This is a genomic window from Streptomyces spororaveus, from assembly GCF_016755875.1.
Lineage (GTDB): Bacteria > Actinomycetota > Actinomycetes > Streptomycetales > Streptomycetaceae > Streptomyces > Streptomyces spororaveus.
In genome coordinates, this window is record NZ_BNED01000005.1 from 1 (window position 1) to 112,322 (window position 112,322).

Annotated in this window: 98 protein-coding genes and 4 pseudogenes (1 of these 102 running past the window's edge); 40 read left to right on the forward strand and 62 right to left on the reverse strand. The window is 71.6% G+C overall.

Going from position 1 to position 112,322, the window contains the following annotated elements; genetic code table 11:
* Positions 1 to 375, reverse strand: a pseudogene (locus tag Sspor_RS02600) (hypothetical protein); the annotation flags it as partial.
* A gap of 198 nt (positions 376 to 573) precedes the next feature.
* Between Sspor_RS02600 and Sspor_RS02605 the strand changes: the two are divergent.
* Positions 574 to 822, forward strand: coding sequence for a hypothetical protein (locus Sspor_RS02605; RefSeq protein WP_202197499.1), 249 nt, complete (start codon positions 574 to 576; stop codon positions 820 to 822).
* An 851-nt stretch (positions 823 to 1,673) separates the two neighbouring features.
* Here the strand turns inward: Sspor_RS02605 and Sspor_RS02610 are convergent.
* Together Sspor_RS02610 and Sspor_RS02615 are read right to left on the reverse strand one after the other, a co-directional pair.
* Entirely contained in the window at positions 1,674 to 1,871 is a 198-nt protein-coding gene (locus tag Sspor_RS02610; protein ID WP_202197501.1) for a hypothetical protein, read from the reverse strand.
* Between the two features lie 474 nt (positions 1,872 to 2,345).
* Positions 2,346 to 2,633 (reverse strand): annotated as a pseudogene (locus Sspor_RS02615) (restriction endonuclease); the annotation flags it as partial.
* Positions 2,634 to 2,755: 122 nt separating this feature from the next.
* Between Sspor_RS02615 and Sspor_RS02620 the strand changes: the two are divergent.
* The gene (locus Sspor_RS02620) at positions 2,756 to 3,586 is read left to right on the forward strand and encodes a barstar family protein (RefSeq protein WP_237403614.1); all 831 of its coding nucleotides are present in this window, start codon (positions 2,756 to 2,758) and stop codon (positions 3,584 to 3,586) included.
* Here Sspor_RS02620 and Sspor_RS02625 read toward each other — a convergent pair.
* Entirely contained in the window at positions 3,576 to 3,794 is a 219-nt protein-coding gene (locus tag Sspor_RS02625; RefSeq protein ID WP_202197503.1) for a recombinase, read from the reverse strand. The genes Sspor_RS02620 and Sspor_RS02625 overlap by 11 nt on opposite strands.
* Before the next feature lie 115 nt (positions 3,795 to 3,909).
* Here Sspor_RS02625 and Sspor_RS02630 point away from each other — a divergent pair, with 115 nt between their 5' ends.
* From Sspor_RS02630 to Sspor_RS02640, 3 genes are read left to right on the forward strand one after another with little or no spacing between them, the layout of a single operon-like run.
* Positions 3,910 to 5,151: a tyrosine-type recombinase/integrase gene (locus Sspor_RS02630; protein WP_202197536.1), complete on the forward strand. Its 1,242-nt coding sequence runs from the start codon at positions 3,910 to 3,912 to the stop codon at positions 5,149 to 5,151.
* The gene (locus tag Sspor_RS02635) at positions 5,148 to 6,251 is read left to right on the forward strand and encodes a hypothetical protein (RefSeq protein ID WP_202197504.1); all 1,104 of its coding nucleotides are present in this window, start codon (positions 5,148 to 5,150) and stop codon (positions 6,249 to 6,251) included. The genes Sspor_RS02630 and Sspor_RS02635 overlap by 4 nt, the downstream gene beginning before the upstream one ends.
* A complete protein-coding gene (locus tag Sspor_RS02640) occupies positions 6,251 to 7,639 on the forward strand; it encodes a tyrosine-type recombinase/integrase (RefSeq protein ID WP_237403615.1) in 1,389 nt (462 codons plus the stop codon). The genes Sspor_RS02635 and Sspor_RS02640 overlap by 1 nt, the downstream gene beginning before the upstream one ends.
* Positions 7,640 to 7,662: 23 nt before the next feature.
* On the opposite strand, the gene Sspor_RS02645 is transcribed toward Sspor_RS02640, so the two are convergent.
* The 8 genes and pseudogenes from Sspor_RS02645 to Sspor_RS02670 all read right to left on the reverse strand — a co-directional run.
* Positions 7,663 to 7,938 carry a hypothetical protein gene (locus Sspor_RS02645; protein ID WP_202197505.1) on the reverse strand — a complete coding sequence of 92 codons (276 nt, stop codon included), beginning with the start codon at positions 7,936 to 7,938 and terminating at the stop codon, positions 7,663 to 7,665.
* Between the two features lie 59 nt (positions 7,939 to 7,997).
* Positions 7,998 to 8,621: a DUF6000 family protein gene (locus tag Sspor_RS02650; RefSeq protein ID WP_202197506.1), complete on the reverse strand. Its 624-nt coding sequence runs from the start codon at positions 8,619 to 8,621 to the stop codon at positions 7,998 to 8,000.
* A 40-nt stretch (positions 8,622 to 8,661) separates the two neighbouring features.
* On the reverse strand, positions 8,662 to 9,699 hold the full coding sequence (locus Sspor_RS02655; RefSeq protein WP_202197555.1) for a tyrosine-type recombinase/integrase: 1,038 nt from the start codon (positions 9,697 to 9,699) through the stop codon (positions 8,662 to 8,664).
* Positions 9,700 to 9,737: 38 nt separating this feature from the next.
* Positions 9,738 to 10,694, reverse strand: coding sequence for a hypothetical protein (locus Sspor_RS02660; RefSeq protein ID WP_202197556.1), 957 nt, complete (start codon positions 10,692 to 10,694; stop codon positions 9,738 to 9,740).
* Positions 10,695 to 10,755: 61 nt separating this feature from the next.
* A complete protein-coding gene (locus tag Sspor_RS41275) occupies positions 10,756 to 11,343 on the reverse strand; it encodes a tyrosine-type recombinase/integrase (protein ID WP_308295774.1) in 588 nt (195 codons plus the stop codon).
* Positions 11,316 to 11,936 (reverse strand): site-specific integrase, encoded by a 621-nt coding sequence (locus tag Sspor_RS41280; protein ID WP_308295773.1) that lies wholly within the window; start codon positions 11,934 to 11,936, stop codon positions 11,316 to 11,318. The genes Sspor_RS41275 and Sspor_RS41280 overlap by 28 nt, the downstream gene beginning before the upstream one ends.
* A 51-nt stretch (positions 11,937 to 11,987) precedes the next feature.
* Positions 11,988 to 12,128 (reverse strand): annotated as a pseudogene (locus tag Sspor_RS40220) (restriction endonuclease); the annotation flags it as partial.
* Between the two features lie 1,340 nt (positions 12,129 to 13,468).
* Positions 13,469 to 13,798 (reverse strand): annotated as a pseudogene (locus Sspor_RS02670) (glycosyltransferase family 2 protein); the annotation flags it as partial.
* Between the two features lie 64 nt (positions 13,799 to 13,862).
* On the opposite strand from Sspor_RS02670, the gene Sspor_RS02675 reads away from it, so the two are divergent.
* Positions 13,863 to 14,692 (forward strand): IS5 family transposase gene (locus Sspor_RS02675; RefSeq protein ID WP_444546260.1). Its coding sequence is split into 2 segments (ribosomal slippage): positions 13,863 to 14,201 and positions 14,204 to 14,692, totalling 828 coding nucleotides; the frame shifts between segments, so codons are not numbered across the junction.
* 95 nt (positions 14,693 to 14,787) lie between these two features.
* Positions 14,788 to 15,084 (forward strand): DUF8825 domain-containing protein, encoded by a 297-nt coding sequence (locus Sspor_RS02680; RefSeq protein ID WP_202197557.1) that lies wholly within the window; start codon positions 14,788 to 14,790, stop codon positions 15,082 to 15,084.
* Here Sspor_RS02680 and fxsT read toward each other — a convergent pair.
* From fxsT to Sspor_RS02695, 3 genes are all read right to left on the reverse strand, one after another.
* On the reverse strand, positions 15,059 to 17,176 hold the full coding sequence (fxsT, locus tag Sspor_RS02685) for an FxSxx-COOH system tetratricopeptide repeat protein (RefSeq protein WP_237403626.1): 2,118 nt from the start codon (positions 17,174 to 17,176) through the stop codon (positions 15,059 to 15,061). The genes Sspor_RS02680 and fxsT overlap by 26 nt on opposite strands.
* A gap of 260 nt (positions 17,177 to 17,436) precedes the next feature.
* Positions 17,437 to 17,913: a hypothetical protein gene (locus tag Sspor_RS02690; protein WP_202197558.1), complete on the reverse strand. Its 477-nt coding sequence runs from the start codon at positions 17,911 to 17,913 to the stop codon at positions 17,437 to 17,439.
* 340 nt (positions 17,914 to 18,253) lie between these two features.
* Complete coding sequence (locus tag Sspor_RS02695; RefSeq protein WP_202197559.1) at positions 18,254 to 19,318, reverse strand: epoxide hydrolase family protein; 1,065 nt, start codon at positions 19,316 to 19,318, stop codon at positions 18,254 to 18,256.
* A gap of 37 nt (positions 19,319 to 19,355) precedes the next feature.
* Between Sspor_RS02695 and Sspor_RS02700 the strand changes: the two genes are divergently transcribed.
* Positions 19,356 to 19,916 carry a TetR/AcrR family transcriptional regulator gene (locus tag Sspor_RS02700; RefSeq protein ID WP_237403627.1) on the forward strand — a complete coding sequence of 187 codons (561 nt, stop codon included), beginning with the start codon at positions 19,356 to 19,358 and terminating at the stop codon, positions 19,914 to 19,916.
* 375 nt (positions 19,917 to 20,291) lie between these two features.
* On the opposite strand, the gene Sspor_RS02705 is transcribed toward Sspor_RS02700, so the two are convergent.
* Positions 20,292 to 20,681 carry a winged helix-turn-helix transcriptional regulator gene (locus tag Sspor_RS02705; RefSeq protein ID WP_202197561.1) on the reverse strand — a complete coding sequence of 130 codons (390 nt, stop codon included), beginning with the start codon at positions 20,679 to 20,681 and terminating at the stop codon, positions 20,292 to 20,294.
* Positions 20,682 to 20,773: 92 nt separating this feature from the next.
* On the opposite strand from Sspor_RS02705, the gene Sspor_RS02710 reads away from it, so the two are divergent.
* The 3 genes from Sspor_RS02710 (at position 20,774) to Sspor_RS02720 (ending at position 23,110) form a co-directional block, all read left to right on the forward strand.
* Positions 20,774 to 21,637: an enoyl-CoA hydratase/isomerase family protein gene (locus Sspor_RS02710; protein WP_372499526.1), complete on the forward strand. Its 864-nt coding sequence runs from the start codon at positions 20,774 to 20,776 to the stop codon at positions 21,635 to 21,637.
* 327 nt (positions 21,638 to 21,964) lie between these two features.
* The gene (locus Sspor_RS02715; protein ID WP_202197562.1) at positions 21,965 to 22,852 is read left to right on the forward strand and encodes a hypothetical protein; all 888 of its coding nucleotides are present in this window, start codon (positions 21,965 to 21,967) and stop codon (positions 22,850 to 22,852) included.
* 48 nt (positions 22,853 to 22,900) lie between these two features.
* Positions 22,901 to 23,110 (forward strand): hypothetical protein, encoded by a 210-nt coding sequence (locus tag Sspor_RS02720; protein ID WP_202197563.1) that lies wholly within the window; start codon positions 22,901 to 22,903, stop codon positions 23,108 to 23,110.
* Positions 23,111 to 23,670: 560 nt separating this feature from the next.
* On the opposite strand, the gene Sspor_RS02725 is transcribed toward Sspor_RS02720, so the two are convergent.
* Entirely contained in the window at positions 23,671 to 24,708 is a 1,038-nt protein-coding gene (locus tag Sspor_RS02725) for a saccharopine dehydrogenase family protein (RefSeq protein ID WP_202197564.1), read from the reverse strand.
* Positions 24,709 to 24,838: 130 nt separating this feature from the next.
* On the opposite strand from Sspor_RS02725, the gene Sspor_RS02730 reads away from it, so the two are divergent.
* Positions 24,839 to 25,807 carry a helix-turn-helix domain-containing protein gene (locus Sspor_RS02730; RefSeq protein WP_202197565.1) on the forward strand — a complete coding sequence of 323 codons (969 nt, stop codon included), beginning with the start codon at positions 24,839 to 24,841 and terminating at the stop codon, positions 25,805 to 25,807.
* A gap of 128 nt (positions 25,808 to 25,935) precedes the next feature.
* Here the strand turns inward: Sspor_RS02730 and Sspor_RS02735 are convergent, their stop codons facing one another.
* The 3 genes from Sspor_RS02735 to Sspor_RS02740 all read right to left on the reverse strand — a co-directional run bounded on the left by Sspor_RS02735 (position 25,936) and on the right by Sspor_RS02740 (position 28,381).
* Positions 25,936 to 26,349, reverse strand: a complete 414-nt coding sequence (locus Sspor_RS02735; RefSeq protein WP_202197566.1) for an SRPBCC family protein — start codon at positions 26,347 to 26,349, stop codon at positions 25,936 to 25,938.
* A 156-nt stretch (positions 26,350 to 26,505) separates the two neighbouring features.
* Positions 26,506 to 26,640 (reverse strand): hypothetical protein, encoded by a 135-nt coding sequence (locus tag Sspor_RS41005; RefSeq protein ID WP_266819357.1) that lies wholly within the window; start codon positions 26,638 to 26,640, stop codon positions 26,506 to 26,508.
* A gap of 511 nt (positions 26,641 to 27,151) precedes the next feature.
* Entirely contained in the window at positions 27,152 to 28,381 is a 1,230-nt protein-coding gene (locus tag Sspor_RS02740; RefSeq protein ID WP_308445516.1) for a cell filamentation protein Fic, read from the reverse strand.
* A 510-nt stretch (positions 28,382 to 28,891) separates the two neighbouring features.
* On the opposite strand from Sspor_RS02740, the gene Sspor_RS02745 reads away from it, so the two are divergent.
* Positions 28,892 to 29,257 carry a hypothetical protein gene (locus tag Sspor_RS02745; RefSeq protein ID WP_202197568.1) on the forward strand — a complete coding sequence of 122 codons (366 nt, stop codon included), beginning with the start codon at positions 28,892 to 28,894 and terminating at the stop codon, positions 29,255 to 29,257.
* Between the two features lie 144 nt (positions 29,258 to 29,401).
* Here Sspor_RS02745 and Sspor_RS02750 read toward each other — a convergent pair whose 3' ends face one another.
* From Sspor_RS02750 to Sspor_RS02760, 3 genes are all read right to left on the reverse strand, one after another.
* Positions 29,402 to 30,172, reverse strand: a complete 771-nt coding sequence (locus tag Sspor_RS02750) for a hypothetical protein (protein ID WP_202197569.1) — start codon at positions 30,170 to 30,172, stop codon at positions 29,402 to 29,404.
* Positions 30,173 to 30,412: 240 nt separating this feature from the next.
* Positions 30,413 to 31,606, reverse strand: coding sequence for a cytochrome P450 family protein (locus Sspor_RS02755; protein WP_202197570.1), 1,194 nt, complete (start codon positions 31,604 to 31,606; stop codon positions 30,413 to 30,415).
* A gap of 194 nt (positions 31,607 to 31,800) precedes the next feature.
* Positions 31,801 to 32,415, reverse strand: a complete 615-nt coding sequence (locus Sspor_RS02760; protein WP_202197571.1) for a CGNR zinc finger domain-containing protein — start codon at positions 32,413 to 32,415, stop codon at positions 31,801 to 31,803.
* Between the two features lie 103 nt (positions 32,416 to 32,518).
* Here Sspor_RS02760 and Sspor_RS02765 point away from each other — a divergent pair, with 103 nt between their 5' ends.
* Positions 32,519 to 33,367, forward strand: a complete 849-nt coding sequence (locus tag Sspor_RS02765; protein ID WP_202197572.1) for an SDR family NAD(P)-dependent oxidoreductase — start codon at positions 32,519 to 32,521, stop codon at positions 33,365 to 33,367.
* 288 nt (positions 33,368 to 33,655) lie between these two features.
* Here the strand turns inward: Sspor_RS02765 and Sspor_RS02770 are convergent, their stop codons facing one another.
* Both Sspor_RS02770 and Sspor_RS02775 read right to left on the reverse strand, forming a co-directional pair.
* Positions 33,656 to 36,070 carry a bifunctional serine/threonine-protein kinase/ABC transporter substrate-binding protein gene (locus Sspor_RS02770; protein ID WP_202197573.1) on the reverse strand — a complete coding sequence of 805 codons (2,415 nt, stop codon included), beginning with the start codon at positions 36,068 to 36,070 and terminating at the stop codon, positions 33,656 to 33,658.
* 52 nt (positions 36,071 to 36,122) lie between these two features.
* Positions 36,123 to 36,323, reverse strand: a complete 201-nt coding sequence (locus Sspor_RS02775; protein WP_202197574.1) for a hypothetical protein — start codon at positions 36,321 to 36,323, stop codon at positions 36,123 to 36,125.
* A gap of 418 nt (positions 36,324 to 36,741) precedes the next feature.
* On the opposite strand from Sspor_RS02775, the gene Sspor_RS02780 reads away from it, so the two are divergent.
* A complete protein-coding gene (locus Sspor_RS02780; protein WP_202197575.1) occupies positions 36,742 to 40,887 on the forward strand; it encodes an nSTAND1 domain-containing NTPase in 4,146 nt (1,381 codons plus the stop codon).
* A gap of 69 nt (positions 40,888 to 40,956) precedes the next feature.
* Here Sspor_RS02780 and Sspor_RS02785 read toward each other — a convergent pair whose 3' ends face one another.
* Positions 40,957 to 41,616: a DUF4304 domain-containing protein gene (locus Sspor_RS02785; protein WP_202197576.1), complete on the reverse strand. Its 660-nt coding sequence runs from the start codon at positions 41,614 to 41,616 to the stop codon at positions 40,957 to 40,959.
* Between the two features lie 86 nt (positions 41,617 to 41,702).
* Positions 41,703 to 42,125, reverse strand: a complete 423-nt coding sequence (locus tag Sspor_RS02790) for a DUF6924 domain-containing protein (RefSeq protein WP_202197577.1) — start codon at positions 42,123 to 42,125, stop codon at positions 41,703 to 41,705.
* A 316-nt stretch (positions 42,126 to 42,441) separates the two neighbouring features.
* Between Sspor_RS02790 and Sspor_RS02795 the strand changes: the two genes are divergently transcribed.
* Both Sspor_RS02795 and Sspor_RS02800 read left to right on the forward strand, forming a co-directional pair.
* On the forward strand, positions 42,442 to 44,358 hold the full coding sequence (locus Sspor_RS02795) for a hypothetical protein (protein WP_202197578.1): 1,917 nt from the start codon (positions 42,442 to 42,444) through the stop codon (positions 44,356 to 44,358).
* Positions 44,359 to 44,521: 163 nt separating this feature from the next.
* A complete protein-coding gene (locus Sspor_RS02800; protein ID WP_202197579.1) occupies positions 44,522 to 45,124 on the forward strand; it encodes a peptidase inhibitor family I36 protein in 603 nt (200 codons plus the stop codon).
* 99 nt (positions 45,125 to 45,223) lie between these two features.
* Here Sspor_RS02800 and Sspor_RS02805 read toward each other — a convergent pair whose 3' ends face one another.
* Positions 45,224 to 46,657, reverse strand: a complete 1,434-nt coding sequence (locus Sspor_RS02805; RefSeq protein WP_237403628.1) for an MFS transporter — start codon at positions 46,655 to 46,657, stop codon at positions 45,224 to 45,226.
* 326 nt (positions 46,658 to 46,983) lie between these two features.
* Positions 46,984 to 47,826: a hypothetical protein gene (locus Sspor_RS02810; protein WP_202197580.1), complete on the reverse strand. Its 843-nt coding sequence runs from the start codon at positions 47,824 to 47,826 to the stop codon at positions 46,984 to 46,986.
* Positions 47,827 to 47,982: 156 nt separating this feature from the next.
* Between Sspor_RS02810 and zwf the strand changes: the two genes are divergently transcribed.
* On the forward strand, positions 47,983 to 49,425 hold the full coding sequence (zwf, locus tag Sspor_RS02815) for a glucose-6-phosphate dehydrogenase (protein ID WP_202197581.1): 1,443 nt from the start codon (positions 47,983 to 47,985) through the stop codon (positions 49,423 to 49,425).
* Positions 49,426 to 49,449: 24 nt separating this feature from the next.
* Here the strand turns inward: zwf and Sspor_RS02820 are convergent, their stop codons facing one another.
* The 3 genes from Sspor_RS02820 to Sspor_RS02830 form a co-directional block, all read right to left on the reverse strand.
* Positions 49,450 to 50,547 (reverse strand): MerR family transcriptional regulator, encoded by a 1,098-nt coding sequence (locus Sspor_RS02820; protein ID WP_202203445.1) that lies wholly within the window; start codon positions 50,545 to 50,547, stop codon positions 49,450 to 49,452.
* Positions 50,548 to 50,641: 94 nt separating this feature from the next.
* Positions 50,642 to 51,025, reverse strand: a complete 384-nt coding sequence (locus Sspor_RS02825; RefSeq protein ID WP_202197582.1) for a VOC family protein — start codon at positions 51,023 to 51,025, stop codon at positions 50,642 to 50,644.
* A 109-nt stretch (positions 51,026 to 51,134) separates the two neighbouring features.
* Positions 51,135 to 52,037 carry a GNAT family N-acetyltransferase gene (locus Sspor_RS02830; protein WP_202197583.1) on the reverse strand — a complete coding sequence of 301 codons (903 nt, stop codon included), beginning with the start codon at positions 52,035 to 52,037 and terminating at the stop codon, positions 51,135 to 51,137.
* A gap of 298 nt (positions 52,038 to 52,335) precedes the next feature.
* Between Sspor_RS02830 and Sspor_RS02835 the strand changes: the two genes are divergently transcribed.
* Positions 52,336 to 53,124, forward strand: coding sequence for an alpha/beta fold hydrolase (locus tag Sspor_RS02835; protein WP_202197584.1), 789 nt, complete (start codon positions 52,336 to 52,338; stop codon positions 53,122 to 53,124).
* Positions 53,125 to 53,214: 90 nt separating this feature from the next.
* Here the strand turns inward: Sspor_RS02835 and Sspor_RS02840 are convergent, their stop codons facing one another.
* Positions 53,215 to 53,625: an SgcJ/EcaC family oxidoreductase gene (locus Sspor_RS02840; protein ID WP_202197585.1), complete on the reverse strand. Its 411-nt coding sequence runs from the start codon at positions 53,623 to 53,625 to the stop codon at positions 53,215 to 53,217.
* Positions 53,626 to 53,697: 72 nt separating this feature from the next.
* Positions 53,698 to 54,288, reverse strand: coding sequence for a TetR/AcrR family transcriptional regulator (locus Sspor_RS02845; protein WP_202197586.1), 591 nt, complete (start codon positions 54,286 to 54,288; stop codon positions 53,698 to 53,700).
* 102 nt (positions 54,289 to 54,390) lie between these two features.
* Here Sspor_RS02845 and Sspor_RS02850 point away from each other — a divergent pair, with 102 nt between their 5' ends.
* Positions 54,391 to 55,374 (forward strand): aldo/keto reductase, encoded by a 984-nt coding sequence (locus tag Sspor_RS02850; RefSeq protein ID WP_202197587.1) that lies wholly within the window; start codon positions 54,391 to 54,393, stop codon positions 55,372 to 55,374.
* Between the two features lie 78 nt (positions 55,375 to 55,452).
* Here Sspor_RS02850 and Sspor_RS02855 read toward each other — a convergent pair whose 3' ends face one another.
* The 7 genes from Sspor_RS02855 to Sspor_RS02885 all read right to left on the reverse strand — a co-directional run bounded on the left by Sspor_RS02855 (position 55,453) and on the right by Sspor_RS02885 (position 63,903).
* Positions 55,453 to 56,871, reverse strand: a complete 1,419-nt coding sequence (locus Sspor_RS02855; RefSeq protein ID WP_266819380.1) for an aminobutyraldehyde dehydrogenase — start codon at positions 56,869 to 56,871, stop codon at positions 55,453 to 55,455.
* On the reverse strand, positions 56,864 to 58,180 hold the full coding sequence (locus Sspor_RS02860) for a flavin monoamine oxidase family protein (RefSeq protein ID WP_202197588.1): 1,317 nt from the start codon (positions 58,178 to 58,180) through the stop codon (positions 56,864 to 56,866). Before Sspor_RS02860 ends, Sspor_RS02855 begins: the two co-directional genes overlap by 8 nt.
* Before the next feature lie 100 nt (positions 58,181 to 58,280).
* Entirely contained in the window at positions 58,281 to 59,375 is a 1,095-nt protein-coding gene (locus Sspor_RS02865; RefSeq protein WP_202203447.1) for an ABC transporter ATP-binding protein, read from the reverse strand.
* 65 nt (positions 59,376 to 59,440) lie between these two features.
* The gene (locus Sspor_RS02870) at positions 59,441 to 60,385 is read right to left on the reverse strand and encodes an ABC transporter permease (RefSeq protein ID WP_202197589.1); all 945 of its coding nucleotides are present in this window, start codon (positions 60,383 to 60,385) and stop codon (positions 59,441 to 59,443) included.
* Positions 60,382 to 61,359, reverse strand: a complete 978-nt coding sequence (locus tag Sspor_RS02875; RefSeq protein WP_202197590.1) for an ABC transporter permease — start codon at positions 61,357 to 61,359, stop codon at positions 60,382 to 60,384. Before Sspor_RS02875 ends, Sspor_RS02870 begins: the two co-directional genes overlap by 4 nt.
* Before the next feature lies 1 nt (position 61,360).
* Positions 61,361 to 62,491, reverse strand: coding sequence for a polyamine ABC transporter substrate-binding protein (locus Sspor_RS02880; protein WP_202197591.1), 1,131 nt, complete (start codon positions 62,489 to 62,491; stop codon positions 61,361 to 61,363).
* 164 nt (positions 62,492 to 62,655) lie between these two features.
* Entirely contained in the window at positions 62,656 to 63,903 is a 1,248-nt protein-coding gene (locus Sspor_RS02885; protein WP_237403629.1) for an aromatic ring-hydroxylating oxygenase subunit alpha, read from the reverse strand.
* A gap of 506 nt (positions 63,904 to 64,409) precedes the next feature.
* On the opposite strand from Sspor_RS02885, the gene Sspor_RS02890 reads away from it, so the two are divergent.
* The 8 genes from Sspor_RS02890 (at position 64,410) to Sspor_RS02925 (ending at position 72,581) form a co-directional block, all read left to right on the forward strand.
* The gene (locus Sspor_RS02890; protein ID WP_202197592.1) at positions 64,410 to 64,826 is read left to right on the forward strand and encodes a hypothetical protein; all 417 of its coding nucleotides are present in this window, start codon (positions 64,410 to 64,412) and stop codon (positions 64,824 to 64,826) included.
* A complete protein-coding gene (locus tag Sspor_RS02895; RefSeq protein WP_202197593.1) occupies positions 64,823 to 66,115 on the forward strand; it encodes an NADH-ubiquinone oxidoreductase-F iron-sulfur binding region domain-containing protein in 1,293 nt (430 codons plus the stop codon). Before Sspor_RS02890 ends, Sspor_RS02895 begins: the two co-directional genes overlap by 4 nt.
* Positions 66,112 to 66,303, forward strand: coding sequence for a ferredoxin (locus Sspor_RS02900; RefSeq protein WP_202197594.1), 192 nt, complete (start codon positions 66,112 to 66,114; stop codon positions 66,301 to 66,303). The genes Sspor_RS02895 and Sspor_RS02900 overlap by 4 nt, the downstream gene beginning before the upstream one ends.
* Before the next feature lies 1 nt (position 66,304).
* The gene (locus Sspor_RS02905) at positions 66,305 to 68,413 is read left to right on the forward strand and encodes an acetate--CoA ligase family protein (RefSeq protein WP_202197595.1); all 2,109 of its coding nucleotides are present in this window, start codon (positions 66,305 to 66,307) and stop codon (positions 68,411 to 68,413) included.
* A 6-nt stretch (positions 68,414 to 68,419) separates the two neighbouring features.
* Complete coding sequence (locus Sspor_RS02910) at positions 68,420 to 69,622, forward strand: acyl-CoA dehydrogenase family protein (protein ID WP_202197596.1); 1,203 nt, start codon at positions 68,420 to 68,422, stop codon at positions 69,620 to 69,622.
* A gap of 39 nt (positions 69,623 to 69,661) precedes the next feature.
* Positions 69,662 to 70,834, forward strand: coding sequence for an acyl-CoA dehydrogenase family protein (locus Sspor_RS02915; RefSeq protein ID WP_202197597.1), 1,173 nt, complete (start codon positions 69,662 to 69,664; stop codon positions 70,832 to 70,834).
* 176 nt (positions 70,835 to 71,010) lie between these two features.
* A complete protein-coding gene (locus Sspor_RS02920) occupies positions 71,011 to 71,973 on the forward strand; it encodes a 3-hydroxybutyryl-CoA dehydrogenase (RefSeq protein ID WP_202197598.1) in 963 nt (320 codons plus the stop codon).
* Positions 71,970 to 72,581: a TetR/AcrR family transcriptional regulator gene (locus Sspor_RS02925; RefSeq protein WP_202197599.1), complete on the forward strand. Its 612-nt coding sequence runs from the start codon at positions 71,970 to 71,972 to the stop codon at positions 72,579 to 72,581. Before Sspor_RS02920 ends, Sspor_RS02925 begins: the two co-directional genes overlap by 4 nt.
* Before the next feature lie 46 nt (positions 72,582 to 72,627).
* Here Sspor_RS02925 and Sspor_RS02930 read toward each other — a convergent pair whose 3' ends face one another.
* From Sspor_RS02930 to Sspor_RS02940, 3 genes are all read right to left on the reverse strand, one after another.
* Positions 72,628 to 72,981 (reverse strand): DUF8108 domain-containing protein, encoded by a 354-nt coding sequence (locus tag Sspor_RS02930; protein ID WP_202197600.1) that lies wholly within the window; start codon positions 72,979 to 72,981, stop codon positions 72,628 to 72,630.
* 322 nt (positions 72,982 to 73,303) lie between these two features.
* Positions 73,304 to 74,095: an N-acyl homoserine lactonase family protein gene (locus Sspor_RS02935; protein ID WP_202197601.1), complete on the reverse strand. Its 792-nt coding sequence runs from the start codon at positions 74,093 to 74,095 to the stop codon at positions 73,304 to 73,306.
* A 90-nt stretch (positions 74,096 to 74,185) separates the two neighbouring features.
* Positions 74,186 to 74,809 carry a hypothetical protein gene (locus tag Sspor_RS02940; RefSeq protein ID WP_202197602.1) on the reverse strand — a complete coding sequence of 208 codons (624 nt, stop codon included), beginning with the start codon at positions 74,807 to 74,809 and terminating at the stop codon, positions 74,186 to 74,188.
* A gap of 177 nt (positions 74,810 to 74,986) precedes the next feature.
* On the opposite strand from Sspor_RS02940, the gene Sspor_RS02945 reads away from it, so the two are divergent.
* The 5 genes from Sspor_RS02945 (at position 74,987) to Sspor_RS02965 (ending at position 81,870) form a co-directional block, all read left to right on the forward strand.
* Positions 74,987 to 76,075 carry a DUF5954 family protein gene (locus Sspor_RS02945; RefSeq protein WP_202197603.1) on the forward strand — a complete coding sequence of 363 codons (1,089 nt, stop codon included), beginning with the start codon at positions 74,987 to 74,989 and terminating at the stop codon, positions 76,073 to 76,075.
* 132 nt (positions 76,076 to 76,207) lie between these two features.
* Positions 76,208 to 76,639, forward strand: a complete 432-nt coding sequence (locus tag Sspor_RS02950; RefSeq protein ID WP_202197604.1) for a VOC family protein — start codon at positions 76,208 to 76,210, stop codon at positions 76,637 to 76,639.
* A 167-nt stretch (positions 76,640 to 76,806) separates the two neighbouring features.
* Positions 76,807 to 78,153, forward strand: coding sequence for an LCP family protein (locus tag Sspor_RS02955; RefSeq protein ID WP_237403630.1), 1,347 nt, complete (start codon positions 76,807 to 76,809; stop codon positions 78,151 to 78,153).
* A 193-nt stretch (positions 78,154 to 78,346) separates the two neighbouring features.
* A complete protein-coding gene (locus Sspor_RS02960) occupies positions 78,347 to 80,434 on the forward strand; it encodes a SpoIIE family protein phosphatase (protein ID WP_202197606.1) in 2,088 nt (695 codons plus the stop codon).
* A 116-nt stretch (positions 80,435 to 80,550) separates the two neighbouring features.
* Complete coding sequence (locus tag Sspor_RS02965) at positions 80,551 to 81,870, forward strand: cytochrome P450 (RefSeq protein WP_237404249.1); 1,320 nt, start codon at positions 80,551 to 80,553, stop codon at positions 81,868 to 81,870.
* Between the two features lie 24 nt (positions 81,871 to 81,894).
* On the opposite strand, the gene Sspor_RS02970 is transcribed toward Sspor_RS02965, so the two are convergent.
* The 3 genes from Sspor_RS02970 to Sspor_RS02980 form a co-directional block, all read right to left on the reverse strand.
* Positions 81,895 to 83,295: a pyridoxal phosphate-dependent decarboxylase family protein gene (locus Sspor_RS02970; protein ID WP_202197608.1), complete on the reverse strand. Its 1,401-nt coding sequence runs from the start codon at positions 83,293 to 83,295 to the stop codon at positions 81,895 to 81,897.
* Positions 83,296 to 83,362: 67 nt separating this feature from the next.
* Positions 83,363 to 83,713: a hypothetical protein gene (locus tag Sspor_RS02975; RefSeq protein WP_202197609.1), complete on the reverse strand. Its 351-nt coding sequence runs from the start codon at positions 83,711 to 83,713 to the stop codon at positions 83,363 to 83,365.
* A gap of 138 nt (positions 83,714 to 83,851) precedes the next feature.
* Positions 83,852 to 84,526 carry a DUF4232 domain-containing protein gene (locus Sspor_RS02980; RefSeq protein WP_202197610.1) on the reverse strand — a complete coding sequence of 225 codons (675 nt, stop codon included), beginning with the start codon at positions 84,524 to 84,526 and terminating at the stop codon, positions 83,852 to 83,854.
* A 167-nt stretch (positions 84,527 to 84,693) separates the two neighbouring features.
* Here Sspor_RS02980 and Sspor_RS02985 point away from each other — a divergent pair, with 167 nt between their 5' ends.
* Positions 84,694 to 85,551 (forward strand): hypothetical protein, encoded by an 858-nt coding sequence (locus tag Sspor_RS02985; RefSeq protein WP_202197611.1) that lies wholly within the window; start codon positions 84,694 to 84,696, stop codon positions 85,549 to 85,551.
* Positions 85,552 to 85,593: 42 nt separating this feature from the next.
* Here Sspor_RS02985 and Sspor_RS02990 read toward each other — a convergent pair whose 3' ends face one another.
* The 3 genes from Sspor_RS02990 to Sspor_RS03000 form a co-directional block, all read right to left on the reverse strand.
* Entirely contained in the window at positions 85,594 to 85,815 is a 222-nt protein-coding gene (locus Sspor_RS02990) for a hypothetical protein (RefSeq protein ID WP_202197612.1), read from the reverse strand.
* 137 nt (positions 85,816 to 85,952) lie between these two features.
* On the reverse strand, positions 85,953 to 86,453 hold the full coding sequence (locus Sspor_RS02995; RefSeq protein WP_202197613.1) for a hypothetical protein: 501 nt from the start codon (positions 86,451 to 86,453) through the stop codon (positions 85,953 to 85,955).
* A 77-nt stretch (positions 86,454 to 86,530) separates the two neighbouring features.
* Positions 86,531 to 87,532 carry an RNA ligase family protein gene (locus Sspor_RS03000; protein ID WP_202197614.1) on the reverse strand — a complete coding sequence of 334 codons (1,002 nt, stop codon included), beginning with the start codon at positions 87,530 to 87,532 and terminating at the stop codon, positions 86,531 to 86,533.
* 123 nt (positions 87,533 to 87,655) lie between these two features.
* Here Sspor_RS03000 and Sspor_RS03005 point away from each other — a divergent pair, with 123 nt between their 5' ends.
* The gene (locus tag Sspor_RS03005; RefSeq protein WP_202197615.1) at positions 87,656 to 87,988 is read left to right on the forward strand and encodes an antibiotic biosynthesis monooxygenase family protein; all 333 of its coding nucleotides are present in this window, start codon (positions 87,656 to 87,658) and stop codon (positions 87,986 to 87,988) included.
* Positions 87,989 to 88,036: 48 nt separating this feature from the next.
* Positions 88,037 to 88,924, forward strand: a complete 888-nt coding sequence (locus Sspor_RS03010) for a S41 family peptidase (protein ID WP_202197616.1) — start codon at positions 88,037 to 88,039, stop codon at positions 88,922 to 88,924.
* A gap of 24 nt (positions 88,925 to 88,948) precedes the next feature.
* Here the strand turns inward: Sspor_RS03010 and Sspor_RS03015 are convergent, their stop codons facing one another.
* The 5 genes from Sspor_RS03015 to Sspor_RS03035 all read right to left on the reverse strand — a co-directional run bounded on the left by Sspor_RS03015 (position 88,949) and on the right by Sspor_RS03035 (position 96,767).
* Positions 88,949 to 91,576: a SpoIIE family protein phosphatase gene (locus Sspor_RS03015; protein ID WP_237404250.1), complete on the reverse strand. Its 2,628-nt coding sequence runs from the start codon at positions 91,574 to 91,576 to the stop codon at positions 88,949 to 88,951.
* A 182-nt stretch (positions 91,577 to 91,758) separates the two neighbouring features.
* Positions 91,759 to 93,615 (reverse strand): VanW family protein, encoded by a 1,857-nt coding sequence (locus Sspor_RS03020; protein WP_202197618.1) that lies wholly within the window; start codon positions 93,613 to 93,615, stop codon positions 91,759 to 91,761.
* A gap of 163 nt (positions 93,616 to 93,778) precedes the next feature.
* Positions 93,779 to 95,215, reverse strand: coding sequence for a lipase/acyltransferase domain-containing protein (locus Sspor_RS03025; RefSeq protein WP_237403631.1), 1,437 nt, complete (start codon positions 95,213 to 95,215; stop codon positions 93,779 to 93,781).
* An 11-nt stretch (positions 95,216 to 95,226) separates the two neighbouring features.
* On the reverse strand, positions 95,227 to 96,342 hold the full coding sequence (locus Sspor_RS03030; protein ID WP_237404251.1) for a CHAT domain-containing protein: 1,116 nt from the start codon (positions 96,340 to 96,342) through the stop codon (positions 95,227 to 95,229).
* On the reverse strand, positions 96,309 to 96,767 hold the full coding sequence (locus tag Sspor_RS03035; protein WP_202197620.1) for a hypothetical protein: 459 nt from the start codon (positions 96,765 to 96,767) through the stop codon (positions 96,309 to 96,311). The genes Sspor_RS03030 and Sspor_RS03035 overlap by 34 nt, the downstream gene beginning before the upstream one ends.
* 272 nt (positions 96,768 to 97,039) lie before the next feature.
* Here Sspor_RS03035 and Sspor_RS03040 point away from each other — a divergent pair, with 272 nt between their 5' ends.
* The 3 genes from Sspor_RS03040 to Sspor_RS03050 all read left to right on the forward strand — a co-directional run bounded on the left by Sspor_RS03040 (position 97,040) and on the right by Sspor_RS03050 (position 100,704).
* A complete protein-coding gene (locus Sspor_RS03040; protein WP_202197621.1) occupies positions 97,040 to 98,941 on the forward strand; it encodes a serine/threonine-protein kinase in 1,902 nt (633 codons plus the stop codon).
* A 47-nt stretch (positions 98,942 to 98,988) separates the two neighbouring features.
* Complete coding sequence (locus Sspor_RS03045) at positions 98,989 to 99,369, forward strand: VOC family protein (RefSeq protein WP_202197622.1); 381 nt, start codon at positions 98,989 to 98,991, stop codon at positions 99,367 to 99,369.
* A gap of 168 nt (positions 99,370 to 99,537) precedes the next feature.
* The gene (locus Sspor_RS03050; protein WP_202197623.1) at positions 99,538 to 100,704 is read left to right on the forward strand and encodes a sensor histidine kinase; all 1,167 of its coding nucleotides are present in this window, start codon (positions 99,538 to 99,540) and stop codon (positions 100,702 to 100,704) included.
* Here the strand turns inward: Sspor_RS03050 and Sspor_RS03055 are convergent.
* The 3 genes from Sspor_RS03055 to Sspor_RS03065 all read right to left on the reverse strand — a co-directional run bounded on the left by Sspor_RS03055 (position 100,697) and on the right by Sspor_RS03065 (position 106,710).
* Positions 100,697 to 102,106, reverse strand: a complete 1,410-nt coding sequence (locus tag Sspor_RS03055; protein WP_202197624.1) for a M1 family metallopeptidase — start codon at positions 102,104 to 102,106, stop codon at positions 100,697 to 100,699. The genes Sspor_RS03050 and Sspor_RS03055 overlap by 8 nt on opposite strands.
* 95 nt (positions 102,107 to 102,201) lie before the next feature.
* Positions 102,202 to 106,113, reverse strand: coding sequence for a Pls/PosA family non-ribosomal peptide synthetase (locus tag Sspor_RS03060; RefSeq protein WP_202197625.1), 3,912 nt, complete (start codon positions 106,111 to 106,113; stop codon positions 102,202 to 102,204).
* A 186-nt stretch (positions 106,114 to 106,299) separates the two neighbouring features.
* The gene (locus tag Sspor_RS03065; RefSeq protein WP_202197626.1) at positions 106,300 to 106,710 is read right to left on the reverse strand and encodes a Fur family transcriptional regulator; all 411 of its coding nucleotides are present in this window, start codon (positions 106,708 to 106,710) and stop codon (positions 106,300 to 106,302) included.
* Positions 106,711 to 107,060: 350 nt separating this feature from the next.
* On the opposite strand from Sspor_RS03065, the gene katG reads away from it, so the two are divergent.
* Positions 107,061 to 109,292, forward strand: coding sequence for a catalase/peroxidase HPI (gene katG, locus Sspor_RS03070; RefSeq protein WP_202197627.1), 2,232 nt, complete (start codon positions 107,061 to 107,063; stop codon positions 109,290 to 109,292).
* Positions 109,293 to 109,361: 69 nt separating this feature from the next.
* Here katG and Sspor_RS03075 read toward each other — a convergent pair whose 3' ends face one another.
* The 4 genes from Sspor_RS03075 to Sspor_RS03090 all read right to left on the reverse strand — a co-directional run.
* A complete protein-coding gene (locus tag Sspor_RS03075; protein ID WP_202197628.1) occupies positions 109,362 to 110,324 on the reverse strand; it encodes an alpha/beta fold hydrolase in 963 nt (320 codons plus the stop codon).
* A gap of 130 nt (positions 110,325 to 110,454) precedes the next feature.
* Positions 110,455 to 110,844: a hypothetical protein gene (locus Sspor_RS03080; protein ID WP_202197629.1), complete on the reverse strand. Its 390-nt coding sequence runs from the start codon at positions 110,842 to 110,844 to the stop codon at positions 110,455 to 110,457.
* 126 nt (positions 110,845 to 110,970) lie between these two features.
* A complete protein-coding gene (locus Sspor_RS03085; protein ID WP_202197630.1) occupies positions 110,971 to 111,396 on the reverse strand; it encodes a secondary thiamine-phosphate synthase enzyme YjbQ in 426 nt (141 codons plus the stop codon).
* A 142-nt stretch (positions 111,397 to 111,538) separates the two neighbouring features.
* Positions 111,539 to 112,322: the 3' portion of a PaaX family transcriptional regulator gene (locus Sspor_RS03090; protein WP_202197631.1), read on the reverse strand. The gene runs 44 nt beyond the window's last position; the window shows 784 of its 828 coding nt (coding positions 45–828); the start codon falls outside the window, past its right edge; its stop codon occupies positions 111,539 to 111,541.

Genomic DNA, 112,322 nt, shown 5'->3' on the forward strand with positions numbered 1-112,322 from the left:
TTCCGGCGACGAAGGCGGGTGGGCACAGAGGTTGCGGTCCTTGTAGAGGCGGGTGAGCTCATCGGCCTCACGTCGGCCGATCAGCTCAAGGTCCTCGTGCGCCGTCTTGATCAGGCTCGTCTCGAACTTCTGCAGGGCGGGGACGTCGTTGGATGCTATTGCGTTGTTCAGCGAATCACGCAGGCTGACGGCGACGCCCTCTCCTTCGTCCGCAAGCAAGCGGATCTTGCCGATGATGTCTGCGGCCACGGCGATCCAGGTCGACATCAACGCGGAGCGGTAAGCGGACGCGCCGTACGCGGCAATCGCCTCGTCCACGTAGCGGCGGGAGGTCAGAGACCTCACCTGGTTCCTTATGTCTTCCAAGGCGCGCACGCAGCGACTCCCCCCATAGATGAGGATCAGAAGGGTAGCGGGGGCGGGGCGAGTCAGGCCGCTCCCTTGTCTCCAACTGTTCCGGTCATGCTGTGGGCCTCAGCGGGGCGGCCTGCGGCAGCGTGATCGCGGCCCCGGCGCAGGGCCGCGGTTTCCGTGGCGGCGAACTCGCGGCGCCGGTGCTGAACCCTGGTGTCGATGGGGGCTGGCTGGCCGGCAGTGTGCTCCTCCGGATCGGGTAAGGCCCGCTGGCTGAGCTCGCGCAGCACGCGGGCCTGCCGTTGGGAGCTCCACACCTCCGTCCGCCCCGCCTTGGAGGCCCTGGTCTCCGGCGCCCGCCTCACCTTCGGGGACCTGGCCGAGCGCTCCGGCCTCACCATGGAACAGGTCGCGGCGCTCGCCACCGAGCTGGTATCCAAGGACGCGGCAGCCGTCTCCCACAGGTAGGACCGCCATGTTCGAGGCCCCCGCCCCGCCACCGTCGACCGGATGCTGGCCGCCCAGCAGCACCGCCGCCGACCAGTTCGGCCTGCGCGCCACCGGCCGCCGGGTGTGGGGGGTACCAGGGCCGCACCCTGTCGGCCGCCGGCCCGCACTGGCTCCGCGTGGTCTGCGCCGAGGCCGGCACCGAAGGCGGCATCCTGTGGAACGGCCGTCCACCTCCCGCACCCTCCCCGCCTCGGTGCCACGCCCCGAACTGCTCCACGTCCGGGACTGGACCGACAGGCGTACGCCTACCGGGCCGAGCAATACGCCTTCACCCCCGAACCCGATCGTCTCCCCGCGCCCCGTCCTCACTGAGGACCCCCAGCCTGCCCGAGACGTGGTGGAAGGAGATGACGGCCCGCCCTGGACGCCCTCGCCGACGTGCCCCCGCCGGCGGACCGCGAGGCCGTACGCGAGGAGTACCTGCGCCGCGTCATCCCCGAATTCACCGGCCACCAGGTCGACGACGTCACCTGGACCACCGCCACGGAGACCTCCACTGGGCGAACATCACCCCCGCACCCCGCACATCCTGGACTGGGAGGGATGGGGCCGCGCCCCGTACGGCTACGACGCAGCCACCCTCTACGTGTACACACTGCTCACCCCCGAGACGGCAGCGCACATCCGGACCCGGCTGGCCCTGCGTCCTGGACCGGCCCGAGGCCCGCACAGGCATGCTGACCGTGTGCGCCCAGGTCCTCCAGGCCCAGGACCGCATCGACTTCTACGCCGAGCTCGCCAGCGCCGTGCGACAGCACCTGACCATCCTGTAGCCGGACCGCGATGGGGCAGGCGCGGCCCACCCTGGTTTACAGGTAGCGGTCGAGCGGCTCGGCGACGAAGGAGCCGTCGGCGAGCTGGACATCGGTGAGTAGGAACCGCTCCGGACGGGTCCCGAACTGCTGGATGACGACCGCGCCGACCGGCTGGGCAGTGATGAAGTGAGCCGGGCGGCCATCAGCACCGAGAGTGCTGATGGCGGTGTAGGTGCGGGGGGTGCTAGGCATGGTTGTGCTTCCCTGGACGGATGAGGCGTCGGACGGCCTCACCTCTTCGCTCGCTCCCAGGGTTGGAACGACAGGGCTCAGTTGAGAATCAGGTCCCGCGGATCTGCTGCGAGAGCCCAGACGCGTACGAGCCCAAGTAGCTGTGGCGAGGGTGATGAAGGTTCCCACCCCGCTCAAGATCCCCGCCAGGGTGTTGGGGAAGAGGTCATGCATAGTGCAGGCCGACGCGGACCCGTCGCGTCGTCCTCCTCCGGGCATGACAAAACTTGTAGTCGGAGTGCCAGGCAATCGTCCACGGGTCGGACGTTTGGCGGGGACGTGGCCTGTTCGCGCCGCATTTCCAAGCGGTCACTACATGTAGGTTCTTCCACTGTCCTCAAGCCCAGCCGAGTCATTGTGTCAGCCGGATGCCTGCGGGTGGGCGAGATCGAGAGTTTCGTCCGAGGCCGGGCGTTTCATAGGTGGTGGCGACCCCTAGGGAGCCTCTCGGCGGCTGGCAGGAGGGAGGGCGTGCAGGAGTTCCCACAGGGGATGGGACCCGCCGGCCCATTCGGCGAGGAGATGGCGGTCGACGAGGTGAAGCCGCTGAGACTTCGCGAACTGCGCGGCGTTGGCGGTGATACGGCCGTTGGTCAACATGACCACGACATCACCGTGGTGGACCTGCCTGCCAGTGCCGTTCAGGACCTGAAGGTCAGGGCTCCCGACGGGCTTGCCCGACCAGCCGTCCTTCCTGTGCTTGCACTGGATGACCCTTCTCTGCACTTCACTCTCACGGGCTATGGGGATCCGTGACTCGTCCAAGAGCCTCCGAAGTGTCATGGGGTGGACAGGTCGGCGACCGCCTACCAGGTCACCGGGGCGCCGGTAAGATCAGCGCTCTCATGGGGAGTGCGATGCGAACATCAGGTCGGAGCGGTGAGGGGCAGGAGTACGCCCTGACCTCGGATGAGGACGACGCTGACTTCTGGGGCTTTGCTCACGAGGCCGAGGGGTTGTTCACGCCGCTGCCGGACGAAGAGGGAACACGCCGAGTGCACCTCACGGGCTGCCTCCCGCAGGGCGGCCTACTGGAGAGCGTTGGCCACGTCGGCAGTCGTCGCGCCTTGGCGGGGAATGCCTGGTTCGAGCTCCTCGACGGTGACGGTGCCACCATGGGGTCCTACTTCGTCAATGAGGTCACCGTCGTCGACGTCAAGCCCTCCGCCTGCGGGGCCGGCCTCGTCGACCTCACGATGACGCTGTGGTGCGAGAACGCCGTGGCCGGAGCGGAACGAGTATGGGACCTGATCCGCACGGGTCATCTGGACCGCACCGGTATGTGGCACGAGTTCGCCCCCGAGGACAGACGAGCATGGCTGTCGGTGACGCTGTGTTCCCAGGAGTACCAACGCCAGGGGAAGGCCGACGCTCCTGCAGGCCAGGTGTTCACCTTGGACGGTCGGCACATCGTTGACCGAGACAGCTTCTACTGCGCGATCGGTGAAGCCATCAACGGCCCCGGCGGATACTTCGGCTGGAACCTCGATGCTCTGAGCGACTGCCTGAGAGGGGGCTGGGGTGCCACTACGCCGTTCACCGTGCACTGGGATTCCTCAGCCCAGGCCAAGGCACGGCTGCAAGACCGTGTGCCCTCCGGAGAACGCGAAGTCGCGTTGTTCGACCTACTCCTGGAGATCTTCGAAGAACAGGGCGTGAGCGTCATCATTCGGTGACAGTTTGATCAGTCCTGGGGCGACGGACGTGGGGCAGGCCGAGGTGGACGGCGGTTCGTTGCTTGATCCTTTCGGCCTCAATGCGCTTGGCCCGGAGGAAGGTCAGGGTCTTGTCGATGCCGTCGATCTCTCCCAGCCATCCTTCGAGTTCGGCCCGCTTGCGCCGCAGGATTAGGTCCTTCTCCAGCTCTTCGAGCCGGGACAACATCTTGGGGTTGACCTGGAGGACCGGGCAACGGATGCCCCGTTGACTGAACGAAGCACGTTGATTGTGCAGTTCAGGGCACAGGTGAGGTTGTCGCCCAGTACGGTCTGCGGTCGTGATGAACGATCGTGTGCCCGAACGGGATCTGTCGAGATTGGCCGTTCCTCGGTGGGGCCGGCTGGTGGAAATCGGCGACCGGTACGAGCCCTACCGGCTCGTCGACGCCGACGGCGCGACCGTGGCACCGGTCCCAGTGTTCTTCCAGGAGCTGCTCGCAGCCGGGAAAGCGGCCGCGACCGTCCGCTCCTACGGCATGGACCTACTGCGGTGGTGGCGGTTCCTGCACGCAGTCGAGGTGCCGTGGAATCGAGCGACACGCATGGACGCTCGGGATTTCAGCTGCTGGATCCAGCTGACGGTCAAGCCGCGAGCGACGGCGGCCAAGCGGCAGCCGGCCCGCACCGTCGGCGCCCCGAGCCCGGTGACCGGGAAAACGAGCCCTGGGCTCGGCTATGCCCCGTCGACCGTCGCCCACAGCGAGACGGTGCTGCGCCGGTTCTACGACCTGCACCGTGACGCCGGATCCGGGCCGTTGCTCAACCCGTTTCCGCTGGACCTGGCTCGTCGTTCCGGCCGCGCGCACGCGCACCACAACCCGATGGAAACCTGGGCGCCGGAGCGGACCGGCCGTTATCGGCCCACGATTCCGCGCCGGATTCCGCGCTCGATCCCGGACGAGTGGTTCAACACGCTGTTCGCGGCGCTGCCGTCGAACCGGGACCGGGCCATGATCGCGTTTTGGATCTCCAGCGGGGTCCGGGCATCGGAGTTGATCGGCGTCCGTCAGTGCGACGTCGATCCGGGACAGCAGCTGATCAGCGTTGTCCGGAAGGGCTCCCGGGCACGGCAGCAGGTGCCGGCCTCAGCGGATGCGTTCGTGTGGCTGCGGCTCTACCAGCAGGAGCTGCACGGGCTGGTGCCGCGGGGCCTGACGCGGCCAGTGTGGTGGACGCTGCGGCGTCCGTTTCAGCCGTTGACCTACCACGGCGCCCACCGGATGTTCGAGCGGCTCAACGCCAGCTTCGGCGCGGACTGGACCCTTCACGACCTTCGTCACAGCGCCGCCGTCCGCATGGTGCGCAACCCGGCGCTGACGCTGACCGACGTGCAGTGGGTCCTCGGGCACGCGCATCTGACCACGACCGAGATCTACCTCAACCCGCGCCAGGACGAGGTCGTCGCCCAGGTGCTGGCCCACCACGCGCGGCGGGCGGACCAGCGCACCGAGCCGGTGCCCCCGCCTCCGGCCCCGGGTTACGACCCCGAGACCCTGGACGTCCTGTTCGGGCGGTCATCATGACTATCACCAAGAAGCACTCGACTCGCCCACCGCTGCAAGCCGCGAACGCGACCGCTGAGCAGGCACGAGCGCGGAACAGCGTGCTTCGGGAACGATTCCCGCCGCGAGCCGCCGAAGTCCGCTGGCCGGCGACCAGCCGATCAGTCGAGGAGGTTGTGCGGCGGCTGACCGCGCCACCGTTCCTGCAAGCGGCCAAGGCGACCAGAGCAGGCCGTCGGCGCGGGGTTGCGAAGATGTTGGACTGGCTCTCAAGCCTCCCTAGAGATACCTGGCAAGAGAGGTGGGCACGCAGCGGCGTCGAGGATCTTCCCGGCGCGGACTGGACAGAGCTCCCTCTGCGTTTCCTGAGCCAGCAGGCAGGGTCGCCGTCGTCGTACGTCCGCGCTGACCTGTCCACCGGGTTGCTGCTGCTGATCGCCGGTGATGTGATCCGTCCCAGCCTGCCCTGGATGCTCACCCGCACCCACCGATACCTGGCCACCATCATGGCCGAGGTCCGTGACCCGGACGGGTTCGAGCACTTGGTGCAGATGGCCGCCGCGCAATCGCACTCCAGTAAAGACGCCCAGATCGCAGCGACCCGGATCGCCGTCCTCCTGGCCTGCAAAGGCGGGCTCATCCAGGACATCACGGTTGGGGACTGCGTGGAGCTGTTCGACACCCAACGCCGGGTCCATGTCCGCGGCGGACAGCACAAGGTCGACTTCTACCTGCGGCTTCGGACCATGGGCGTCTTCCCTGACGATGCCCCGGCAACGATCCGGGCGTTCGGCCAGGCTCTCGGCCAGCTGAGCATCGAGGAGCTTGTGGACCGCTACCCGATCCGGTGCCGCCCGATCCGGGATCTGCTCGTGGACTACCTTCGCGAACGGCAGCCGTCATTGGACTTCGCCAGCTTGGACGCGATCTCACGATCGTTGGCGGGGCTGTTCTGGACGCGGATCGAAGCGCTGTCACCGGGCATCGACACTCTTTTGCTGCCGCCGGTGCTGGCGCGGACCTGGAAGGAAGACCTGAGCACCAAGCGGCGTACCATCACCGGCCCCGACGGGGCGACGGTCGAGATCGCCAGCCCCGGCTCAACGCCAAGGACGAGCTGATGCGGGTCCGAGCCTTCTATCTAGACCTCGCCCACTGGGCAACGGAGGAACCGGCCCGCTGGGGACCGTGGGTCGTACGCTGCCCGATCAGCGATGACGAGATCCGCAAGGCCAAGGAGCGCAAGCACCGCAAGGCACGGATGGATCAGCGCACCCGCGAGCGCCTTCCCGTGCTCCCCGTGCTGGTCAGCACCGCCAACCGCCGCAGGCTCGCGGCCTTCGAGTTGCTCCGGACTGCGCAGGCCACCGAGCCAGGGACGGTGATCCCCGGCACCGAGGGATCGCTTCGCCGAGCCGTCACGTCCAAGGCCGCGGGACACCTCACCTGGGCCGAGGAGACTGCCACCGGCCGACGCCGGAACCTCTCCTTCGAGGAGGAGGAAGCGTTCTGGGCGTTCGCCGCCGTCGAGGTCCTCCGCCTGACGGGCATCCGCAACGAAGAGCTCTTGGAGTTGACCCACCACAGCGTCACCCAGTACCGGCTCCCGACCACCGGCGAGATCGTTCCGTTGCTCCAGATCGCCCCGTCCAAGACCGACACCGAGCGCCTCCTGCTGGTCAGCCCGGAATTGGCGGACGTCCTGTCAGCCATCGTCCGCCGACTACGCGGTCCAGCTGGAGCGATCCCGCTGGCGCCGTTCTACGACGTCCGTGAGAAGGTCTGGAACCCGCCGATGCCGCTGCTGTTCCAGCGGCAGATCGGAACCGAGCAACGGGCCTTCACTCCCACGTTCCTGCGCACGCTGCTGATTGGCGCGATCGCGGCCACCGGGCTCATCGACTCCGCTGGCGCACCGCTCACGATCTCCCCGCACGACTTCAGGAGGATCTTCGTCACTGACGCCATCATGAACGGCCTCCCACCACACATCGCCCAAGTGATCTGCGGGCACAAGAACATCGATACAAGGATGGGCTACAAGGCCGTCTACCCGGCCGAGACGATCGAGGCGCACAGGGCGTTCATCGCCCGCCGCCGGTCCACCCGGCCCAGCGAGGAATACCGAACTCCCACCGAGGAGGAGTGGGATGCCTTCCTCGCGCACTTCGAGAAGCGCAAGGTGTCCATCGGCACCTGCGGCCGTGCATTTTCCACCCCGTGTGTTCATGAGCACGCTTGTGTCAGATGTGCACTCCTCAGGCCGGACCCGGACCAACGCTCCCGCATCGAGGAGATCCGCGACAATCTCATCGCCCGCACCGCCGAAGCCGAACGCGAAGGCTGGCTCGGCGAGGTCGAAGGACTCAAGGTCAGCCTTGCCGGCGCCGAGGAAAAGCTCGCCCAGGTCGACGCACTCGTCAAGAGACAGTCGATCGCTGTCGAACTCGGTATGCCGGGCGTCCGCCAGCCGGCAGGCACCACAGAGGCCACAAGAGCAACGCCGTGATCGAAGCAAGTGGCGACCGGAGATCAAAACGGAACAGACAACCCGGCTTCGCGCAGCCGGGCCAGGGCGGCGGACATGCACTGCTGCACGGTGCTCCCATCAGTGCGCATGTCGTGCTCCAGGGGACCTCCGCTGGCGGCGAACGTCCACGCTGGCGCGTTATCAGCCACCCCCTCCGCGTCCACCCTGATCATGGCATTCACGCCCTGCTCGCCCAGCCATTCCAGGATGAGCAGCGTCACGTCCTCGATGCCACCATCCTGGTCGATCTTTGGCCAGCGGCCCTGGTTTCGTGTCATTGCCCAGAGTCTACCGAGGGGTCCGAAGCAGTCGGCGTCCAGCGGTCAGGCCGGGAAGATCAGCGCCTGGTTTCCATTCTGGCGAAGAGTTCAGCGCACTCGCTGGCGAAGGAACAGAGCCGGTCCACGACCTGCCGGTACTCCTGCGGATCCCGCACCATGTTCGACGTGGCATCGGTCCACTGCTGCCACAGGCCACCGGCGGCAAGGTATCGGGATGCTCGCTCGGTCCCGAGGACGGCATCGAGGTGAAGCAGTGTGCTGAGAGCAAAGGTCTGGTCCCAGACGAGGTCGGGTTGAGGCAAGTAGCGATCAAGGTAACTGCAGACCAGATCGGCGTCCGCGCTGGTGCCGAAAGTGGCAAGAGTGATGCAGTATGACCCGCCGTAGGGGCCTCCGCTGGCCAGCAGGAGTTCGCCGATGCGGCTGCGGAACTCGGTCCTGCCAGCCACGGCAACCAGCCAGGAGGCAGTCCTGCGCTCTCGCCACCCGCCCTCGAAAAGGATGCCGAGTTCAGCGGGAGTGATCTCCCCAGCAGCCTGGACCAGCTCCCTCACGAACAACTCGCGCTCAGGCCCGCTCAACCGCAACAAGCTTCCACCCAGCCGCAGGTACCGCCGGCCGGGCGTGACGAATCGTCGGACCAGGTCCATCAGCTCGGGGTCGGTGTTGGCATAGCGCATGGCTGCATCTTTGCCCGGCGAGGTCCCAGCTGCCAGCAATTTACACAGAGCCTCGAGTAGCGATCGCTAGTTCAGAGAAGCAGGCGTGCTCGTGTTGGCATGGGGTGCCGTAAGGGCGAGCGCAGTTACCCAGCTCGACCTTGCGTTTCTCGAAGTGCTCCTCGAACTCAGCCCACTCCTGCTTGGTGACCTCGCCGTATTCGATGGCCGGCCGCAGGGACCGGCGGTTGTTCAGGAAGTGCTGGTAGTGAGCGACGACGTCCTCGTTGAAGACCGCGACGTATCCCTGAGTGGTCTGGAGATTGAGATGGCCGAGCAACGCAGCACCGATGTGGATGGGCAGTCCGCCGTTGACGATCTCGGTGGCGAAGAGCCGTCGGAAGTCGTGCGGGGTGAAGGTCAGTCCGGCGAAGGCTTTGTTCGTCTCGCCGATCTCTTGGCAGGTCCGGCGGAGCATGTTGAGCATGGTGCCGGTCGCCAGGACGCTGCGGATGGTGCCGACCTGTCGCTGGAAGAGGAAGGGCATGCGGTCTGACCAGCTCTTCTCGTGCCCGTCATAGCGGCTGACCAGCGGGATCGTCCGGCCGTCGCGGGTGTGGCGGCGGATGATCTGGGCCACGACGTGGAAGAGGTCGGCTGACATGGGGATGACTCGTTCGCGGTCGTTCTTCGACGGGGCGATCACTAGCAAGGCGATGATCTCGCCATTGGGTCGCTCGTATTGGCGAATGCTGAGGTGGGTGAGTTCTGACAGCTCTTCGATTCGGATGCCGCTGTGCCGCAGGACCTCAACCGCGGCCCACTCCCAGAACGCCGAGTCCTCAGCGAGGGTGATGTTGATCAGCTCACTGGTTTCTGCGTCATGGACGCGGACGGGGGGTTCGGCCTCGACCTTGACCAGCCCCTGGTCCTTCTTCGAGTTGCTGCGGCGGTAACGACGGCCGTCGTACTCGAAGGGCTCGCCCAGACTGACCTGCCGCCCGGCTTCGAGCAGCCCCAGGAGTCGTTCGTGGCGTTCTTCAACGTATTTCACCAGGTCAGGCAGCAACGGCTGCCGTTGCCGGGTGCGGTCGGCCATGCGCCGGTTAATCTCGCGACGACGCTTGGAGAACCCCTTCAGATCCTGGGGAGGGTGAGGTCGGCCTGTCCGGGGCAGATCTTCTCGATCTTCGACCAGAAGGTCCCTGCTAGCAGACGGGCCAGGCCGTCCCGGGTGATGTAGTCGGTATCAGCCTGCCGGCGGACGAGGTAGTCGGTAATCACCTGCCGGACGGCCTGGCTGCGGAGCGGGTAGCGGTCGACCATCTGCTCGGGGGTGAGCTGCCCGGTGTAGATGAACTTCCGCAGCGTGGAGGGGGTGCCGGGCGGAAAGTGTCCGATCGAATGCAGGATCTCCCAGGCGCCCAGAGCCGCGAAGCGCGACTGATCACCCCTGGCCCCGTGTGTGACACCCAGACGTCGGCACTCCAGCGAGTAGTGCAGCAGGGCCTCTGGAGTGAGGTGCTCCAAGGCGATGCCCTGGGTGGTGAGCGCGCAAGCGACGTCGAACTTGATACGGATGCGGTAACTCAACCCCAGGTCAGGGCGGGCGTCGACGGCTGCATAAAACACGTCCAGGGCAGGATCGTGGCTGGCCGGCCCGAACCACTCGGGATAGTCGCTGAAGGCGTTCGCGCGGAATCCACCGACCGAGGGCTGGATCACCCGCGCGCAGAACGCCAACTTTGCCGCCGGGGTCACGTCATGTCGGTCCTGGGCCCGGTCGGAGATGACGAAGGTCTTGACCGGCAGGGCCTTGTCACCGTCAAACGGGCTGGCCTCCCACTTCGCCTGCCAGTCAGCTCCGGGCAGGGTTTCCAGATGAGTGAACAGCAGCCGCAGGCCGCGGCGGCGCTTCTCGTAGGTGGAGTGGGTGCGACCCGGCACGATCTGCTCGACCAGCGAGCACAGATGCTGGATCGAGGCCTGGGTCAGATCGCCGAAGGGTGCTGGCGGGCTGTCCGGCCGAGGGGCCGGTGCGGCCTTAACCGCGGCATCCGGGAAGCGGGTGGCGACCGGCTCGTCGAAGTCCATGCCCCGAAACAGAGTCCGGCGATTGCGGGCGGTGTAGGTCGAGGCAAGGGTGCCCTGGACGTTAGCCACCGAACACCGCCCGGACGTCAGCGGGGTCGTAGCCCGGAGCGAAGGACCGCTCGACGCGCGGCCGGTTGTAGTGCTCTTGGAGCTTGTCGAAGAGATCCTCGACGCGGGTCGTTAGGTAGATGCCTGTCGTGGCCAAGGCGGTGTGTCGCATGATCGCGCGTACTTCCGAGAGAGTCAGGTGGGGGTCGTTGGCCATCCGCTGAGCAGCGGTGTGCCGGAGGTCGTGGAGGGTCCAGTTGGTACCGAGCTGGGCGTTCGCCCTCTGGAGGGTGCGACGCATCGCCCAGTAGGTCAGGGGCCTCTCGGCGCCGTGACGAGTCCGCCACACCGGCTCATCGGCGGCGGGAACGCCAGCCTCGTCGAGGTAGGCGGCCAGCAGCAGGAAGCCCTGTGGGCTGGCGGGGACCGGCTCGCGAAGATTGGTGCCCTTGGTGATGACGTGCAGTTGCTGGCCGGACCAGTCGATGTCGCCCATGGTGATTCCGAGCAGTTCGCTGGCGCGGGCTCCGCTGGAGACGTAGAGCTGGAGCAGGGCTCGGTCACGGTCGTGGTTCATGGCCGCGAACAGCTCGTCCCACATCGTGTCGGGGATCGCCCGCGGCTGCTTCTGTGAGGTCCGCTGCCGCAGTCGGCCCCGGCGGTGCAACGGCGTCGGTTCGTCCGGGCTTCGATGGGCCAGGGCCCGTCGGCGCTGCACCGATTCCGGAACCGGGTTGGCCACCGGGCCGCGGCCGTAGTGCCGGTGGAAGGCGTAGAAGCCTTGATCGTGCTCGGGGCGTATCCAGCCTTCAGGTACTGCTTGCCGGTGCGGGTGTTCACCGACCCGGGCGGTGGGGCGGACGGATTGCTGCGGTGACGCTGCGGGTTCTTCGCCGTCCGGAGCCAGCCGACCATGGCGGCGGCGTCCGCCTCGGTGGCCTCCTCCCAGTCGACGTCCAGCAGCCACAGCAGCCGGAACCAACGCAGCAGATCGTAGGCGTAGCTGCGGCAGGTGGCCGGGCTGTTGTCACCGAGGGCGAGATCCTTGAGGTACGACTCGGCTGGGGCGACCAGGACGCCGGCAGCATCGACCACGGCGTACGGCGGGAACTTGCGAAGCAGGTGGACCACCAAACCGATACGGGGCACGTCGTGACGTCCCTCGATCAGTTCGCGTCGCAGGTCCTTGGGCAATGGGGCTCCTTGGCGGGTTTGTCGTTGTCCCGCTCAACGACCCAACCGAGTGCAGTTAACAGACCAACGCCGGCCATAGGGGTCGGTGGCTTTGACGTCGGCGCCGTTGTCACCGCGGCCACCGACCTGTCGCGCATCCGTGCAGCCGTCGCGACGCATCAGGTCCCGCACCGCAAACTCGAAATGGCAGTGGGGGGATCCGGGCGTGCAGGGCGGATCGGCGCCAGTTCTGGTGGGCATAGGAGTCGCTTCGCCTGGGTCCGCTCTCCTCGCCCCGGGCTGGCGGCGTGACGGCAAGTCCGGGGGCCAGGGGCGGTGAGCCGCAGCCACCCCTTCCGGGTGCCCGAGGCACCACCAGAACACCCCAGTGATCTTGTGTCGGCCACTCACCGCACCGGTCGTACGTCTCCCATCACTCACTCGTATGCGGATGTGGACACGCCCACGATCAATTCTTTTCTCGACCGCGCATCCGACGCGTCCGTGTGACCGGGCCACCCCCGAGCAGCCCGGCCCCTGGCCTGCGGATGGGAATCGGGAGCGCGTAGCCCCCGTGCAGAAGCCCGCAGCCTCTTCGGCCTGATCAGATACGCCGCCGACCCAAGCCAGATCGCCCTCGACGACCACACCGAACTCATCGCCGACATCCAGATGCTGTACGCCGAAGCATGCCCAGCCGCCCCTCGCGCGCTCAGCGACATCGCACCGAGCGAGACTCCCCGCGGACGCAGGCGGGTCGTCCTCGAGTAGCGACCGATCCCCCGGGACGGCGGCTGCAAGTCGGCCCAGACGGCACACTTGGAGGAGGCCCGGCTCTCGGTCGACCAGATCCACGTCGCGCCACTCAGACTCAGGGACCAGAGCCACGGGTTTCTGGTCAGGAAGGTGCGGCCCTCGTGCTCCGGCCGACCAGCTGCGTGAGCAGCTCGATAGCCGGTGCGGGGCGGGACAGCCCGGTGGTACTGCCCCCAGAGCGCTCTGGGCACCGGGCCTGACCCGTACACCCATGCCGGCACGAGCTGCCCCGACCCTATCCGCAGCGGCCCCACCAGAAGCGGGTTCTCCCAAACAGGAGATTAAGAGCCTCGCCGAAGTCAGTGTCGTTTGCACAGTCGGCGGAACAGCGCCTCGCACCACGGAGGGGAACGGGCGTGGCGGGCTGAAAGGGCGACGCCCGACCTCGGAAGCCCTCACGTTGATGACGGCCGGGTCCGGGGTCAGCAGGCCGTTGGGAACGACGACGTCGGTCCTCTCGATACCGCGGCGCCGGAGCCAACCTCTGCTGCGGTCTGCTCCAGCAGGTTGTGCAGACGGTGCGACGCGTTGAACCCCCCGACCGTAGGGTCCGCAGGGCACGCATGACCGCACGACGGCCGCAGCGGTGGCGGCCGCGATGCCCTGGCCCTACCGCGCCCCCGGGGCCCGTGCCCTCTACTCCGATGGCGGCGGGTCCGGCACCCTGCTGCCGGGGCGAGCTGGAGGGGGCAGGCCGTGGCGATCCGTGCGGTGCACGAGCAGTGGGGCGCGCGGCGTCAGATGACCGGGGGTCGGCCCAGCCTGGTCATCCGCCCCACGGTCCGCCACCGCATGGGCTGCCTTGGCGGGCACGGCACCCGTACGCCTTCGAAGAAGCCGGCCCACCAGGCTGCCAGACCGGACAGCGGGGGTCGCTGCGCGATCGTGTAGGCGGCCCAGGTTGAGAGGTAGACCGGGACCAGGACGGCGGGCAGGTGCCGCTTGGCCAGCCAGACCCGGTTCCGGCCGGTGTTGCGGTAGTAGACCGCGTGCCGGGACGCCTCGGTGCGGGGGTGCTGGAGCACCATGTCCGCCCGGTAGTCGATCTCCCAGCCGGCGTCTAGAGCGTGTCTCTTTGATGGGTTGGTCAGTTGATCGGATGTGTCTGTCCGATTAGTGATCACTGATGCGATGTGGGGCCGGATCGAGCCGCTGATGCCGGCCGATCCGGTCCGCGGCCGGCGGTGGGCCGACCACCGCCGCACCCTTGAGGCCATCGCTTGGAAGTACCGCACGAGCTCGCCCTGGCGGGACCTGCCCGACGAGCTCGGGTCGTTCCAGACCGCTCACAAACGACTGCTCAGATGGGCCGTCGACGGCACCTGGGAGAAAATCCTCGCCTCCGTCCTGGCAGCGGCGGACGCCGACGACGACATCGACTGGACCGTGTCAGTGGACTCCACGGTCGTCCGGGCCCACCAGCACGCGGCCGGCGCACGCAAAAGGGGGCGGCCCGCTCCGGCGAGCCCTCCGATCACGCGCTCGGACGCTCACGCGGCGGGCTGAGCACCAAGGTTCACCTGGCCGCGGACGGTGGGGCACGGCCGCTGGCATTCACCGTCACCGCAGGCCAGGCCGGTGACGCACCCGCCTTCGAGACGGTGACGGCCCGCATCCGGGTGCCCCGCCGAGGCACGGGCAGGCCGCGGACCCGCCCCTTCGTCGTTCTGGCCGACCGGGCCTACTCCTCCCGAGCCATCCGCAGCCACCTGCGACGCCGGGGCATCCGCGCGGTCATCCCGCAGCCGTCCGACCAGATCGGCCACCGCCTGCGGCGAGGCCACCGAGGCGGCCGCCCGCCTGGCTTTGACCGAGAGGTCTACAAGCAGCGGAACACGGTCGAACGCTGCATCAACCGGCTCAAGCAGTGGCGCGGCCTGGCCACACGAACCGACAAGCTCGCCATCGCCTACCAGGCCGCACTCCACCTCGCCGGCATCCTCATCTGGACCCGACGCTGACCAAAGAGACAGAACCTAGCGCGCTCAGTCACACCCGCCGCAACCGGTGCGTCGCTCGCTCGCAGAAATAATCGAACACATGTTTCACTTGGGGTGTGAGACCACCGTTCCGCTTCCCCGAGTTCCCCGAGGACCTGATCACGCTCCAACGGGCGTGGCAGCAGACCTACGCCGACCTCGCCCAAGCCCCCGCCGGGGCCGGGACGACCGCGCTGCGGCGCCGGCTGATCACCCTCTCGGGGACCCTGTGCACCCATCCCCACTGGGCGCCCCCCACCGCCTGGCGAGCCGGCGGCGTCGAGCTGCGGCGAGCCGCCCGCATCCGCACCTCCGCACCGTCGGACGGCGACGGCGGCGGCATACCCGTCAGTCGTCGCGTGCCACGGACCTGATCCTGTTGGTGATCAGCCGCCACGGTCGCCGCCCCCGCCAGTAAGCGATGTCGTCCCGCGTGCCGAGAGCGTCGGGATGATCGGGCCCCAGTACGCGTTCCAGATCCGCGAGCAGGTCTTTGAAGGCCCGGGAGGAAGCTTCCCGATCGCCCGCCCTCCCCTGCCAGTACGCGAGGTTGCCCCGGGTGGAGAGCGCTGCGGGGTGGTCGGGCCCCAGTACGCGCTCCAGGTCCGTCAGCAGCTCCTCGAACGCGGTGGCCGCTCCCGTGGTGTCACCCGCCTCACCTCGCCACGAGGCGATGTTGCTCCGGGTACAGAGGGTGTCGGCGTGATCGGGCCCCAGTACGCGCTCCAGATCCGTCAGCAGCTCCTCGAAGGCGGTGGCGGCCCCCGCCGCATCCCCTGCCTCCCCTCGCCAGGAGGCGAGGTTGCCACGGGTGCAGAGGGTGTCGGGGTGATCGGGTCCCAGCACCCGAAGCCGGTCCGCGAGCAGCTCCTCGAACGCCGTGGCCGCTCCCGCAGCGTCCCCCGTCTCCCCCCGCAAGAAGGCGAGGTTGCCCCTGGTGATCAGGGTGTCGGGGTCGTCAGGTCCGAGCACCCGAAGCCGGTCCGCGAGCAGTTCCTCGAACGCCGTCGCGGCGCCCGCCGTGTCACCGGCCTCCCCCCGCCAGTAGGCGAGTTTGCCCCGAGCCACCAGGGTGCCGGGGTGGTCGGGCCCTACTGCGCGCTCCAGATCTTTGTGCAGCTCCTCGAATGCCGTGGCGGCCTCCGCCGCGTCCCCGGCCGCCCCCTGCCACGATCCGAGGTGGCTCCGGGCGGTGAGGGCGTCGAGATGGTCGGGGCCCAGCTTCTCCCGGGCGGCATCGGCCACGCGGCGAATGTGGTCAAGCGCGGCGGCGACCTGGCCGGCCTCGCCGAGGCTCAAACCGTTGCGGAGGAGAACGGGGTGGGCATCGGGCCGGTAGAGGGCGTCCTCGGAGTGGAGGGTGAGCGCCTCGGTGCCGGCGCGCAGGGCCTGGACGAGGGTGGTGTCGCGTTCTATGTCGGGCCAGGTGGCCATGAGGGCGTCGGCGGCGGTTCGTGCGAGCCGGTCGTGCTGCTCCGCGGGCAGGAGGTCGCGGATGGCACGTTGGAGGAGCTGGTGCACGCGGACCGTGTGGTGCGGACTGTCGGGCGCGTGGTCGATCAGGCTGAGGCGGTGCAGCGCACGCAAAGCCTGGGTCGCGTCCCAGACCGTAACCTCTGCGGCGTCCGTCCGCCCCGGGACGGCACCCCGGTACCGGGCGAGGTGGCCCAGGGCCGGGGGGCTGGTCAGGACGGCGCCGGGGATGCCGTTGGGGTCGAGCATCGAGGCGAGCTGCAGCATGGGCCGGGCGAGCCGGGCCGGTGGGAGGCGGTCGGCGCACTCGATGGACAGGGACCAAGCGGCGGCGACGGTGGTGGCCTGGTCGTCGGGCAGCCCGGACGGGTCGGGCAGGGCGTCGGAAAGGGTGCGGGCGCGGTCGGACAGCCGGTGTCGATAGGTGGCACAGTCCACGTCGACGTCGGTGAGGTAGGCGACTGCTTGGGACAGCGCCAGGGGCAGGTGGCCGAGGTCGTCGGCGAGGCCGAGGAGTTCGTCGGCGGGCTCGTGGCGGTCGTGCGCGGCAAGGGCCGTGGTGAGGTAGGCGACAGCCTCGTCCTCTGTGAACAGACCCATCGGTACCAGGCGTCGGTCGTGCCCGATCAGCGCGGCGTCGCGGCGGCGGGTGGTGATCAGGGTGCGACCGTGAGGGCTGGCGGGGGGCCACAGGTTCCGCAGGTCGGCGGGATCTGCAAGGTCGTCCAACACGACCAGCCAACGGCGCGCCGCGGTGGGCTTGGGCTCCAGCCAGGCCAGGAACGAGCAGGCGGCGGACTCCGGGCTGGCGGGGTCCGCGCCGAGGATCTCGGCCGCGGCCTGCGCGTAGCCGGTGACGACCGCGTCGCGGGTGGCTGCCGTGACCCATACCAGCAGGTCCAGCCGAGCCGTCTGCCAGAGAGTGCGGGCATGGTGGGCAGCGAGCTGGGTCTTACCGACTCCACCGAGGCCGACCAACACCTGGTAGGGCAACCCGGCTCCGCCGGTCCCGCACCCGCCCGCCGACCCCGCGCTCAGTTTTCCGGCGGTGGCACGGTCCTGGAAGCACTCTGCTTCCCTGGGCAGGACGCCGACCTGGTGCGGCCAGCTGACAGGGGGACGCGGTGCCGCGTGGAACTCGACCTTGCCGGCCCGGCCGACAGCAAGACTGTGGTCGCTGGCCGCGATGCCCCCTGGTGGGCAAAGGGAGTTCGACGCCGGGTGGGAGAGCCGGCCGGAGCTCTCCGATCCGCCTACTCCTCGGGCGGATCCGGCGTCGGAGGGGGGCCGACATACGCACCCCCGTCGATGACACCGGCTGCGATCGAACCGTGCTCGGCACGGATGTCCACGTTGCCGCCGGCAGCCAGCCCGCCCGACGCTGCCGTCACCCGGACCTCCGGAGTGTGATCGGTCAACAGGGCGCGCAGCCCGTCGGCCGCCTCACCGCGTTCTCCCTCGTCCAGGTTCTCCAGCACGGCCTCGATACGGGCCTGCCAGGAGGCTTCCTGGCTGATGCGCGCACGCTCGGCCTGGGCCGGGTCCGCCGTCCGCAGCGCCGTTGCGGTCTGATCCAGCCGCTCCAGCTCTGCCCGCTCCCGGGCGGCGTCACCACGCCCGAACCAGTGCGCAATCGCCTGCCTGAACCCGGCCCACGCCTCGGTGCCGGCAGCCTGCACCACGGCGGTACCGCCCGCCATTGCGAGGGCAGCCAGCGTGTCCACCAGCATGTTCGGCCTCCTCACCTGGACGGCCTCCCTTAAAACCGTAACGCCGTACCGGGTGCCTCGCAGAGGTCCACACCCCGAGGAAGGCGGCCCGGAAAGCGGCCTTGGGCGGCGGCCTCGAGTTCGTGCCAGACCGTGCCGAGGGCCTCCGGGGCACGACGCCTCCCTCCGCACCGTCCTGATGACCGGCACCTCCTCCGGCACCGGGCCGGCCACGGCCGTCGCCGCGGCCCGCACCGGAAGGCGCACGGTGGCCACGCTGCGCGACACCGGCCGTCCGCCGACAGAACGCCACCTGGGGCGCGCCCGGTGCGGCGCTGCCGGGTGCGGCTCACGGAAGCGTTCAGAAGCCATCCGCAAGCCCCGTTTCGCCGCCCAGCTTGACCGCACGGTGTACGTCGCCGGCGTAGGCCTCGGGCTGTTCCCAGGCTGCGAAGTGGCCGCCGACCTGGTGTTCCACATAGTCGCGCACGTTCAGGAACGCCTCGGCGTAGCTTCGCGGCTCCGGTTTGATGTCGCGCGGGAACACGGAGAGCACGGTCGGCGTGTCGATCCGGTCAGGGAGGGCGGCCGGTTCGACATAGGTGGTGAAGGAGGTGCCGATCGTTCCGGTGACCCAGTAGGCGGTGACCCAGGTGAGAAGCTCGTCCGGAGTGAAGGCCGACCCGTCGGACCAGGACTCCAGCTTCTCGATGATCCATGCCGCGAGGCCGGCGGGTGAGTCGCCGAGGGCGACGGCGAGCGTATTCGGCCGTGTCGACTGCTCCGCGATGTACCCGCCCTCGGTCCGGAACCACTGCGCTGACCGGTCGAGGTAGGCCGCCGCGTCGGGCGCGAGCTTCGCCGGGTCCGCCGTGAGCGCATGCTGCGGGGCAAGGTTCGTGAGGTGCAGGGCAGCCACCCGGTCCGGGTGTTGGGCCGCAAGGAGTTCCGCGACGGTGCCACCCACGTCTCCGCCGGACACCGTGTACCGCGCGTAGCCGAGCTCGTCCAGGGCGTCCGCGACGATCCCGGCGATCCGGTTGACCGACATGCCGGGAGCGGTGAGCGGGGCCGCGAACGGGAAGCCCGGCAGCGCGGGAACCACCACGTGCATGTCCGCGAGCAAAGGCAGGACGCGCTCGAACCGCAACACCGAGTCCGGCCAGCCATGGAGCAGCACGACAACCGGGGCACCGGGGTCCGCGGACCGCTGGTGGATCAGACGCAGGTCGGTGTCGCCTGCCCGGACCGTCACCCAAGGGAACGCTCCGATGCGGCGCTCGTGCTCTCCCCAGTCGTATCCGTTCGCCCAGTGTTCGAGCAGTTCGTCGAGGCGGGTACCGCTCATGCCGCGCGCCCCGTCGTCACTCCACGGGGTCGTGACACGCCGCGTCCACTGGAGTCGTTCCCGTATCCCATCGCTCATGTGTATGACCGTACACATGATGTGTATGCTCGTACACATGAATTCGCGCAATGCGGCCGCCACCAGGCAGCGGATCCTGGAGCACGCCCAACGCCTGTTCGCCCAGCACGGGTACGCGGCGATCACGGTCAAAGGCGTGGCCGACGCGGCCGGCGTGTCGCCCAACCTCATCACGCGCTACTTCGGCGGCAAGGACGGTCTTTTCCTGGCGGCGACCCAGGTGAAGATCCCGGTCTCGAACTCGTTCGACGGCGAGCTCTCCGCGCTGGGTTCACACCTCGCTGCGAACATCGTCCAGCGCTGGTTCGGTGCCCCCGGAGAGGATCCACTGCTCGTACTGCAACGCGCCTCCGGAGAACGCCCGCAGGCGGCGGAGGCACTGGCCGCCTTCCTCGACGCGAACTCGCTCGGCCCGCTGCACCGCTACCTCCGCGACAGCGGACTGGACGACGCGGACGCCCTCAGCCGAGCCGCGGCGATCGACGCCTTCGTGCTCGGCGTCTCGACCCGCCGGCGGGTCCTGCGTTCCGAACTCGGCGACCCCGCCGAGCTCCAGGCCTGGCTGAGTGCCACCATCCAACGCCTCGCTGACGGGTGATGCACGACAGGAAGAAGTACTGACCTCCGCTTCCGGTCGGCAACTGCGCTCCAGCCATCGGCATGTGCCCGACCACCGCGATCACGGCACTGCCGGCACGTCGTCCGGCGGTCCCAGGGCTGCTACAGCGTGGGCGACGAGCGTGCGGATGCTCCACCACCTCGGCGGTGATCCGGATGCAGAACCCCCGGTGAGGGTGCCGCGGCCCCGGACCGCTGGGGTCAGCTCTGCCTCGTACCGTCCGGGCCGAGATGACCACGGCTCGGCAGCAAACGCCATGAGTGCTGCCAGGGTTCACCCGAGGCCGGACTCGGATGCCGAAGCGGCGCCCGGAGCAAGTCGGCTCAGGACGACGGCGTTCTCGGACGCACCTTCTCAGCTCTGACCGCGTTGGTCGTACTCCCTTTGGTGCGCCCGAATCTCGTCCGCGTTGTCGACCGTCCAGTCGTACAAATAGCCGAACGGCTCCCGCAGGGATTCGCCCAGAGGTGTGAGGGAGTACTCGACCCCGACCGGCGAGGTCGGCAGGACGCGGCGCACGACCATCCCGTTGCGCTCCAGGCGGCGCAGAGTCTGGGTCAAGACCCGTTGGGTCACGCCTTCGAGGCGGCGCTTGATTTCGTTGAACCGAGTGGGCTTGTCCAGGACGGCCATCACCATCATCGACCACTTGTCAGCGATCTGGTCGAGGATCGGGCGGCTGGGGCAGTCAGACCGGTAGACGGTGTCGATGCCGGCACCGACGCCGGTCTCGGAGGTGGCCATGTCGGTATCCTTCGCGATCCTTGCGATGCCGAAAGTGCGTTATTGACGCCGGTCCCCCATGATCGCACGCTGAGTATGCATCAGGAACCTAGATGCGTAACAGATACCGGTGGGAGATGTCCATGAACGACGACGCCTACACGACCCTGCGGGTGAGTTACGAGGACGGCACCGCCCGCGTCACCCTCGACAACCCGCCCGTCAACGTCCTGGACGTCGCCATGATGGCCGACCTCCGGCACTTGCTGACCACGCTGAAGGACGACGACTCGGTTCGCTTGATCGTGTTCGACAGCGCTGACCCGGAGTTCTTCATAGCCCACGTCGACATGTCGCTCGTCGACGCGCCAGACGCCTTCGACGAGCTCGCGGCCGACCTTCCCGACGGCGTCAACGTCTTCCAGGCCCTGGGAGAGCTGCTCCGGCAGCAGCCCCAGGTGACCATCGTCAAACTTGCAGGAATGGCGCGCGGAGGAGGGGCGGAGTTCGTCACGGCCGCGGACATGGCATTCGCGGCGATCGGACCCACCGGGATCGGTCACATCGAAGCTCTCATGGGCATCGTCCCCGGCGGAGGAGGCACCCAATACCTCGCCAACCGGATCGGCCGCAATCGCGCACTGGAAGCGGTGCTGGGTGCCGACCTGTACGACGCCGAAACCGCGGAGCGCTACGGCTGGATCAACCGGGCCGTCCCTGCTGACGAACTCGACAGCTTCGTCGACCGCCTCGCCCGCAACATCACCGCCCTGCCCGAGGGTGTGATCGCGGCGGCCAAGCGCGCCATCGCCCCGGAGGACCTGGCCGAGGGTCTCCTGCGAGAACACGACGCCTGGGCGGGCCAGATCGTTCGCCCCGCAGCCGAGCATGTGATCCGTGGCGGACTGGCCCACGGCGCCCAGACCCCCCATGGCGAGCGCGATCTCGAGAACCTGCTCCGGGCACTGCCCGGATAGAACCCGGACCAGAGCCCCCGCCGCGATGGTCAGGCCGGATCGCGGCGCACAGCCGGGTCGCCCCGAAGGGCATTCACCACGCTGCCCCGGCCGTCGAGGAACTCGGCGCCTGCTTGCGTTCGAGCAGGTACCGAAGAGCGCCGCGTCAGAGGTGTCGGCCGCCTGGGGTCGCAGGGCGGCACGCAGCAGCACCTGGTGGATGGGTGTCCATCGTTCGACTGGCATATGCACACTTCTGGGCGCACCGGCGCATGATCTGGATGCCTCTCGGTGAAGCTCGTGGCGTCTGGCAGTCGCCGTTGTCTCAGGGAAAGGCAGCACACGTCCATGTTGATCGTCCAGCTCGCCCTCGTGTCAGAGACTCGAACCAATCAGATCAGCCCCTCGCAGCTCACCCGGGTGGCCGCTGCCCTGCAGAAGCAGGCGACGCGCGATTTCGGGCCCATCTGGGACGTCAACGCAACCGTGGACGCCTTCGATAAACTTGAGGACGTTCCCGTGGGGTACTGGCCGCTGATCGTGGTCGACGACGTCCCCGACGCGGCCGGGTTCCACACGGATGAAAACGGACAGCCGTTCTCCCTGATCGAGTTCGGCGCGAGCTGGTCGCTGACAGCGAGCCACGAGATGCTGGAGATGTGCGCCGACCCGTTCGGGAACCGTCTCGTGGCCGGCAAGTCTCCGCACCCGGACCAGGGCGTGGCGGAGTTCCTGGTGGAGGTCTCCGACCCCTCGGAGGCCGAGGAGTTCGGCTACACCATCAACGGCATGCTCGTCTCGGATTTCTTCACGCCGAGATTCTATGACCCGGTCCCTGTCGAGGGTGCCCGCTACAGCTTCGGTGGTCACATCAAGAAGCCCAGACAGGTGCTGCGCGGCGGGTATATCAGCTGGCGCGAACCGGTCTCGGACGAGTGGTGGCAACAGACGTGGTTCGAGGGTGACGAACCGACCTTCCGCAGATTGGGGAAATTGACGGGCAGCAGCAGCCTCCGCGCGGCCATTGACGCCAAGACCAAAACGGTCAGCCGCCTCGCCGCCAGCGGTCCGGCCTCCAAGTCTTACGGCACCGCGAAGGCACTCACGGCGCGGGCCAAGAAGTCCACCGGCGCCCGGGCCCAAGCGTGGCGTGTCCAGATCGAGAGCCTGAAGGCCGCGAACCCCGCCGCAAAGGCCTGGAAGGGGAAGGGAAAGGCGAAGGGGGCGGGGAAGTGAGGGTGGCCCATACCGCACATGGCCGTCCCGGGCCGTCAGGGAGCAGTCGTGAGCGATGACGCTCGGCAGCGCAAGGATCGCGCGGACAAACTGCGTCAGAAGTTCCGCCGGCCCGAGCCCGGCTCGTCGGGTCCCGCCCAGGCGGACGAAGAGCCCTCGGAGGGGGAAAGCCTGAAGGAAGGCGTCGAGCGCCGCATGCGCGAGCTGGATGAAGCCGACCGCGAGGACCACCCACCGCCCTCGGACGACGACAGCTGACTGAACAGGGTTCCTGCACTGCATGTCGCCGCGCACTCTTCCGCGCGATGCCCGCGTGAGTGAAATGCCCGGCCGGGCCGCGCAGGAGTGGCCGCCGGGAAACCCGGGCCGCCGCCCCCGCGGGGCGGCGGCCCGTGCGGTCCCGCGCCGTCAAGCCGGCCGACCCCACCCCCTGGAACGTGATCGCCTGTCAGGATGAGATCGAGGTCGGGGTCGCCGACTCGCCGGCTTTGTCCTCGAGTTCCGAAGGCAGATGTTCACGGCTTCGGGAGGCACCCTGCCGCCGGCCTCCGTCAACCGGGCGGAGGTGGGCCTTCCTCGACAGCTGCGGGCCTTTGCCGTCGACGAGTCCGTGGTCAAGGTGGAGCGCCCCGAGCGAAGCGAGGTGTGGGCGGCCACCAGAGATTCCCCGTGTACGGCCGGCCAGTTGGAATATGACTCGCGGTGATCGAAGCGGAGACTCTCGAACTCCGCGCATGCGAGTGTGTGTGCGCTCGGAAGGTGGTGGGGAGTCCGCTTCGACGCATCCAGCAACGGTCATGCGTCGTGCAGCGCCGCGGTCAGGCGCCTTGCGGGTGGAGGTCGAGTGCGATGTACGGGGCGAGTGCGTGCAGGAAGTCCGGTGCGTCGAAGATCTCACCGGCGGAGGCGACGCCTGCGGACTTGGTGCGGCCGGTCAGGACGCGTTCGAGGGCCTCGGCGACCAGGGGCGCGGTGATGGCGTAGATGTCCTGGCCGCCGGCCGTCGCCCGGCGTTCGACTCCGCCGGAGCGTACGACGGCGTCGACGAGGAAGGTCTGGTCCGAGCGCCCGTCCCCATCGGCGGCGATCGGTGCCGGTGTGTGGGGGGCTGCGACGTCCCGGACCGCCTCAACGGTCATGTAGGTGGTCACGTCGGGGATGGACAGGTGCTGGGGAACGGTGACGACGTCCGCCATCGTGAACTCCCCGATCACGTCCCGGACCCCCATCGGTTCCGGGAAGGTCCACTGGAGAGCGGGCGGGACGTCGGTGCGGCGCTCCCACTGCCCGCCGCTGTAGCGCAGGCGGACGTCCCCGCGCCGCTCGCGGGAGACGGCACCGGACAGGCGGGTGCCGGCGGTGGGGCGCCAGCTGCTGAGCGCGTAGGCGATGTGGGCCTCGTCTGCTGCGGTCCAGTCGCCCATCGCCGCAGTGGCCAGCAGGTCACCGAGGCCGCCGAAGAAGGCCATGGCCGGGACGATCACCGCGCCCGCTTCTCGGGCCCGGTCCCGGTAGTGGGCGAAGGTGTCGAGGTTGGCCTCGAGTTCGGCGGCCACGTCCAGGTACGGGATCTTCGCGCGGAGCGCGGCCTCGATCACGGGACCGGTGGTCGTCGCGAAGGGGCCCGCGCAGTTGATGACCGCCACCGTGCCCGCCAGGGCCCGGTCCAGCGACACCGCATCCTCGACCGTCGCCACCCGGGGCTCAAGGCCGTACTCGTCGGCCAGCTCCTGCAGCGCCTGGGCGTTGCGCCCGGAGGGCACCGGGACGTACCCGCGCGCGGCCAGCTCCGCGACCACGAACCGCCCGGTGTGACCGTACGCGCCGAACACCGCCACCAGCTGACCTGAACCCATGAGACTGCTCCTGTGCACTCGAACCACCCCGCCGCGGTGTCGATCCGCCGCGGCCTGACACCCACATCCTGTCCTCGCGGCAGCACCCCGCACGAGCGTCGGAAACGACATGACGCGTACAGTTTCGGACATGCCCTCTGTCGCGCTGGCCGTCACCGACGGCATGCTCCACTACGAACTGTCCGTGGCCCTCGAGGTTTTCGGCGCCGATCTGACCCACATCGTGGACCCCTGGTATGACTTCTCCGTCTGCGGAAGCGGTCCGGTACACGTCGACCGCTTCCGCCTGGAGCCCGACCACGGACTCGACCAGCTCGCGCACGCCGACACGGTGATCGTCCCCGGCTGGGCCGACACCGACCGCGAACCGCCCACCGACCTGGTCCAGGCGCTGCGTGCCGCCCACGAGGCCGGCGCCCGCGTGGCCTCTCTGTGCACGGGCGCCTTCATCCTGGGCGCAGCCGGACTGCTCGACGGCAGACGCGCCACCACCCACTGGGCCCACACCCGGGAACTGGCCCGGCGCCACCCTGCGGCCACCGTCGACCCCGACGTCCTCTACGTCGACAACGGCGACGTCCTCACCTCCGCCGGCAAGGCCGCCGCCATGGACCTGTGCCTGCACCTGGTCCGCCTCGACCACGGCGCGGCCAACGCCAACAAGATCGCCCGCCGCCTGGTCATCCCACCCCACCGCGACGGCGGCCAGGCCCAGTTCATCGCCACCCCCCTGCCCGAGCCCGGCAACCACCCCCTGGGCGAACTCTTCCCCTGGGCGCTGGAGCGACTGGACCAACCGCTCACCGTGGAGGACCTGGCCCGCCGGGCCCGCATGAGCTCACGCCACCTCGCCCGCCACTTCAAACACCTCACCGGCACCACCCCACTGCAGTGGCTCCACACCCAGCGCATCCGCCACGCCCAGGAACTTCTGGAAACCACCAACGCCACCGTCGACACCATCGCCGCGGCTACCGGCATGGGCACCGCTACCACCCTGCGCCGCCACTTCCACCGCAGCGTAGGCGTCCCACCCGACACGTATCGCCGCACCTTCCGCCCCCAAGAGCCAGTCCAAAGCGCACATCACGGAAGCTGACATTTCACGGTCGGTAGCCATCGGCGGCCAGTTGGCTCCCCACCTGCCGGCCGCCGATGGGGAATTTCAACCGGCCACTGTCAGCGAGGGCGAACGACCTTGAGCCGGCGCGTTAACGCAGAGGCTGCTCACCTCAGGTGGGTGGCGATGAGTTCTTCCCAGGAACGGACGAAGGACGGGTAGTCGGCGGCGAACTCGTCGAGGGCGTCGGCGGCTGCCGGGGTAAGGGGCGTCATGTCGTAGGTGACCGTCACCTCACTGCCGGCCTCGGTCGCTGCCAGGGCGACGGTGACCGTCCCGGCACGGACGCTGGGGGTGATCCGGGCGTAGGAGACCGACCGCGGGAAGTCGCGGAAGGTCACCAGCCAGGTCGTCTCCTCCTCGGGAGAGGAGGTGAGCCAGACGGTTCCGGGCGCGGTGTCGTCGGGAGTGTCGACGGGGAAGACGGGGTCCCAGCCCGGTACCCAGTCGCGCTCGCCGCGGGCGGTGAAGAGCCGGAAGGCCTCTTCGGGCGGAAGCGGGACGGTCAGCGTGGCGCTCATGACACGACGGTCCATTTCTCCTCCTCAGACGGGCGACCGCGGCTTGCGCCCAGCGCGCCGGCGCCGGGGCCGGGGCCGGGCACCGACTCCACGGCTTGGGCGAGCATCGGCTCCACCGGCGGCCGCAGGGTCATCGTAGGGGTCTGCCTTACGCACTCATGCCGAGGTCAGGGCCTTGACGACCGCGCCGAAGGCGGCGGCCGCGCGGGTGAAGGCAGCGGGGTGGGTGGCACCGTCCAGGCGGGCGGGCTTGCCCGCTGCGACGGCGGCCGACAGGGTGACGACGACCACGAGTGCGAGGGTCGGGAGAACGACAGCGACGGTGCACGGCAAGCTCCCGGTACGTGATGGGGCGTTGACGTGGCCGAAGGTCGTGGCCGGGGTGTGCGCCGGGGCTCGCCGGGACGAAGAGAAACACCAGCGAACATTCATCCGGCCGGGCACGGCAGGACCGTTCCCGGCTCCGATGTGCCCGGGGTGCGCGTGCTGCCCAGGTACGTACGCCGGCAGCACGACCGGGTGTTGGCCCAACCGGTACGGAGTGCCTCGGCCGGGCGCAGCCGGATCGTGGTGCTGGTGCTGGTGGGCGGTTCGTCGACGGGCTGGACACGGGCGTGCCGGCAGGCCGTGCAGCCCCGTACGGACCGGGAATTTGGCGGCTGTGGCATCCCTTCGAATCGGGTACGTCCTCCACGCCCACGTCCAGGCGCAGGCGCTGGAAGCGGAGAGGGTGGCGGAAGATGGCACCGTGGTCGACGGCCCGGTCGGCGCTGACCTCGTCGATCTTCGCCAACTGAGGTGCTCACCTCGATGCCAAGCCGGTCGAGTCAGCGGTGCGGCGCCGGGTCTCCGCAAGATGGATGTTGATGTAGCGGACGAAAATCAGCGGGTCCTGGGGATCGTCGGCCTGGAAGGTGACGCGGCGCAGGAGGCTGACTGCGTCGAGTGCGATGCCCTCGCGGGCGAGTATGAAGACGAGGGTGAGGAAGGCGGAACGGGCGTTGCCGTCGTCGAAGGGATGGAAGAAGCAGACGTCGAGAGAGGCGCGGGCGGCGCGGGCGGTCAGGCCGAGAGGGTGGCCGGTGTCGGGTGCGCTCCCGGCCAGGCACGTGTCGAGGCGGGCCCGTGTGTCGGGACCGATGCCGTAGCGCTCCCTGCTCCCTTTGGCGAAGGCGGGCGAGTTACGGAACGGTGGCGGCTGCGTGGTGCCCAGGACGTGCTGCTGCCAGCTGCTGAGCAGTGCGAAGTCGAGCCGCGCTCCGCGTGCCGCGTCGGCTCGGAGCAGTTCCAGGGCGCCGAGCAGGCCTTCGGCTCGGGCAGGGGCGATGGCACCGTCGAAAGCCCGGATGTCCTCCGCCACGCCGTCACGAAGGGGCACCACCGGTCCGTCCGTGCCGCCGTCCGGGATCTCGTGCCACGGCACCGATTCACGTACAGCGAGCCAGCGCTGCAAGTGGTCTTGAGTCGGCGCGAGTGCGCGGGGCCGGCCGTTGGACGGCCGCAAGGAGAGCGCAAGTTGTTCCGCGACGTCGTCGACCACCACCGTGTCAGGACCGGTCCAGCTGCGGAACCGTCCGCCGATCGCCTCGTCGACCAGGCTCCGGGCCACCTCGGGCTCGACTCCCCAGCGCTCGAGGAACCAGGTGAGCACTTGGCGGCAGTGGCCGTACCAGCCGCTGCCGCACCCGGTGCGGTCGACGACCTGCAGGATCAGATTCCTCGCCGCGCGCTCCCACAAGATCCGCTGTTCCACGATGTCGGTCAGGTCCAGGGGGTACGCCTCGAACCAGCCGGCGAGGGACTCCAGCCACTCGCGCCACTCGCGCAGGGCCGCCTCGACACGGGCCAGTGTCTCTTCCGACGTCGTGATCGAATCCCGCGGACAGCACCAGTTCCCTACCGGTCCACCGTCGAAATCCCCCTCGTCGTGCGACCAGCGCCACCCGACGGTCCAACGCCCGTACTGCTGGACAAGGGCATACGACATGGCGTCGGCCCAGGACTTGGCCTCGCCGCGACTCCAGGCGCTCATCGCGGGATCCCCGGAAGGGACATCCGGGCGGACAGGCACACATCCGGCTGGTCCGAGTGAGCGCACCGTCTGCGCCACGGACGCACCGTCGAAGGCTTGACGGGCTGGGTCCACGTCGTACCAGGTCAGGAAGCCAGGAGCCAACTCAACGATCACCGCGCAAGCCTGCCATGCCCACCCGGCGCCCCAAAGTGGTTTTCCCCGCTCGGGAGCGCGACGGACCCCTGTCGTCACCTCCGGCGCACAGCCCCGCCAACTCGGGCAAGCGGGACGGCGGTCGTGGACCACCGTGACCAGTTCGCCCGTGAGCGACGCAAGAAAGTGCACGTGGCCTGACCTCGCAGGACCAGACGGCTCCGCCCTCAAGGGCGGCGGCCGACGCATGCTGCCCCGTACGGTCCGGCAGGCACCGTCATGGGGCTTCTGATCTTCCCGGGCACCCCTTCCCTCCGTGGCATCCCGACTACGCTTGCCATGTCACGGCCAAGATCGAACGAGGGGGGTACACCCATGCCGTACGAGACCGGCGCGAAGGTGAAGCTGACCAGGGATGTGCAGGTCACCGCAAACGACACGGCGGCCAGGATCGGCTTCCCCGGTCCGCTGTACCTGGCCGAGGGCCTGGAGGGCATCGTCACGGGCTCGGCGACCGAAACCGGCGGCGTCGCCCAGGAGGGGCTCGCGGAATTCGAACGGCGAGTCCGCGGCGTCCAGTTCGATGGCCACACGGCCGGCCTGATCGACAGTCTCCGTCAGCAGATCATTCGGCACGGAGGGCTCGACTCCGGAGTCGGCGCTCAGATCAGATACAGGGTGCGCTTCGAGAACGGGTTTGTTCTGGGCGGTCTTGAAGAAGGCTGGCTGACCGAAGTCTGAGTACCGGACACCGCGCCCCCGCCGGCCGGCGGGGGCGTCGCGGTCTCTGCAGCCGGTTCTCACCAGCCTCGCGCGAGAGGGCGGACGGGAGCCGGCGAAGAAGCCTCACCGGCCACCGTGCGGGTGTGGTTCCTGCGGTCCTGCTCAGCCCGGGTAGGTGATCGAGCCCAGCGGCGGGCAGGGGATGAGCAGGGTGCCGGCGCCGGGGCGTTCGACGAAAGCCCGGGCCTCGGCGGCCCGCAGGCGCCGGGAATCCAGCTCGTCGGTGTGCCAGGCGTCGCGCCTGGCGCGGTCGTAGTCCCACGAGTCGTCGATGAGACTGAGGCTGGTATTGCCGGAGCTGCGCTGGAACTCCGACTTCAAGGCGGCCTGTTGGAGTGCGGTCTGGGTCGCCGCGAGGTCGATGCGGGCGACCAGGACGCCGGGGGTGTTCGGTTCCCGGGTCGGCAGGGGGGCCTGCGGAAGCAGCGACACCCCGGTGTCGAGACGGCCGATGTTGTCGACGGCCGCGGTCTGGGCGTCCCGCACCATGAGCTGTGTTTCCTGGTGCAGCCAGAAGAACTCGTCGAGGTCCGCCTGGGTGATGCGCATCCGCTGGTACAAGGCCCGGAAGCGGGGATCGTCGTGCAGTGGACGCAGGGGGGCGACGTGGAGCGCCACGCAGTCGTTGTAACCGGCTGTCACCGCGGCGTCGAGGTGGAGGATTCCCTGGTTCGCCTCTCCGCGCAGGACGGCCAGGATGCCGAGGCTCGAGTGGCCGGCGGCGACGAGCCATGCGCCGTCGGGGCCGAGCGCCGTGGCGCGCGCGACGACGTCGTGGAAGCCCGTGGTGCCCGCCGCGGCGGGACCATGGGTCATGACCTCCACCAGTAGTTCGTGAACACGGGCGGCCAGCGAGTTGACGGTGTCGACCATGGATCTCCTCGGACCTCGGTGGTGAAGAGCGTAAGGGGTGTTGAGTCTCTGGCAACCCCGTGGACAAGACGGGCGGACGGGGTGAGCGGTTCCTGCTCGGGCCGGGCCGTGGTCACGAGTGGCATCGGCTTCTGAGCCTGCTCGACCGTCGGGTGGGTCTTGGCGGGCAGTCGAGTCCACGCTCACCTCCCAGCCGGTCAGTCCATCTCGTCGCCCCCGGCTGGCAGCAACGTGCCGTTCTTACGCGCGTGGCCGCGCCGCGGCCTTGTACTCCACTGGCAGTTCGAGGAGGCCACGGGCACGCAGGGACGGTCGCCACCGGGGCGCGGGCTCGGCCAGAGTCAGGCTGCTGAACCGCTCAAGGAGTGCGGCCAGCGCAATCTCGACCTCGGCCCGGGCCAGCGGTGCGCCCAGGCAGTAGTGGATGCCGTGGCCCAGTGCCAGGTGCCCGGAGGCGTCGCGGTCGACGTCGAGCAGCTCGGGGTGGGAGAAGCGGGCGGGATCACGGTTGGCCGCGGACAGCGACAGCAGGACGGTCTCCCCGGCAGGGATCGTGACGTCTCCGATAGCCACGTCCTCGGTGGGGAAGCGGCGGATCGCCAGAAGCGCCGGTCCCTCGTAGCGCGCCAGTTCCTCGACTGCCTCGGGGAGCTTCGACGGGTCCGTACGGAGGCGTGCCAGATGCTCGGGATGGCTCAGGAGTGCGTGTACGGCATTGCCGATGAGCTGGACGGTGTTCTCGTATCCGGCGCCGAGGATGAGGAAGGCGAGCGACGTCAGTTCGTCCTCGCTGAGCCGGTCGCCGTCGCTGTCGCGTACCTCGATCAGGTCGGAGAGCAGGTCGTCGGCAGGGTGCCGGCGCTTGTGCGCGATGAGCTCGGTGAAGAAGGCGAGCATGGCGCCGATCGCGTGCTTGGCGGCCTGTGGACGGCTGGGGTCCGGTGCGATGAGCTCGTTGGTCCAAGCGCGGAAGTCCGTGCGGTGGCCGTCCGGGATGCCGAGGAGGTCGCAGATGACGGTGATCGGCAGCGGGGCCGCGTATGCGGCGATGAGGTCGGTTCGGCCCTCCGTGCCGAGCACGTCCAGCAGTCCGTCCGCGGTCCGGCGGATCGGGGCGCGCAGCGCGTCCACTCGGCGGGGCGTGAAGGCGCGGCTGACGAGCTTGCGCATGCGGGTGTGGTCGGGAGGGTCCATGTTCAGGAGGTTGGCGTCCAGGGCAGGCGGCAGGGCCAGGCCGCGGTAGGAGCCCTCCGCGGCGTTGGTCTTGTCGAGGGAGAGCCGTGGATCCGCGAGGGCTGAGCGCACGTCGTCGTACCGGGTGACGAGCCATGCCGGTTCGCCTGTGGGCCCTGCGATGCGCTGGACCGGCGCAGTGTCACGCAGGTGCCCGTACGCGTCGTGTGGGTGGTTTATGAGGTCGCCCTGTAGATCCATGGGCTCACCCTAGTTCGCCGCTTCGGCGGGGCAACGGCCCCACCGAGGCGAGGGTATGAGCCCGGAAAGGGGTGGCCTCGACGACGCATCGCGTTGATCGGCGCAGGGGCTCGCAGTCGGCCCCTGTTCCTCGCCGGCCCGCGCAGGAAACCATGGCCTCGGCTTCGAGGGGGGCCACCCGTGGAGCTACGGCGTCACGCCTCGGGTGGGGACTCACTCTCCCGGCGCTGCCGCTGCCGGTAGTTGCGCATGGACACCTGGGAGCCGCAGCCGGTACTGCAGTAGAGGCCTGCCCCATTGCGCGTGCGGTCGAAGAAGCCGAAATGGCACGGGGGGTTGCGGCACGCCTTGATGCGCCCCCAGTCGCCGGTCTGCGCGAAGGTCGTCACCGCGGCCAGTACCGTCCCGAACACGCGCGGCACGCCTGCCTGCGGCGACGCCAGTTCGACACCGCCGGCCGTGACCACCGTCGCCAGCGGGTAGAGCGCACCTGCGCGCCGCAGGTGCTGCTCGGCGTGTTGGAGCGGCTCGCCCAGGCTCTCTTCGTCGCCCGAGTGCGCGAGCAGCAGGGTGACCAGGGCGTCACGCAGCTCGCGTGCGGCCGCGGCATCGGCATCGGTCGCCACCGTATGGCCGCCGCCGAACTCGTCGTGCTCCGTGAGCCACGCCTCGAATGAGTGCCCGTCCCCGAACAGCTCCTGCCGGCCGCCTCCGTCCGCGCGCGTGTTCACGAACGCGAGCACGGTTTCCACCACCGGCATGGCGGCGTGCGGCCTGGGTTTCGCGGATCCGCCTGAAGCACTGCTCATCGCTCCACCCTACACCAGCCAACGAGGCGCTAAGTCGCCTAACGGGCAACGCCCAGCGGCCACACGCTTGACTCGTTACGAGTTAACGCCTTACGGTCGCAACATGAACGGAAATTCGAACCAGCAGGCCAGCCCCCGCACATGGCTCATCACCGGCGCGACCTCCGGCATCGGCCGCGAACTGACCCTCCAGGCACTGAAGAAGGGCGAAGCCGTCTCGGCGATCGCCCGCAACACGGCTTCATTGGACGACCTGACCGAAGCGCACGGCGATCGCCTGCTCCTCATCCGGGCAGACGTGGGTGACGAGCAGGCCGTCCGGGCAGCGGTGGAGCGCACGCTCTCGCGGTTCGGCCGCATCGACGTCGTGGCCAACAACGCCGGCTACGGACTCTTCGGAGCCGTCGAGGAAGCCTCCGACACACAAGTCCGCGCCGTGTTCGACACCAACGTCTTCGGAGCGCTCAACGTGCTCCGCGCGACGCTGCCAGTACTCCGCTCCCAGCGATCCGGACACGTCCTCCAGGGCTCCTCGGTCTACGGGCAGTCCGCCCACCCCGGCGTGGGACTGCTGGCCGCGACGAAGTACGCACTCGAGGGGCTGTCGGACGCACTGGCGGCCGAAGTCGCACCGCTCGGCATCAAGGTCACGATCATCCAGCCCGGACTGACCGCCACGCCCTTCTTGTCCAACCTCGATGTCGCGGCCGGCCTCGACGACTACGACCAGACCGTCCGCGAGGTCCAGAAGGGCATCGGAGAACTGCCCGCATCCGCGTTCTCCTCCGCGGCCCGGATCGCCGAAGGCATCCGCATGACGGTCGACAGCCCCAACCCCCCGCTGCGCCTGGCCCTCGGCACCTCCAGTGCCACGGGCATGCGCACCGCCCTGGAGGCCCGTACCGCAGACCTGGACGAATGGACTCGGGTGACCGACGCCGTCGACAGGTGACCGCCCGTCCGCAGGGGGCCTCAGCACCGACAGCCGAAGCCCCCTCGGCGACACGATCCGCACGGACCCGGCGCTTCAGCAACCGGGCGGCCCGCAGGCATCCGGCCGGGGTTCACGGGGGCCGTGGTCCGGGGGCGGCGGCCGGCCGGAGCCGGGCCGAATGCTGTCGACGGGGGCGGTGACCGGCGATGTGTGACGGCAGCCGGGGTCTGACCGCGGACGAACGGCCGTCAGGCGAAGAGGTGTTCGGCAGCTCCTGCTGGGTGAGGCCACATCGCCCTGGCCGTCTCAGCGGGCGGCGGGTCGGCTCGTCACTGTCGCCCAGCTGCCGTCGTTCGCCTTGTACACCGTCAGCCGGCGGTTGAGCGTGTCGCCGTTCCCGTCGAAGGCGACGCGGCCCGTGACACCGTCGAAGGCCGTCCGCGCCACGGCCTGCCGCAGTTTCGCCCGGGCGTCGCGTGGGAGGGTGCCGCCGTTGGCCGCCACGACGGCCTTCACCGCCTCGATGACGGTCCAGGTCGCGTCGTAGGCGTAGGGGCCGTACCAGCCGGCCGGCTCCGGGTACCCCGTCTTGCGGTACCGGGCAAGGAAGTCCTGTCCTGCGGCCGACTCCTCGGCGGGGACCCCGATGTTGGTCGCGAGGTCGCCGGTGGCGTTCGGGTTCGCCGTGAGGTACTGCTGGTCGAAAATGCCGTCGCCACCCATCAGGGGGACGTTCACGCCTGCCTGCTTGAGCTGCTGGGAGAGCGGCGCCGCCGTGTCGTAGAAGCCGGCGAAGTAGACGGCGTCGGCGCCGGAGGACCGCACCCTCGCGGCGAGGCCCGCGAAGGCGCGTTCCGCGGGATCGACCTGCTCGGTACCGACGACGGTCCCGCCGAGCTTGGTGAATTCGGCCGTGAATCCGGAGGTCAGGGTGGTGCCGTGGGCGCTGGCGTCGTCGATCACGTAGAGCTTGGTCTTCTTCGCGTCGCCGTGCAGGTACCGGGCGGCGAACGGCCCCTGGTCGACGTCCGTGGCAATGGTGCGGAAGTAGGTGGAGTACGGACGGGACGCGCTGCCTGCGGCCCAGTCGGGGCCCAGCGTCAGTACGGGGTCGGTGTTGCCCGGCGATACGTTGACCAGCTCCGCCCGCGCGAGCGGTGCCACCATGGTCCGGGCCACGCCGGAGTTGAGGGGTCCGACGACACCCAGCACCTTCTCGTCGGACACGAACCGGGCGGCGTTGGACTCGCCGTTGGCGGGGTCGGCCTCGTCGTCCAGGGCCTTGATCTCGAAGTTCACACCGGGGACGTGCCGGGTTTCGTTGGCCGTCCTGGCTGCCAGGTCGGCGGAGTTCCTGATACCGATCCCCATCGTGGACAGTCCGCCGCTGAGCGGTGCGTCCACACCGATCACCACCGTGACGGAGGAAGCCTCCGAGCCGCTGCCGGCCGCCCTGCCGCCGCGGTGCGCGTCATCGCCGTACGTGAGGGTCCAGGTCAAGGCGGAGCCCGTGGCGAGCGCGGCCAGCGCCGCGCTCAGGATCGCTGAGCGCCGGGTGAGGCCCCGCCGCCGGGCGGACTTCCGCCCGCCGTGCTCCGTCTCGGCCGCCGCCCCGAGAATGACCGGTGCCTCGGCCGGGGGTACGGGCGCGGGCGGGCCGCTCGGCCGGTCCGGCACGGGGCGCGGCTGTGTACCGGCGGCGGACCCGGAGTCCACGACTGTGGCGGTCCGCGGTGACGGCGTCGTCGACGGCGCCTGCTCCGGCACGGCCGGAGTGGAAGGATGCTCCGCCGCCGCGTCCGGTACGGGGGTAGCCCTCGGATCGGGCGTGGGCTCGGGTTCGGGCGCGGGCTCCTGGCCGGGCCCATGCCCGGTGGGCACATCGGTGTGGGGCGGGAAGGACCGCAGCACCGACGCCAGCATCTCGGACGCTTCTGCGGCGCCCACGCGCTGTGCCGGGTCCTTGGTGAGGAGCGCGTCCAGCACAGGCGCCAGCGGGCCGGCGTGGAGGGGCTGCCGGTGCGGGCGGGTGAACACGGCCACGGCGAGGGCGTGGAGCCCCTCCACGTCGAATGGCGGGCACCCCTCGACGGCGTGGTAGAGGGTTGCACCGAGCGCCCACAGGTCGTTGGCGGGGGTCGGACGCTTGCCCTCCAACTGCTCCGGCGGCATGTACTGCGGCGTGCCGATGACCGTCCCGCTGTGGCTCAGCTTGGTCGTGGCGTCCGCGAGGTGGGCGATGCCGAAGTCGGTGAGGACGACGCGGTCCTTGGTCAGGAGCACGTTGTCCGGCTTGATGTCGCGGTGGATGATCCGCGCCCCGTGCGCCTCGGCGAGCGCTCCGAGCACAGCGGCGCCGATTTCGGCCACCCGTTGCACGGGCAGTCGGCCCCGGCTGCGGATGGTGGCGGCCAGGGACTGCCCGCGGACCAGCTCCATGACGATGACGGGGGCGCCGCGATGCTCGACGACGTCATGGATGGTGATGATTCCGGGATGGCTGAGAGTGACCGCCGCGCGCGCCTCACCCGTGAATCGCCGGAGCAGCGCGGCGCGGTCGGCGTCTTCCAGGCCAGGCGGGAAGAGGATCTCCTTGACGGCGACCTCACGCCCGAAAAGCTGCTGGTCGACGCCTCGCCAGACCCGGCCCATGCCGCCTTGGCCGATGCGTTCGACCAGCTGGTACCGGCCGGCGATGAGTTCGGGATTGTGCTCGGTCACGGGCACACTCTAGGTCCTGCTGCGCTGTTCAGGTGACGAACGGATGGCTTGATCAAGCCTGCGGGGACGAGAACACGGCGTGCCCGGGGAAGGCCGCGTGCCCGGGGGCGCGCGCCCGGGGGCCGCGTGCCCGCCCACACGAAGCTCGCCGGGCACCCTCGTCCTGCGGGTAGTCGAGCAGGAGGGTGGAGTGCCGGGGCATGCCGTCGTCCAGGACGTCACCGCTGGAGCTGAACACAGCCGATGACCACACCGGCCGCTTCTTCGAAGAACGCTGCACCTTCCACGCCGGCCACCGGGCCGAACAGGCCACCTTTACTGCGGCTACCGCACCTGGTGCCAGAACGAAGGCGGCCTCCTCCGCATCCGACGGCAGGACTTCGCCGAACGCCTCGGGCTCACCCGGTCCCCCGTCTCACGGCGCGTCGTCCGCCGGACCGGCGGAACCGCTCACGCATGCGGCCTACCCGAGGATGCGGCGGCGTCCGCTGTTGACGACGCTGGACGGGGTGCCTGCGCAGAACGGGACCCTGCACACACCGACTGTCGGCATCTGCGGGACGAAGGCAGCATCGCAGCACACAGAAGGAGGCCGCCTTGGCACCGGTGACCCGACTTCTGTGGGACGGCGGGGGCTGGATTCCGGCCAAGGAACCAGCAGGTGTGATCCGATGACCGGCACCGCGAAGACACCCGACGGGGCTACGGCGGGAAGCCTGCCCGCTTCCGTGGCACAGGTCCTCGGACCGGACGAAGAGGTCGCCGGGGCCGGCTTCCTGGTGGCCGACGGACTGCTTGTCACCTGCGCCCACGTCGTCGAGCTTGCCGGAGGGGGGCCCGGTACACCGGTACGGCTGCGCTTTCCCCACCTGGAGGATGCTCCCCGGGTGGACGGGCTGGTCCTGACAGAGATGTGGCGTGCCTCGGAGGACGAAGACGTGGCGGTCGTCCGCCTGAGCAGCACCCCTCCCAGTCTGAAGCCGTTGCCGCTGGGCTCTGCGGCCGGCTGCAGCGGCCACAAGGTGCGCTCGTACGGGTTCCCCGCGCAGGCCCCGCAGACGGGTCATCTCGGCTTCGGTGAAGCCGGGGATCTGCTGCCTCCCTCCCCCCAGCGGGGCATCCATCTGCAGTTGACCGGCGCCAACGATCTCACCACCGGCTTCAGCGGCGCGCCGGTCCTGGATGAGGAGACCGGTCTGGTTGTCGGCATGCTCGCAGAGATCACCGCCCCCGACGGCCTCCGACGGGGGCAAGGGGTCGCGTACGTCACTGCTACGCAGACGCTGCGGGAGATCGTGCCGGACCTCGCGGTGCAAGAGGTGTGCCCTTATCGGGAACTGCAGCCCTTCACCGCAGAACACGCCCGATGGTTCCAGGGCCGCAAAGACGCGGTGCGGCAGGTGGTTGCGAACCTGGCCGGTCAACGGCGGCTGACACTGCTGCTCGGACCCTCCGGTTCGGGCAAGTCGTCCTTGGTCCAGGCAGGCGTCCTGCAGGCGCTGGCCGCTGGTGAGCTGCCCGGCAGCGACCGCTGGCTGCCCGTCATCGCGAGGCCCCGGCAGAACCTGTTGGCGGAGATCGAGCGCGCCGGACTCCCCGGGGCGGTCACGCAGGGCATCGCCGCCGCTGCCGGCCGTCGGCTCTCGGCGGAGGACGGTTACGAGCGTGTTCTCCTGGTCATCGACCAGTTCGAAGAGCTGTTCACCCAGCCCGGCCACGGCCAACGGCAGGACGGCCTGGCCTCCTTGGAACAGATCACCGCGGCCGTCGGCTCCCCGGTCGGGCTGAGCGTGATCCTGATCATGCGGGACGACTTCTACCCACAGCTGGCGGCTCTGGCCCCCCAGCTTCTGGACACCGCGATGCCAGGTCTCCTGAATGTGCCGGGCACCCTGAGCCAGCAGGACCTGTCCGACATCATCACCCTGCCCGCCCAGGACGTGGGACTCCGTTTCCAGCCGGGTCTGGTGGAGCAGATCGTCACGGATGTGCTGGCCGTGACCCCGGACATGGCCCGCCAGGCCCCCGTCACGGTACTGCCCCTGCTGGAGCTGGCACTCAGCCAACTGTGGTCCCGGCGAGAGGACGGCTACCTCACGCACGAGGCCTACCGGCGCATCGGAGCGGTCAGCGGGAGCCTGACCACATGGTGCGACAACACCCTCAGCCGGCTGCCCTCCGAGCAACACCCGATCGCCCGGCGCATCCTGACCTCTTTGGTGCATCCGGAGGATCCCGGCCGCAACGTACCTGCCGTACGTGCCCAGCTTCCCCTTGACGAGCTGCGCGACCTGGCGGCCGACCCCGACGACACGGCCGACGGGCACGTCGACGACGTCATCGGCGTCCTGACCCTCCATCGCATCATCACCACGCAGATGCCGCGCCCTCGTGAAGGGCCTGATGCCCCTCCGGGCGAGCCGGTGGCCGAACTGGTCCACGACGCGCTCATCCGTGAGTGGGGCACGCTGCGCGAATGGGTCGCCCAGGATCGTCTCTTCCATGAATGGTTCAACCGGACCCGTGAGCGGCGAGCCCTCTGGGCGGCGACATCCGACCCGGGAGAGCTCCTGAGCGGAGCAGCGCTCGCCGCGGGGCTCGACTGGTCACGCGAATGGCGCCTGCCAGGCGACATCAGAGCCTTCCTCAACGCCAGCGAGCAGCGCCAGCAGGCCGCCATCCGACGCAGCAGGCGCCTCATCGCCATCCTCGCGTCCCTCCTCGTCCTCGCACTCCTCGCCGCGGCCGGCGTAGTTTGGCAGTGGCGAACAGCCGTCGACGAGCGGCAGGCAGCCCTGTCCCGACAGCTCGCCACCCAGTCCGGGACCCTCATCGACACGAACCCCGACCTCGCCTCGCTGCTCGCCATCCGCGCCTACCGCGCCCGTCACACCCCTGAAGCCCTCGCCAGCCTGGAAAACGCGGCAGCCCTGCCACTGAAGCAGCGCCTGCCGGGCCATACGGGTGAGGTCGCGTCCGTGGCATTCAGCCCCGACAAGCGCACTCTCGCCACCGCCGGCCAAGACACGATGGTCCGGCTGTGGAACGTGTCCACCGGGAAACTCCGTGCCACACTGCCCGGCCACAGTGACAAGGTCTCGTCGGTTGCCTTCAGCCCCGACGGACGCACCCTCGCCACCGGCAGCATCGACAAGACGGTGCGGCTCTGGGACGTGGACGCAGAGGAATCCCGCGCCACCCTCACCGGTCACACCCAGGGCGTGACGTCGGTTGCCTTCAGCCCCGACGGCAGCGCCCTCGCCACCGGCAGCAACGACGCCACCGTGCGGTTCTGGGACGTGATCAAGGAAGTAGGTGTCTCCACCCTCCCCGTCAGCGACGGTTACACCGTGATGTCGGTGGCTTTCAGCCCCGACGGAAGCGCTTTCGCCGCCGCCAGCGCCGACTCGACGGTGCATGTGTGGGACGTGCAGTCGGGAGAAGAGCGCGCCCCGCTCATCGGCCACACCGGTCCCGTGTTCTCGGTGGCCTTCAGCCCCGACGGCAAAACCCTCGCCACCGCCAGCCATGACTACACAGTGAAGCTGTGGGACCTGACCACCGCGAAGCCCCGTGTGCCACTGCCCGACCAACTCCTCCGTGTGTTCTCGGTGGCCTTCAGCCCCGACGGCAGCACGCTCGCCACGGCGGGCGAGGACAAGACGGCCCGGTTGTGGGACGCGAACACGGGAAAGGCCCGTGCCGTTCTCAGCGGTCACACCGAGCCCGTGACGTCGGTGGCGTTCAGCCCCGACGGGAGCGGCCTCGCCACCGGCAGCGTGGACGCGACGGTGCGGTTGTGGGACCTCACCAGCGGAGCTGCCCGCGCTCCCCTCAGCGGTCACAGTGATCCGATCATGTCCGTGGCGTTCAGTCCCAATGGGGACACGCTCGCCACCGGCGGCGCGGACAAGACCGTACGGCTGTGGGACGTGGACACCGGGAAACCCCGGGCCCCGCTGACCGGCCACACCGACCAGGTGACATCTGTGGCGTTCAGCCGCGACAAGCGCACCCTCGCCAGCGGAAGCATCGACAACACGGCACGGCTGTGGGACCTGACCACCGGAAAAATGCGGGCGAAACTCACCGGTCACCCCAACACAGTTCTGTCCGTGGCGTTCAGCCCTGACGGGAACACCCTCGCCACCGCCGGCGGCGACATGAAAGTGCGACTGTGGGACGCAGCCACCGGAAAGCTCCGCGCCACTCTGCCGGATGCCACCGGCGGTTTGTGGTCCGTGGTGTTCAGTCCCGACGGCCGAACCATCGCCGCCGCCGCCGATGACAAGACGGTCTGGCTGTGGGACGTCGCTGCCCGAACAGCCCGGGCTCCCCTGACCGGCCATACGGACAGGGTGACATCCGTGGCGTTCAGCCCCGACGGGAACACCCTCGCCACCGGCAGCTCCGACAAGACCGTACGCCTGTGGAACGTCGCCACCGGCAAGGCAAGGGCTCCCCTGACGGGTCACACCGCCAAGGTCGATTCCGTGGCCTTCAGCCGCGACGGGCGCACCGTCGCCTCTGGCAGCAACGACTTCACGGTTCGGCTGTGGGACGTACGTACCGGAAAGACCCGCGCCACCCTCACCGGCCACACCAATGCGGTGACGTCTCTGACGTTCAGCCCCGACGGGCATACCCTCGCCAGTGGCAGCGGGGACACCACCGCGCGGCTGTGGAACGCGGCGCTTCCCGATCCCGATGCAGCGATCCGGAAGATCTGCCAGGCCGTCCGTCGCGATCTGGCCGCAGACGAACGGGCGTCCTACCTGTCCGGAGAATCCGACGGGCATGCCTGCCCATCAGGCTGACACGTCTCGGGAAAGCGGAGACTCGATGGGTGACCTGCGCACTTTCTGCGAAGTCTGCGCAGGAGCCGCTCATGAGCGCGTGGCCGCTGGTTGTACAGCATTTCTTGCTGTCAGCCGTTGGCGCGTCCAGGTGATGAAGTCGTCGTGCGGGCTGGCCAACTGCACGTCGGCCAGGAGAGATTCGATCTCCTCATACGGAGCGTCATCAACTCGAAGGAGGATCTCCACTCTCGTGAGCGGCACGAGTCGCACGACCGGCAGGGCCGGGTGGCGGCACTCCTGCAGGAGATTGCCGCGATCGAGAAGATGGACGATCTGCGGGACGGCTTCCTCATGCAGGACCGTCGCCAGGGCCTCGCCGCAGGCGAGGCGGTTGTCCTCACGCAGGGCCCAGCGCTCACGAAACGACATCGCGGGGTCCGGAGCATGCGCTGCTTGAGTCGGCGGGATCACGCTGCCGACGAGCACTGCGGGGCCGAAGGCGATGGGGGCTCGTGCGCTGCCGATGGCCGAGTGCCGGTCAATCCACTCCCAGTACGGCGCCGGCACGATGCGGTAGCCGACCTCGAAGACGGCCGCATCAGGGTCTATGTTGTGACGGGCGAACCCAAGAACGGCTTGGTCACCGTTACTCGCGGTCAGGCGGAAGGTGCGGCCGGACTTCTTGAAGCCAGCCGCTTTCATCACTGGGGCCACATGCTGCTTGACCAACAGGTCCAGCGGTGTCATCGATGCCTTCCTTGTTCTGCGTCCACGTCCCTCGAACTTCACCGACGTCGAGGTGAGTGAAGCGTGAGCAGAGCAACGAGAAGACGTCAGCCCTCGTCAAAGCCGCGGAAGGTCCCTGATCCGTCAGCGGCGTCGGCGAAGTCCGCAAAGTCCATGTTGGCGATGCTGAGGTTGGCTGAGATGTCAGGAAACCATCGAGCGGTGACCCTGAACGTCCGCCCGGGCTCGTCCGAGAGGTCCACGGCCAGCAGTGGGTGAGCGGGATCGTTCATCGTGACCGCGTCCGCGAGAAACATGTAGACGATCTGGTCGTCTTCATCCGCTGCATCCTCTTCGGCCAACAAGGTCTGGACCCCCACACCCGCGAAGCGAAGCTGGCTCACATACGTGGCATGGCGGTACTCGCCGGCCGCGTCGAGTGCGGCTTTGACCGCATCCCAGGCTCCCTCGTCACCGAAGTCGGTGCGCAGGACCAGTGAGGTCAGATCATCGGGCTGAGGCAGAGGCATCTCGTGATCCTTTCACCTGCCACTGACAATCGACCGCCCGGAATTCACGGGACGTGTGCGGGGCTGGGGCCTGATCCCGTGCACTGGGTTTCCGCGGTGTCCGCGCGGCACGGCGAGCGGCGGACGCGGGAGGGGGATCCGGACAAGGGCGTCGCCTTGTGATGGACATGGTCAATCTCACCCGGTTGCCTGTGCCCGCCGAGAGCATGGGGGGCGAACGGACATGGCGAAGACAGGGCGTCCACAAGGGGCTCCAAGGGGTCGCTCGCAGGCGGCCAACGAGTTGGCCGGGCTGCTGCGGGACGTGACACGGGGCATGACGGTGAGGGAACTCGCCCAGCGCTTCGGGGGCGGCAAGACGGCCTGGAGCGAATACCGGTCCGGCGCCCAGGTGATCCCGCTGGGGCGCCTCGGCATCGTGGTCGGGGACCGCGTCCGTGATCCCCGCCTCAGGCGGGAGCTCCTGGCCCGGGCCCGGCAGCTGCACGGTCAGGCGCTCACGGCGCAGGCGGCGGCCACGGTGCCGCCCGGGCTTGAGGACGCGCTTCGCCGGGCACAGGACGACCTCGCCGCATCGGGGCAACTCGTAGAGGGGCTGCTGGTGCTGATGACGATGCTCCAGGAACAAGCCAAAGTCGCCCCGCCGGACCCGCCTGACCCGCCGGAGGACGACGGTGCGGAGCCCCCCGCCCGTACGGACTCCGCTGCTGCGGCCTCCGTGCCCCTGCGGCTCCGGCCGGACCAGGCGCTCGACCAGCTGATCGCTGCCCGGGAGGCCGAAGAAGCCGTACGGCAGGCGGTCGCCGAGGCCCGCTCCCACGGCGATGCCGCCCGTCGGGGCCTCCGGCTCCCGGCCCTCGCGGCTCCGGACCAGCCGCCGCGGGCCGACGGCGGGGGCGACGCCCTGCCCGCGGCCACGGCGGACCGGGCCCTGTCCGTCGAACTGGCCCGGCTGCACAGCCTCGTGGAGCAGCAGTGCGAGGACGCGCACTGGCTCTGGGAGCGCACGCGGGCCGGCCGGGAGCACTCCGGTACCGTCCAGGGGGTCGTTCTCGAACGGCTCGACAGGCTTCCCGCGGTCCCGGCCCGGGCCCCGCTCCCCGGTCCGCCGCCGCGCCCGCGGACCGGCCGGTCCCTGCTCGCGGCCCTGGCGGCCTGCACCGTCCTCGCCGTCATCGCGGCGGCAGCCCTCGCCGGGGTCCTCGTCGGACGGCAGCGCACCGTGGCCGCAAACGGCGCGACGCAGGCGCGGCCCCACTCCCGCCCCTTGGCCCCGCGCGCCGCCCCGGCCCCGTCCGCGTCCCCCACGCCGTCCCCGTCCCCGTCCCCGACAACGACCGGCACTGCCTCGCCCGTACCGTCGGGCCCGCCTTTACCGGCGCCACAGCCTTCGCCCTCCACCGCGGGCCCCACCCCGGGTCCCACCGCACCTCCGTCCCCGCCCCCGCAGCAGTCCCCGGGCAGCGCCTACGCCGTCTCGCCGGACCACCGCAGCGTCCTGCGGTGGACCGCCCGCGACAGCGCCTGGAAGGTGATCGGCCCCGCGGCCGACCAGGTCTACGCCGGGCCCGCCGGGGTCTTCACCACCAGCCCCGGTGACGGCCGCATCTTCAAGCACGACGAGGCTTCCAGCTCCTGGTCCCAGATCGGAGCCCCCGGCGAGCAGTTCGTCGTGGCGGGCGAGGGCCTCTACGCGATCACCGAGCAGCGGAACGCGGTGATGCGGTGGACCGGCCTGGGAGCGGAGTGGATCCCCATCGGCGGCGCGGCCACCCGGCTGTACGCGGGCGGCGCCGGGCTCTTCGCCACCAACCCGGAGACGGGCGGCCTGTTCCGCTACGCCGGGTACGGCTACACATGGCTGGAGGCAGGCGGACCCGGCGCCGACTTCGCCGTCGGCCCCGATTACGTCGCCCGGATCTCCCCCGACGGCAAGGAGATCTGGCAGGCCAACGCCAAGGGCAGCAACTGGCGCCCGATCGGCGGTCCGGCCCGGAACCTGTACGCGGGCAGCGCCGGCCTCTTCGCCGTCGACGCCGCCACCGGGCAGATCCTCAAATACGACGGGGCGCCGGGTGCGTGGAGCCCCATCGGTACCGCGGGCGTCAGCCTCGCCGTGGGCTCCTCGGTCTACCGCGTAGACAGCCGGCTTGAGGTCTCCCGCTGGACGGGAAGCGGTACGCAATGGACATCGCTGGGCCTCTCGGCCGGCTCCATCGCCGCGTCAGGCTGAGCGCGTTGTCCGGCGGACAACCGCGTTGTCCGCCGACCGCACCGCATGCGAACTGCGTGAACGCCATCGGGCCCGGGCGGCCAAACCCCGCCCGGCGTGAGTCTTCGTGGCGAGAGCGGTGCCGTCGGGGCGCCGCCTCGCCCCGACGACGATGGGAGACTTCGTGTCCTCGTTCCACACACGCCTGACGGCGGTGGGTATGGCGCTCCTCGGCGCAGTGGCCCTCGCGGGCCCGGCCGACGCGAGCATCCGTTCCGCAGCTCCCGCCTCCGCCTCCGCCACGAGCGACCGCGCACACGCCGACTTCTCGGCACAGGCCCGGGCCGCGGGTCTGGACGACAGCCGGGCGGCGGAACTCCAGCGCCGGATCGACACCGAACTGGCCACCGCCGGCGGCCGGCAAGTGGCCGCAAACAAGATCGATCTCGACGGCAAGGGCGTCCTGGTCCTGCCCCTCCCCGGCGAGAAGCGTGCCCGGGACCTGAACGCCCAGGATGCCGCGGGGGCGTTCGCCGATCCCTGCAAGCGGGGCTGGGTGTGCCTGTACCCCCAGCCCAACTACGAAGGCAGGATGTGGGGGCTGTACGACTGCTACAAGGTCTCCATCGGGTACACCGGCACCGGATCCTGGTACAACAACCAGCCCTCCAACTATCACGTGAAGTTCTACGGCCACGACGGCAACCTCGGCTGGACCTCCCCCGGCGGCCCCGTCGGTGACCCGAACGCGCCCTGGGACTGGGTCGGCTACGTAAAGCCCTGCTGACGGCGAGTGCACGCGTACGCGTGCGCGCCTGAGGCGTAGAGCGCCACCCGGCTCGGTGGGGACCCGCCCGATCCCTCCCCACCGAGACCGCGGGGCCCATCAGAGAAGGCCATGTGCTCGGTACGGTAACCGGGCCGCCGGGTGGTCCAGCGGCCCTCGCCTGCGGCGACGCCGATTCCCCCGAGCGTGACCGGCCAGGGCGCGCAGCGCCCTTTCACAGCCGGTCGACGCCGAGAGCAGCGAGCGCGTCCCCACTGCTCGCCATCGAGTCGGTGGCGGCGTTCGGCGAGGATGTCCTTCTTGTCGGGTACGCCGGTGGCGGCCGAGGCGTCGGCCCGGGCCGAGCTTGCGGCGGGCGAGGACGAGGATCGTCAGCGCGGTGGCGGCGCCGCCGGTGGGGAGCGCCGCGAGCACATCGGGGTGGGCGGCGAGGGTTGCGGCGAACGCGGTTCCGGCCGCCTGCCCGGTGCCGACCGACAGGATCAGCCAGGAGTACCCCTCGGTGGTACGGGAGACGGAGGCGAGCGCGTCCACGGTGTGGAAGCCGTTGGTGATGATCAGGGTGAAGAACAGCCCCGGGATTGCCGCGAGGGCGAGGGCTGTGCGGGGATCGGGCTGGGCCAGCAGGGGCGACCAGCCGAGGAGGAACAGGGCGCTGGTGGTGATGAGCTGGGATTTGGTTGTGCCGGGCCAGGCCCGGCGGGCGTAGATCAGGCTTCCCAGGAAGCTGCCGGTGGAGAACACGGCAGGCAGCAGTCCGCAGAGCATGGCCTGCCCGTGGGTGGCGGCCATGCCTGCGGCCCACACGTTCATCGCTCCGAACGCGAACCCCGTTCCCGCCATCGCGGTGAGCAGCAGGACCAGGCCGACGCTCATCAGCCGTCCTCTTTCCGTCACGCCGGAGGCAGGGCGCCAGGCCTGCGATGGTGCGGCGGTCAGGACGACCGCCGTGCCCACCAGCCCGAGGGCGGCGGTCGCGGCCAGGGCGGTGTCGGGCCCGTGCGTGGTTGCCAGCCACGAGGCGAGCAGGGGGCCGGCGATGTAAAGGAGTCCCTGCGAGCCGGTGTCGAGGGCTTGGACGACTCGGCGCCGCCCGAAGTCGGGCAGGACTGTCGGCCAAAGTGCCCGAAGCCCTGCCTCAAGCGGAGGTGTGACCAGACCCGCGAGCCCGACCACCCCGGTCACCGCCGCGGGGTGCCCGCACGCCCGGATCAAGGGGAGCGCTGCCAGGCAGCCGGCGTTGAGCAGCACCGCGGGTGTCGACACCCGGGTTTGACCGTAACGGTCCATCAGCCTGCCTTTGACCGGCTGGGACAGCGCGGAAGCCAGTCCGTAGAGAGCGGCGAGCGTTCCGGCGAAGGCCAGGGTCCCCCCGCCGCCGGTGATCCACAGGACGAGCCCCACCGGAACCATGGAGTTGGGCAGGCGCCCGATCAGAGTGCCGCCGAGCAGGCGGACAACGTGTCGGCTGCCCAGTACGACGCCGTATGTGGCGAGCGGCCGGGCCGTGGTCGGGGGTTCTGCCAGGGTCAACAGAGCAGGGCTTTCCATCAGAGGGAGTGCGGGGGCGGGGCAGGCCCGGGCGTTCAGCGTGGTTGCCCGTATGGCGCAGGTACCGCGGACCCCCGGAGCGGGGAGCGTAGCCCGGAGCCGACCGGCCATCGCGGAACTTGTGATCTTCCGACAAGACCGCGGGAACGGCACCCTGCCGCGGCCGGGAAAGCGATGTCGGCGCGGGCCGAGTCACTGCCAGCCCGGTACCGGATCTACGCGCTCGCCCGCGACCTGTCGACGCCGTCGTGCGACGGCGCGGTGCGGGGAGGCAGGATCCGCAGTAGGCGCACGACCGGACGGGCCGCCTACGGGCGTTCGAAGAGCTGGAGCACTCCGCCGACCGAGAAGCACAGCGCACCTGTCAGGGTCGCCCAGTTGGCGATGCCGACGTTGACCAGGCTTCCGGTGGCGGGGCGGGTGTAGGCGGCCAGAGCCGACACCATGAACAGGATCGAGCCGAGCTGGTTCACGGCCACGACCCACCATCCGAGGCTGCGGGAGCGGACGCACGGCCAGGGCCGATGGCAGATCTCGGCGAACCCGAGGTGCCCCGACACGAGGAACAGCACGCACCCGATCACGTCAGGGGTCCAGATCAGCCGGTTCACCTGCCGGACGGTGAGGCCCTCCAGGAAGGAGTCCAGCAGGTTGACGCCGAACACTAGCGTCCCCGTGAACAGGACGAACATGCTCAGCCAGTCCACCCTCATCGGCTCGTATCCCCACCAGCGCCAGCCGGCCGTGACCAGGGAGCCGCCGTCCGGGGTGTGACGGGGCGCGTTCAGCACCTGCAGGATGGAGACGTAGCCCCCGGTGCTGAAGAACACTCCCCCGACGAGGTACACCCACGCGCTGACGAGCGGATCACCCGAACCGAACTGCGAGACCGCGGCGCCGACGGCGAACAGCGCTCCTCCGATGACGAACGCACCGGATGCGACGGCGTTGAGCCTGCGCAGACGGCGCAGCGCCGCGGGATCGGCGGTCGAGACCCGGTCGGCGGTGTCCCCCGGGCTCCGGACCGACAGCGTGCCGCGCTTTCTCGCCGGCCGCGAGTCCCAGACCACCGTCTCCCCTTCGGGGCGGCGCCAGGTGCGCCGGGTGACGAACGGTCCCGCGCCTTCGACCTGCTCCAGAGGCTCTCCCACGACCTGACACTAGTACCGAGGGTGACACCCGGCCGTCAGCGAAACGGACGGGGCGTGCCATGACCCGGGTGGTGGAATCCCGGGTGCCGGATCCGTGGTGACCACGCACAGTGGGTGCTCAGGGCGATGCGACCGCCCGGAACGGAAGTGCGGCGCATGGCCTCAGCCCCCGAGTCGAGCCCGGCCGACCACGTCATCGTCCTCTTCGGCGCCACGGGAGACCTGGCCCGGCGCAAGCTGCTGCCGGGCCTGTTCCATCTCGCCAAGGCGGGGCTGATGCCGCGGCGCTACCGCATCGTCGGCTCCGCCCCGGCCGCCGAGGCCCTGAGCGACCAGGAGTTCCGCGCCCACGCGCGACAGGCCGTGACGGAGTTCGGCCGCTCGCGCCCCGAGGGCCCCGTATGGCAGGAGTTCGAATCCGCCCTGTCCTTCGGCTCGGCCGACGCGCAGGCTCCGGAGCCCCTGGTGGAAGCGGTACGCGCGGCCGAGCAGGCCGTCGGTGGCACTCCTCGTCGGCTGTTCCACCTCGCCGTCCCGCCCGTCGCGTTCACCTCGATGGTCGAGCTCCTCGGCGCCACGGGCCTGGCCCGGGACGCCCGCGTCATCGTCGAGAAGCCCTTCGGCACCGACCTCGCTTCCGCCCGCGCACTCAACGCGGCCGTCCACGCCGTGTTCGACGAGTCCCGGGTGTTCCGTATCGACCACTTCCTCGGCAAGGAGGCGGTGGACAACATCCTCGCCCTCCGCTTCGCGAACGGCCTTTTCGAACCCCTTTGGAACCGCGAGCACATCAGCCATGTGCAGATCGACGTGCCCGAGCAGATCGACATCCAGGGCCGTGCGCACTTCTTCGAGGGCACCGGAACCTTCCGCGACATGATCGTCACCCATCTCTTCCAGCTGCTCGGATTCGTCGCCATGGAACCGCCGGTCGTCCTCGACGCGCAGTCGCTCCGGGACGAGCAGGTGAAGGTCTTCCGCAGCATGCGGCCGCTGGATCCCGCGCACGTCGTCCGCGGACAGTACACGGGCTACCGCGCCGAGCCCGGGGTCGATGCCGCCTCGGACACGGAGACCTTCGCCGCCCTGCGCGTCGAGATCGACAACTGGCGCTGGGCCGGGGTCCCCTTCCTCCTGCGCTCGGGCAAGGCCCTGGCCGAGGGCCGGCACGTCGTCACCCTGGGTCTGCGCGAGCCGGTCCTCGGGATGTTCCCGCTGAACGCGCGTGCGGCGGTCGACGGCCGCGGCAACGAAGTCGTCATCGACTTCGCCGATCCCGGCTCCATCACCGCCCGGTTCCTCGTCAAGGAGCCGGGCCCCTCGATGCGGTTGGCCGAGGCCGATCTGGTCTTCGGCTACCAGAGCTCCTTCACCGCCGACAACTCCCTGGAGGGTTACGAGCACCTCCTCCTGGAGGCCATGCTCGGCGACCAGTCCTTCTTCACCCGGTCCGACGGCATCGAACGCCTGTGGGAGATCTCCGCCCCGCTCCTGGACGCACCTCCTCCCGTGGAGCCGTACGCCCCCGGGTCCTGGGGGCCCGACAGCATCGACGCGCTCGTCGCCCCGCACCGCTGGCACCTCCCCGACCGGCACTGACGCGGGACTCGGCTGCGGGGTGGCTCAGGCGACGAGAAGGCGCAGGCCGAGGTCTGCCGCGTCGAGGGCGGCGAGGCCGCCGTTGCGCTCGGCCCACCGGCCCGAGTCGAGGTCGTCGCCGAGGCTCCGTACCGCCCGCTGTTCGGCCTCGGGGCCGACCCTCGTCCACACCGACATCGCACGGCGCACGTGGTCCTCCAGGTACGCCCCCGGGCGGCGCCAGTACGCCTCGAACAGGCCGTCGGCGCAGTCCCACGGGACGGGTACCGGCTCGGTGCGGGCTCCGATCGCGTCGGCCATCGCGGCAAGGGAGGGAAACTCCCCGAGGACGTCGGCGAATTCGGGCAGGTAGTCGCGGGTGAGCCAGAACCGGTCCTGCCATCCGGGCTCGTCGGTGTCGAAGGTGAGCACCACGACGCGGCGGGCCACTCGGCGCATCTCGCGCAGCCCTGCTGCCGGGTCCCCCCAGTGGTGAACGGTGGAGACGGCCATCGCGACGTCGAAGGACCGGTCCTCGAACGGCAGGTTCTCCGCGGCGGCGGCCACGCACGGCGCGGCCCCGGCAGGCCGCTGCCCCCGCATGACCGCCGACGGCTCCACCGCGGTCACCTCGCGATCGGAGGGCTCGTAGGAGCCGGTGCCGGCCCCGACGTTCAGCACGGTCCGCGCGTCCCCGAGCGCGGCCCAGATCTGCGCGGCGATCCGTGGGTCGGTACGCCGTGTCGCGGGGTAGGCGCCGCCGATCGCGTCGTACAGCCGGGCGCCGAGCATTCCCAGTTGCTCCTCCGGTGTCACCTTCAGCCCTCTCGCCCGTGCCGCGATTTCCCTGTCGATGGCCGCCACCATGGCGTCGGCGCGCTCACGCCGCTCCAGGAGCAGGCCGCGCAGCCGGCGCAGCCGGGCGACCGCGTCGGTGGGCGGATCGCCGACCAGTTCCGCGACCTCCCGCAGCCCGAAGCCGAGCCGGCGGTAGGCCAGCACCTCCCGGAGCCGCTCCACGTCGCCCGCCGAGTAGGCCCGGTAGCCGGCCGGGGTCCGCGCCGAGGGCCGGACGAGTCCGATGTCGTCGTAGTGATGCAGCGTGCGGACGCTCACCTCGGCCAGCTCGGCCACGCGTCCCACGGTCCAGTGATCTTCCACGGCTCCGACTATGCGGCCTCACGCCGCGTGAGGGTCAAGAGCCGGCGGCCCGGGGCGGGCCGTCCCACGCGCACGGTCAGAGGGGCGGGAGCCTTCTGCGCAGGAGGCAGAATTCGTTGCCTTCCGGGTCGGTGAGGACGTGCCAGGTCTCGGTGCCGGTCTGGCCGACGTCGGCGGGCCGGGCGCCGAGGGCCAGGAGCCGCGCCAGCTCGGCGTCCTGGTCGCGGTCGGTGGGATTGACGTCGATGTGCAGGCGGAGCTTCCCGGTCCGCGGGCCGCCGCCGGCACTGAGGACGAGGGTGGGCTGCGGGCCGCCGAAACCGGCGTCGGGCGGCCCGATCTCGATGCTTACGTCGGCCTCCCGGCCGATTTCGACGGAGCCGAGGACCTCGCTCCAGAAAGCGGCGAGGCGGTCGGGGTCGGCGGCGTCGACGACCAGCTCACTGATGCGGCATGCCATGGCCGTCAGTGTACGGAGCGGCCCCAGGGCAGGCGGTCGGCCGCGCGCCGGGTCCTCGCCCCGCGACCCGAACGGGGTCGGCGCGGGGCGAGGACCGGGGCCGCCTCGCCTACGCGGCCGGGGCCGCGGCGGGGTGGAAGTTGACGCGCTCGCGCACCACGGGGAATCCGGCCTTGGCGAAGTTCGCGGCCATGGGGAAGTTGCCCCGGTCCGTGGCTCCGGTGACGGCCTCGGCGCCGTGCTCCACCAGGAAGTGGGTGCACTCGGCGAGCAGGTCGTACGCGTAGCCGCGGCCGCGGTGTTCCGGCAGGACGCCGATGAAGCCGATGGTCGGCCCGGAGGGGTTGTGCGCCGGGATGTGGATGCCGGCCAGATCGCCCTCAGGTGTACGGGCGACCTGCCACCACTCCCTCGGGGAAGGGCACCAGTGGAAGAAGTCGAGCTCCTCCTGGGCGGCCTGGTCGAGTCCGCCCTCCGCTATGGCCTTCAGCGCGTGGGCGTCCAGGGTGGCCGAGTGGATGCGGCGCAGGGCGTCGAAGAAGACCGCGTCGTCGGGTTCGGCGCCGAAGACGAGGCGGCCGGGCCGTTCGGGGAGCCCGCGCTCCGGGGTCCAGCGGTAGAGGAAGCGTTCCACCAGCAGCTCGTAGCCGGCCGCCCTGGCGGCGGCGAAGCGCGCCTCGGTGGCGGCGGTCAGGTCGGGGTGGTCCCGCCAGTCGCCGGGGAGGTTGATTTCGAGCTCGACCTGCCAGGGTGCGGAGCGCAGGAGTTCGGCTCCCGCCTCCTCTTCGCCCTCGGCGACGTCGAACCAGTTAACGTTGACGGGTTCCTTGTCGTCGGCGCCGCCCCACCAGGCGCCGCGGGCGACGACCGTGCCGTCGCGCAGGGCCACCCGCTTCCAGTCGGGGCGGTGTGTGGTGCGCTCGTGGGCGGCGCGGGCGTTCAGCGGGTCCGGGTGTGCGTCGAACAGGTGGGCGTCGCTCTCGTCGAGCGCGCGGATGACCAGATCGGTCATGGAATCCTCCGGGACGGTTACTGCGTGGAGCGCTCCCGGTCTCGGATCAGACGAACCACACCGGGCTGACGGGGAGGGAGCGCTGGATGATGGTGAACTGCACGGCACTCGCCTCCTTTTGATCGTCTGGTGGGACGTGATCCGATACCGGACGATACTTGATCACCGACGGGGTCGTCCATGGAATTACGGTCCCGGCCCACGTTGCCGGCGGGGTGAGCGCACGAGTCCGGTCGCGCGGCCGCCCGGGGCACCAATGGGGTGGTCCTGACCCGTGTTGACCTGCGACTATCTGCGGATGCTCATTCTTGCCGACGATCTCGGCCACCTTTCCTACACCGTCACCGGCGAGGGCTCACCCGTCGTGCTCGTGCATGCCGGAGTCGCCGACCACACCATGTGGGACGCGGTCGTGCCCGCCCTCGCGGAGCGGCACACCGTCATCCGGTACGACCTGCGCGGCTTCGGCGAGTCCGCGCCTCCGGCCGGGCCGTTCCGGGAGACCGATGACCTGGGCCGGCTCCTGGACCACCTCGGTCACGAAAGCGTCCGGCTCATCGGCGCGTCCTGGGGCGGCCGGGTGGCCGTCGACTTCACTCTCGCCCACCCCGGCCGGGTGCGGTCCCTGACCCTGCTCGCCCCGCCGTGGCCCGGCTACGACTGGTCGGCGGACATGGTCGCGTACGACGAGGCCGAGACGGCCGCCCTGGCCGCGGGTGACCTGGACACCGCGGTCGGCGTGAACCTGGACATGTGGCTGCGCGGGCCCGGCCGCGGCTGGGAGGACGTGGCCCCGGGGCTGGCCGAGCAACTCCGGGCCCCGGTACGGACGTCGCTGGTGAACCAGGACACCGTCGGGGAGCACTCCCTGGGCGGCGCGGCAGCGGACATCGCCGCGATCGCGGTTCCCACGCTCGTCGGGATCGGCCTGCTCGACGTCGCCGACTTCCAGGACATCGCCCGCCGGTACGCCACCGGGATCCCCGGCGCCACCCTGGTCGAGTTCCCCGCCGCGGCCCACCTCATCGCGCTGGACGCGCCGGCCGAACTCGGCGCGGTCCTGCGGACGTTCCTCGCCCGCTCCTGATCGGGTCCGCCGGAGGTCCGGCAGCCGGCGGGGGGTTCGCACCCGGTCACCGCCGCTGCCGGACCTGCACCGCCGTCATCTGCGTGTGCTTCAGGCCGGGTCGGCCGCCACCGGGGTGTTCTGGCAGGCCGTCAGCAGCCAGCGGCCGTCCGGCTCGCGCGTCATCACGTAGAGCGGTGCGCCCTCGGTGTCGCCGTCCGGCGAGCGGTAGAGCTGGCGTACCTTCACCGCCGCGACATCCGGACGCAGGAACTGGGCGTGGACCACCTCGTAGGTGACCTCCCCGTCCCAGTCGGCCGTCGGCAGCACCGTCCGCGTGAACTCCGCTATCGCCTCGAACCCGATGAGGACCTTCCCGTGGCCGGTGGTCCACAGGGCCTGCGGATGGAAGAGCGCCAGGAACCCCTCGGCGTCCTTGGCCCGTTGCGTACGTTCCACTGTGGCGACGACCTGCGCGATCGCTTCGAGGGAGGCGGTCGTGGTTGCTTGTTCGGTGTTCATGGACGCGATCATCAACCCTCAACCGCGCTTGAGGTCAAGGGCATTCCGGGACACAGGCGCCCCCGGGCGCCCTCAGGTCCTGTCGGCCGGGGGCGGTGCGGTGATCCGGCGGACGGATTCCACGACCGCCGCGCGGTGCTCGGCGAGCCGCTCGGCGGCCCAGTCGGTGCCTGCCGCGCCGGCGGCCGGGCCGCCGACCGCCCCGAACCAGGCCTGCGACAGGCCCATGACCAGGGTCAGCACATCGGCCGCGGGCACCGCGGCGTCGATCCGGCCCGCTTCCTGCGCCCGCCGGACCGCCGCGATCTTGCCGTCGTAGGACGAGGACTCCGCGTCCGTGGACCCCGGGCGCTCCAGTTGCTTCCACAGCACGAGGCGCATCAGCGCCGGCCGCTCGACGAGGTGGTCGAAGACCGCCCCCGCATAGCCGGGCAGGTCGTCGACGTCGAACGGGACGGACTCGGAGCCGGTCTCGAGGGCGCGCTGGAGCACGGCGTCGAAGAGCTGTTCCTTGTTGCCGTAGTAGACGTAGATGAGCCGCTTGTTCGCCTGCGCCGTCTCGGCGATGCGGTCGACGCGCGCGCCCGCGATGCCGTACGTCGCGAACTCGGTGAAGGCCGCGTCGAGCAGGCGCGCCTTGGTCGCGTTGGAATCCCGTGCCATGGACCGCAGCCTAGCAAGTAACTATCCAGTTATTGACAAACGGAGCCGACGCGTCGCAGACTCTATCTATCCGGTTAGTTACTTTCCTGTGAGGAGCACACCATGGAGATCCGCGCACTGGGCGGCCAGGGGCTGAAGGTCGGCGCCGAGGGCCTCGGCCTGATGGGCATGAGCGCGCACTACGGCGCCACCGACGAGACCGAGTCCCTCGCCACCATCGACCGAGCCCTGGAGCTGGGCGTCACCCTCCTCGACACCGCCGAGGGCTACGGCCCCTTCCGCAACGAGCAGCTCCTCGGAAAGGCCCTGTCCGGCCGTCGCGAAGCGGCCGTGGTCGCCACGAAGACCGGCGTCGAGTTCACCGACGAAGGCGCCTTCGTCGGCCACAACGCGAGCCCCGAGTACATCCGCCGCTCGGCCGACCGCTCCCTGCGCCACCTGGGCACGGACCACATCGACCTCTACTACCTGCACCGCGTCGACCCGAACGTGCCGATCGAGGAGAGCATGGGCGCCCTGGCCGAGCTGGTCGAGGCCGGCAAGGTCCGCCACATCGGACTGTGCGAGGTCTCCCCCACCACGATCGCCCGCGCCCACGCCGTGCACCCGCTGGCCGCCGTACAGACCGAGTACAGCCTCTTCGAACGCGGTATCGAACACGACGGCGTCCTCGACACCCTCCGTGAACTCGGCATCGGTCTCGTCGCCTACTCCCCCCTCGGCCGCGGCTTCCTCTCCGGGGCCATCACCAGCCCGGACGACTTCGCCGCCGACGACTTCCGCCGCACCGACCCCCGCTTCCAGGGCGAGAACTTCGACCGCAACCTGGCCGTCGTGGACCAGGTGCGCCGGCTCGCCGCCGACAAGGGCGTCACCCCCTCGCAGCTCGCCCTCGCCTGGACCCTCCACCAGGGCGCCGTCCCCATCCCGGGCACGAAGCGACGCCGTTACCTGGAGGAGAACGTCGCCGCCACCGCCGTGACGATCACGCCCGCGGACCTGGCCGCCATCGACGCCGTGGCGCCGCACGGCGTGGCCTCGGGCGACCGCTACGCACCGGAACTGATGGCCTCCCTGAACGGCTGATCTTGTCAGGGTGCGGGCACGGGGCCGGGGGCACCGAGGGCACGGAGGGCCAGGCGGGCACGGAGGGGCTCGACGCGGTCACAGCATGACGTGCTTGACCTGCGTGTAGTCCAGGAGGCCCGCCATCGACAGGTCACTGCCGTAGCCCGAGTGCTTGACCCCGCCGTGGGGCATCTCGGAGACGGTGGTGCCGTGGGTGTTCACCCAGACGATCCCGGTGTGCAGGGCCCGGGTCGCGCGCATCGCACGGTCGTGGTCCGTCGTCCACACGCTGGCCGCGAGCCCGTGGCGGACGTCGTTGGCCAGGTACAGGGCCTCCGCCTCGTCGGCGAAGGACTGCACGGTCACGACGGGTCCGAAGATCTCCTCCTGCACGATCTCGTCGTCCTGGCTCACGCCCGCCACGACGGTCGGCTCGTGGAAGAAGCCGGGCCGCGGGAGCCGTGCGCCGCCGGTGACGATCTCGGCGCGCCGGGGCAGCCGGTCGAGCAGGGACCGTACCGAGGCCAGCTGGGCCGCGTTGTTCAGCGGGCCGAAGTCGGCGTCCGCCTCGTCCGGGGCGCCGGTGCGCAGTTTGCCCGCCTCGGCCGCGAAGGCCGCGAGGAACGCGTCGTGCACCCGGTGGTGGACCAGCAGCCGGGTGGGCGCGGTGCAGTCCTGGCCCGCGTTGTAGTAGGCGACCGCGGCGAGGGCCGCGGCGGTCGCCTGCACGTCCACGTCGTCGTGGACGAGCACCGGGGCGTTGCCGCCGAGTTCCAGGTGGACCCGTTTGAGGTCGGCGGCCGCGGCGGCGGCGATCTCCCGGCCGGCGCGCACGCTGCCGGTGACCGCGACGAGCGCGACGTCGGGGTGGGCGGTGAGCGCGCGGCCGGTGTCCCGGTCGCCGCAGACCACGTTGACCACGCCCGGCGGCAGGTGCTCGGCCGCGACGCGGGCCAGCAGCGCGGTGGACGAGGGGGTGGTGTCCGCGGGCTTGAGCACGGCCGTGTTCCCGGCGGCGACGGCCGGGGCGATCTTCCACACCGCCATCATCAGCGGGTAGTTCCACGGGGTGATCTGGGCGCAGACCCCGACCGGTTCGCGCCGCAGTACGGAGGTGCGGCCTTCGGTGTACTCGGCCGCGGCGAGGCCGGGCAGGTTCCGCGCGGCTCCGGCGAAGAAGCGGAGGGTGTCGACGATCGCGGGCAGCTCCTCGGCCCTGAACTGGCGGGGCGGCTTGCCGGTGTCACCGGTCTCGGCGGCCACGAAGGCCTCGGCGTGCTCCTCGACGGCGTCGGCGATGCCGAGCAGGGCGCGCTGGCGTACGGCCGGTGTCGTCGTGGACCAGTGGGCGTACGCGGCAGCGGCGGCCGCGCAGGCGGCGTCCGTGTCGGCCCGGCCGGAGAGCGGGGCGTGACCGCGCACCCGGCCGGTGGCGGGGTCGACCAGCTCCATCGTCTCGCCCGAGGCGGCGGGCCGGTCCACGCCCGCCAGGTGGTTGAGCACGGGGTCAGCCACGGCGCAGCGCCTCCTCGGCGGCGTCGCGTCCGGTGCGTACGGCGCCTTCCATGTAGCCGGCCACCCACTGGTCCGATCCGCAGACGTAGAAGGGTGGTTCGTGGGTGCCGTGGAGGGGGCCGACGGCCATGACGTCGCCGGGGGTCCACTGGGTGACGTACCCCTGGGTCCACGGGTCGGTGCCCCACGTCCGGACGTACGTGGCGAGCGGCCGGTACGCCTCGTCGCCGTAGAGGCGGGCGATGTCGGCGAGGAGTTCGCGCGTGCGCAGCGGGGCGGGTGCGCCGAGCAGGACGCCGAGCCTCTCGGGCGGTACGAGGGCGGAGAGGATGCCCTCGTTCTGTGGCCAGGTGCTGCCGAGGACCCCTTCGCATTCGGAGAGGCCGTTGCGACCGAGGTCGCGCCAGAAGGGCCGGTCGTAGGCGGCGACGAACTTGGCGGCGAGGGCCTGGCGCTGGCGGTGCAGGGAGGCGAGTCTTCCGTCGGACACGCCGGTGACGCTGACCTGGCGGAGCGGGCCGACGGGCAGGGCGCTGACGAGGGCGCCGGCGGTGAGGGTCTCGCCGCCGGCCAGCCGTACGGAGCAGTGTCCGGGCCGGCGGACCGTGACGGCTTCGACGGGCGCTCCGGTACGGATGCGTCCGCCGAGGGCGGCGGCCATGCGCAGGGCGACCGTGGCGGAGCCCTCGGCGACCCGCAGGCCCTCCCAGGCCTCGTAGTCGTAGGCGTCGGGGCCGGGGACGGCGGCGTGCTTGCGCAGGGCGGCGAGCAGGGACGTACGCTCGTACGAACCGTCGGCGAGGGCGAGTTGGCCGATCTCCCAGAGGCGGACGACGGCCGGGGTGGCGCCATGGGCGCGCAGCCAGTCCCCGACGGAGGAACGGTCGAGGTCCGTGGCGTCGGGGTGGGACCAGGGGTCTCCCGGGTCGACGGACCGGGCGAGTGCGCAGAAGGCGGCGGTGACCTTCTGGTGGCAGGCGTCGTCGCCGGGGCCGAACCAGTGGGGCGGATCGCCCTCCCCGACCCCTTCGGGCGTGGCGCGGGTCAGGGCGCCGGGCTCGGCGACGTAGCTGGGGACCAGGGTGAGGCCGAGTTCCGCGACGAGGGTCAGGTAGGCGGTGTGGGCGCGGCCGACGACCTCTCCGCCGAGCTGGACCAGCCGGCCGTCGGGGAGTTCGGTCTGTTCGACGCGTCCGCCGACCCGGTCCCGGGCCTCGACGACGAGGACGTCGGCTCCGCCGGCGGCGAGGTCGCGTGCCGCGGCGAGACCGGCCAGGCCGGCGCCGAGCACGATGACGTCGTGGTTCATGGGGTGTTCCTTCGGTCGGGCGAGGTCGGGGCGGGACCGGGTCGCGGCGGGTCGGGTCGGGTCGGGTCGGGCGGAGCCGTGGCGGAGCCGGGGCGCGGCTTCAGTCCAGGACGAGGCAGTGTTCGGGCTTCCAGCCGATCTCGACGCGCTCGCCGCCGCTCCAGCGGTCCTCCATGCGCGAGCGGACGGTGTTCTGCTCCAGCACGGACACCGTGACGCCGGGGGCCAGTTCGATGAGGTAGGTCGTCGTCGGGCCGCAATAGACGGTCTCGCGGACGACCCCGGCGGCGCGGGCCATGTCCGGCTCCAGGTCGGACAGCCAGATCTTCTCGGGGCGGATCGACAGGTTGACCCTGCTGCCCTCGGGGACGGACGGCCTCGGGCCGACGGGCAGTTCGGGGCCGTCGTCGAGGACGACCCGGCCGGAGCGGTAGGTGCCGGGGACGAGGTTGGAGGTGCCCATGAAGGAGGCGGTGAAGCTGCTCGTGGGGCGCTCGTACACGTCCTCGGGTGTTCCGCACTGCTCGACGCGGCCCTCGTTCATGACGGCGAGGCGGTCCGACATGGTCAGTGCCTCGTCCTGGTCGTGGGTGACGAAGACGAAGGTGATGCCGACCTCGCGCTGGATCTGCTTGAGCTCGACCTGCATGCGGCGGCGCAGTTTGAGGTCGAGTGCGGCCAGCGGTTCGTCGAGGAGCAGGACTTGCGGCCGGTTGACGAGGGCGCGGGCGAGGGCGACGCGCTGTTTCTGGCCACCGGAGAGGGTGGGCGGCTTGCGGCCCGCCAGGTGGCCGAGCTGGACGAGGTCGAGCATGTCGGAGACCCGTTCGCGGATCTCGGCGCGGCCGACGCCCTTGCGCTTGAGGCCGAAGGCCACGTTGTCGGCGAGCGAGAGGTGGTCGAAGAGGGCGTAGCTCTGGAAGACGGTGTTGACGTCGCGCTTGTTGGGCGGCAGGCCGGTGACATCCTGGCCGTCGAGGAGGACGCTGCCCGTGGTGGGGTCGGAGAACCCGCCGATCATGCGCAGGAGGCTGGTCTTGCCGCAGCCGGAGGGGCCGAGGAGGGAGAAGAACTCGCCTGCCGCGATGTCGAGTGCGACGTCGCGTACGGCGTAGGCGTCACCCGCGGCGGGGTACTGCTTGCTGACGTGGTCGAGCCGGACGGCGGGGGTCGGGTGGATGGGCGTCGGGGTCATGGGGGTCCGGGTCTCGGGGGTCCGGGTCGGGTGGGTCGGGTGCTCGGGTGTCGTGGGCATGGGTGTCACTTCCCGGAGAGCAGGTCGAGGCCGCCTCGGCGCCCGAACAGGCGCGGGATGGCGAGTGCGAGGACGATGAGGCCGATGGAGCCGGCCAGCATCAGGGTGCCGACGGCGTTGATGGTGGGCTGCACGCCGAACCGGATCGCCGAGTAGATGCGCACGGACAGGGGTTGCGGGTCCACGCCGGTGGTGAAGTAGGCGAGGACGAAGTCGTCGAAGACGAGGGCGAAGATCAGCACCGCGGACGCGAGGATGCTGGGCAGCAGCGCGGGGAGGGTCACCAGGCGCAGTGCCTGCCCGCGGGTGGCGCCGAGGTCCATGGCGGCCTCTTCGACCTCCGGGTTCAGGGCGGCGATGCGGGAGCGGAGGATGACCGTCACGTAGGAGATGGAGAAGGTGATCTCGGCGAGCATCACGGTGGTGGTGGAGAGGGTGATGCCGAGGCCCTTGAAGAGGAGCATCGCCGCGACGCCCGTGACGATCTCCGGGGTGATCAGCGGGACGAGCATGATCAGGCCGGCGAAGGAGCCGAGGCGGCTGCGGCTGCGTACGAGGCCCAGGGCCAGGGCCACGCCGAGGACGAGCGAGCCGGCCATGGCGACGAGGGACACCCGCAGGCTCATGCCGAGCGAGTCGAGGAGTACGTCGTCGTGGAGGAGGGCCGTGTACCAGCGCATGCTGACGCCGTCGAGGACGGTGAGGGACTTCTGGGCGTTGAAGGAGAACAGGACGACGACGCCGACGGGGAGGTAGAGGAGCAGGAAGAAGAGGGCGGTGACCGCGATGGCGAAGCGGGGGCGGCGCTCGGCCCCGCGCCGGCGGCGCCGCTGCGTGCGCGGCCCCTGCCGGGGGCTCCCGTCCTTCCGCCCGCTCGGGGCCTCCTGCGGGCTCGGGGCCTGCTGCGGGCTCGGGGCCCGCGGCGTGCTCGGACGCGGCTGTGTGCTCATCGGGCGGCCTCCGCCTCGTCCTTGCGGGTGCGTCGCAGATAGCCGAGCATCCCGAGGAACAGGACCGCCATCAGCAGCATGGTGAGGGCCGAGCCGAGGGGCCAGTTCTGCCCCTGGAAGAACTTGTCCTGGATCAGGTTGCCGATCATGATCTGGTCGGGGCCTCCCATGAGCTGGGCGCTGACGAAGTCGCCCATGGCGGGCAGGAAGACGAGGACGCAGCCGGCGGCCGCTCCCTGCCGGGTGGCGGGGACGGTGACGAAGAGGAAGGTGCGCAGGGGGCCGCCGTAGAGGTCGCGGCCGGCCTCGATGAGCGAGGTGTCCATGCGCTCCATCGCCGCGTACAGCGGGATGATCATGAAGACGACGAAGCCGTAGACGAGTCCGGCGATCACTCCCACGCCGGTCTGGAGGATCTTGGTGCTGTCGTCGGCGAGGCCGATCGCGCGCAGGGCCCGCAGCAGCGGGCCGTCGTCGGAGAGGACGACGGACCAGCCGTACATCCTGACCAGGTAGTTCGCGAAGAACGGGACGACGATCGCGGCGATCAGCAGGTTCTTGAAGCGGCCGCCGCGCAGGGCGATGGCGTAGGCGACCGGGTAGGCGATGGCGAGGCTGATGAGGCAGGTGATCAGCGCGTAGCCGAGGGAGCGCAGCAGGACGGTGCTGTAGGCGGGGTCGGCCAGTGCGGTGAGGTTGGCGAAGTTGAGTCCGAAGCGCGGGTTGCCGAGGGGGTCGGTGGTGCCGAGCGCCAGGGTGGCCACGAGGAGGAGGGAGGCGACGAGGAAGCCGGTCATCCAGAGGGTGCCGGGGAGCAGGAGCCAGGTCCACAGGCGTGGCTGCCTCGTCCGGGTGCGGGTGCGGGTGCGCGGAGGGGCTCCGGGCCCGGTCCGGTCCCCGGGTGGTGCCTTCGGCGCGGCCGGGTCCCGGGGCGTCCGGACCGCGGTCCCGGTGCGGTCGCTGCGTGTCGCCATGTCAGCCGGCCTTCACGTCGGTCCAGGCGGCGTCGCGGGCCCGTTCGGTGCCCGCGTCGCCGTTGCGGAAGAAGAGGTCGGCCGCCAGGTCGTCGGCGGTCACCAGGCACTGGGGGAACGGCTCGACGAGTGCGGCGTAGGTGTCCTCCGTGCCACGGACCGGCATCGGGTAGCCGATGTACTCGATGTTCTTCTTCACGTTCTCCGGGCGGAGCATGTAGTCGATGAAGAGCATCGCGGTGCCGGGGTGCTGCGCGTTGGCGGGTATCGCGTAGCAGTCGGAGTTGACGGGGGCGCCCTCGCGGGCGACCTCGAAGCCGAATACGGACGGGTCCTCGGCCTGGGCGAGCATGGCGGCCATGTCGCCGCTCCACGCCTGGGTCATGTCGGCGTTGCCGTTGAGGAGGTTGTTGTAGCTGTCGCTGGAGAAGCCGCGCAGGCGGGGGCGGAGCGAGCGCAGGGTGTCGGTGACGCGGGCGAGGTCGCCTTGGTCGCCGGTGGTCAGGTCCAGGCCGAGCTTGAGCGCGCCCAGGCCGAGCACCTCGTCACGGTCGTCGAGGACGAAGACCTTGCCCCTGGCCTTCTCGTTCCACAGGTCTTCCCAGGAGCCGGTCAGGTCGCCGAGCCGGTCCCGGCGCCAGCCGATGCCCGTCTTGTACATGGTGAACGGGACGGTGTGCGCGGAGCGGCGGTCGTACCAGGGGTCGGCGAAGTAGCCGTAGCCGCCGAACACGGCCTCGGCGCCCCGCAGCTTGGAGTGGTCGATCGTACGCAGCCTGCCGCCGGTGGCGAGGCGCTCGGCCCATTTCGCGGTGGGGAAGATGATGTCGTAGCGGTTGCCGGCGTTGAGTTTGGCGGCCATGCCCTCCATGGAGTCGTAGTTCGACTGGACGACCTTGACGCCGTACTCCTTCTGGAAGCCTTCGAAGACGGTGGGGTCGACGAAGTCCGCCCAGTTGAAGTAGACGAGGTCGCCGTCGACCTTGACGTCGATGGGTGCTTGCGCGGTCGCCCGGTCCGCCGGGTCGTCGGCGGTGGCGAATCCGCAGCCGGAGGCGGTGAGGGCGAGGGCCGCGGCGGTGCCGGCGCGGAGGAACGAGCGTCTGGTCGGAAGGAGTGCCTCGGGGGACATGGGGTCCTCTCCGTAGGGGCCGCAGGGGGACGGCGGGAACGAGCGGTACGTGGGGGCTCGGTCATGCGGCGGGCGCGGCGTGGGGGTGGCGGGGCGCTGCGTCGCGCACGTGCGGTGGTGCGGGTGGGGGCGCGGACGGGGGGTTCGGGCCTGGGCGCGGCCCTCTAGGGGGTGTCGAGGTCCGCTCGGATGCGGCCGGCGAACCAGCCGACCGCCGACTCGCGCCGCGACAGCGGTCCGGGCTCGAAGCCGGGGGTGGAGAGCCCCTTCTGCACGCGGGCGACCAGTTCGGCGTCCTCGTCGTTGGTGATCCAGCCGATGTGGATGTTCAGGCGCCGCGCGAGGCGGGTGCGCAGGCTGGTGCCGCGGCGGGTGTAGAACGCGCCGGGGACGGCCACGCGGTCCACGGCCGTGGGGATCGCGGTCCAGGCCAGTACGTGGTCGGGGTAGAAGTCGATCAGGGTGTTCGGGTAGATGACCGCGTACCGCCAGATCCGGCGGTCGGCCTCGCCGAGGCCCGGCATGGGGGCGGCGATGCGCTGGTAGAGGCGCTCGGCCCAGTTCGAGGACGGCTTGTCGCGCAGCGGGGAGGCGAAGAGCGCGTAGGACTCCTCGATCTCGCAGGTGTAGCCCTGGTAGTCGAGCAGCCGCATCAGACCGGGGTGGGCGACGGGGACGTGGTAGCCCTCCAGGTAGTTGTCGACCGCCACCTTCCAGTTGGCCTGCTGCACCTCGGCGGCGGCCAGGTCGTGGATCCGGGCGCGGCCGATGGGCACCAGGTCGGCTCCGGCGTAGTGGCCGACCGCCTCGGCGAGGCCCGCGCAGCTCTTGGCCAGCGGTTCGGCGCCGGGGTCGAGGTTGACGAAGACGAAGCCGAGGAACGACTCGACCCGGGCCGGGAAGAGGCCGAGCTTCGGTTTGTCGAGGCAGGGGATCTGGCGGGCCTCCGGGGCGCCGACCAGGCTCCCGTCGAGGCGGTACGTCCAGCCGTGGTACGGGCAGCGGATCGCCTTGCCGTCGGGTTCCGGGGCGGTGACCAGGCGGGTCCCGCGGTGGCGGCAGACGTTGAGGTGGGCGGCGAGGCCGCCGTCCTCGGTGCGGACCACGAGGACCTCGCGGTCGGCGACGGTGGCTGCGAGCCGCGCGCCCGGGTTCGGCAGGTCGGACTCGTGGCACACGAGCTGCCAGGACCGGGCGAAGACGTGCCGGGTCTCCGCGGCGGCGGTCTCGGGGTCGGTGTAGTAGCGGGCGGGGAGGGCGGGCCCGGGCACGTCGGGGGCGGCAGGCTCGCGGTCGGGCCCGCGAGCGGGGGGCTCGGGGGTGAGCGGCCCGGGAGCCGGGGCCTTGGGGGCTGCGGCGGGGCCCGGCGGCCCGGTCCGCTCGGACCGAAGGGCGGCGTCGGACCGATCCACGGCGTCGGATCGACCGGTGCGGCCTGTCGGGGATTCGGGAGCTCTTGAATGCATCGGTAACTCCTCCGTGCCGGCGTGCGGCGATCGGTAGCGGCGTTCGATGGCGAGGCAAGACGAGGCGGGGCGGGGGTGGGACAAGGCAGAGCGGAGGCAAGGCGGTCCATCGGCGGACAGGCGGTCGGGGCGGGGAAGCCGGAACCAGGCTGACCGATTGGACAGCCAGATTGCTGGCTCATTTCCACCGGGTCAAGACTTGTTCACTGACCGATCGGTCAGCTAGCGTGATTCTTGCCTGACCGATCGGTCAGCAAACGTGCTTTCCTGTCGCCGCACCGGCCCTGCTCCCGCATTCGCCCTGCTCACCAGGGCGGAGGCGGCGGACGCAGCCGTGCGGCCCGCCCGGCCGGTCCGGGCCCGCACCCCCGATCCCCTCCGATCCCCCGCCGCGCCCCCGGCTCCCGCCGGGCGCAGGGCCGGCGGCGGTATCCCATCCCCCGGAGGCACGCATGAGCGGTCGTCGGCGTCTGGACTGGCTCGGGCTCACCCCCGAACCGGAGCGAGAACTCCCCGCAGCGGTCGCCGCCCTGCGCGCCTCGTCCCGCGGTGCGCCCCCGGGTCCGCCACCGCAGGCCCTGGCGGCCGCCGAGCGGCGCCGCGTGGAACGCCTGATCCTGCGCGGCAGCCGGCACAGCTGGCTCCGCTACCTCGCCGAGGTCACCGACCTGGTGACCGGCGTGGCCGCCGGGTCCCGGACGGGCGACCCGGCCGCCGCCCTGCTCGCCGGCGAGGTCGTCCTCGACCACCACCACATGCTCATCGGCCTCCCCGGACCGGGATACGGCCGCACCGCCCGGGACCGCACCGCGCTGGAGAGCGCCGTACGGACCCTGCGCACCCACACCACGACAGGAGTCGGCCGATGACCACGATCCGACTCCCGACGGCGCGGCCGCCAGGCAGCGTCCTCGGGGCGGCCCCGCACCTCGCCGAAAGCGCCGACGCCTACCGCGCCGCGGGCGGCTACGGTGACGCCACCGGCCCGCAGGACCTGCTCGCCCATCTCGACGCCTCCGGGCTGCGCGGCCGCGGCGGGGCCGCCTTCCCGGCCGCCGTCAAACTGCGCTCCGTGCGCCACTCCGGCGGCTCCCCCGTCGTCGTGGCCAACGGCGAGGAGGGCGAACCGGGCTCGGCCAAGGACCGCTGGCTGCTGCGGGCCCGGCCGCACCTGGTCCTCGACGGCCTCGCCCGTGCCGCCGCCGTCACCGGAGCCGTGCGCGGCTTCGTCTACCTCTCGGACCCGGTCGCGGCCGAGAGCGTGCGCCGGGCCCTCGCCGAGCACCCGCCGCCCCTGCCCGTCGCGGTCGTCGAGACCGGCCACACCTACGTCGCCGGTGAGGAGACGGCGGTCGTCCGCCGGATCGACGGCGGCCCGGCGCTGCCCACCGCCAAGCCGCCCCGCCCGTTCGAGCGGGGCGTGGGCGGCGCGCCGACCCTGGTGTCCAACGTCGAGACGCTCGCCCGGATCGCGCTCACCGCCACCCACCCCGACCTGCGGCGCGCCATCGCCCGCCACACTCTGGTGACGCTGTCCGGCGGCCCGGCCGCGCCCGTGCTCACCGAGGTCCCGTACGGCATCACGCTGCGCACCCTCGCGGCGCGGTACGGGAACCCCGACCCGGCCGGCGCGCTGATGGGCGGGCTGTTCGGCGGCCTCGTCGACGCCCCTGCCCTGGATCTCCCCCTCGACCCCGGCGCGCTCACCGCCGCCGGCACCGCCCTGGGGTGCGGGGCCATCCGCTTCCTCGCCCCCGGCAGCTGCCCCGTGACCACTGCCGCCGATGCGGCCGCGCATCTCGCGGCCGAGAGCGCCCGGCAGTGCGGGGTCTGCGTGTCCGGCACCGCGGCCGTCGGCAAGGCCCTGTACGGCCTCGCCGCCGGCACCGCCGGCCCGGACACCGCGGACAGCCTGCTCCGCTGGTCGCGGGGCCTGACCGGGCGCGGCGCCTGCGGACTCCTCGACGCCGCCGCGGGGATCGCGGGCAGCCTGCTGCGCTCCTTCCCCGAACGGGTCCGCTCCCATCTCGCCGCGCCGTGCCCGGCCTGCGCGGACGCCGTGCCCGCGCACGGCCGGCGCCGCCTCACCGTGGCCGTGCCGGAGGTCTCCTCCCCGCCCACCGCCGCCCCCGTGCCCGCGCTGAAAGGAACGCCATGAAACTCCTGCTCGACTCCACCCGCTGCCAGGGCTACGGCCTGTGCCAGGAACCGGCACCCGACCTGGTCGAACTCGACGAATGGGGCTACGCGAACATCATCGCCGTCGTCGTCCCGCCCGGCACCGAGGACGCCGCCCGCGCCTGCGTCGAAAGCTGCCCCAACTCCGCCCTGCGCGTGGAGGGCTGACATGGGACGCGACCTGACCGCCCTCTTCGACCCCCGCTCGGTCGCCGTCGTCGGCGCCAGCGACGACCCGGCGAAGTACGGCCACGCGGTGGCCGCCCAGGCCCTGCGCGCCCCCGACCGGCGGCCCGTCCACCTGGTCAACCGGCGCGGCGGCACCGTACTCGGCCGCACCGCGGCCACCTCCCTGTCCGCCGTCGGAGAACCCGTCGACCTGGTGGTGGTCTCCGTACCCGGCGCCGGCTTCGAGGCCGCCGTCGACGAGGCCCTGGCCTGCGGGGCCAAGGCGATCGTCGCCATCACCGCGGGCTTCGCCGAGGCCGGCCCCGCGGGCCTGGCCCGGCAGCGGGCGGTCGCCGACCGGGTGCGGGCCGCCGGAGCCGTCCTCGTGGGCCCCAACTGCCTGGGCATCGCCGACAACACCACCGAGCTGTACCTCGCCTCGGACCGCTTCGCCCCCGGCGGTGTCGCCCTGCTCAGCCAGAGCGGCAACCTCGCCCTCGAACTCCAGCTCCGCGGCGAGCCGCACGGCCTCGGCTACTCCCGCTTCGTCTCCCTCGGCAACCAGGCCGACGTCACCCTCGTCGACCTCGTCCAGGACTGCGCCCGCCACGAGGCCACCTCGGCCATCGCCGTGTACGCCGAGGACTTCGGCGACGGCCGGGCCTTCGCGGCGGCCGCCGCCGCGGCGGGCAAGCCGGTGGTGCTGCTCACGGCCGGCCGGGGCACCGCCTCCGCCCGCAGCGCCCAGTCGCACACCGGGGCCCTGACCACCTCGGCCGACGTGGTGGCCGCCGCCTGCCGCGACGCGGGGGTCGAACTCGTGCGCACGCCGAGGGAGATGACCGTCGTCCTGGCGGCACTGGGCGCCGGGGTGCGTACGCGGGGCAGGCGGACCGCGGTCTTCACCGACGGCGGCGGCCACGGCGCGGTCGCCGCCGACGCGGCCGAGGACGCCGGGCTCGACGTACCGGAACTCGGCGGGCCGACGCAGGACGCGCTGCTGACCGTGCTGTGGGAGCAGTCGTCGGTCGGCAACCCCGTGGACCTGGCGGGAATGGGTGAACAGCGGCCCCTGTCCTACGCGGACACGGTCGGGGCACTGCTGGCCTCCGACGAGGTCGACGCCGTGTTGATGACCGGGTACTTCGGTGGTTACGCCGCCTCCGAGGGCGGACTCGGCGGCAGCCCGGCGGGCGGTTCCGTCCTCGCGGAGGGCGAGGCCCGGGCGGCCAAGGAGATCGTCTCCCACCTCGTGTCGGCGCCGAAGCCGCTGGTCGTGCAGTCGATGTACCCGCGGTCGCCGAGCTGCCGGACGCTGGCCGAGGCCGGGGTGCCGGTGTTCGCCGCCACCGAGGACGCCGCCCGCGCGCTGGCGGCGATGACCGGACGGGAGGCGGCGGACCGCAGCGCCGGCGTGCCCCCGCTGCCGTCCGCCGCCACGCCGCTGGCGGATCCGGGCTACCACGGGGTGCGGGCGCTGCTCGGCGCCGCCGGGGTGCCCTTCCCGGCGGCGCGCGAGATCACGGACGAGGCCGGACTGCTCGCCGCGGCCGCGGAGTTCGAGGGTCCGTACGTCCTCAAGGCCCTGCACGTCCTGCACAAGTCCGACGCCGGCGGGGTGGCCCTGCGCCTCGCCGACCGGGACGCGCTCCTCGCGGCGTACCGGGAGATGCACGCCCGCCTGGGCGCACCCGCCTACTCGGTCGAGGCGATGGCCGATCTCACGGACGGCATCGAGCTGATCGTGGGCGTGAACCAGGATCCGCGGTTCGGGCCGGTCGCCCTGGTCGGCCTCGGCGGCGTCCTCACCGAGACGCTCCGCGACGTCGCCTTCGCGCTCGCGCCCGTACCGGCCGCGCGGGCCGAGGCCCTGCTGCGCGGTCTGCGCAGCGCCGCGCTGCTGGACGGCGTACGCGGCCGGCCGGCCGTCGACGTGGCCGCGGCCGCGGCCGTCATCGAACGGATCACCACCGTCGCCGCGGCGCATCCGGAGATCGCCGAACTGGAGGTCAATCCCCTGCTGGTGCGCCCGGACGGCGCCCTGGCCCTGGACGCGCGGGCCGTCCTGCGCCGACCGCTCCACCCCACCACCTGTGCTCTGGAGGACTGACCCCCCATGGACTTCCGCTACACGCCCGAACAGGCCGATCTCAAGGCCCGCGCCGCCTCCTACGCCCGGCTGCTGATGCGGTACGAGGACCGGTCGGAGGAGGCGGGCGGCCCGCTGCCCGTCGAGACCGTCCGTGAACTGACCCGCGCCGCCATGGACGCGGGCGTCTACGCCATCAACATGCCCGCCGCATGGGGCGGCGCCGGCCTGTCCCTGCTGGACCAGGTCATCGTCGAGGAGGAGTTCGGCAAGGTCACCAACTGCCTGTGGGACATCCCCTGGCGGCCCGCGAACGTCCTCGCCCACGGGACCGGGGCGCAGCGCGAGAAGTACCTGTTGCCGGTGATCCGCGGCGAGCGGTTCGACGCGTTCGCGGTGACCGAGCCCGGTGCGGGCTCCGACCCGGGCTCGGGCACGAGCACCGCGACCCGAACCGACGGCGGCTGGCTGCTGAACGGCGAGAAGTGGTTCGTGACCTGCGGCGACATCGCGGACTTCCTGCTGGTGCAGGCCGACGCGGGGCCGGAGCGCGCCGCGACGCTGTTCTTCGTGGACAAGCAGGCGCCCGGGGTCGAGATGACACGGGTCCCCCGCTTCATGCACTCCGCGGTGAACGGCCACCCCGAGTTCACGTTCACCGAGGTCTTCGTCCCCGACGCGGACGTGCTCGGGGGTGTCGGCAACGGCTACGAGCTGACCAAGGAGTGGTTCACCGACGAGCGGCTGATGATCGCCGCCCGGACCGTCGGCGCCGCCGAACGGGCCCTGGAACTCGCCCGGGACTGGGCGGTGGAGCGCCGCCAGTTCGGCTCCCCCATCGCCGACTTCCAGCTGATCCAGGGCATGCTCGCCGACTGCGCCGTCGACATCGCCGTCAACCGGGCCTACACCCACCAGGTGGCCTGGGAGGCGGACCGGCCGGAGACCGACCGCAAGACGCTGCACGCGAAGGCCTCGACGGCGAAGCTCGCGGCGAGCGAGGCCGCGGGGCGGGTCATCGACCGGTGCGTGCAGATCTTCGGCGGGCGCGGCTACGACCGTACGTACCCCGTCGAGCGCATGTACCGCGAACTGCGCGTCGACCGGATCTGGGAGGGCACCTCCGAGATCCAGCGCCTGATCATCGCCAACGAACTGATCAAGCGCGGCACCCGGGCCCTCGCCCTCCCCGCCTGCGCCCCCACCCCCGCCCCCTCCTCCGCTTCCTGACGACCGCTCCCCCACCACGACCCAGAGGACAGACAGAACATGGACTTCCGCCTCACCGCCCGCCAGGAAGAGCTCCGGGGCGCGGCGCGCTCGCTCACCGACTTCATCATGAAGTACGAGCTCGACTGCGAGGAGAACAACGGGCTGCCCCCGCGGGCCCACACCGAGATCCGCGACGCCGTCCTGGACAGCGGGCTGCAGGCCGTCAACATGCCGAAGGAGTGGGGCGGCGCGGGCCTGACCATCCTGGAGCAGGTCACGGTCCAGGCGGAGCTCGGCCGGCTCACCGGGGCCCTGTGGGACATGGTGTGGCGTCCGGCCAACGCCCTGTCCTTCTGCACGCCCGAGCAGCGCGAGCGCTACCTCGTCCCCGTGATCCGCGGGCAGCGCCGGGACTGCTACGCGGTGACCGAGCCCGAGGCGGGGTCCGACCCGCAGAACCTGCGGACCACGGCGACGCGGACCGACGGCGGCTGGGTCCTCAACGGCGAGAAGTGGTTCGTGACCGTCGGCGACCACGCCGACTTCATGATCGTGCTGGCCGCCGCCGGGGAGGAGCGCGCACCGACCCTCTTCCTGGTCGACAAGGACACGACGGGCATCGAGATGACCCGGGTGCCGCGCTGGATGCACACCTTCGTCTACGAGCACCCCGAGTTCACCTTCACCGAGGTGTTCGTCCCCGACGACGCGGTCCTCGGCGAGGTGGGCCAGGGCTACGACATCACGCGCTCCTGGTTCACCGAGGAACGGCTGATGATCGCCGCCCGGACGATCGGGGCGGCGGAGCGGGCCCTGGAACTCGCCCGGGACTGGGCGGTGGAGCGGCGCCAGTTCGGCTCGCGCATCGCCGACTTCCAGCTGATCCAGGGCATGCTCGCCGACAGCGCCGTGGACATCGCCGTCAACCGGGCCTACACGCACCAGGTGGCCTGGGAGGTCGACGAGGGCGTCCTCGACCGCAAGACGCTGCACGCGAAGGCGGCCATCGCGAAGCTGGCGGCGAGCGAGGCGTCGGGGCGGGTGATCGACCGGTGCCTGCAGATCTTCGGCGGGCGCGGCTACGACCGCTCCTACCCGGTCGAGCGCCTCTACCGTGAGCTGCGCGTCGACCGGATCTGGGAGGGCACCTCCGAGATCCAGCGCCTGATCATCGCGGGCGAACTGGTCAAGCGCGGTACGGGTGTTCTGCGGATGCCGTCCGCCGAGTGACGGGGGGGCCGGGCCGGTGGTCCGGACGGCGCCCACCGGGCCGCCCGGACCGCCGGCCGCTCCCGCTCCCGCTCCCGCCCACGCCCACGGCCCCGTGGACAGCGGGAGCGGCACGGGCCCCGGGGGCGTCGGAAGCATCAAGCATCATCAGGCATCACAGGAGGGAGGACCGGTCGATGACCGATGTCGAACGGGTCGGGATCGTGGGCTGCGGACTGATGGGATCCGGTATCGCCGAGGTCTGCGCCCGGGCCGGACGCGACGTCGTGGTGGTGGAGACGAACCGTACGGCCGCCGCGGCCGGCCTGGAGCGGATCGTCCGCTCCCTGGAACGCGCTGCGGCGTCCGGGAAGCTGACGGCCGCCGAACGGGACGCCGCCGTCGGCCGGATCGCGGTGACCGCCGACGTGGCGCGGCTGGCCGACCGGGACCTGGTCGTGGAGGCGGTGGCGGAGGACGAGCGGGTGAAACTGGAGGTCTTCGCCCTGCTCGACCGGGTGGTGGAGCGCCGGGACGCCGTCCTCGCGACGAACACGTCCTCCATCCCCGTCATCAGGCTGGCCACGGCCGTCTCACGGCCGGAGCAGGTCGTCGGCCTGCACTTCTTCAACCCCGTACCGGTGCTCGCGCTGGTCGAGCTGGTGCCGTCCCTGCTCACCGCCGAGGAGACCGTCCGGCGGGCGCACGCGTTCGCCTCCGAGGTGCTGGGCAAGGAGGTCGTCCGCGCCCGGGACCGGGCGGGGTTCGTCGTGAACGCGCTCCTCGTGCCGTACCTGCTGGCCGCCGTGCGCATGGCCGAGTACGGCACCGCGTCGGCCGAGGACATCGACCGGGGCATGACCCTGGGATGCGCGCACCCGCTGGGACCGCTCGCCCTGGCCGATCTGATCGGCCTGGACACGGTGCAGGCCATCGCGCGGTCGATGTACGCGGAATACAAGGAACCGCTGTACGCCACGCCGCCGCTGCTGGCCCGGATGGTCGACGCGGGCCGGCTGGGCCGCAAGACGGGCAGGGGCTTCCACACCTACGGCGACCGCGGGGGCGGCGCGATGCGCGAGGATGGTGCCGTGGTGGCCACGGCAACCGGGCCCACCCGCCCGGTCCACGGGCGCCGACACGGGGAGCAGCCGACGTGACCAAGGCCGAGCGCGCAATCGAGACGCGTGAGCGAATCCTCACGGCCGCCTGCGAGGTGATCGCCGACATCGGCTTCGAGAACGTCAGCATGCGCAAGGTCGCCGAGCACGCCGGGGTGTCGAAGGCCCTGCTGCACTACCACTTCGACACGCGCGAGAAGCTCTTCGCCGAGGCGATGACGCATTCCTTCGCGCAGACCGGTACGGACACCGAGGGAGTCCCCGACTCGGTGCCCTCCTCCGTCGTCCTGGCCCGCATCCTGCGCAGCATGCTCCCGACGGACGCGGAACTGCGCCAGGACTGGAAGCTCTGGCAGGAGTTGTGGGTGCGGGCCCAGCGCGACACGGCGGCCCGGCACTTGGCCGTCGACCTGTACGACCAACTGCACGCGTGGGTCGGCGGGGCCGTGGAACGGGGCATCCGCTCCGGGGAGTTCACCGACTGCGACGTCGCCGCGCTCGGCACCCTCGTACTGGCCCTGTGCGACGGCCTCGGCATCCGGCTGATGCTCGACGACCCCCGGGTGGACCTCGCGGCGGCCCGGTCGACGATCTGGCGGGCCATCGCACCCGCGCTGGGCATCGCCCCGGAGTTCCCGGACGTCTGACGGGTCCGGCCGGTCAGCCGGTCCTCCGGCCGGTCGGCCGGCCGCTTCAGCCGGGACCGTGCACGGTCTGTACGCGGCCGACCGGGTCGACGGTGAGGGCGACCCGCTCCGTCCTGTTGCCCAGCGCCAGCACGATCCACACGACGCCCCACAGGAGGCAGGTGAAGATGGTCAGGATCGCGTGCAGGAGGTGGTTGACGTTCCCGCCGCGCACCAGCACCGCCTGGGTCGGAGAGCGCGATTCGACGCGCCATCCGAGGGCGACGTACTGGTTCACCCTCCAGTCGAGGACCGCGGTCCGCCGTGCGTCGTCGAGCGGCTCGCCCGGGGGCGCGTAGAACAGTTCCGGAGGGGGATCGGGGAGCGGCCCCCAGCCCTTCGGTCGGTCGGAGTTGGCCATCGGTCCTGCCTCCCCACACGTCGGGGCCGCCGGAGGGCGGCACCGGGGGCGGGACGGCATCGCCGGGTCCCGCATATCCCCAGGGTGCTCCGGGCGGGCCGGTCCGGCATTCCGAGCCCGCCGGACCGCTCCCGTGTCGCACATCAGTACGAATTCAGTTCCGGTCTTCCGGCCGTTGTCAGTGGTGCGCCCTACAGTCGGGGCATTCCCGTTCACGGGTTGAGGCGGGCTGCCTCGCTGCACGATCCCGCCCCACCGGACCCCCTCGGGGGACAGCGCCCGGTGGGGTGGCGCGCGGCCCCGGCGGCGGCTCGCCGGGACCTCAGTCCCAGAACTCGCCGTCGTGCGGGAGTGCGGCGAAGTGGTCCGGATCGTGGGAGAGGAAGACCCGGATGCCGGCCCGGGACAGCGCGCGCAGGCGCCCGTGGGTCAGCATCTTCTCCTCGGTGTTCCAGTCGCTGAGCATGGGCACGTTGTGGTCCAGCCCCTGCTGGAGGTGCGCGGCGTCGCCCATGAGGGCGATCCGTCCGTGGTGGTCGAGGTCCAGGACGAGGCCCTGGTGGCCGGGTGTGTGGCCCGCGGTGCGCACGAGCCTGAGCGTGCCGTCCTGGAACAGGTCGATGTCACCGCCCAGTTCGAGGAAGTCGTAGTTCCGGCTGCCCGCGTAGTCGTCGAAGGCGTAGCCCCGGGCCGTCCAGCGGTCCGGCCACCAGGCATGGCGCAGTTCGTCGCGCTGGGCCACATGCACGGCGTGCGGGAAGTAGGTCATCCCTCCCGCGTGGTCGAGGTGCAGGTGGGAGTAGAGGACGTACCTGACGTCGGTGAGCCGGTACCCGAGGCGCTCCAGCTGGGCGTCGACGGCGTGCGCCCGGGTGAACCCCTCGGCGCCGTAGGCCGCCCGCAGGCCCGGACCCCAGTGGGCCTCGGCCTGCTCGGGGTCCGCCACGCGGTGGTTGACCCCCGTGTCGAAGAGGACCGGTCCGTGCGTGGCGTGCTCGATGACGGCGACCGTGGAGGGGACGGTGACCATGCCGGTCGCGCCGTACACGAGGTCGCTCTTCGGCATGGTGAAGGGCCCGGCGTCCAGTGTCGTCACCCGTAGTCTCGCGGTCACCACGGGACCTCCCTCCCTCGCGGTGGGCGGACTCCACCTGTCCAGGATAGGGGTGCCCGGCGGATCGGGCTCGGACGGCGCCGGGACGGCCTACCGCTTGTGGGGCGGGTCCACGCGTCGGAGGGCCTGGGCGAGGGCGGTCGGCGAGTCCACCGAGACGTACACGGTCACCGCCGCCACCGGTCCGTGCGGGCCCAGGTCGAGGAGTACGGGCGGGTCCAGGTGCACGGCCACGTTCAGGGCGCTCTCCACCGAGCAGGCCACCGCGCCCGGTTCGCCGGGCACCGGCCTCGGGCCCCGGCCGGCGACGGTGCGTACCACCGGGGAGGTGGAGCGGACCGCCGAGCGCGGCAGGGTCAGGTCCCCGAGGAAGGCGGTCCGCAGGACCAGCCGTGTCTCGTCCACCTGGTGCGGGTGCCGGACCAGGGCGGCCACCAGGCCCAGCCCGCCCAGCACGAGCAGGAGTTCCAGGGCCGCGTGCACCGGCCGGACCGCGGGCGGCAGCATCGAGGAGAGCAGGAAGGCCGCCACGATCTCCGTCACCGCCAGGACCAGCACCACCTGCCGTGTACCGGCCGAGTGTCCCGGTCCGGGCCCCGGTACCGGCGGACGCCGCAGCACGACCGCCGTCAGCGACGCCGCCCATATCCGCAGGATCCCGGCCCGGGTGGGCCGGGGCGTCACGGTCCCTGCCGTCGGTTCCGTCACCGTCACGGCCGCCCCCTGCCCGTCGTCGCCGCGCTGCTTCCCCTGTCAAGGCTCGCGCGCGTCCCGCGGGGTGGGCAGTGACAAATGTCAGGGGTGCGCGGACGGTACCGCGCGCGGGTCTCCCGGGGCTGGGGAATCGGTGAATCGGGGACGGCGGCGCGGAACGGTCGGCAGGATGGCCGCATGGACCGTGGGGACTTGAGGCCGCGCGGGTCGCGGCCGGTGGTGGTGCGGGTGCCGGTGGAACCGGTGGAAGCCGCAGTGGAAGCCGATGCGCTCGACGCCGCGGCGCGTGCGGGCGATGTGGTGGTGCGCGGACCGCTGTTCGGGGTGGCGGCGCAGTCCCCCGAGGACGGGCCGCGCTGGCGGGTGGTGCTCGAAGTGACGGCCGGCTGCCCGCAGCAGGCGCGCGACGCGCTGAACTCGCGGCTGTGGTTCCACGCGAAGGACGAGGCGAAGGACCGGGCGGAGCGGCGCGCGCTCCTGGCGGCGGTCGCCCGGCTGGAGCGCGAGCGGGTCGACGACCTCGTCGTGTGCGGGACCCGGTACCGGGTGGTGCGCGCCGAGGAGTACGCGGTGTCGGGCCCGGGCGGGATGGAGGCGCCGCGCCCGACCGACCCGGAGCCCCTCGTGCCCGACTGGGACCGGGCCGTCGGGGAGCCCGGGATCGATGAGGAGCTGGTCGTGGATCCGGATGCTCCGGTCACCCCTACACAGGCGTTCGAGCAGCTGGCGCTGCGCGGCCTGTGCTACACGGGCGACCGGTTCCCCGAGGAGGTGCGGGCCGACTCCCGGCAGGCCCTGGACACCCACCCCGACGTGCTGGTGATGCCGCCGACCTTCTCGGTCGTGGAGCGGACCGCCGACGGATGGCGGCCGGTCAGCGGCCCGCACGCGACCCCGCACGCCGCCCGCAAGTCGCTGGACTTCGCGCTGACCTGGATGTGGCCGCGGATGCGCGGTCACATCCCGCAGGACGCCGACCCGCGCACGGACGCCCGTACGTGGGCGGCCGCGGACGGCGGGAGGTCCGCCGACCTGCGGGCCGCGAAGCTCGCGGCGTACGCCGGTGCCGCGGACACGCTCCGGACCGGCCGGGTCAACCGGCTGGAGTTCCAGGACGTGCTGTACCAGATCGTCCGCACCCGCCGCCTGCTGCGCTGGGGGCCCGACGGGCCGGAGGGTCCGCGGCCGTCCGACGTCAACAGCCAGGACCCCGCACGCATCCACCTCACGCTGGACGAGGACGGCCGCGTCCTCCCCGACGAGTGACCCGCCCGCCGGCCCGCCCTTCCCGTGGAAGTCGGCGCCCGCCGGGCGTTTCGACGTGCGCCACCGGACCTCCATGGGCAACGGTGGACCCGCCCCGCTGTGCGACCCGCTGATGCCCCGAGGGAGACACCTGTGAACTGGACGCTCGAAGTCGTCCCCGTCCCTGTCACCGACATGGATCGCGCGAAGAGTTTCTACGCCGACAAGGTGGGCTTCGGCGTCGACCTCGACGACGAGGTCTCGCCCGGGGTGCGCATCATCCAGATGACGCCGCCCGGTTCCCGGTGCTCCATCGCCATGCTCCAGGGGATGCCCACGGCACCGGACGGCCGGGTCATGGCACCCGGCACCCTGCAGGGCCTCCAGCTGTGCGTCACGGACATCGAGGCGGCCCGCGAGGAACTGGTGGCCCGGGGCGTGGACGTGTCGCCCGTCCGGAACCTCGGCGCGTCGGGCTGGCAGGAGGGCAAGGGCGGAACCTGGAACTCCTTCATCACCTTCGACGACCCCGACGGCAATGGCTGGATCGTCCAGGAGGCGCCTTCGGAGCTGTCCGAGCGCTGACGGGGCGGGCTCGCTCCCCAGGGCGGGCAGATGTACCAAACCCGCCCCCTGCGGGGAGGAATCCCGGCGCGTACAGACCGGCCGCCCGCACAGCGGACCAGTACATTCCCGATTTCAGCCGGTTCGTACAAGTCTGGGGATGTGCCTTGCGTCGTATCGCTGTCGCTGTGACCCTGCTGACCGCCCTCTCCTGCGGTTCCTTCGTGGGCTCGCAGGCCGTCTCGGCCGCGAGCGCGTCGGCGGGCGGCGGCGGCCGGGGTACCAACATCCTGGTCGTCGGCATCGACAGCCGCGCCGGGCTCTCCGCCGCCGAGAAGCGGCGGCTCCACGTGGGCGGCAAGGGGTGCAACTGCACCGACGTGATGATGCTCGTCCACCTGTCCCGGAACCGGCAGCGCGCGAGCATCGTCTCCATCCCCCGCGACTCGTACGTCGAGTACGCGGGCACCACCGCCGGCGCCCCGGCACGCAAGGGCAAGATCAACAGTGCGTTCGCGCTCGGCGGCGGCCCGCTCACCGTGGCCACCGTGGAGAAGGCCACCGGCCTCCGCATCGACCACTACCTGCAGACCGATTTCACGGGCTTCGAGCGGACGGTGAACAACCTCGGCGGTGCCACCGTGTGCACCGACACGCCGCTCAAGGACGAGAACTCCGGGCTCGACATCGGCGCGGGCCGCCATCTCGCCGACGGAAACCGGGCTCTGCGCTACGTCCGGGCCCGGCACGTCAACCTCCGCCCCGGCGACCTGGGCCGGGTCCGCCGCCAGCAGCGCGTGGTCAACGACCTGCTGGCCCGGCTCACCGCGGAGGGCGCACTGGCCGGCCCGATCAGCACGGCGCGGACCGTGCGCACCCTGCTGAAGACCGTACGCACCGACGCACGGACCGGCCTGGACGACCTGGTGCGTATCGGCTGGGCCCTCGGCCACCTCCGCTCGGACCGGACGGAGTTCGCGACCGTCCCCATCCGGCTCTTCGACCACCGCGTACCCGGAGTGGGCTCCACCCTGGTGTGGGACGAGGCCCGCTCGGCCGCACTGTGGGACGCGCTCGGCGCGGACCGCCCGATCACGGGCGACACCCGAATCCAGCCCGTCGCGGAGAACCCGGCCCCGACCGACCCGGCCCGGTTCACCGTGCACGTGGACGACGCCGACGTCGCCGCCGCCCTGCGCGGCAACGGGTTCGTCGTCACCGACACCTCGGCGGCCGCACCGCCCGCGCGACCGGCGGGCCCGCCGGTCGTCCGGTACGCCCCGGGCCAGGAGGAGAACGCGGCGACCGTCGCGGCCGCGCTGCCCGGCGCCCGCCTGCGGAGCGACCCGGAGCTCGACGGGTTCGTCGAGGTCGCCGTCGGCTCCCGGCCCGTCCAGGTCAAGGCCGTCACCTTCGACCGCAACGTGGCCGACGGCGCCCCCGTCACCGCCGAGCGGCTCCGCTGCGCCGAAGCCCCGGTGGCGGCGGGGGCCGCGCGGCCGGGGAGCGCCGTACCGCCGTCCGGGCGACGATGAGAGATGCGGACCACGCACAACCGCGGGCCGCGCCGGGTGAGCGGAGGCAGGAGCGCACCGCGGCGCGGCCTGGGCGCCGGACGGACGGTGGCACCCACCGAGCCGGTGGCAGCCCCCACCCCGGGGGGACACACCGCCGGGGTGGGACCGCCGCGGCGCGAGGCCGGGACCGCCCCCGAGGAGCGGGTGCAGGATGCATGAGGAGATGCCGCTCGACGACCTGATCAGCAGCGCCGCCCAGGATGCCGGAGGATGGCTGGGCGCCCTGCCGGTCGCGCTCGTGGCCACCAGCAGCGACGGGATGATCGTGCGCTGGAACCACGGCGCACAGCAGCTCCTCGGCTACGCACCGCCCGAGGTACTGGGGCGGCACATCTCCGACCTCCTCCACCCGGGAGCCGATCGCAGCCTGGGCCGGTCCCTGTGGGAGACGGCCGCCACCGGGCGCGGGGTCATGGGCACGGTCACCGCCTGGCACAGCCAGGGGCACCCGCTGGAGCTGGAGATCTGGGCCTGCCCGGTCCCGGACCGCCGCCACGGGGCCTCGGCCGTGCTGGTCTTCGCCGCCGACGCGCACGCGGCCCGCCGTATCCGGGGCTCCTCGGCCGTCTGGGACGGGCTGTTCGCACGCTCGCCGGTCGGGATCGGGGTCCTCGACACGCAACTGCGGTTCCTCCAGGTCAACCCGGCCCTGGAAGCGATGAACGGCCTCGCCGAGTCCGCCCATGTGGGGCGGCGGCTGGCCGAGTTGCTGCCCGAGGTGAACGCCGACCAGATGGAAGAGGCGATGCGCGAGGTCCTGGACACGGGTGAGCCCGTCCTCGACCGGCGCCGTACCGGTCGGACCCCGGCCGACCCGGACCACGACCACGTGTGGTCGTGCTCGTACGTACGCGTCGAGGACCCCGGCGGCCGGCCGATCGGCGTGATCGCCTCGCTCCTCGACATCACCGTGCAGCAGCGTGACCACACCGAGGCCGAAGCGGGCCGCCGCCGCCTCGCCCTGCTCAGCGAGGCGAGCTCCCGTATCGGCGCCAGCCTCGACCTGGAACGCACGGCGCAGGAACTCGCCGATCTCGCCGTCCCGCACCTCGCGAGTGCCGTCACGGTCGACGTCCTGGATTCCCTGGCCCGCGGCATCGAGCCGGGCACGGGCCTGTCCGGGGGCGTCGCCCTGCGCCGTCTGGGCAAGGCTCCGCTGACCGGCTCCGCCGTCACCCAGTCCCTGGCGCCCCTGGGCCGGACCCTCATCTTCCCCACGACCGCGCCCTACACCCAGGCCCTCGCGGCCCGCCAGTCGTTCCTGATCGCCCACCTCGACGAACGGTCCGTCGCCCCCGCGGCCCGGCACTCCCCCAAACCGGCCCAGCTCCTGGAGCTGGGAGTGCACTCGTTCATGATGACCCCGCTGATCGCCCGCGACATGGTCCTCGGCGTCGCCACCTTCTACCGCACCGGGCACACCGGCCCCTTCGGGTCCGACGACGTCACCCTTGCCACTGAGCTGGCGGCCCGTGCCGCCATCAGCATCGACAACGCGCGCCTCTACCACCACGAGCACGAGACCGCGGTCGTCCTCCAGCGCAGCATGCTCCCCCAGCACATCACCCCGCCGCCCGGTATCGAGATCGCCCACCGCTACCTGCCGGCCAGCGATGTCAACGAGGTGGGCGGGGACTGGTACGACGTGCTCCCCCTCAGCGGAGGCCGGGCCGCGCTCCTCATCGGCGACGTCATGGGCCACGGCATCGCGGCCGCCGCCGTGATGGGACGCCTCTCCGCGACGGTCCGCGCCCTCGGCCGCCTCGACATGCCTCCCACCGCCCTGCTGCACCAGCTCGAAGCCACCCTCGCGGACCTGTCCGACCCGATGCTCGCGACCTTCCTGTACGTGGTCTGCGACCCCGCCACCGGCCACTGCACGGTCACGCGCGCCGGACACCCGCCCCCGGCCGTGGTCCAGCCCGACGGTACCGTCTACCTCGTCAAGACCCCGCCGGGCGTCCCGCTGGGCGTCGGCGGCATCTCCTTCACCACCACGGACATCGCCCTTCCGCCCGGCAGCACCCTCGTCCTGTACACCGACGGGCTCATCGAGGCGCGCCGCCGTGACATCGACGAACGTCTGGGCGAGCTGACCGGTCTGCTCGCCACGCCCCAGCAGTCGCTCGACCACCTCTGCGACTCGCTCATCGCCCATCTGGTCCCCGCCTCCGCCGACGACGACATCGCCCTCCTCGCGGCCCGCATCGGCGGGCCCGCCCACCAGCCGCCCGTCTGAATCGGGCCATCGGCCCTCCGGCGCTGTCACCGCACCCGCCCGTCCCCGTACAGTCCGTGATGCCGACGCACCCCCGGGCCCGGGCCCGACAGCCGGACAGGAGAAGAGCCGTGGCCATCGACGCGAGCAGCGAGCCGTCCGCCCCGCAGCGGTCAGGGACGGGGCGACCGCTCCCCGAGGCCGACGCCGGCTGCGTGGAACGGTGGCGCGCCCACCAGGGTGAACTGGTCGACCTGCTGGCCCAGGTAAGGGAACGGCTCGGCGGTGTCGCCGCGTTCCGTCTCGGGCCGAGCCCCACCGTCCTGGTCACCGGGCCGGAGGCCGTGCAGCACGTACTCGCCCTGCACCCCGACCGGTACGTCAAGCGCTCCCACCGCGCCCGGCTGCTCATCGGCGACGGGGTGCTCGCCGCGACCGGTGAGGCCTGGAAGCGCCAACGCAAGCTGCTTCAGTCGCAGTTCACCGGGAAGGGGATGCGCCGCTACGAGGAGCGGATCGCCGGGGCCGCCCGGACCACGGCCGCCCGGTGGGCCGGCCACGCGTGCACCGGGCGGACCTTCGACCTGGGTGAGGAGATGCGCCGCTTCGCCCTGGACACCATCTGGCGGGCGCTCACCGGGCACCCGCTCGACGACACCACGGCGCACGAACTGACCGCCGTGGCCGCCGTGGTGGCCGCGCTGCCGACCCTGCCGGCCGACCGGGTGGACGCCCGGGACGCCGTCGCCGACGACCTGGCCAGGATCGACGAGGTCGCCCGGCGGGCGGTGGCCGCGGCCCGGGAGGGCGCCCCCGGACCCGACGGACCGGGGCTGCTCCAGGTGCTGGTCGACGCCTCCGCCGAGCACCCCGAGTACACCGACCGGCTGGTGCGGGACGAGCTCGTCACCCTGCTCGTCGCCGGGCACGAGACCACCGCGAGCACACTGACCTGGCTGTACCTGCTTCTCGACCGCCACCCCGCGGCACGCGAGGCGGCCCTCTCGGCCGGCCCGGAGGGCTCGCCGGAGCGGCGCGAAGCCGTCCAGGCACTGGTCAGCGAGACGCTCAGGCTGTATCCGTCCGCCTGGATCCTGCCGCGGCACGCCACCGAGGACGAGGTTCTCGCGGGCTACCGGGTCGAGGCGGGCACGGACCTGCTGGTCTGCCCCTACCTCACCCACCGTGACCCCGAACTGTGGCCGGATCCCGAGCACTTCGACCCCCGGCGCTTCACGGTTCCCGGCGGCCGTCCCACCCGGCCGGGCGCCTACCTCCCGTTCGGGATCGGCCCGCGCGCCTGCCTCGGCCAGCAGTTCGCCCTGCGGGAGTCGGTCGCCCTCCTCGAACTCCTGCTGCCCGCCCACGTCCCGTACTTCCGGGCCGTGCCCACCGGGGCGGCGTACAGCATCACCGTCCGCCCCGACGGCCCGACGCCCGTCACGCTCACCCGCTGAGGGGTGGGGGCGCGGCCCGGCCCCTCACGGCCGGAAAGCCTTCGAGGCCGCGCGGCGGATCGCGTCCAGGGTGCGTGACACGTCCTCGTCGGTCGTCGACCAGTTGCTCACCGAGATGCGCATGACACGGCGGCCGTGCCAGGTGGAGCCGCTGATCCATGCCGTTCCCTCGTCGAGGAGGCGGGCGAGCACCCGGTCGGTGCGGTCGTCGCCGCCGAAGTCGGCGCAGACCTGGGTGAAGACCACGTCGTTGAGGACGGTGGCGCCGTCGATGGCACGGATGCCGGTGGCGAAGGTGCGGGCGTGGTGGCACAGCCGGTCCACGAGGTCGGCCACGCCCTGGCGCCCGAGGGATCTGAGCGCGGCCCATACGGTGAAGGCGCGTCCGCGGCGGGAGAGTTCGGGGACCTTGTCGACGGGGTCACCGTGTTCGTGCTGGATGAGGTAGTCGCCGCGCAGCCCCATCGCCGACCGCAGTGCGGAGGAGTCGCGGACGACGGCCAGGCCGCAGTCGTAGGGGACGTTCAGGGTCTTGTGGGCGTCCGTGGCCCAGGAGTCCGCCTGGGCGCAGCCCTCGGCGAGGTGTGCGTGGGCCGGGGACGCCGCCGCCCAGAGTCCGAAGGCTCCGTCCACGTGCACCCACGCGTCGGCCTCCCGTGCGGCCCGGATCGTCTCGGCGAAGGGGTCGAAGGCGCCGGAGTGGATGTCGCCGGCCTGGAGGATCACGATCGTGGGGCCGGGTTCGGGACCGGGGCGGGAACCGGGGTGGGCGGCCGCCAGGGTGCGGCTCAGGGCCTCGGGGTCCATGCGTCCCTGATCGTCCGCCGCGACGAGTTCGGGCCGGCCGAGCCCGAGGTAGCGCAGGGCGAGGTCGATGGCCATGTGGCGGTCCTGGCCCGCGATGACGCGTACGGGCGGCCCGCCGGCGAGTCCTTCGTGGGCGACGTTCCAGCCGTTGCGGCGCAGCACCGCGTCGCGCCCGGCGGCGAGGCAGGTGAAGTTCGCCATGGTGGCGCCGGTGGTGAAGCCGACGGAGCTCTCGGGCGGGAGGCCGAGCAGGTCGAGCAGCCAGGCGCCGGCGATCTCCTCGGCCGCCGCGTACGCGGGTGAGACGGCGCGCATCACGCTGTTCTGGTCCCAGGCGCTGACCAGCCAGTCGGCGGCGAGCGCGGCCGGCTCGGTACCGCCGACGACGAAACCGTAGAAGCGGCCGCTGGGGAAGGCGGTGAGCCCCGGCTCGCAGGCCGTGGCCAGCAGGTCGACCACGTCGGCGGGCGTGCTCGGCGCGTCGGGCAGCTCGGCGCCGAGCGCGCGCACGATCTCGTCGACCGTGGCGCGGGCGGGAACCGGGCGGTCGGACAGGCTGGCCAGCCAGCGGACGGCATGACCGTGCGCCTGTCTGAGCGCCGCCTCGCGCTCGTCCATACCTCGGACTATGGGACAGACCCCGCCCGCTCGCAAGCGGCGGGCCGGCGGGCGGGCGGGCGCGGGGTCAGTGGATGACGCTGAAGCTGCGCCAGGGCAGGCTCACGGGGGCCGTGACGTTCGAGAGGGTGGTCGCCACGTAGATCCCGTCGGCCTTGTCGGTCTTCTGGCAGTCCGGCGTCCGGTACAGGACGATGTCGACGAGGGTGTTGTTCTCGACGTGCGTGGCCCCCTTCGGGATGCCGATCTTGTGGCAGCCGACGACCAGCGTGTTGGAGTAGCTGAGCTCGACCGGTGAGTCGTGGCCGCGGAAGGTCAGCATGCCGACGGTGCTCCGGCCCAGACCCGAGCAGGCGCTGGCCGTCAGCAGCAGTGCTGCGACGCCCACGATGGTGCTGATACGTCGGCTGTGGGACATGGGCTCGGTCCTCGTCTGTGCGGTGGTGACGGTCCTTGTCCACAGCCTGACCCGGCCGGGCGCGGCCGTCCTCCGTTGCTCGGCCGACCGGATGAACCCGGACGTGCCGGGACCGTCACCGCGGGCCCGCGGTCCCGTCTACAGGCTGAGCGCGTCCTCCGAGTTGTCCATCCAGGCGGTCACGGAGTTCTTCGAGGGCGAGACGTACAGGCCGGGGGTCGACGCCTTCAGCGGTGTCTGCTTCAGGTCGGACTCGGTGTTCATGGTCAGCGCGATCGAGTTCACGGACTTGCCCTTGCCGTCGTTGGCGCCGCCCATGAGCCCGGCGTAGGCCGTCTGGCCCGGTTCCAGCCGGAGCGCGTCCTCGATGCCGGGGGCCGCGCCCCGTTCCGTGGCCTGGCCGTCCAGGTCGCCGAAGGTGACGATCGGGTGCCCGAGCGCCCTGCACGCCTTGGTGCCCTTGTTGGTGATCTTCAGCAGGTAGCTGCTGGTCGTGGGCTCGGCCAGGTTCGCCGTGAACGTCACGTCGAGCGTGCTGCACGGGAAGACGTCGTAGTCGGGGTCGGTCGCGCCCGGCTTCGGCGGCTTCGAGGGGCTCGCGGTCTTCTTCGGCGCCGCGGACTTCGACGGGGTCGCGCCCGGGCCGGCGGTCGCGCTCGCCCCGGGGCCGGCGGTCGCGCTCGCGGTCGGGCTCGCGCTCGCGCTCGGCGTCCCGGAGCCGCCCGCCGCGCCGTCCTCGGTGGGCCCACAGGCCGTCAGGGCCATTGCGGATACGGCGGCGAGGGCGATGACAGCCTTGCGTGCAGTGTTCATGATGGTGGTCCCCCTGGGGAAAGCGCGGAACGCGCCGGGCTGGGCCGAGCTGGTGAGCACCAGCGTCCCGCAGAAGCTTCACAGCTTGGTGACGGTGTGTCGTCGGATCGACCACGGTCTCGAACGGGGACCGGGCGCGCCCAAGACACCCCCTAGCATCTGGGTCCATGGGGACATCGGAGGGGAACGGCCGTGCCGGAGCATGGCACGTGACGATGCGGGCGGGGCGGCGCGGGACCGGTCTGCCGCCGGGCGGCCCGCCCCGGCCCGGGGGCAGGCCGCTCGCCCGGCGGCAGGACCTGCGCATCCACGGCACCGCCGGGAAGATCAGCTGCGTCGACGACTCGGGCCGTACCCGGTGGACCGCGCTCTGTTCCGGCATCCCCAACGCCGCCCACGTCTCGGGCGGTCGGGTCCTGGTCACCACGGACTCCCTCGCCTACACGCCCTGGGGCAACCTCGGTCCGGCCCTGCTGCTCGACCTGGCGGACGGCAGCCGGATCGCCGAACTGCGCGGCGCGCGCGGCGCGGCCCTGGGAGGAGGGCGGTTCGTCCTGGGCCTGGAGGGCTACGACGCCTTCGACACCTGGGCGTACGACCGCGAGGGCACCCTGTACGACTCCTGGCGCAGCTACGGGCACTACGTCGTCGGAACCGGCATCCGGGTGGTGGAGACCGACCGCAACATCCCCACCGGCAGCCGCGTGGTCCGGCTGTTGCCCGGCGGCGCCGTCGAACGCGGACCGTCGCTCACCGACCCGCAGGTCCCGGCGCCGCTCGTGCTGCCGGACGGCACCCTGCTCGTTCTCGACGCCGGAGTGCTGCGCGCCGTCAGCCGCCGGCTGGAGGACACGGTCCTCGCCGAGCTGCTGGCCGTGGACCCCGGTGAGACCTGGCGTCACCACGGCGCGCTGCACCGCACCGGCGACGACGAGATCACCGTGACCATCACCGAACAGGACCCCGACCGGCCCGCCAGGCACACCTACCAAACCTGGACGGTGACCCTCCGTCCGGGCGGATGAGTCCGCGCCGGCGCGGGTACGGCGAGCCGGCCGGGGAGGCCGTCAGCTGGCCACGACGGTCAGTACGGCCGAGACGACCGTGACCGCGGACGCGGCCACCATCCAGTTCCGGGCCCGGCCCGAGAGCACCGGGATCCCGTCGGGGTCCGCCTCCTCGGATTCCTCTTCCGGCTCCCGCCGGCGCGGGCAGGACCCGCAGGCCGGATCGTGGACCAGTGTGTCGAGCCAGACGACACCGTCGAGCGGCGCCCGAGCGAACAGCATCCCGTCAGATTCCATAACCGGACAACGCCATGATCCGCATCAGGCCACTGCCGGAGGCCGGACCGAGGCCCAACCGTTGCCGACCAGCCGATAGGACAATGAGGTGAGCGCACCGGACGGCTCCGGTGCGCGCCGGGTCACCGGCCGCGGCGGTTGTCGTAGATGCTGAGGCAGAGCGCCTTCATCGCGCTCTCCGCCCGCTTGGGGTCCGCGCCGTGGTCGATGGCTTCGAGGGCGGCGGCGGCCGAGGTCTGCACCGGGTACGGCAGGCCCTCGTAGGCGGAGATCCGGTAGGCCATCGTGCGGCGGGCCTCCCGCTCGGCCTCGCTCACCCCGTCGGGGGTGAGCGGGAAGACGGCCGCCTGGTAGGTCGCGATGCAGACGAGCGCGGCGTCGGCGAGGCCCTCGGCGTAGCCGTCGGCCGGGACGTCCTCGCGGTCGGGCTCGAACAGGGCGAGGACCTGCCTGCGGGAGAAGAACGATCCCAGTCCCGCGCCGAGCCCGGCCACGGCCGCGAAGACCAGCGCCGTCAGCCGGCCGGACAGGAGCAGCCCGAGGCAGGCTCCGGCGACCGCGCCGCAGGTCACCAGGACGAAGGAGATCATCAGGTGGACGCGTGCGCCGAGCGGGGACTTCATGGCAGCAGTATGCACAGTGGCGTCGTCACCGGCGGAACCCGGCGTGAGCCGGAGGGCCGACCCCGCGCCCGGTGCTGTCAGGCGCGGCGGTCGGCGGCGTCGAAGCGGGCCAGGGCCAGGGCTCCGGTGCGCAGGGCTTCCTCCAGGGCCCGGTACGCCGTCCCGTCCAGGCCGCCCAGTTCCCGCGCCACCTCCTCGGTGGCGTCGCGGGCGATCTCGGCGGCCAGGTCTCCCGGCGGGGTACGGGGGCCGAGCTTGCTCACGGCCGACGCGGCCCGGGCCGGGGTGAGCAGGCCGGTGCCGTGGGCGAGGAGCCAGCCGGGGACTCCCGCCACGCCGTCGGGCGGCGCCTGGTAGGGGCGGGAGCCGTCGTACCGCTCGTCCTCGGCGAAGGCGGGCTGTTTCACCTTCGCCATGGGGCGCCCGGGTCCGCGGGAGCCGTCGGCGGGTTTGACGACGATGCCCTCGGCGAGGTTGTCGGGCAGCGCGGGCAGGCCCAGCAGGCCGGGCAGCCGGGTGGGGAAGACCACCGGCAGCTCCTGGAGGCGTGCGAGCGGGCCTTCGGCGAGCAGCGGGACGCAGAGCAGCCCGGCCTCGGCGGCCGCGGCGCGCAGCGTCCGGTCCCCGATCCAGCGCGTGCCGCCGTCGTCGGTGACGGTGGCGTCGAAGGGGAGCCAGAGGAGTCCGGGGGCGTACCAGACTCCGGTCTGCACGGGATCGGCTCCGGGCGTGGCGGGTACGCCGGGGTGCGGGTAGCGGCCGCCGGCGAGTTCGCCGTAGACGGTGACGACCGCGGAGGCGGGTGCTCCGGTGTCCTGGCGCAGGGTCCGGGCGCAACGGATCGCGGCGACCGCCAGCGCGGGCCAGATCCGGCCGACGCCGAAGAAGTCGTCCAGCCCGCCGTCAGCGAGCAGTTCGCGCCGCTTGGCGGGGTAGGCGCCCGAAGCGTCGCACACCACGGCGAAGTTGGCGCCGTGGATCTTCTCGTGGGCGACCCAGTTCCGCCCGCGGGCCTCGCCCAGCCGGGTGTTGGCGGGGATCTTCGGGTACGGGGTCCAGGGGCGGGGTTCGGGGTGCACCGGCCGATCGTAACGAGCGCGTCGGCGCTGGTCGCGAGGTTTCTTCTCGCACGCCCGGTCCTGCAAGGCACCCCCTAGGGTGGCCAGGAAAGATCCACATCCTGACGGGGGAGGTATCCAGGCGTGTTCGCTGTGATCTACCGGTGGCGGCTGCGGCCGGGCATGGAGCAGCAGTTCACCGACGGCTGGCACCGGGTGACGGCCGCCATCCACACGCGGTGCGGCAGTTACGGGTCCCGGCTGCACCGGGCGGACGACGGTACCTGGGTGGCGTATGCGCGCTGGCCCGACGAGGAGGCGCGGGACCGCTGTTCGGCGCCCGACCCGCAGGGGGTCGCGATGATGGTGGAGGCGATCGCGGAGCGCCTGCCGGAGACCCGGATGCGGATCGTCGACGACATGCTCACCGAACCCGGCGGTGCCCCGGGCGCTGCGCCGGGCACAGGCGCCGACTGAACGAAAACCTCTGGTCAGCAGGGGTGTTGACGCCTAGCATCAGGCCCCATGCCTACCAACGAAGAGATCATCGAACGCGCTCTGGACCGGATCGGCGCGGGCTACGTCTTCCCCGACAAGGCCCTCGTCGTCGGGGCCGCGATACGGGGCCGTCTGGCGGCGGGTGCGTACGAGAACCTGGACGGGCCGGCGCTCTGCGAGACGGTGACGGCCGATCTCCAGGAGGTCTGCCCGGACAAGCACCTGCGTCTGCTGTGGACGGACGAGCCGCAGTCGCTGGACCCGGTGGACGAGGACGGCGGGGAGGCCGCGTTCCTGGCGCTGCTGCGGGCCGAGAACCAGGGGATCCAGCGCGTCGAGCGGCTGGAGGGCAACATCGGGCTCATCGAGGTCCGGCGGATCGCGAGCGCCGTCGAGGGCGCGAGCGCGATCGGCGCGGCCATGCAGCTGGTCGCGCACAGCTCCGCCCTCGTGCTGGACCTGCGCGGCTGCTCCGGCGGGGCCCCGGAGGGTGCCGCGATGTGGTGCAGCTACTTCCTCCCCGACGACCAGGTGCACCTGAACGACATCTACGACCGGACCTCGGACACGACCCGCCAGTACTGGACGGTCGCGCACCTGCCCGCCCCGCGCTACCTGGACCGGCCGGTCCGCATCCTCACGAGCGAGTTCACCTTCTCCGGGGGCGAGGACGTGGCGTACACCCTCCAGGCGCAGGGGCGGGCCGTTCTCGTCGGGGCGACCACCCGGGGCGGCGCCCATCCGACGGCCCGGTACGCGGTCGCCGAGCACGTCCTCGTGACGGTGCCGGCGGCCCGGACGATCAACACCGTCACGGGCGGCAACTGGGAGGGCGTGGGGGTCGTTCCCGACGTCCCGGTCCCGGCGGAGCAGGCGCTGGAGACGGCGCTGAAGGCCCTGCGGGCGGGTGCCTGACCTCCTCGGAGGACTCTCCGGGGGTCAGAGGGCGTCCACGTCCAGGAAGGCCGCGAGGGCGGCCTCCGTGCCGCTCTCGCCTCCGGGCAGGGCCAGCTCCGCCCAGATGACCTTGCCCTCGGGCGTGTAGCGGGTGCCCCAGTGCTCGCTGAGCTGCGCGACCAGGAAGAGGCCGCGTCCGCCCTCGTCGGTGGTGGCGGCGTAGCGCAGGTGGGGGGCGGTGCTGCTGCCGTCCCACACCTCGCAGGTCAGGTTGTGGTCGTGGAGCAGGCGTACCCGTACGGGCGCGCTGCCGTGCCGCAGGGCGTTGGTGATCAGCTCGCTGAGGATCAGTTCCGTGGCGAAGCCGAGGTCGCCCAGGCCCCACTCGTCGAGTTTCTTCGCGGCGGCGTTGCGCATCGCGCCGACCGCGCTCGGCTGGAACGGTACCTCCCACTGGGCGACCCGGTCCGGGCCGAGCGTCCGGGTCCGTGCGATGAGCAGGGCCACGTCGTCGGTGGGCCGGGGCGGCAGGAGCATGTCGAGCACGGCCCGGCAGCTCTCGTGCGGGTCCCGGTCGGGGTGGCTGAGGGCGGCGCGCAGCAGTTCCAGCCCCTCGCCGATGTCCCGGGTCCGTTCCTCGATCAGCCCGTCCGTGTAGAGGACGAGCTGGCTGCCTTCCGCGAGGTCCAGCTCCGCGGTCTCGAAGGGCATGCCGCCCAGCCCCAGCGGGGGTCCGGCGGGCAGCTCCACGATCTCGGTCGTGCCGTCGGGGGCGACCACCAGGGGTGGCAGATGGCCGGCCCGCGCGACCGTGCAGCGCTGGGAGACCGGGTCGTAGACGGCGTACAGGCAGGTCGCGCCGAGTACGCCGCCGTTCACGTCGTCGCCCTCGCCGTCGTGGTCGATGCGCTGTACGAGGTCGTCCAGGCGGGCCAGGATCTCGTCGGGCGGCAGATCGAGGGAGGAGAAGTTGTGCACGGCCGTACGCAGGCGGCCCATGGTCGCGGCGGCGTGCAGGCCGTGTCCGACCACGTCTCCGACGACCAGGGCGACGCGGCAGCCGGCCAGCGGGATCACGTCGAACCAGTCCCCGCCGACCCCGGACTGCGCCGGCAGGTAGAAGTGCGCCACGTCCATGGCGCTCTGCTCGGGCAGGGCGCGGGGCAGCAGGCTGCGCTGGAGGGTCACGGCGAGGGCGTGTTCGCGGGTGTAGCGCCGGGCGTTGTCCATGCTGACCGCCGCGCGGGCGACGAGTTCCTCGGCCAGGGACAGCTCGTCCTCGTCGAAGGGCTCCTGCTTCTGCGACCGCCAGAAGTTGACCACGCCGAGGACGACGCCCCGGGCCATGAGCGGGGCCGCGATGAGCGAGTGGATGCCGTAGTCCACGATGGCCTGGGCGCGCGGCGGGTCCTGGGCCTGCCAGCCCGGCGCGTCGGCCAGGTGGGGTACCAGCTCGGCCCGGCCGGTGCCGTAGCCGCGTGCCTGGGGGGTGGACGGCAGGAAGTCGATGAGCCGGCCGACGGGGTAGAGCGGATGGTCGGAGCGGATGCCGCTGACCGCGGTGCGGCGCATGTCGGAGCCCGCGCGGGGCTCCTCGCCGTCGATGACCTGGTCCGCCAGGTCGACGGTGACGAAGTCCGCGAAGCGGGGGACGGCCACGGCGGCGAGCTCCTCGGCCGTGCGCACCACGTCGAGGCTGGTACCGATGTCGCCGCCCGCGTCGTAGAGCAGCTTCAGGCGTCTGCGGGCGGTCTCCGCCCGGCTGGTCAGGACCTGCATCTCGGTGGAGTCGCGGATGGTGATGGCGGCGCCCTCCGGCCGGCCGCGGGGGTGGGTGGGCCGCTGGTTGACGACGAGCAGCCGGTCCCCGCTCTCCAGGACCTCGTCGGTGGCCTCGCGGCCGGAGAGCAGCAGGTCCGCCATCCGGCGGTCCAGGCCCGGTACGTCGGCGATGTGGCGTCCGTCGGCGTCCTCCGGCAGCCCGAGCAGGCGTTTGGCCTCGTCGTTGGCGAGCAGGAGCCGGCCTTCGCCGTCGGTGATCAGCACCCCTTCGCGGACGGCGTGGAGCACCGCGTCGTGGTGCTCGTACATGCGGGTCATCTCCTGCGTGCCGAGCCCGTGGGTCTGGCGGCGCAGGCGTCTGCTGATGAGCGCGGTGCCCACGGTGGCCAGGGCGAGGCCGGTGGCGATGGCCAGGAGGATGACCGGGAGCTGGCGGTCGACGACACCGGTGACGTTCTTGACGGTGAGGCCCGCCGAGACCAGCGCGTTGACCTTGCCGTCGGGCCCGGTGACCGGCACGACCGCCTGGATCTCCTTGCCGAGCGGGCCGTCCACGCTCTCGGTGTGGACCTGACCCTTCAGCGAGGGCTCGATGTTGCCGACGAATCGTTTCCCGATGCGGTCCGGCTGGGGGTGGCTGTACCGGATGCCGTTGGTGTCCATCACCACGATGAAGTCCACCCCGGCGGCCTTGCGCGTGGTCTCGGCGAGGGGCTGGAGCGTCTTGGACGGGTCGGACGTCTTGAGGGTGTCCTGGAGGCCCAGGGAGTGGGCGAAGGTCTGGGCGACGGACACCGACCGGTTGCGTGCCTCGCGTTCGGTGTCGTGGCGCGACTGGAGGACCAGGGCCAGCAGGGCCCCGGCCGCGAGCAACACCACGATCGCCACCTGGAGGACGAATACCTGTCCGGCGACGCTCTTGTTCCGGTTGCCTAGAGGTGACCGCACCGACGTGCCCGGCACGGGTGGCGAGGAATGGTCACGAACCCAGTTGTAGCACTTCCGGGCGCCCACGGCCCCCGGCATGCACGGTATGCGCCCGGATTGTCACGCCTGGTCCCCCGATGGCGTCAGTCGCTGTGGCCCTGGGCCGCGGTCCGGACGCCGTTCGCGGCCGTGCCGGAGGGGGTCTGCGAGGGCTGCGGCGTCTGCCCGGTGGCGCCGGGCGTGGTGCCGGGCGTGGCGCCGGGAGAGGCCTCCGGCGCGCCCTCCGGGGTGCAGGTGACCTCGTCGCGCGGCGTGTAGTGGGTCTTGAAGTCCTCGTGCCTGACTTCCTTGCCGCCCTGGACGAAGGTCCGGCCGACGGTGACGTCGAAGCCCTCCAGGGGGGTCTGGACCTCGCAGGTGTCGCCGCTGCCGGTCCGCTTGCCGGGCGGCGTGATGTTGGTGCGCGGCCCCTTGGTCGCGCGTATCTCGTCGTACTTCTTCGTGCCGAGGAGGGAGATCGTCAGCGACGTGTCGGTCGAGCTGGCCTGGACGTACAGGGGGTGGCCGGAGTCGTTGACCCAGCGCAGGTCGAGGGTGCCCCAGGCCACGGTGGCTTCCCGGCCCTCGGGGTAGCGCTCGATGTAGAAGGAGTGCGCGCCGTGCTCGACCGGCTTGACGCCCGCGAAGAACGCGGCGTTGTACATGGTGGTGGCGACCGCCGAGACACCGCCGCCGGGCGATTTCACGAACTGACCGTCGTTGATCATGATGCCGTCGACGAAGCCGTTCTCGGGGGTGCGCTCACCGACGGTGCGGTTGAAGCTCCACTCCTGGCCCGGCATGACGACGGAGCCGTTGATGAGCTCCACGGCGCGGCCGATGTTGGTGGTGCGGTACGGGGCGGCCGGGAACTCCACGGTGAAGGAGGAGACCTTCTCCTTGATGCCGAGCCGGCGCGCTTCGTCGGCGGTGAGGTCCGGCTGGACGGCCACGGTCGCGACCTCGCCGCTGCGGGCCGTGCCCGAGCGGGTCAGCAGCGGCAGCACGGCCCGGCCGAGCGCCTCCTGGGTGACCTTGCGTCCCGTACGGCCCTGGTCGGCGATCACGACGCGGCCGTCCGCGGCGAGGCCGGGCGCGGCGTTCCGCGGCGGGCGGCTGACCTCGTCGATCGTCGGGGCCACGGCGGGGTCGGCGAGCAGGCTCTTGGAGTCGAGGTCCGGTACGAGGCGGCCCTGTGCGTCGGCCCGCATCTTCAGGTGTTCGCCGAGGACCGCGGGGGTGATGGACATGCGCCTGTCGGCGACGGCGAGCGTGACGGGTCCGGACATCGCGGGCTCGGCGAACTGCCGCATGGCCCGTCCGGTCTCCTCGGCGCCGACGCGGGGCTCGGTGCGCGTCACCGGCAGGACGACGGGATCCGTCTGCGGCCGCAGATAGGCGTCCCGCAGGGTGCCGACGGCCTTCTCTTCGACGAGGGACACGCCGGGGAGCGGGGTGACGGCCTTCGCCGTGCCCTTGTCGAACGCTATCGCGCCGTCGCGGACCCGCTGCTCGGTGCTCTCACCGAGGCGGTCCACCGCGGCACGGGCCGTCCGCTCGTTCATGGTGATCACGGGCGCGACGTCGCGGCTGCCGGAGGCGAAGAGACTGCCGACCACGGTGACCGGACCGTATCCGGACCGTGCGGCGCGGTCGACGGTCGCGTCGGTGTCGAGCGAGAGGCCCAGCGCGGCGGGATCGGCCTGCTCCACCCGGTCGCCGATCTTCACCTTGATCGGCGCCGCGGCGGCGGGCCCGAGCTCCCGGGTCAGCGCCTGGCGCGCCTCGGCCCGGCTCATGCCGCCGAGGTCCACGCCCAGGACCCGTGTGCCCTGCTCGATGTCGCCTCCGACCGCGAGGGCGGTTCCGTAGAGGCCGCCCACTCCGAGCACGACGGCTCCCGCCGCCGCCACCGGCAGAGCGATCCGTCGGTTGACCGTCCAGCTGCGCACGCGTCCCATATCTCTCCCGTGGCGCCGACCGGTCCCTCGGGCGGCGCGGGCCGCAATGGCAGCCATATACGACAATTACGGGAAATAATGATCCCTGCTGGATGGGCTATTTGGGGCGGAATGTAATCGTTGTCACGATTCTCGTCTCGGTCGGCGGCTGACCCGACGGCCCTCAGCCCTCCGTCACGCGCGTACCGTCCGTACCCTCCGGACCTGCGACGACGAAGACGTCGGACAGCGGGGCCGTGTCGGCGCCGGCGCTGATCAGGAGGTCGTACGTGCCCGGCGGCAGCACGCCGATCTCGACCTGCCGCCGCCGCCGCGGGACCGTGAGGTCGCGGGCGACCACCGGCTGTCCGGTGGCCCGCGCGGTCACCGAGAGTCGCGACGGCACCTCGGGCAGTGCGTCCTCGCCGAGTTCGCTGACGGCGCCGATCTCGCAGGCGACGGGCTCGTCGGCCAGGTAGAGATCGTCGCCGAGGTAGCTGAACCACGAGGTCACGGCGGCGCGCAGATCGTCGATGCGGACGTCGTGCAGGGACTGGAGGATGCCGCCGAGGTGGTCGAGCATCGCGCCCTGGTTCTGCAGGCTCCCGTGCTTCTGCGGTACGAAGGTACGGGCGTCCTCGGTACCGGAGAGGGCGGCGGAGAGCTTGGGCACGGTGCCGTCGCCGCCCTCGTCCTCGTCACCGCGGAGCATCAGGGTCTCGACCTTGTGGTCGACGAGCCGGGCCGACTGCCGGGTGGGCTGGTCCATGCCCACGACGGGGTGGTAGACCACCTGGTTGGATTCCCAGGCGGATTCCTGCCGGTTGGCGGTGGCCGCCCGCTCCGTCTCACCGAAGAAGTCGCCGAGACGGCTGCTCCACTGCGGCTGCCAGCCGGGCAGCCCGGCCTTGGCGGGGGTGACCGCCGTACCGTCCGGCCCGTAGACGCACCGGTAGACCGGTACGAGCTGGTGGAGGCCCGTGAAGGAGCGCAGGAGGCGGGTGAGGTCCTTCTCGAAGGGGCCGATCCGCTTCTGGAAGCCGTTGCAGAGGAACTCGACGGCGTTGAGCGAGCCGTAGTAGGGGGTCCCGAAGGTCACGATGGCCCGGGTGTCCTTCCAGCCTCCCAGCACCTCGACGAAGTAGCGGGAGACGAGCCCGCCCATCGAGTGCCCGATCAGGACGAGCTGCGCCGCGGAATTGCCGCTCGCCGCGCGCCAGTCCCGCAGCCAGGTGGCGCTCTGCTCGGCGAGCCTGCGGGCGGCGGCCCGGTTGTCGCGCCGCCAGTCGTACGGGAACGGGAAGTAGTTCCGGCCCTTCTGCAGGTCGAACCGCGCCAGCAGGAACTTCTCGATCGCCGTGTAGCCGTCGATCTTCCAGAGGCCGGGCAGGGTGTGCAGATCGGGCACCAGGCGTTCGGCGGCGACCCCGTCGCCGAGATCGTCCACGAGCCAGTCGTCCTCACCGAGTTCGAGGGACTCCAGCGAGCCGCCCAGGCTCGACAGCGCGCCCAGTACCGCCGAGGCGGACGGCGCCCACACGTCCTTGCCGTTCCGGGTCAGCACGCTCCCGCCGATACCGGGGAGCAGTACGACCACGTCGGCCATCGGGATCCTGGCCATGAGCGGACCTCCTAGGGTGTGCCCCCCGGTCGGACGAACGGATCGGCCGCGTCCCCGTAGTGCTGGTAGGCGGCCCAGGAACTCCAGCGCTGCCCGCTCGGCGCGGCGTCCGGGCCGCCGGGGCCGTCCGGACCGTCGGGGGCGCCGGGGGCGTCAGGGCCCTGCTCGCGCAGCCCGTACAGGCGCCTGCGCGCCGCGCGGACGGCGCCGCCCACCGTCGGGGCCGCCTCACCCGGCCCGCCCTTGAACAGGTGCGTGTAGAACTGGTCGGCGAAGGAGATCCCCTGGTCGTCGGGGATCCGCCAGGCCGCCCCGATGAAGTGCCCCACGCCCATCCGCAGGAACTCGTCGGCGAGACTCGGCACCAGCGCGGCCTGCGGGTTCCCCCAGGGGCTACGGCCCGCGAGGCCGGGCGTCCCGGCCGGCGTGCCGGGGCCGCCGGCGTCACCGAGCCGGGCCGTGTAGCAGGCATTGGCCACGACGATCAGCGGCGGGCGTTCGAGCAGCGCCAGTTCCTGGGCGGTCAGCAGGCCGTCCGCGAAGACCCAGCCCGAGCGCCGTCCCGTACCGGAGAGATCGAAGTCGCTGTGTCCGCAGTAGTGGACGATGTGGTTGCCCCCGCACAGCAGGACCCGCAGCACGTCCAGGCGGCGGGCGGGGTCGATGCCCGGCTGGCGCAGCGCGTTCGCCGCGCCGACGAAGAGGCTGACCTTGGCTCCGAGCTCCTTGAGCCGGGAGGCCACCGCGAGGGCCTCCTGGCGGGCTCCCGGCAGGTGGAAACCCTTCTCCGGGTCTCCGGGGTCTCCGATCACCAGAGCGCGCAGCGGTCCGTCCGCCAGGCCCTCGGTCATCACCCGCGAATAGGTCGTCCGCAGCTGTCTGGACAGCTGGGTACGGATGGCCAGGGGGTCGCGCTTCTCCACCCCGGCCTGCTGGATCTCGGCCAGGAACTCCCAGGGGACGGAGGCCGTGTCCCGGTCCAGTTCCAGCAGCACCGTCGAGTCGTCCGTGAGCAGTCGCTGGAAGTCCGGCGGCACCACGAACCGGGACAGCAGGTCGGGCAGTTCGCACGCGTCCTTGAGGCTCGGTTCCGTCAGCCGGTCCACGAGTTCCCGCAGCAGGTCCATGTCCACCGGTACGAGGCGTACATCTGGACGGCGCGGCGTTCCGTCAGCGTGCCCATCGGTCCCATGCCGACGACCGCCGCGCAGCGCACGGGGCCCTCCTTGCACGGGAAGTACGTGACCTCGCCCAACTGGGCCTCGATCCAGCCCAGCTTGGTGTGCTCCGTGATGATGCGGCGGGGGTCGACGGAGATAGCCCGGTCGAGGGCGAGTTCCGCGGCGGCGGGTACTACCGACTGGTAGTGACCCGTGACGTGCAGATCGGCCGCGATCCGCGCGATGTCGCCCCAGATCACGCTGATGTTGAGCGTTGGACCATCGGTGCGCGGCGACGGGTCGGGGGCCGGAGCGGGGAACCGGGCGGGCGGGTTCGAGGCCGTCGGCACGTCCTCCAGCAGGTCAGCGATGCGAGCGGCGGGGGTGCTCACCACGCTCCTCCCTTCGAGTCGCCCGAGCTTCTCGATCCGAGTGCGTCACATCTGTCTCCCCAACTGGATTATCCCACCGTTGCCGGGGGCGGGCAGTGGGGCCCGGCGGTCGACCCAGGCGGGGTGCGCGGGGATGCCACCCGAGGCTTCGCCGGGGCGATGCCGGGCCGATACCGGGATCAACTCGGCCTTCGGCGGCCTGCGTTGCCGTCCCGGGATCATCGGGGTTAGATTTATTTCTGGAAACTGTTTCTAATTCGAGCGGGGCTTACGTGTTAGAGCTGACGGGGAGCGGGGCCGAGCCGCTGGAGCCGGGGGATCCGCACCGGATCGGGTCGATCCCGCTGGCGGGCCGGCTCGGGGCCGGCGGCATGGGGCGCGTCTACCTCGGGGTCCGCGAGGGACGGTACGTCGCCGTCAAGCAACTGCTGTCCTCCGTCGTCGGGGAGGACCAGGACTTCCTGCGGCGCTTCGGCCACGAGTTGGACAATCTCGCCCGGCTGCCCGCGGACGCCACCGCGCCGCTGCTCGACAGCGACCGCACCGCCACTCCCCCGTGGTTCGCCACCGCGTACATCCCCGGGCTCACCCTGAGGGAGGCCGTCGCGCTGCACGGCGGCCCGCTGCCCGCGGAGGCGCTGTGGCTGCTGCTGCGGGAGGCCGCGGCGGGACTCGCGGCGGTGCACGCGCTGGACATGGTGCACCGGGACCTCAAGCCGTCCAACGTCATGCTGACCCTCGACGGTCTCACCCTCATCGACTTCGGCGTGGCCCGGGCCGCCGAGCAGAGCCAGCTGACCCGCACCGGCATGGTCGTGGGTACGCCCGCGTACATGGCACCCGAACAGGCCTCGGGCCGAAGGCGGTTGAGCGGAGCCACGGACGTGTTCGCCCTGGGCTCCGTACTCGCGTACGCGGCCTGCGGCCGGCCTCCGTTCGGCGACGAGTCGGGGCACGGGGTGCTGTACCGCATCGTCCACGAGGAGCCGGACCTGGCGCCGCTGCGGGAGCTGGAGCCGGACCTCGCCGAACTCGTCGCGGCCTGCCTCGACAAGGACCCCGAAGGGCGGCCCACCGCCGCGGAACTCCTCGAACGTGCCGCCGGGCACGGTCCGTTCGCCGCCCCGCTGTGGCCCGGGGCCGTCGCGGAGCGCCTGGCCGAGCGGGCCGCCTTCGCCGCGGACGTGCGGGAGGCCGACGTACCGACCGTCCCGCTCACCGGCGAGCGGGCGGAACCGGAGCCGCGACCGGAGCCGGGTACCGGCAAGACCCCGGAGGACCCGGGTCCGTCCGCTCCCGCGGCCCCCGCTCCTCCGGTCACGGCCCGCCCGGAACGGGCGACGCGCCGCCGCCGTACCCGCGTCCTCCTCGCCGTCGTGCCCGTCGTCGTGGTCGCGGGCGGTACCACCCTCGCCATCCAGCACCTGCCGTACGCCTCCGCGCCGCAGGCCCGGGCCGGGACCTCCCCGTCCACCCCGGTCACGGCACCGGCCGGCCCGACGGCACCGGCGGCAGCGGCGGGCACCGGCCCGTCGGGTACGGCGTCGCCCGCGCAGCCGCCCGCCCAGGACCCGGGACAGGCCGGTACGGGCGGACCCCCGGCAGCGGCCGCCGGAGGCGCGGGCGGAGGCCAGGGCGGAGGTGTGGGCGGGACCGGCACCGGACCCCTCCCCGGCGGCGGCACACAGCCCGGCCCGGGCAGCGCCGGAAACTCGGGCAACCCCGCGAACGCGGGCGGCTCCGGCGGCACGCGCCCCTCCAACGGCGGGACGTCCACGGCGCCCACGACGCCGGCACCCCCAGCGCCTCCCGCGTCCGGCACCTACCGCTTCCGCAACGGCAACAACGGCAAGTGCGTCACGCAGGTCTTCGGGGCCTCGGACTACGGCGACTGCGCGGACGCGAGCGCCCGGTGGACCGTGCGGAGCAGGCCGGACGGCAGCTTCGAACTGGTCAACCAGCAGGGCGGCGGCTGCCTGTACGCCAACATGCTCGGCCAGGCCGTCTTCGTCGGCGACTGCTCCCAGGGCACCGCCCGGCTCTGGCGTACGGGGGCGGGCGGCAGCCTCCGCAACGACTTCAGCGGGGGCTGCCTCGACCTGGGCATGAGCGGCGGCCTGGTGACGAACACCTGCGGCGGACAGGCATCACAGCGCTGGACGAAATCGGCCTAGGCCGATTTCGGTGGCGGCCCGCATACGGCTCGGGCAAGCTGAGCCGCATGGTTTCCGTGGTGCAGAACGTGGCGATCGACTGTTCGGATGCGTATGAATTGGCCCGTTTCTGGGGTGAAGTGACCGGTTGTTCGCTGCATCCGCAGACGAGACCGGGTGACCGGGAGACCGTGGTCATGCTTGCGCAGGGCCCGCTGCTGTACTTCAACCAGGTGCCGGAACCGAAGACGGTCAAGAACCGGATCCACTTGTGCCTGCGTCCGACGACCTCGCGCGAGGAGGAGGTCGAGCGGCTGCTCGGTCTCGGGGCCACACTGGTCGCCGACCGGCGGCAGCCGGACGGCACGGGCTGGGCCGTCCTCGCCGATCCCGAGGGCAACGAATTCTGTGTCCTGCGCGGCGAATCCGACGGCACAGACATGTCCTGAATCCCGTGACAGCCTGTCACGGCCGCTCACCCGCGGGCCGCTCGGCACGGGTGGCCACCACTCCCCGAATCCCTACGGAAGCGTAGCGAGAGCAGCGCAGATCCCGGCCCGCGCGACTACGACTTTTGGCGGAGGGACCGGGCGCCCCGATGATCTAATCTGCGCGCTATGTGGTCTCCTCTCCTCCGCTTCCTCGCCGCTTCCGGCCAGGCGGCGGTCCTGCTGCGGTCCCTCGCGGCGTGTGCGCTCGCGGCCGCGGTCTGGTCGGACGCGCCGGCCTGGTCGTTCACCGGACCGGCCCCGCAGGAACGGCTCACGCTGTCGGCCGTCGTCGTGGGCGCGGTCCTCCTCGCCCTGCCCCTGCTCAGCGAAGCCCGGTCGTACGCGTACGCCGGCGGCGTCGCCGCCACCGCCTCGCTGGCCGGCTCCGCGGCCGTACACCTGGGCCACGACGCCCTCGGCACCCCGGCCGTCCACGGGGCGTTCGAGCCGGTCGCCCTCCTGGTCGTCCTGGCCTTCGTCACCAGGCGGGGCCCGGCGGCCTCCGCCGGACCCGTCGCCCTGCTGCTGGCGGCGGCCGTCGTGCTGCGCCCCCTGTCCATCGGCGTGCAGGAGCGGAGCCTTGCCGTCGCTCTCGGCCTCACGCTGGTCACCGCCCTGGTGGCGGGGGCGAGCGTGACCGCGCGGTGGGTGGTGGCCGACCGGCGGCAGCGCGCACACCGCCTCCGCCTCGAACAACGCATCGAGCTGGCCGGGGATCTGCACGACTACGTCGCCCACCACATGACCGGCATCGTGGTGCAGGCCCAGGGCGCCCGGGCGGTCGCCGCCAGGCGGCCCGACCTGGTCCCGCCTGCCCTGCAGCGCATCGAGGAGACGGGCACGGAGGCGCTCGCGTCCATGCGGCGGATGGTCGCCGGGCTCAGGGCCGGGGAGAGCGACGTCCCGCCGGCCGCGCCCGCCGACATGGACGACCTGCGGGCGCTGGTGCGCGGGTTCGCCCTGAACGGCGTACCGGCGCACCTCACCGAGGAAGGCCCGACGGACACCGTTCCGCCCGAGGTGGCCGCCACCCTGCACCGGGTGACGGTGGAGTCGCTGACCAACATCCGCGAGCACGCCCGCCACTGCCGCCACGTCAGCGTCCACGTGCGCGTCCGTCCCCACGAGGCCGCCGTGCGGATCACCAACGACGGCACGGCCCACCGGACCTCCCGCCCGGGTTACGGGCTGAAGGATCTGCGGGACCGCGTCACCCTGGCCGGCGGCACCTTCCGGGCCGAGGCCACCGCCGAGGGCGACTGGCAGGTGCGGGCCCGGATGCCCCTCACCTAGGGGGTGTCTTGCCCCGGCCCCCCTTGGAGCCGGCGTTCGTCGGCGGGTATCCGGGTCTCGCCGGTATCGCGGGGCGGGCCGGCGCCGGCAGGGGCGGGAGGGCGGGCTCGTACAGCCAGGCGGTGAACAGGTCGTCCAGCGGCTCGGCCGCGTAGCGGGCCACGTGGTGGGTGAGGGCCACGGTGGACACCACCCCGTGGCGGTGCACGGTGGCCCAGTCGCGCAGCATGCGGAAGAAGGCGCTGTCGCCCAGCGCGCAGCGGATCGCGTGCAGGGTGAGGCCGCCGCGCTGGTACAGGCGGTCGTCGAACATCAGCTTGCGGCCGGGGTCGGCCAGCCTCAGGTCCCGTGGCTGCGAGGCCAGCAGCCGGTGTGCGGCGGTCGCCAGCTCGTGCGCGGTGCGGCCGCCGGAGCGTTCCGACCAGAGCCATTCGGCGTATTTCGCGAAGCCCTCGTTCAGCCAGATGTGCCGCCAGTCGGCAATGGTCACACTGTTGCCGAACCACTGGTGTGCGAGTTCGTGGGCGATGAGGCGTTCCGAGCCGCGGACTCCGTCCACGTGGTTGGCGCCGAAGGTGGACAGGCCCTGTGCCTCCACGGGGACGTCCAGTTCCTCGTCGGCGACGACCACCGCGTACTCGCCGAAGGGGTAGGGCCCGAAGAGGTCCTCGAACAAGGCCATCATGGCGGGCTGCCGGGCGAAGTCGCGGGAGAAGCGCGGCAGGAGGTGCGCCGGCACGTGCGCGCTCTGCGGGACTCCGCCGAGGCCGGGGTCGCCGAGGAGCACCGTCTGGTACATGCCGATGGACAGGCTGACCAGGTAGCTGGAGGTCGGCGCGGACTGCTCGTAGACCCAGGTGGTCGTGCTGGCCTTCGTCGTGCGCGTGAGCAGTCGGCCGCCGGCCACGACCGTGTACGGGGAGGGCGTGTTGACGGAGATGTGGTACGAGGCCTTGTCGGCGGGCCGGTCGTTGCACGGGTACCAGGAGGGCGCCCCGACGGGCTGGCTGGCCACCAGCGCGCCGTCGGTCAGTTCCTCCCAGCCGATGCCGCCCCAGGGGCTGCGCACCGGCTTGGGGTTGCCCGCCCAGTGCACCTCGACGGTGAAGGCGGAGCCGGCGGACAGCGGCTTGGCCGGGCGGATGCGCAGTTTGCCACCGCGGTGGGTGTAGTGCGGAGCCCGGCCGTTCACCAGGACCCGGCCTATTCTGAACTCGGCCAGATTCAGGTGGAACTCGGCGAGCGGCGCCCGCCCGGCGATCGCGCTGAGCCGGGCCGTACCGGCGAGCCGGTTGGGACCGGGACGGTACTCCAGTGCGAGTTCGTACCGGTGCACTCGGTAACGGGAGTCGCCGTTGGCCGGGAAGTACGGGTCCGAAGGCTCTGTTCTCTGGCCGCTCACTGCCGCTTCCGCTCCCTGCGCTGTGCTCGTACGACGTGCTGTGGTACCGGTGTGCCGGCGCCGCCCTGCCGCCCGCCGCGGCGCCTGCGGTCCGGTCAGGACCGCCACGCCTCGATCGGATTGCCCAGCCAGCGGGTGTCGGCGGGGACGGATTCCCCGGCCATCACGAGGGATGCGGGGCCCAGTGTGCTCCGGGCCCCCACCGTGCTCCCGGGCAGGACGATTCCGCCCGGGCCCAGGGTGGCGCCCTCGCGGAGCACCACAGTATCCGTCCTCAAGATCCGGTCGTGGAAGAGGTGCGTCTGCAACACACAGCCGCGGTTCACGCTGACCCCGTCGCCCAGCACCACCAGGTCCGTCTCGGGCAGCCAGTAGCTCTCGCACCACACGCCCCGGCCGATCCGGCCGCCGAGCGCGCGCAGCCACAGGGCCAGAACCGGCGTGCCGGGCACCGAACCGGCCAGCCACGGCACGGCCAGTACCTCCACGAAGGTGTCGGCCAGCTCGTTGCGCCACACGAAGCCGCTCCACAGCGGGTGCTCCCCCGTCCGGTGCCGGCCCACCAGCAGCCATTTGGCCGTCACCGACACCACGCAGGCGGCCAGTCCGGCGGCGAGCAGGACGAATCCGCCGAGCAGCGCGGTGACCCAGAGACCCAGGCCGGCGCGCGTGGTCAGGGCGCAGAGCGCCGCCGCGGTCAGCACGGCCAGGGCCGCGGAGCAGAACACCGGGACGAGTCGGCACAGCTCCACCAGGCCGCGCGCCCACAGCAGCCGCGCGGGCGGCTCGTAGGTGCGGCTCTGGTCGGCGTCCGCGGTGGACCGGGGCAGCCGGACCGGTGGGAGTCCCAGGTAGGAGCTGCCCTTCTTGGCCTTCTTCGGGGTGGCGGACAGGACGCCGACCAGCCCGTCGTCGGGGACGGTGCGGCCCGGGGCCGTCATGCCGGAGTTGCCGAGGAAGGCGCGGCGGCCGATCTCGGAGTGGCCGATGCGCACCCAGCCGCCGCCGAGCTCGTAGGGGGCGGTCAGGGTGTCGTCGGCGAGGAAGGCGCCCTCGCCGACGGTGGTGAGGCTCGGCAGGGCGAGCACGGTGGACACCTCGGCGCCCCGGCCGATCTTCATGCCGAGCAGCCGCAGCCACACCGGTGTGATCAGCCCGGCGTACAGCGGGAAGAGCGTCTCGCGGGACAGGTCCATCAGCTGGGTGACCGTCCAGGCCTGCCAGCCGACCCTGCTGTGCGTCGGATGGGTTCCGGTCCGCAGCCCGAGGCTGAGCAGTCGTACGGAGACGAGCAGCAGGGCCGCGTACGCGAACCCGAAGGCGAGCGCCGCGGGCACCACGGCGAGCAGCGCTCCGCGCAGTGCTTCGGTGAGCCCGGCGTCGGCGGGCACGAAGCGGCCTGCCACGAGCAGCGCGGGGACGGCGGCGAGCACGGGCAGGGCCGTGAGGCCGAAGCCGGCCGCCCCGTAGGCGGCCCGCCAGGGCAGGCCGCGCGGCGGGCGTTCCTTGGGCCAGTTGTGCTTGGCCCTGCCGAGCTTCCCGGCGGGTGCGCCGGCCCAGCGCTGGCCGGTCGGGATCTGTCCGACGACGGCGGACCCGGGGGCCACCTCGGCGCGCTTTCCGACGCGCGCGCCGGGGAAGAGGATGCTGCGGGTGCCGACCACCGCGCCCGCGCCGACCTTGATCGCGCCGATCTCCAGGTGGTCCCCGTCCAGCCAGTGGCCGCAGAGGTCGACCTCGGACTCCACGGCGCAGCCGCGGCCGAGTTTGAGCATGCCCGTGACGGGGGGCAGGGAGTGCAGGTCCACCTCGGGGCCGATCTTGGCGCCGAGGGCCCGGCCGTAGCGTTCGAGCCAGGAGCCGGTGAGGGAGGTGGCTCCGGCGCATTCGGCGAGCCGCTCGGCCGTCCACAGCCGCAGGTGGACGCTGCCGCCGCGCGGGTGACGTCCGGCCTGCACCCCGCGCAGCAGAAGGCGGGCGCCGCCGGCCGCGATCGCGAGGCGGCCCGGCGGACTGTAGAGCAGCGCCGCGCCGGCGGCGACGAGCCACCACGACGCGGTCGGCGCCCACGGGAAGGGCCCGAAGTGGTGCAGTACGTTGCCCAGGGCCAGCAGGGCCACCGTCCAGCGCAGACCCACCAGGGTGAACAGCGGGACCAGCAGGAGCGACTGCGCCACCTGGGAGCGCGGCGGGACCGGTGCGACGGTGCGGGCCGCGGTGTCGTCCTGGACGGATTTCTCCAGGCGCCGGGCCAGCTTGCGCAGGGTGGGCTGCTGGTAGATGTCGAGGACGGCCGCGCTCGGGTAGCGGGTGCGCAGCCGGGTGGTGAGCTGGGCGGCGGCGAGGCTGCTGCCGCCGATCGCGAAGAAGTCGTCGGCGGCGCCGGTGACGGTCACGCCGAGGGTTTCGCTCCACTGCTCGGCGAGCCAGGCCTCGGTCCCGTAGAGCTGTTCGACGGGCCCGGAGGTCTCCAGTTCGGGGAGCGGCCAGGGCAGCGCGTTCCGGTCGACCTTGCCGGAGGTCCGGGTCGGCAGTTCGGCGACGGGTGCGAGCAGCGGGACGAGGGCGGCGGGCAGCTCGGCGCGCAGCCGCGTGACGGCTGCCGCGTGGTCCCAGCCCTCCTGGGTGACGAGGTAGCCGACGAGCAGCTGGTTGCCGCTGCGGGCGGTGCGGACGGCGGCGGCGGCGCCCGCGACGCCGGGCAGGGCCTGGAGCGCGGCGTCCACCTCGCCCAGCTCGATCCGGCGGCCGCCGAGCTTGATCTGCTCGTCGGCGCGGCCGAGGAAGACCAGCCCTTCCGGTTCGGCGCGTACGAGGTCGCCGCTGCGGTAGGCGCGCTGCCAGCCGAGGGATTCGAGCGGGGCGTACTTCTCGGCGTCCTTGTCGGGGTCCAGGTAGCGGGCGAGGCCCACGCCGCCGATCACGAGCTGGCCGCTGCCGCCCATGGGGACCGGCTCCCCGGACTCGTCGACGACGGCCAGTTCCCAGCCGTTCAGCGGGAGGCCGATCCGGATCGGCTCCTCACCGGTCAGGAGGGCGGCGCAGGCGACGACGGTGGCCTCGGTGGGGCCGTAGGTGTTCCAGACCTCGCGGCCTTCGGTGACCAGGCGCTGGGTGAGTTCGGGCGGGCAGGCCTCGCCGCCGAAGATCAGCAGCCGGACCTCGTTGAGCGCCTCGGGTTCCCAGAGGGCGGCCAGGGTCGGCACGGTGGAGACCACGGTGATCTCCTGCTCCACGAGCCAGGGGCCGAGGTCGGCGCCGCTGCGCACCTGGGAGCGGGGTACGGGCACGAGGCAGGCGCCGTAGCGCCAGGCCAGCCACATCTCCTCGCAGGAGGCGTCGAAGGCGACGGAGAGCCCGGCCATGACGCGGTCGCCGGGGCCGATGGGCTCCTCGGCGAGGAACAGGGCGGCCTCGGCGTCCACGAAGGCGGCGGCGCTGCGGTGGCTGACGGCGACGCCCTTGGGCTTGCCGGTGGAGCCGGAGGTGAAGATGATCCAGGCGTCGTGCTCGGGGCCGGGGCGGGAGGCGGCGGCGCGGGCGCCGGATTCCGCGGCACGGCCGGAGTGGATGCGCTGTCCCCCGCCGAGCACCGCGCGGACGCCGGCCTCGCCGAAGACCAGGTCGGCGCGCTCGTCCGGGTCCTCGGCGTCGACGGGTACGTAGGCGGCGCCGGCCGCGAGGACGGCGAGGACGGCCACGTACAGCTCGTTGGTCCCGGACGGCACGCGTACGCCGACCCGGTCGCCGAGTCCGACTCCGGCGGCGGCGAGGGCCCGGCGCCGGCGCTCGACCTCGGCGGCGAGCGCCCGGTAGGTCAATCGGGTGGTGCCGTCGTCGAGGGCGAGCTCGTCGGGGTGCGTCCGTACGGTCGCCTCGAAGACGTCGACGAGGGTGCGGGTGGGGGCGGCGGGCCCGGCGGTGAAGCGGGCGGACTTGCCGGCCTCCTCCAGCGTCTCCGCGTCGTCGAGCAGAGTGAGTTCACCGCGCTCAGGTGTGACTGCCATCGGCCCTCGCGTCTCGTTCCCGGTTGCATCCGGGTCGCCGGCGGAGCCCGGGTCTGCCCAGGTTGTTCCGGACCAGCGCCAAACAACCCACCAGTCTAGTGCGCCATCAAGGATTTTCTTGTTGAAGCCTTGCGCGTGGCTGGGAAGAGACGGTAAAGCGGCTGCGGATCGCGGGGGTGCGCGCGGCTACGCGCAGTCAGGACACAGCCCGCGGTAGGTGACCTCGACCCCGGACACCGTGAAGCCGAAGCGCTCCTCCGCCGGGAGGCCTGCCAGCGGGTCGTTCGCCGGGTGGACGTCGCGGATGAGGCCGCAGGCGGAGCACACCAGGTGCTGGTGCGGATGGTGCGCGTTGGGGTCGTAGCGCTTGGCCCGGCCGTCGGTGGTGACCTCCACGACCTCGCCGAGGGCGACCAGTTCGCCCAGGGCGTTGTAGACGGTCGCCCGGGAGATCTCCGGCAGCCGCCGCGCCGCGCGGACGTGCACCTCGTCCGCCGTGAGGTGCACGTGGTCGCCGTCCAGGACCTCGGCGACGACGCGCCGCTGGGACGTCATCCGCCAGCCACGCCCGCGCAAACGCTCCAGCAGGTCACTCATATCGGCCCACCTATTCAGGTTCGACGGGGTGCCCCGAAGTTTATCGGCGGACATCCGGGATTCGATTGCACCGGGACCTGGTGTCCGTCTTGACTTGGATTCCGTCCATCGTAGGATCGGTTACGCAGTTGGCCAAGAGGCGGGAAGACCCGAGGGCGGCAGGCGACAAGGACGGCCGCCGCCGGTGTCCCACCTGCCCGCAACCGTCCGGGACGGTGACCCTCGGCGTCGTGGCGATCGACGGGGCCGAGCCCATGCACTGCTTCGGTCGCATTTCAGTCGTATTTCAGTCGCACTCAGTCGCATTCAGTTCCTGAACACCGTGATCCGCCTGGTACGGAAGGATTCCCATGTCTGAGAACCACGATGCAATCGTCACAGATGCCAAGCCGGAGGGCGGGGAAGGCTGTCCGATAGCCCACGGGCGGGCCCCGCACCCGACCCAGGGCGGCGGAAACCGCCAGTGGTGGCCTGAACGGCTCAACCTGCGGATCCTCGCCAAGAACCCCGCCGTCGCGAACCCCCTCGGCGAGGGGTTCGACTACGCCGCCGCGTTCGGGACCCTCGATCTCCCCGCCGTCAAGCGGGACATCGCGGACGTGCTGACCAGCTCCCAGGACTGGTGGCCCGCCGACTTCGGCCACTACGGCCCGTTCATGATCCGCATGGCCTGGCACAGCGCGGGCACCTACCGCATCAGCGACGGCCGCGGCGGCGCCGGGGCCGGCCAGCAGCGGTTCGCTCCCCTCAACAGCTGGCCGGACAACGGCAACCTGGACAAGGCCCGCCGTCTGCTGTGGCCGGTGAAGCAGAAGTACGGCCAGAGCCTCTCGTGGGCCGACCTCATGATCCTCACCGGCAACGTGGCCCTGGAGTCGATGGGCTTCGAGACCTTCGGCTTCGGCGGCGGCCGCGCCGACGTCTGGGAGCCCGACGAGGACGTCTACTGGGGCCCCGAGACCACCTGGCTCGACGACGAGCGCTACACCGGCGACCGCGAGCTGGAGAACCCGCTCGGCGCGGTCCAGATGGGCCTCATCTACGTCAACCCCGAGGGCCCGAACGGCAACCCCGACCCGATCGCCGCGGCGCGCGACATCCGTGAGACGTTCCGCCGGATGGCGATGAACGACGAGGAGACGGTGGCCCTGATCGCGGGCGGCCACACCTTCGGCAAGACCCACGGCGCGGGCCCGGCGGAGAGCGTGGGCGCCGACCCCGAGGCCGCCCCGCTGGAGGCGCAGGGGCTGGGCTGGAGCAGTTCCTTCGGCACCGGCAAGGGCGCCGACGCAATCACCAGCGGCCTTGAGGGCATCTGGACCAACACCCCGATCACCTGGGACAACACCTTCTTCGAGATCCTGTTCGGCTACGAGTGGGAGCTGTTCGAGAGCCCGGCCGGGGCGCACCAGTGGCGGCCGAAGGACGGCGCCGGCGCGGGCACCGTGCCCGACGCCCACGACCCGTCCAGGGCCCACGCCCCGACGATGCTGACGACCGACCTCTCCCTGCGGTTCGACCCGGCCTACGAGCAGATCTCGCGGCGCTTCCTCGCGGACCCCGCCGCGTTCGCCGACGCCTTCGCGCGCGCGTGGTTCAAGCTGACCCACCGCGACATGGGCCCGGTCGTGCGCTACCTCGGCCCCGAGGTGCCGGCCGAGACGCTGCTGTGGCAGGACCCGCTCCCCGCGGTGACGCACGAACTCGTCGACGCGGCCGACGTCGCCGCGCTCAAGCAGCAGGTCCTCGCCTCGGACCTGTCGGTGTCCCAGCTCGTCTCCGTCGCGTGGGCCTCCGCCTCGTCCTTCCGCGGCAGCGACAAGCGCGGCGGCGCCAACGGCGCCCGGATCCGCCTGCAGCCGCAGAGCGGGTGGGAGGTCAACGACCCGGACCAGCTGGCCGGGGTGCTGCGCACCCTGACCGGGATCCAGGAGTCCTTCAACTCCGCCCAGAGCGGCGGCAAGCGGATCTCGCTCGCGGACCTGATCGTGCTGGCCGGTGCGGCCGCCGTCGAACAGGCCGCCAGGGACGGCGGGTTCGCCGTCCAGGTTCCCTTCACCCCGGGCCGCGCGGACGCGACCCAGGAACAGACGGACGTGGAGTCGTTCGCCGCGCTGGAGCCGGCCGCCGACGGGTTCCGCAACTACCTCGGGAAGGGCAACCGGCTGCCGGCCGAGTACCTGCTGATCGACCGGGCGAACCTGCTGAACCTCAGCGCCCCCGAGATGACGGTCCTCGTCGGTGGCCTGCGCGTCCTGGGCGCGAACCACCAGCGCACGCCGCTCGGTGTCCTCACCACGACCCCCGGCTCCCTCACCAACGACTTCTTCGTCAACCTGCTCGACCTGGGCACGACGTGGTCGGCGACGTCCGAGGACGCGAACGCGTTCGAGGGCCGCGACTCGGCCACGGGCCGGGTCAGGTGGACCGGAAGCCGCGCCGACCTCGTCTTCGGATCGAATTCGGAGCTGCGCGCGCTCGCGGAGGTCTACGCGAGCGACGACGCGAAGGAGAAGTTCGTGAAGGACTTCGTCGCGGCCTGGGACAAGGTGATGAACCTCGACCGGTTCGACCTCGCCTGACCGGTCCTGTCGTCCGGGCCGGCCCCGCCGGCCGGCCCGGACACCCCGCCCCGCCCCTTGCGGGCGGGGCTACGGCTCCGCCCGGACGCGGCCCACGACGAGCCGGATCGCGCTGATCGTCAGGTCGGGATCGTGCACCTGTACGTAATGATCGCTCCCGGTGGCCAGGAAGTGCGGGGTCTGGGAGCCCAGCTCCACCAGCTTCTGCTGGACCCGGGGCCAGGCCCGCTCCAGGGTGTCCAGGAGATCCTTCGGGGTTCCCGGAGGGGCGGCGAACGGCTCCGTCTTGCTGAGGACGGCCATGGGGACCGCCGGCAGGGGTCGCGCGGCCGTGACGGAGTCGATCGCGCCGTCGAGGTCCACCCGCTCGAACGCGGGTTGCGCGTCGAACGGAGTGCCGGGGCGGTCGAGCAGCTCGCGGTACGCGGCCCAGCGCGCGCCGAAGAGGGCGCGGATGTCCGTACCGAAGGCATCGACGAAGACCAGGCCCGCCGTCTTCCCCGGGTGCCGCTGGGCGTACAGCCGGGTGATCATCCCGCCGAAGGAGTGGCCGGCCAGCACGTAGGGGCCCGGCAGGTGTGCGGACGTCAGCAGCCTGTCGAGATCGTCGGCCATCGCGGTGAGGGAGCGGACGCCGTCGACCGGCGTGCTGCGGGTGGTGAGCGCCGGCGGGTCGGTGTACCGGACGGTTCCGGGCCGGTCGTAGACGCAGACGCGGGTGAAGGCCGCGACTCCGGGGAACACCGCCGGGGATGCCGGTACCGGCGGCCGGGTGTCGGTGAAGGTCCAGGTGTCCGAGGAGTCGTGCAGTCCGGATTCCAGAACGACGACGGGGCTGCCACTGCCCTTGCAGCTCAGATGGAGCTTCCGGCCGCCGCCCACGTCCACCTGGCCGGAGAAGTCACCGGTGGCCGGTACGGAGGAGGCCGCGGGCGGTGCGCCGCGCAGGGCCGGGGCACCGGCGCACCCGGGAACGGCGGCCAGTACCGCCGCGGCCAGCACGACGGACAGCAGGGGCGTTCGGTGTCGCATCGGCTCGCTCCGGTCCCTCGTAGACGCCCACCCCCCGGCCCCCCTCCCCCGCCTCCCCCGATCATCCGGCACGGGGGGCCGCGGGCCCGGCATTGCCGGACCGGGAGTCGCGGCCCCCCGGTCCGGACCGCTACGCGCCGGAGCCGGCGGCCACCTGGGCCATCTCCCGCTCCACGGCGTCGAGTTCCTCCTGACGGTCCATGAGAGCGAGCTGCTCCCGGTAGCGGTCCAGCGCGGTGATGAGCAGGCGGTCCCTGGCCGGCTCCAGGGAGTACATGCGGCGGGCGGCGGCGACCGCCTCGGCCCGCAGGGCCAGCGCGGTCTCGGGCAGATGGGCGAAGTCCTGACGGCTGTACTCGTACAACGCCTCGGCCAGCAGCGGCAGATACGCCAGCGGACCCACCTGGACGAGCACGCGGTAGGCCGCGACCTCCTGCCGGGCGGGCAGGGTCTGTGAGCTCAGGAGGGCGACTCGGGCTCGGAGTACGGCGTCGTGACCGGCATGCGCTGAGAAAGTCATGACGGTGATTCTGAAAGCCGCACAGGGGTCCGAACAAGGGCAATCCGCTGTGCTCTCGGTCCTACGAAAACGGCCTCTGACCTGTCATGATTGATACGTCATCACCTCTGCGACCCGCAGGGCGGGTCAGCAGCCGAAGAAGGACAGGCGGATCTGTCGCCGGGGGTTGTCCCGGTTGGTGTCCACGAGGGTGACGGACTGCCAGGTTCCGAGCTCCAGCAACCCGTCGATCACGGGCAGCGTCGCGTGGGGCGCGACGATCGCGGGCAGTACGTGGTCCCGGCCGTGGCCGGGGGAACCGTGCCGGTGCCGCCAGCGGTCGTCGGCCGGCAGCAGGGACCCCAGGGCCTTCAGGAGGTCGTCGTCGCTGCCCGCTCCCGTCTCGATGACGGCGAGTCCGGCGGTCGCGTGCGGCGTGAAGATGTTGAGCAGCCCGCTCCGGCCCCGCGCCACCTCCCCGAGGAACGCCGCGCAGGCGTCGGTCAGGTCATGGACGCTCTCCCGGTCGCCGGTCGTCACGTCGATGGTGCGTGAAGCAAAGATGTCGGCCATGCCTGCATCCTCGCGCCCGGTCCCTCCCGCGGCACGCAACCCCGGCCGGTGTCGGCCACCCCCGCCGACCCGCCCGCGCTGATCCCAGGCGTCGCGTTCCGCCCCGGGCCGTCGCGCTCGACGGGTGGTGGCGGTCCTGTGGTCAGGCCCCGGTCAGGCCGGTGACCTCCTGCACGTGGCGCAGGCTGGGCGCGGCGAGCACCTCGTTCAGCTGCTGGAAGATCTGCCGTGCGGCGACCGCGTTCCAGTCCTCGGGGAGCAGCTCGGCGGGCAGTCCGGGGTCGAGGTAGGGCAGGCGGCGCCACTGGGTGAGCATCGGGACGTAGTGGCGGAAGGCCTCGGCGCCGTCGACGGCGGGCTGTTCGGCCAGTGCGGCGGCGACGGGGCCGTAGGCCTCGGTGAACCCGGCGTACTGTTCCTCGATCGCCGGGAAGTCCCACCACGAGCTGACCGTCCCGGGCAGGTCGCTGAAGGCCGCGTACTCGGCGGCGAACAGGTGCACGTACTCGCTGAGCCCGAGCCGGACGAGCATGTCGCGGGCGTCGCCGAGCAGGCGGCCGGGCGCCAGCCACACACCCGGGGCGATGTTCCCGAATCCCAGCCACGTCAGCCGGGTGCGCAGCTGGTAGCGGTGGGAGCGCTCGGACTCCGGTACGGAGAAGACGGCCATGGCCCAGCCGTCGCTCAGCTTCGCCGGTTCCAGGCTGCCGAAGATGCGCCGGTCGCCCTCGTCGAAGACGGGCTGCGCGCCGGGGCTGAGCCGGTACCCGGTGGCGCCCCGGCGCTCCGGTTCGAGGACGCCCTTCTTCTTGAGACGGGAGATCGCCGAACGCGCCGCCGGGCCGTCCACGTCCAGCTCGGACATCAGGGTGACCAGGTCGGCGACGGAGATCCAGCCTCCGAGGCGTCGCAGGAACGCCCCGTAG

What these genes read in the sequence shown, in the direction of transcription:
- Sspor_RS02605 (WP_202197499.1), top strand. Translation starts at nt 574, where the DNA reads ATGGGGGCTGGCTGGCCGGCAGTGTGCTCCTCCGGATCGGGTAAGGCC.
- Sspor_RS02610 (WP_202197501.1), bottom strand. Translation starts at nt 1,871, where the DNA reads ATGCCTAGCACCCCCCGCACCTACACCGCCATCAGCACTCTCGGTGCT.
- Sspor_RS02620 (WP_237403614.1), top strand. Translation starts at nt 2,756, where the DNA reads ATGGGGAGTGCGATGCGAACATCAGGTCGGAGCGGTGAGGGGCAGGAG.
- Sspor_RS02625 (WP_202197503.1), bottom strand. Translation starts at nt 3,794, where the DNA reads ATGTTGTCCCGGCTCGAAGAGCTGGAGAAGGACCTAATCCTGCGGCGC.
- Sspor_RS02630 (WP_202197536.1), top strand. Translation starts at nt 3,910, where the DNA reads ATGAACGATCGTGTGCCCGAACGGGATCTGTCGAGATTGGCCGTTCCT.
- Sspor_RS02635 (WP_202197504.1), top strand. Translation starts at nt 5,148, where the DNA reads ATGACTATCACCAAGAAGCACTCGACTCGCCCACCGCTGCAAGCCGCG.
- Sspor_RS02640 (WP_237403615.1), top strand. Translation starts at nt 6,251, where the DNA reads ATGCGGGTCCGAGCCTTCTATCTAGACCTCGCCCACTGGGCAACGGAG.
- Sspor_RS02645 (WP_202197505.1), bottom strand. Translation starts at nt 7,938, where the DNA reads ATGACACGAAACCAGGGCCGCTGGCCAAAGATCGACCAGGATGGTGGC.
- Sspor_RS02650 (WP_202197506.1), bottom strand. Translation starts at nt 8,621, where the DNA reads ATGCGCTATGCCAACACCGACCCCGAGCTGATGGACCTGGTCCGACGA.
- Sspor_RS02655 (WP_202197555.1), bottom strand. Translation starts at nt 9,699, where the DNA reads ATGGCCGACCGCACCCGGCAACGGCAGCCGTTGCTGCCTGACCTGGTG.
- Sspor_RS02660 (WP_202197556.1), bottom strand. Translation starts at nt 10,694, where the DNA reads ATGGACTTCGACGAGCCGGTCGCCACCCGCTTCCCGGATGCCGCGGTT.
- Sspor_RS41275 (WP_308295774.1), bottom strand. Translation starts at nt 11,343, where the DNA reads ATGTGGGACGAGCTGTTCGCGGCCATGAACCACGACCGTGACCGAGCC.
- Sspor_RS02690 (WP_202197558.1), bottom strand. Translation starts at nt 17,913, where the DNA reads ATGCTGGTGGACACGCTGGCTGCCCTCGCAATGGCGGGCGGTACCGCC.
- Sspor_RS02695 (WP_202197559.1), bottom strand. Translation starts at nt 19,318, where the DNA reads ATGAGCGATGGGATACGGGAACGACTCCAGTGGACGCGGCGTGTCACG.
- Sspor_RS02700 (WP_237403627.1), top strand. Translation starts at nt 19,356, where the DNA reads ATGAATTCGCGCAATGCGGCCGCCACCAGGCAGCGGATCCTGGAGCAC.
- Sspor_RS02705 (WP_202197561.1), bottom strand. Translation starts at nt 20,681, where the DNA reads ATGGCCACCTCCGAGACCGGCGTCGGTGCCGGCATCGACACCGTCTAC.
- Sspor_RS02710 (WP_372499526.1), top strand. Translation starts at nt 20,774, where the DNA reads ATGCGTAACAGATACCGGTGGGAGATGTCCATGAACGACGACGCCTAC.
- Sspor_RS02715 (WP_202197562.1), top strand. Translation starts at nt 21,965, where the DNA reads ATGTTGATCGTCCAGCTCGCCCTCGTGTCAGAGACTCGAACCAATCAG.
- Sspor_RS02725 (WP_202197564.1), bottom strand. Translation starts at nt 24,708, where the DNA reads ATGGGTTCAGGTCAGCTGGTGGCGGTGTTCGGCGCGTACGGTCACACC.
- Sspor_RS02730 (WP_202197565.1), top strand. Translation starts at nt 24,839, where the DNA reads ATGCCCTCTGTCGCGCTGGCCGTCACCGACGGCATGCTCCACTACGAA.
- Sspor_RS02735 (WP_202197566.1), bottom strand. Translation starts at nt 26,349, where the DNA reads ATGAGCGCCACGCTGACCGTCCCGCTTCCGCCCGAAGAGGCCTTCCGG.
- Sspor_RS02740 (WP_308445516.1), bottom strand. Translation starts at nt 28,381, where the DNA reads ATGAGCGCCTGGAGTCGCGGCGAGGCCAAGTCCTGGGCCGACGCCATG.
- Sspor_RS02745 (WP_202197568.1), top strand. Translation starts at nt 28,892, where the DNA reads ATGCCGTACGAGACCGGCGCGAAGGTGAAGCTGACCAGGGATGTGCAG.
- Sspor_RS02750 (WP_202197569.1), bottom strand. Translation starts at nt 30,172, where the DNA reads ATGGTCGACACCGTCAACTCGCTGGCCGCCCGTGTTCACGAACTACTG.
- Sspor_RS02755 (WP_202197570.1), bottom strand. Translation starts at nt 31,606, where the DNA reads ATGGATCTACAGGGCGACCTCATAAACCACCCACACGACGCGTACGGG.
- Sspor_RS02760 (WP_202197571.1), bottom strand. Translation starts at nt 32,415, where the DNA reads ATGAGCAGTGCTTCAGGCGGATCCGCGAAACCCAGGCCGCACGCCGCC.
- Sspor_RS02765 (WP_202197572.1), top strand. Translation starts at nt 32,519, where the DNA reads ATGAACGGAAATTCGAACCAGCAGGCCAGCCCCCGCACATGGCTCATC.
- Sspor_RS02780 (WP_202197575.1), top strand. Translation starts at nt 36,742, where the DNA reads ATGACCGGCACCGCGAAGACACCCGACGGGGCTACGGCGGGAAGCCTG.
- Sspor_RS02785 (WP_202197576.1), bottom strand. Translation starts at nt 41,616, where the DNA reads ATGACACCGCTGGACCTGTTGGTCAAGCAGCATGTGGCCCCAGTGATG.
- Sspor_RS02790 (WP_202197577.1), bottom strand. Translation starts at nt 42,125, where the DNA reads ATGCCTCTGCCTCAGCCCGATGATCTGACCTCACTGGTCCTGCGCACC.
- Sspor_RS02795 (WP_202197578.1), top strand. Translation starts at nt 42,442, where the DNA reads ATGACGGTGAGGGAACTCGCCCAGCGCTTCGGGGGCGGCAAGACGGCC.
- zwf (WP_202197581.1), top strand. Translation starts at nt 47,983, where the DNA reads ATGGCCTCAGCCCCCGAGTCGAGCCCGGCCGACCACGTCATCGTCCTC.
- Sspor_RS02825 (WP_202197582.1), bottom strand. Translation starts at nt 51,025, where the DNA reads ATGGCATGCCGCATCAGTGAGCTGGTCGTCGACGCCGCCGACCCCGAC.
- Sspor_RS02830 (WP_202197583.1), bottom strand. Translation starts at nt 52,037, where the DNA reads ATGACCGATCTGGTCATCCGCGCGCTCGACGAGAGCGACGCCCACCTG.
- Sspor_RS02835 (WP_202197584.1), top strand. Translation starts at nt 52,336, where the DNA reads ATGCTCATTCTTGCCGACGATCTCGGCCACCTTTCCTACACCGTCACC.
- Sspor_RS02840 (WP_202197585.1), bottom strand. Translation starts at nt 53,625, where the DNA reads ATGAACACCGAACAAGCAACCACGACCGCCTCCCTCGAAGCGATCGCG.
- Sspor_RS02845 (WP_202197586.1), bottom strand. Translation starts at nt 54,288, where the DNA reads ATGGCACGGGATTCCAACGCGACCAAGGCGCGCCTGCTCGACGCGGCC.
- Sspor_RS02850 (WP_202197587.1), top strand. Translation starts at nt 54,391, where the DNA reads ATGGAGATCCGCGCACTGGGCGGCCAGGGGCTGAAGGTCGGCGCCGAG.
- Sspor_RS02860 (WP_202197588.1), bottom strand. Translation starts at nt 58,180, where the DNA reads ATGAACCACGACGTCATCGTGCTCGGCGCCGGCCTGGCCGGTCTCGCC.
- Sspor_RS02865 (WP_202203447.1), bottom strand. Translation starts at nt 59,375, where the DNA reads ATGACCCCGACGCCCATCCACCCGACCCCCGCCGTCCGGCTCGACCAC.
- Sspor_RS02870 (WP_202197589.1), bottom strand. Translation starts at nt 60,385, where the DNA reads ATGAGCACACAGCCGCGTCCGAGCACGCCGCGGGCCCCGAGCCCGCAG.
- Sspor_RS02875 (WP_202197590.1), bottom strand. Translation starts at nt 61,359, where the DNA reads ATGGCGACACGCAGCGACCGCACCGGGACCGCGGTCCGGACGCCCCGG.
- Sspor_RS02880 (WP_202197591.1), bottom strand. Translation starts at nt 62,491, where the DNA reads ATGTCCCCCGAGGCACTCCTTCCGACCAGACGCTCGTTCCTCCGCGCC.
- Sspor_RS02890 (WP_202197592.1), top strand. Translation starts at nt 64,410, where the DNA reads ATGAGCGGTCGTCGGCGTCTGGACTGGCTCGGGCTCACCCCCGAACCG.
- Sspor_RS02895 (WP_202197593.1), top strand. Translation starts at nt 64,823, where the DNA reads ATGACCACGATCCGACTCCCGACGGCGCGGCCGCCAGGCAGCGTCCTC.
- Sspor_RS02900 (WP_202197594.1), top strand. Translation starts at nt 66,112, where the DNA reads ATGAAACTCCTGCTCGACTCCACCCGCTGCCAGGGCTACGGCCTGTGC.
- Sspor_RS02905 (WP_202197595.1), top strand. Translation starts at nt 66,305, where the DNA reads ATGGGACGCGACCTGACCGCCCTCTTCGACCCCCGCTCGGTCGCCGTC.
- Sspor_RS02910 (WP_202197596.1), top strand. Translation starts at nt 68,420, where the DNA reads ATGGACTTCCGCTACACGCCCGAACAGGCCGATCTCAAGGCCCGCGCC.
- Sspor_RS02915 (WP_202197597.1), top strand. Translation starts at nt 69,662, where the DNA reads ATGGACTTCCGCCTCACCGCCCGCCAGGAAGAGCTCCGGGGCGCGGCG.
- Sspor_RS02920 (WP_202197598.1), top strand. Translation starts at nt 71,011, where the DNA reads ATGACCGATGTCGAACGGGTCGGGATCGTGGGCTGCGGACTGATGGGA.
- Sspor_RS02930 (WP_202197600.1), bottom strand. Translation starts at nt 72,981, where the DNA reads ATGGCCAACTCCGACCGACCGAAGGGCTGGGGGCCGCTCCCCGATCCC.
- Sspor_RS02945 (WP_202197603.1), top strand. Translation starts at nt 74,987, where the DNA reads ATGGACCGTGGGGACTTGAGGCCGCGCGGGTCGCGGCCGGTGGTGGTG.
- Sspor_RS02960 (WP_202197606.1), top strand. Translation starts at nt 78,347, where the DNA reads ATGCATGAGGAGATGCCGCTCGACGACCTGATCAGCAGCGCCGCCCAG.
- Sspor_RS02970 (WP_202197608.1), bottom strand. Translation starts at nt 83,295, where the DNA reads ATGGACGAGCGCGAGGCGGCGCTCAGACAGGCGCACGGTCATGCCGTC.
- Sspor_RS02975 (WP_202197609.1), bottom strand. Translation starts at nt 83,713, where the DNA reads ATGTCCCACAGCCGACGTATCAGCACCATCGTGGGCGTCGCAGCACTG.
- Sspor_RS02980 (WP_202197610.1), bottom strand. Translation starts at nt 84,526, where the DNA reads ATGAACACTGCACGCAAGGCTGTCATCGCCCTCGCCGCCGTATCCGCA.
- Sspor_RS02985 (WP_202197611.1), top strand. Translation starts at nt 84,694, where the DNA reads ATGGGGACATCGGAGGGGAACGGCCGTGCCGGAGCATGGCACGTGACG.
- Sspor_RS02990 (WP_202197612.1), bottom strand. Translation starts at nt 85,815, where the DNA reads ATGCTGTTCGCTCGGGCGCCGCTCGACGGTGTCGTCTGGCTCGACACA.
- Sspor_RS02995 (WP_202197613.1), bottom strand. Translation starts at nt 86,453, where the DNA reads ATGAAGTCCCCGCTCGGCGCACGCGTCCACCTGATGATCTCCTTCGTC.
- Sspor_RS03010 (WP_202197616.1), top strand. Translation starts at nt 88,037, where the DNA reads ATGCCTACCAACGAAGAGATCATCGAACGCGCTCTGGACCGGATCGGC.
- Sspor_RS03020 (WP_202197618.1), bottom strand. Translation starts at nt 93,615, where the DNA reads ATGGGACGCGTGCGCAGCTGGACGGTCAACCGACGGATCGCTCTGCCG.
- Sspor_RS03025 (WP_237403631.1), bottom strand. Translation starts at nt 95,215, where the DNA reads ATGGCCAGGATCCCGATGGCCGACGTGGTCGTACTGCTCCCCGGTATC.
- Sspor_RS03030 (WP_237404251.1), bottom strand. Translation starts at nt 96,342, where the DNA reads ATGGACCTGCTGCGGGAACTCGTGGACCGGCTGACGGAACCGAGCCTC.
- Sspor_RS03045 (WP_202197622.1), top strand. Translation starts at nt 98,989, where the DNA reads ATGGTTTCCGTGGTGCAGAACGTGGCGATCGACTGTTCGGATGCGTAT.
- Sspor_RS03050 (WP_202197623.1), top strand. Translation starts at nt 99,538, where the DNA reads ATGTGGTCTCCTCTCCTCCGCTTCCTCGCCGCTTCCGGCCAGGCGGCG.
- Sspor_RS03060 (WP_202197625.1), bottom strand. Translation starts at nt 106,113, where the DNA reads ATGGCAGTCACACCTGAGCGCGGTGAACTCACTCTGCTCGACGACGCG.
- Sspor_RS03065 (WP_202197626.1), bottom strand. Translation starts at nt 106,710, where the DNA reads ATGAGTGACCTGCTGGAGCGTTTGCGCGGGCGTGGCTGGCGGATGACG.
- katG (WP_202197627.1), top strand. Translation starts at nt 107,061, where the DNA reads ATGTCTGAGAACCACGATGCAATCGTCACAGATGCCAAGCCGGAGGGC.
- Sspor_RS03075 (WP_202197628.1), bottom strand. Translation starts at nt 110,324, where the DNA reads ATGCGACACCGAACGCCCCTGCTGTCCGTCGTGCTGGCCGCGGCGGTA.
- Sspor_RS03080 (WP_202197629.1), bottom strand. Translation starts at nt 110,844, where the DNA reads ATGACTTTCTCAGCGCATGCCGGTCACGACGCCGTACTCCGAGCCCGA.
- Sspor_RS03085 (WP_202197630.1), bottom strand. Translation starts at nt 111,396, where the DNA reads ATGGCCGACATCTTTGCTTCACGCACCATCGACGTGACGACCGGCGAC.